The following is a 115,343-nucleotide window of genomic DNA, read 5'->3' as shown; positions in this document are numbered from 1 at the left end:
AAATGAAGTGCTTTTCTGCGCACGGAAGGAACTGGTATTGAATCATTTCCCAGAAGAAAATCAATCGTATGCGACCGGGTTTCAGGATCCGTATTATATTCGCCGCCACTGGCTTTCAATGCGGCAATATCAGCCTGAGTACCCTGAAAAACCACGTGTCCGCCGCCGGTTCCCGCTTCCGGGCCAATATCGATAATCTGATCGGCCGCGTGCATTACCTCTTCTTCATGTTCTACGACGATCAGCGTATTGCCCAGATCACGCAGCGATTCCAGTACACCGACCAGCCTTTGCGTATCCCGCGGATGCAGCCCGATACTCGGTTCATCCAGAATATACATTGAGCCAACCAATGCACTTCCGAGCGAAGTAGCAAGCTTAATGCGCTGAAATTCACCGCCTGACAACGTACTTGTAAGCCTGTTCAATGTTAAATATCCCAGGCCGACGCGATTCATGTAATCCAGTCGGGTAGTAATTTCTGTCAAAACGCGTCTCGCGATCTGCCGGTCGTGCTCGCCTATTTCTAAATCCTGAAAAAAGACAGCCACATCTTTGATCGGCTTTAATACCAGGTCTGTGATCGATGCGCCACCGATTTTTACAAACGAAGCATCTTTCCGCAAACGCGAGCCGCGACAATCAGGACAAACGGTGCGTCCACGGAACCGCGAAAGCATGACGCGATATTGTATTTTGTGTGTTTGAGATTCCAGTTCGGCTATAAAATCATTGATACCCTGAAAGTATTGATTACCAGTCCATAACAGCTCTTTTTCAGCAGTAGTGAGATCTTTATAAGGCCGGTGAATAGGGTAGTCGAACTTGATCCCGTTTCGAACAAGCGGCACCAGCCACTCGCTCATTTTCTCAGTACGCCAGGGGGCGATAGCGCCTTCGTAAACCGACAGACTTTTATCAGGAATCACCAGATCCGGATCGATCCCTAGTATTTTACCAAAACCCTCACAACGTTTACACGCACCAAAAGGATTATTAAAACTAAATAAATTGACACTCGGCTCCTCGAAAGTAATCCCGTCGAGCTCGAATTTGTCAGAAAAAACGCGCCGCTCTCCATTCACAACCTGGGTAATACAAACACCCTCACCTTCAAAAAAAGCAGTTTGAACAGAATCAGAAAGCCGATACTGCGTATCCTCATCGTCGGCCTTCACAGCCGCGCGATCTATTAATATAAAAACCTGGTTGCCAGCCTGGGAATAATCGTCGGGATTTTCGAGGATATCTTCAATGGAAAGTACCTCTTCGTTCATCACGATTCGGGTATAACCTTTTGAAAGTAAAATAGTAAGCTCCTCGTTCTGTGTGCGGCCCTCGCGAATATGCAGCGGCGCCAATACCATTACGCGAGTACCTTCCTCGTGCGAAAGCAGGTAATTGACCACGTCGGTCACAGAATCTTTCCTTACCAGCTCGCCTGAAACCGGGGAATAAGTGTGACCAATCCGCGCAAAAAGCAGTTTGAGGTAATCGTAAATCTCAGTAGAAGTCCCCACAGTCGAGCGCGGGTTTCGGGTATTTACCTTTTGTTCAATCGCAATAGCCGGTGAAATACCTTTGATATATTCTACCTCCGGCTTTTCCATTCTGCCTAGAAACTGGCGCGCGTAACTGCTCAAACTCTCCACATACATCCGCTGGCCTTCTGCAAAAAGGGTATCAAATGCAAGGGAAGATTTACCAGAACCCGACAAACCTGTAATGACTACCAGCTTGTTACGGGGAATTGCAACATCAATATTTTTTAGATTATTAACTCGGGCACCTTTGATCAGAATGTATTCTCTCGGATCCAGATCATCAAATTGGGAAGCTTCAATCCTGGCTACGGTTAATTGCGTCATATAAAGGAAATATGGGAAATATCGGGTTCAAGTTGGTTAATGACCGATCTAAATATAAACCAAAACCTAACCTATTTAGTTTGGCTTTTGCAAAGTGAAATTGGGAAGCGAGCTCTTAAAAACGAACGGAATTAGCCTTTAAAAAAGTCATTCCTTTTTCGGCGGCTTCTTCGAATATAGAGTCAGCCAGATAGCCCCAATTCGGAACGTCGGACATGCAATCCGAAAGTACGACAACCTTCGGAATCAGTTCCGGAGCATATTTCACGATCTGATGAATGCTTGTAGCCACGCAATGCGAGCGGGCTTCTCCTACAATCAGTATTTGTTCAAAATCAGCAAGTTGTGAAAGAAAAGCGCGGTCCAGGTCAGTTTCCGGCGCGTTTTCGACGGGTACCTGCGCTTTGAAAACCCCGAAATGTTCAGTCAGCGGATTTATACCTTTTGAAACAGCTACATAATCCCGGCCAGTCTGGTGCGTCCACGAGAGTATTGCACTCAATAACGTATCGTCAAGAGAAGCGCCTTTGGAGCCGATCAAGCAATGTTCCGGCCAGATGAAATGTTTGAATTCACCCTGCTCTTCCAGTTTTTCGAGATATTTAAGCACATAATCTTTATGATAGCGCGGAATCCATTTTCCAGCTTTAACAGCCGCGGCCGTGATCAATGTAAAAGGTGCCACGGTATTTCCATTCTGATCTTCCCAAAAAAGCGGGTGCGCAATATCGAGGACTTTGTGCGTGTCCAACGTGACGAAAATGCTGTCGATCTTGTCGCCGTCGAGCGAGATCAGTCTGGCGATCCTTTGAATATCTTCCTCCGCGCCCGGCACAAACAATGTCCCCTGCGGATTGCAGAAATCATATTGCGCGTCGATAATCAGTAAGGCAGTCTTTTTCATCATCCGGCATTGATAGTGGGTTTGAAATAGAAACTATTCGATCTCCTGCGGCAGTTCCATTTGTCTTGCATACATTTTGGAGCAAAGACTATAAACCAATTTCAGCATCCGGTTCACATCTTTTAAATAGTCCACCCGGTAATCTTCATCCAGCTTATTGAATGCATTCAAAATCACCTGCGCCTTTTTCGCAATGTAAAGTGCGCAGGTATCCGCCCGCGAAGAATAGGTTTTCAGGATATCGGAATAGTTTTCAAGAAACGTATTGAGCATAAACAAGTTAAGCTCCATTCCTCCGATCTTGTCTTTGGTAACTTTTACGTGATAGGCAATATCGCCGCTCAGGTTTCGCAGGTCCATTAAAATCCAGCCGGGTGTATTCTGGTTAAATTTCGAGGTGCGGGTGATCGTCGCCGCAATATCCTCGCGCCTTTCCGGTATGGTCAGGCTGTCTTCGATCAATTCAAAATGGAGCCGGTCGGCGAGCGTTTTGTCTTTGGTAATAAGCCGGAGCAGCAATCTATCCTTTTCTTTGGTCGGCATCTGGATAATTGCCTTTTTGAGCTGATCTGGTAAGGCCATTCAAATGCGATTAGTAACTTTGAGTAAATTCCGGGAATCCGCAGATAATCCTGGCGGCAATAAATCCCGGGTCGTTTTTGACAAAAATATCAGATATGCGTAAATATCTATTCATCACACTCAGCGCAGCCGTTTTTTTAATCTTTCTCTTTACGCTTTTCGAAAATGCGCTGAATGCTCCTTCATTTGATGATTACGATACGACAATCAACTTTATCAGGCGGTATTATTTTGATACCGAATCCTTCACAATGCGCAAGGATATCCTGCTAAGCCGGCACAACGAACACCGGATCCTGTTCTCCAAATCCTGCGCCGCTATTTATTACGCCATTTTCGGACAGCTCAACTTCCGCCACCTGGTTATTTTTCAGAATATCTTTCTGCTTTCTTTTTTTGGTTTAATGATTGCGGTAATCAGGCAGAACAGGCAGCTAACTCCCGAAATGCTCCTGATCACCTGCCTGTTTCTGTTCAGTCTGGCATTCTGGCAGGTGACGTTTTACTATTGGGGAGGGATTCAACATTATACAGTTTTTTTCTTCTCATTTCTGACCCTATTCGCGGTTAATAATGCAAAACAACCCCTGAGTGCCAGTTTTTTTCTGGGACTTTTGGCGGCATTACTGGCTGTTCTCTCGTTTGGAAATGGTTTTCTTGCGTTGTTCCTGGCTGCATTTATCTTGTTGATACAGAGGAAGTGGCTTATGCTGGGTATCTGGGTTGTTTGCGCAGCAGTACTGTTATACTTTACCTTTTTACCACTCCCTGAAATAAAAAGCGCGGCTGGTGCAAGTTTCAATGCAGAGTGGATGGCGCGTTTATTGCTAACGTTTCTTGGAAGTTACTTGTATATCAATCCTGCGACCGGGCAATCTGTGAATATTATAGTGTGTATGTTAATGGGCCTTTCGGTACTGATCATCTGGGCATGGCTGTTTTGGAAAGGTTATGCTTCCAAAAACCCGCTTCTTTTCTCGTTGCTTTCGCTGCCTATACTTTCAGGGATAATCGTCGCTGTTTCGCGGTTCGAATCCAAAGCTGCGGGAGGAATTGCGCCACGCTATATGTTTTTCACTGCAACGATCCCGGTACTTCTGGTACTGATATTGCTTGATCTCAAAATTCTCAAAAAAGCGCATTTAAAATACATTGCGGGCATTGTTCTTGTGATCTGGGGTTTTGGTTTTTATAATAACCGGACGGATCTGCAAAAACACAATGCGGAGATCGTGGCTACTATACAAAAGTGGGAATCCAACCCCGATACCCGGTTGGTATATTACAGGGAAGCGTATGCATATTCAGAAATTTTAAGCTGGGCAGTTAGTAAAAAGGTGGTAATTATGCCCGCAAAAACAAATTAGTTTACAAATGGCGTTAAGTGAAAATCGCAAATCGTGTTGCGAAAAGGAGAGGTTAAATGTTAAATTGCCGCGTTTGTCGGCTAAATTTTTATACACATTACTATGATTTCAGTAGCTATGTGCACTTACAACGGGGCGAAGTTCTTGCCTGAGCAGTTGAGGAGCATTGCTGATCAAACCATGCAGGTTGACGAGCTCGTAGTTTGTGACGACGGGTCTAAGGATAATAGCATTGAGGTGATTAAAGCATTCGCAGAAACGAGCGCTTTTCCGGTCAGGATTTATGTAAATGAAACGAACCTGGGCTCAACCAGGAACTTTGAAAAATGCATGCTGCTTTGCGGCGGCGATATTGTTTTTCTTTGTGACCAGGACGATCTCTGGCGCGTCGACAAAGTGGAAACGCAGGTCAAATACCTGAGCGAACACCCGGATATTGACGCGGTATTTTCAGATGCAGTCATGGTCGACGACGATTCAAAGCCGATCGGACGAAATATCTGGGAGGAAATCGAATTCGACGAGCGAGGGCGCAACAAGTGGAAGAAAGGAAAGCCGCACGAGATTTTGTTCAATGGCTTTGTAGTAACCGGCGCCACGCTCGCGATCCGCAAATCGTGCCTCGAAAGACTGACCCCATTCCCAACCCACGTGCCCGACCTGATTCACGATGCTTGGATCGCTGTGGTATTGAGTCTGGAAAATAAAATTGACTTCATAGAAGAGCCGCTGATCAATTACCGGATGCACGCCAGCCAGCAGGTCGGTTTTGGTGGTAAGGTGGAAAAAGTGCATTTGAAAGACCGTTTCGTGCGGGACAGAAAGAAAAAACTGGTCCCACTGGTAGAAAAAGCAGATAAGCTCCACGAACTATATAAGCTGCTGCGCGCTATTCCATTTGTGCCGAGAGAAAAGCTGATTAAGCTATATTTGTCGCAAAAGCACTTTTACAGCCGCGCTTCCCTGCCTGAAAATCGCGCAAAACGATTCACGCCGGTTATTAATCAGGTTTTAAGAGGATATTACAAGTTTAGCAGCAAAGATTGGTGGCTGCCTGCTATCGGCGATTTATTGGAATAAGAAATGTTTGTAGCGTGAAAATTGGTCAGGAAAATGCCTCTGTTGCGATTGTAGTCCCGGTTTACCGCCCGGACCTGACACCGAACGAGCTGATTTCCTTGAAACAATGTATTCAGGTTTTATCAAACTACCCGATCATCATCGTCAAGCCGGAAAAAATGGAGCTCGGCAGCGATTTCAATGCATTTCCCTCCATTCAACAGGTATCTTTTCCCGACGAGTACTTCAACGGAATCGACGCGTACAACCGGCTGCTGACTTCTCTGACGTTTTACGAACGCTTTTCATCCTATCAATACATATTAATCTGCCAGCTCGATGCTTACGTTTTTCGTGACGAGCTGGCGGTTTGGTGTAAAAAAGGGTATGATTATATAGGAGCCCCATCGCTGCACCAGCCGAAGTATGATGCACTGGGTCCCGGTTCGAAAAAGGAATTTGCCGATGCATTATCTGCCAATAGGGTAGTGCTCAATGGGGGACTTTCTCTGCGGCGCGTGGAAGCTTTTATCCGGTATCTCAAAATCTATAATTTTTTTTATCCCCAATGGAAAGGAAATGAAGATATGCTCTTCTCGCAGGAAGCGACACGCCTGATCCCTATGAAATTATTTCTGAAATTGCCTGCCTGGGAAGAGGCACTTCAATTTGCTTTTGAAAAAAGCCCGGCGGCCACTTACGAGCTCACGAATCACCAGCTTCCATTCGCCTGCCATGCCTGGGAACGATACGATCCCGCATTCTGGTCCGGCTTTATCTCTGTAAATCAATAGGTTTAAGTACTTTAACAATTTTTAACAAACTATGAGGACGTTTAGGGCGTTCTTGCAGTTATTAAAAATGTAAAAGTTAAGAACCATGAAATGCAGAACGTTTTTGGCATTTGCCTTCGCCATCACACTTTCGCTGAACTACGCCTTTGGACAAGTTACTGAAAACCCAAAAGTAGACGAGCAGTCTGCCGAATATGTCAAGATCAAGCGCGTAGAATTGACCGATCAGTATACGATCATATCCCTCGAATTTGTTGAAAAGAAGTCGAATGTGCCTCAGGTTCCGAAGGGATTTAATTTGCCGTTCAAACCAGGGCAGGGACCCGTTCAGGGGGGAAACCAGATCTGGCTGGATCCTGAAACGAGGTTGTACAAACCGGGAGAGATCGAGAAAAAATTCAAGCTTATAAAAGCAGAAAATATTCCAACCAACGCTACAAAAGAAGTGACCGCAGGAGAAAAGGTTGATTTTGTAGCCTATTTCGAGCGACTGAGCCCCGGCATTGAGGAGTTTGATTTTTATGAAGGGCGCAGCTCGCAGGGAACGCAATCGTGGAATTTCTATGGTATCCACATTAAAAATCCTTCGAAAAAGCAGGTTCAAAAAAAACCTAAAACAACTGCCAAAGCAGAGCCTCCTGTTAGAAAACCGGTAGAAAAAGCGGTTATTCCTCAGAAAGAGGAAGCTCCGGTTGAAAAGGAGCCGGCAGTGGAAAGCGGAGTCGCTGTGTTGCGGGGGAATGTTTTCAATGCAAAAACCAAACAGCCAATATCTGCTGAGATACAGTACGTGGAAAAGGGCGATTCATTGCAGGTCAGGTCTTCTTCCGGCAAATACCGGCTAGGGCTTGATCCGGCTGAAAAGTATGATTTGAAAATCGTGGCGAAAGGATATTATGGGACCGCGTTAACCCTCAGTCCAGCTGATTCTGCCGGAAAAGGTGCATTCATGCACGATTTTTATCTCAATCCGCTGGCAGTTGGTGAAACGATTACCATGCCGAACATTTACTTCGAAACTTCCAAATATACATTACTGCCCGAATCCCACGCAGAGTTGAACAGGTTGGTAGATATGATGCGAGAAAACAAAAACATCCGCATCCGCATTGAAGGTCACACCGATAACGTAGGTGACTTTGACAAAAACCTCGAATTATCGCGCCAAAGAGCCGAATCCGTGCAGGCTTACCTGGTGGAAAAAGGTATTGAAAAAAGCCGGATAGAAGCGAAAGGATACGGCGGAACCCGCGCAGTCACAAAAGGTACTCCGGAGGAAAGAGCCAGGAACCGACGGGTGGAGTTTGTAGTGACGGAGGTTTAAATAGGTTTGTAACACTGAAGGCATTTTGTCAGACTGAGCGAAGCCGAAGTCCGCTACACTAAGCACAATGTACATTGTCACACTGAGCGCAGCCGAAGTGCAACCTTCGACTGCGCTCAGGATGACAATTTTAGCAACTTACCAAGCCTTAACAATATTCGTAAACTCCCGCGACTTCAAAGAAGCACCGCCTACTAATCCGCCGTCGATATCCGGCGATGCGAAAAGTTCGGCTGCGCTGGCGGCTGTTACGCTTCCGCCGTACAGGATCGAAATTTCCTGGGCAACATCAGCACCATATTTGGAAGCAATATGCTCGCGCAATGCGGCGTGCATTTCCTGAGCTTGCAATGCACTTGCAGTCAGCCCGGTACCGATCGCCCAGATTGGCTCATAAGCGATTACTACGGATAGTAACTGCTCTTCCGACAAGTGAAACAGGCTTTCTGTCAGCTGGTTCTTCACAAAACCAACGTAATCCTCATTTTGTCTTTGCTGCAAAGATTCTCCGCAGCAGAATATCGGAGAAACACCATTTGCAAGTGCCGTATTAACCTTCTCAGCCAATACTGCATTGGATTCGTTAAAATATTGACGACGCTCGCTGTGGCCGATCAGCACATATTCCACGCCGATCGATTGCAGCATTTGAGCAGAAATTTCTCCTGTAAATGCACCCGAAACTTTATCCGAACAATTTTGAGCAGCCAATGAAAAATTAGGCGCGTCCTCGATATATTTTTTAATAGTGGTCAGGTAAATGGCAGGCGGACAAAGGATGATTTTGGCATCATTCTGCACTTCATCTTTGGCCATATTCACTAATTCAGAAGTGAGCGCAACTGCCTCATCCAGAACCTTATTCATCTTCCAGTTACCGGCAACAATTTTTTTTCGCATGAGAAAATTTTAATTGTGGAAAAACATCATTTGACGCAACAAAATTATCATATTTCTGTCATTTACCCGATTAAAGATTTGTGTTAAATCAAAAGGCAAAAAGTTTTTACATATAAAGATTTTTTTGTGTTTAATTAATATAAAATAGATTAAATTTACCCACTTGACAGCCCCGTGAATTTGATACTTTGTGTACACAGAAGAGAATAAAAGACAGAATCAGGCCATTTATGATCAACGTGTTGTTAGTACTGACAGAATGATTTTAAATCTAGATTAAAAGAAAGGAGGCCACGATGAAAACGTCTAAGTGGTTAATAGTAGCGATCATACTTTTCGTAAGCCGCAATACATTCGCTCGTACAGAAGATATTCCCCCCGTTTCCGAGGAAAAATATGGTTATTATCTTGACAAAAACCATAAATCCGCCCGCATACCTTTTGAGCTGCATTCCAATCTGATCTTGCTTTACGTCAAGATCAACGATACTGATTCCCTGCGTTTTATACTGGATACCGGCGTCAGCTCCATTATCATTACCGATCCTTATATCCTCAAACCGGACAAGCTGCGTTTAACCCGGAAGGTTAACCTCACCGGGGCAGGGGAAGGAAAGTCTATATCAGCTCACGTGGCGATCGACAATAAATTTTCGATGGGCCGGCTCAGAGCGAATCACCAGAATATCGTCGTACTCGAAGAAGATTTTTTAAAATTGTCGGAATATGTGGGCGTGCCGGTTCACGGGATCTTCGGTTATGAGGTATTCAACAACTTCGTCGTCACCATCGACTTTTCGAAAAAAGAGCTGGTTCTGATGCGGCCGGATAAATACAAGTACAAATCCAAAAAAGGCGATAAACACCCGCTGATCATCGAAGATACCAAGCCATTTACTGACGCGGTAACCCTGTTTGCCGACGGTCGCGAGCACCCGATCCGGGTATTGATCGATACAGGAGCCGGGCACGCGTTGTTGCTCAACAATACCCGAAAAGAAACTTTCCGGCTTCCTGAAAAAGTAATCCGCGCACAATTGGGACGTGGACTGAACGGGGTTATCAATGGGAATCTGGGACGTATTGACAAAGTGCGCCTGGGTAGATTCCAAATGGACAATATCGTGGCTTCCTTTCCTGACAGTGCGGGATTTGGGGCAAAAATAAAAATGGGTACCGAGCGCCAGGGAAATATCGGTTGCGAGTTGTTGCGCCGGTTTAAGGTAACGATGAACTACCAGGAGCAATACATGGTGCTCAAACCTGTGAGAAGCCGCCTCCGCGAGAAATTCGAGCACGATATGAGCGGGATGGAAATTCGTGCTGAGGGCAGGGACCTTAAATCGTACATTGTCAATCACATTGTAGACGAATCGCCTGCTTCCAAAGCAGGTTTGGTGGAAGGTGATCAGCTGTTATTTATAGACGATCATGCTGCCTCAGATCTTAATGTAAGCGAGATCTACAAGCTCATGCAGCGCGGCGACGGTAAGAATATCGACCTGCTCGTGAAACGCAAAGGGGATATTTTCTTCACTCAGATTACCCTGCGCAGAATGATTTAATTATTTTTAAGCCAAACAAAACACCTGGCTTATTTGGAAAGGCTTTTAGTCACTGAAGACGGTTCGCATTCTCTATACAGTTTACAGTTTGGCCAGCAGTACCATTCCTTGCAAGGTGCCCTCATGGAATCGGAGCATATTTGTATTAATCTCGGCCTGCTCCCGATCCTGAAAGATTCCACAGTTCCTGTACACGTCTTTGAAATGGGTTTTGGTACCGGTCTCAATGCTTTCCTTGCGTGGAAGCTTGCAGACAGGCTGCAAAAATCTGTTTTTTACACAACGATAGAGGCTTATCCCGTTTCTGAAACCGAGGCGCAGTTGCTCAACTACGAACAGGAAACCGGCGAGAGCGGCTTTATGCGGCTGCACCAGGCCCCGTGGTCTGCGCCAACACATTTGTCCGATTTTTTTAGAATAACCAAAGAAAGTACTCAGTTGCAGGATTTCCACAGCGACGAGGTATTTGACGTGATCTTTTACGACGCTTTTGATCCCCGAGCTCAGCCGGAGTTATGGACTGCCGAAATATTTTCGCAAATAGCAGCCCAAACGAGGCAAGGCGGCGTATTGGTAACATATTCTTCCAAAGGAATTGTCAAACGGGCATTGCGGGCAGGCGGTTTTGAGGTACAAAGACACAAAGGACCAGGCCGGAAAACGCACGTTTTGAAAGCCATCAAACTTTAACAATCTTATTTATAATGGATTATAAGAGTATTATTAGTCAGGAATTGCAAGAAGCACAGGCTGTATTGGATCAGTTTCTGAATGATCCTGAACAAATTGAAAAAATAGAAAAAGGTGCCCGCTTAATGGCCGACGCAATTCTCGCAAATGGGAAAATAATCTCCTGCGGAAATGGCGGCTCACATTGTGACGCCATGCATTTTGCCGAGGAACTTACCGGCAGGTACCGCGATAATCGCCGCTCACTGCCTGCAATCGCCATTTCCGACGTAAGTCATTTGAGCTGCGTAAGTAATGATTTTGGGTACGATTTTGTGTTCTCCCGGTTTATCGAAGGTTTGGGACAAGCCGGTGACGTGCTTTTTGGACTGAGTACGAGCGGAAATTCTGCTAACATTATTAATGCAACCGAAGCGGCGAGGGCGAAGGGAATGAAAGTAATCATTATGTCAGGCAAAGATGGTGGCAAACTGGCCGGACTCGCTGATGTAGAGATCAGAGTCCCACATTTTGGCTACGCCGACAGAATTCAGGAAATACACATTAAGGTAATTCACATTTTCATGCTTTTGATTGAGAAAATGGTTTTGCAGGATTAACAAAATTTCCACCAACACTATATTAAATCACTCCGTTACTGACCCCTATTCCTGCATGAACGTACGTCCATCCGCAATTATAATCCGGGACAACTCGATATTAACACTTTGTTATTGTTACGGCCAGACAGAAGTATACGGTCTGCCCGGCGGCAATCCTGACCCGGGAGAAAGCTTGGCAGAAGCACTTTTTCGGGAACTGGAAGAAGAGATCCAGATCAAGTCAAACATAGGGGAAATGATTTGCTGCGGAGAGGTAATATGGCCGCAGGTGAAGAAAGAAACGCTGCACATGGTGTTTGAAGCAACTATTTCTTCGGGCGAACCCAAACTAAATCCTGAACATACAACCGCACTCCGGATCGTGTGGCTTCCAATTGATACACTGTCCGACAACCTGCTCTATCCCAATGTAGGCGAACAGATCACCAACTTTTTTAAGGACAAACTCGCCCGCCCGCACATTGGTGTAATACGACAGCCGTATATCGCCAGCTGAAATTAGCGGGATATCTCCTTTCGCGATTTCTATAAAACCTAAACATCCCGTACTTTTGCGTTTTCACAAGGTAGCGGGTAAATGGAAAACGAAAAGAAGGAGAAATTATCTAACTTCTTGTTAAAGCGAACAGAGAAGGACGTATTGTCAAGAGGGCGTTCCATTTATAGCAGTGGCGGCTTAAAAGTATCAAAGCTGGAATATAATGGTCCCGGGAATGCGGAGTTTAAGGTCAAAAGCGACTATTCGATCCACTTCTATCAGATCAATATCCGAGATTTTCTTACTCCCCAGATCATCACCGAATGTACTTGTCCTGACAAAGCGGGGCTCTGTAAACACAGGGTCGCGGCTATCCTGTATATCCTCGACAAAATGCCGACGATCAAGCAGGTGACTTACGACATGGCCGACTCGGTGATCGAGCTGGCCGAGCTTCGTGAATTCCAGCTTCGCAGCCTGGTTTTGGACGATACCTGGCGCAATAAAGAGGCTATTAAGGAAGTCGAAATTACGGCTGCACGAGAAGGAGAGGCGGAATGCGCAGTTACCGATCAGGAAACTATTTACCATACAAAATTCAGCAGGGTACCAAATACCAGGCAGATACATACTTCCTGTACCTGCGGACAAAAACTATGGGTGCCCCTTTGCGAACATAAGCTTGCTGGCTTGCTCAAATTGCGGGAAGAGCTAGGAGAGAAAGCATTTGACGTAATGCGCGACCTGACAGCTGAAAAAAACAGTCTGCTCGCAGAATACGGATATTCACTGCAAGATCAGTTTAAAGATAAATTCGATTTCCGGCTGGATGAGGACGGTGGCTTACAGCTGATCAAACTCGATCCCGCGATCCAGAAAATCGGTTCATACCAGAATTGGAAAGCGCTGAAAGAGCGGATTATCCCGCAGCAAAGCCTGTCATTTACAGTAGCCAATGCAGAAAACGCGCAGGACGAAGAGGACAGGGTTTCTATTTTTGTTTTTTGGTCAAAAGGAAGAAATCATCTGCTGGACGTTGGGTTCGGTGTTTTTTCTGTCAAATACAGTACTAAATCCGAGAAGCTGACCAGCATCCGCAATATAGCCGGCGGATCCAGCCACTATTATGCGGCCGACGAAATACCGGTATTGACCGAAGCAGATGCGCGTCTGGTAAGACTTGCGAAGCATTGGGAGGAAGGTTTGCAAAAATTCATCCGCAAGCAGGGCTGGGCTTACAATGCTTACCTGCATTTCGACGATGTAAGTAGCAACCAGCGTATCGAGGCTAGGACTTATGTTGGAAAACAGATCAACCGGGTATTCAATGACCTTGATCCTGAGCGCGTTTACCTGGCAGACGGCGATTACGTGACCAGTAACAACCAGCTAACCCAACTCGAACTTCACCGCGACCCGGTCAAACTCTTTTTTGTTCTGACTGAGGACAAGGAATTCATTACCCTTAATCCATATATTGAATTAAAACCCGGCGTTCCGATCGAACTTCAAAAGGTGATGTCGCTGGACAGCTTCTGGCTCGGGCTACACAATGAGAAAACGCTATTTCGCTGGGCCGGTGTAAATGAGGCCGAAATGGTCGTTTACCTGAGTCAGAACGGATTTAAGATCAGGGTTAAGAAAGAATTTGCAGATACCTTTCTTTCGGACTGGATTATTCCTGTGACCGAGCAGTTTGATGTTATTTTTCAAACCCGCCACCAGGTAACCACGCACCCGCTTACGCTCAAAAAGCCCAATCTGTACCTTCGGGAAGATGATGCGAACCTGCTGATCGTCCCTGCCTACGTTTACGAAAACGAGACAGGCACTACCGAATATTTCCATGACCAGCGCCGTACCAGCAGCAGTTTCAGAGACAATGAGATTACCATGCTGGAAAGGGATCTGCCGGGAGAAAATGCGGTTTGGCAGTGGCTGAAATCCCTGCATCCTTCATTTGAACAACAAACGGGTCAGCCATTTTTCTACATTCCGTTCGATCAGGTAATGAAAGACGGTTGGCTCTTCAAGTTTGTGGAAGGTGCCAAAAAGAAGCAATACGATGTATTGGGCTTCAATGATCTTAAAAAAATGCGTTTTAATCCAAACCGCGGCTCCGTGAAAGTGAAAGCTTCTTCGGGCATCGACTGGTTTGATATGACGATTGAAATCACATTCGGCGATCAGAAAGTATCGCTTGCCGAGGTCAAAAAGGCATTTTTAAAGAAACAAAACTACGTGCAATTGAGCGACGGTTCGCTCGGTATGCTGCCGGAAGAATGGATTGCGAAGCTGGAACCGATCATGCAGTTTGGCCGGGTCGATAATGACCAGATCCATTTATCCAAAATACACTTTTCGCTGATCGACGAAATGATCTCGGAAGTGGATAACGAAGAGGTATTCAGGGAGTTACAAGAGAAAAAGGAGAAGCTGCTGAACTTCAAGGAAATACCAAATGTGCCGCTTCCGGGGAACATTCAGGCAACGCTTCGCCAATACCAGGAAGAAGGTTATAAATGGATACATTTCCTTGATGAATTCGGTTGGGGAGGTTGTTTGGCCGACGATATGGGGCTAGGGAAAACGTTACAAATGCTGACCTTTCTTCAACAACAGAAAAACCTCAACCCAGCTAATACGAATCTTGTCGTAGTTCCTACTACACTGATATTCAACTGGCAGGCAGAGGCAGAGAAATTTACGCCTGACCTGAAATTGTATGTGCACCGGGGAATGGCTAGGAAAAAGGAGATCGATTTCTTTCAGGAATACGACATTATCCTTACTACTTACGGTACCATGCGGAGTGACGTAGAGCTTCTCAGGAAGTTCGATTTCAACTACATCGTTCTGGATGAAGCCCAGGCTATTAAAAATCCGGACTCGCTCACTTCGAAAGCATCTCGCCTGCTCCGCGCCAAGAACCGGCTTACGATGACAGGTACTCCCGTAGAGAATAATACCTTCGACCTTTACTCACAATTTGAATTCCTGAATCCCGGAATGCTCGGTCACGCCGACTTTTTCAGAAGTGAATATGCGACGCCGATCGATAAATATCAGGATAAGGAAAAAGCCGCTGAGCTACGCAAGCTGGTGTATCCTTTTATGTTGAAAAGAACAAAAGAGGAGGTAGCAACCGATCTTCCCGACAAAACGGAAACTATTCTGTTCTGCGAAATGGGCCAGAAGCAGCGGAAGGTTTACGAGATTTTCAGGGAAAGATACCGGCAGGAAATCGCCGAAAAACTGGCGACGGAGGGTTTGAACAAAAGCAGTTTCCTGATTTTGGAAGCATTATTAAAGCTCAGACAAATCTGTGATTCTCCTTCTATCCTGTCAGGCGACGAAGATTTTGGAAATGAATCCGCGAAGCTGGAAGAGATCACGAGGGAGATCGAGGAGAATGCGTCGAATCACAAGATATTAATATTTAGTCAGTTCCTCGGAATGCTCGATCTAATACGCCAGCATCTCGAAAAAGTGAAAATTCCTTACGAGTATCTCGACGGGCAGACGGTGGACCGCGCAGGAAGGGTTAACCGTTTCCAAAGCGACCAGACTTGCCGGGTATTTTTGATGAGTTTGAAAGCTGGCGGCGTCGGTCTGAACCTAACGGAGGCCGACTACGTATACCTCGTCGATCCCTGGTGGAACCCGGCTGTCGAGCGGCAGGCAATTGACAGAACCCACCGTATCGGACAAACGCGGAAGGTGTTCGCTTATAAGATGATTTGCAAGGATACAATTGAGGAAAAAATCCTGTTGCTTCAGCAGAGAAAGCAGGACCTCGCGGAAGATCTGGTGGGGGGCGAATCCGGCTTTATCAAGAAGCTAAGCCAGGAAGATATTATGGGGCTTTTCAGTTAAGAATATTAGTAACTGGAAAGTGTATTGGCCGATGAAATGTCAAGTGATCTTTCGTCGGTCAGTTTAAAGCCATTATTATAAGTGGTATCGCTGGAAACGAGTTCAAGCAGCTGTGCAGGATCGTACAAAGATTTATTTTCGCCAGATGCATTCGGCTCGTTTTGAGTATATACTGGGACATCTAACTCACTCCTTTCAGGAATACTGTACATTTTTTCCACAGTTACACCCCGTACTGCTTTGTAACGTGCCTGCTTCTCGAAAACGCAAAGGATTAATAAAATAGAGGCAATGATTAGAATACGTTGATTTTTCATAGTTATGCGTAATATCTGGGATCTGGAAAAAGAGCCATATACGCTTGAAAGAGCAATTTTTGAGCCAAAAGGTTGTAATCGAAAAAAAATTTGAATTAATTTTTTGTAAGTGGATTTTCGAAGAGCCAATATGAGTTATGTCCTATTCTGCTTATTGTTAAGAAAACCCATTTTTTTCACCCCATATTACTAATGCGAGCCGGATCTGGCCGTAGTCAAATCGTTCATTTAGCAACTCAAAAAGTGGTTTGAGCGGATCGTTTTTCCGAACCTGCATTTCCTCCGCGGCGGTGATAATTGTCTGGTATGCGCGCTTGTCGATCAGCGATTCGAGGTCGATCTCATTACCCTCTTCTTTCAGTCTGATCAGGTGAGAAATAATGGTGGTAGTACTCAGTCCCCGCTGTTCCGCGATCGACTGTATGGAAGCGCCGGATTTAAATAAGCTAAGCGTTTCTATAATTGTCATCCCCGCGACAGCCTTCGTACCCGGTTTGAAGTTTTCACGGGCAAAGTCGAGGATTTCATTGATAAAGGTTTCTCCGTAACGTCTGAATTTCTCAGCTCCCACACCTGAAATGGACTTCATCTGCATTTCTGAAACAGGTTTTTTCTGCGCCATTTCGGAAATAGTGGCGTCGCTGAAAACGACATAAGGCGGCACACCGAGCGCATCGGCAAGTTGCTTGCGTAACGTACGCAGCCGATCAAACAAGGCGTCGCGCACAATTTCTCTCTTCGGTTTTTCCTTAGGCGCAAGCTCTTCTTCCTTCGCCTTCCTTTCGTTCAAAGGAATAAATTTGACGAGTTCCACTTTTCGCTCGCCTTTCAATATCTGCCGGCTCACCGCGTTCAGCTTGAAAGAATGCGCCTCGTCGTAGGCGATGTCCATGGCGCCGGAGTTCAAAAGCTGTCCGATATATTCGGTCCATTCCTCCGATTTCAACTCGCCGCCTACTCCGAAAGTGGGCAGCCGCTCGTAGCCGTGCTGCAATACGTTCCGGTTTTTACTTCCTCGCAAAATATCGATGAGCATCCCCATCGCTACTTTCTGATCGGTTCTGGCAATGCCCGACAGTGCTTTTTGCGCGATTACCGTGGCATCAAAACGGCTTCTCGGATTTTTACACACATCACAATTCCCGCAATCTTTGTCGAATGCGTCATTGAAATAGTTCAGCAATACCCGGCGCCTGCAAATGTCCGTTTCCGCATATTGTTTCATCCGGTTCAGCTTTGCATGCAACAGCTCCTTCTGTTCTTCCGACTGATCCGAATTATTGATCATATCCTGGCGGGTCATAATATCCATATAGCTGTAAAACAGCACAGTATCCGCCGGCAGCCCGTCGCGCCCGGCCCGGCCTATTTCCTGGTAAAAACTTTCCACATTGGAAGGCAGGTTATAGTGGACCACCCAGCGCACATTCGATTTATCGATTCCCATTCCAAATGCAATCGTAGCGACAATTACTTGCAGATCGTCTCGTAGAAATGCTTCCTGCACCCGGGAACGTTGCTCGGCCGGCAAACCGGCGTGATAATGTTCCGCTTTCAACCCGGCTTTTTTCAAACTGGCTGCTACCGTTTCAGTACTTTTTCTGCTGAGGCAATAGATAATCCCCGGCTGATTTTGCCGCCTCGATATAAAATCCTGTATTTGCTGAATTCGCTTTCGGCCCGGCAGAACATTCAGGCTTAGATTGGGCCGGTCAAAGCTGGTTAAAAAGGTCTGTGCGCTTTCAATGCGTAATTGTTTCAGGATATCGCGGCGGGTAACCCTGTCTGCCGTCGCGGTTAATGCGATCACCGGAACTTGCGGAAAACGGATCTTTAGTGAACTCAGCTGCCGGTATTCCGGCCTGAAATCGTGGCCCCAAGAGGAAATGCAATGCGACTCGTCAATTGCAAAAAGTCCGACGTTCCATTCTTTTAAAAACTCGAATGTATTTCCCGAAAAAAGCCGCTCGGGAGCAATATATAGCAATTTAAGGTCGCCCGTTTTCGCGCGCCACATGATCCGGTCCTGCTCGGCGGATGATAATGTCGAGTTCAGATAAGCCGCTGAAACCCCATTGCCCAGCAGCGCCTCGACCTGATCTTTCATTAATGCGATCAGAGGAGAAATTACAATCGTAAGCCCGTCTCTCAGGATTGCGGGAATCTGAAAACAGATCGATTTTCCGCCGCCTGTCGGCATTAGTACAAAACAATCATTATCGGCCAAAACGGTGTCGATGATTTCCGCCTGGTGTTCCCTGAAACTGTCGTAACCGAAAAACTTCTTTAATGCTTCTTTTTTATCAAGGGCCATTTCCTGTTCTTTCAATGTTGTTGTGTTCAATATGTATAGTTTCAAAGCTGGTAAATCACCTGCATTTTGAGCTCGCTGCGTTTATTTCCTTTGATCTCATTCAGTCCCGAGCTGATCGTCTGCAAATCCCTGTACCGCGTTTGCGACCAGCGCGCCCATATTTTCATATTCCTGAAAACGTTATATCTCAGCATCAGATAATGCCGCGTACCATTGTCGTAGTAAGCTGGAATTGAGAATGCGTAAAGCATATCTTTTTCGTAAACGTACTGGCGGCTGTCGTAATCGTCGGTATTAAACCAGGCGAACCGGGTGCTGAGTTCGATCTTGGGAAAATGCCAGGTGAGATCCTGCAAAATTGTTATCCCTTTCGACCGGGAGGCGTGTTTTTCACCTGAATCCCCCACCTGGCACCGCGTGCGAATCGCATAGCGCAGAGGTACTTCATATTCAAAATTAAGCATCGCAGTGCGACGAACCGAAGTTATGAGGCGATTCTGCTGCTCTTTATTTTCAGGATCATTCTTTTGTTTCTGCTTTTCGTGCATTAACCCGTACACATTCAGCCGCTTATTGGGTTTGAATAAAAAATGCAGATAATAGTCAAATCCTTTCGAAGGTGCATCCACCTGGTAACGCAGCCCTGGGAACCAAAACCGGTCGAAATACCCGCTCAGCTGCCAGCGCTTTCCGGGCATAAACCGTAACCCGCCATATACCGCATTTTCGTTCGATGGGCGGGTTGCTTCACTGATCGGGTTACCATAGAATGTATGGAAATTCTTTGCATAATGTCGAAAAAGAAAGGTGGCGTCCCATTTCCTGCCAAAACTCCCGATACCGCCAGCTGTAATACCGGTACCTTTTCCGCCGGATAATGCGCCTTCCCCAAAAAAGTGATAGTTGTGCCAGCGGTAATCGCCGTGAATGCCAGCGATCAGATTTTGTTTTCCTGAGAATTCAAATTCATTATACAGCGCGCCCCTTTTCCGGATCGGGGCTTCATAGTAAGTGTGCAGCGCAGTGATCCCGACCTGCCCTTTTTCGGATGGGAACTGATGCAGAAAATGTACGCTCGCATTTTGTTCCGAAAAATTGTTATGTTTTTCATTTTCAGTAGGTGTGCGGTGGTAGCCGGCAAGGGGTAGCGAAGTAGCAAATGTTTTTCCGTCAGCGCCCATATCCAGGGTCGCGTCCCTTTTCACTTTTGAATACATCACAGAAAAATCCGTTTTCTTGCCAATTCTGAGTGTCAATGCAGCGCCGCGAAAGAAGTCGGCTTCCCCGGAAGAAGTGTAAGGTTTGAATCCCAGTGTGCTCCGATAGGCTGTTTTAATTACTTCCGAACCTTTACCTAATGAAAAACCCGCGCCCATCACCATTCCCTGGCCGGTTTGCATTCGATAGTCACCGATGATCAGATTTTTGATCTTCCCCCGGTTCAATAATTGTGCGTGAAAAGAAGTGAAATCGGTGCCGATAATATGCTTTTTCGGCTTCCAGGCCAGCCATTTTTCTCCCGCATCTTTTTCCAAAGTGGCCCCAAAACTATAATAGCCCGTCCGCGCATTCCTGTATCTTAAAAATGCATTATATGGATTTCCGAGATATCTGGTAACAGCTTTTGAAGTAGAATCCAGGGGTAAAAATCCCTTTTGAGTTTCCAGTATCCTGCCTGAGCGTAATAGCAAAAAGTGCTGATTCGGACTTTGTAATGCGTTTTTTAAAGAAACAGGTTTGGGGTTTAAAGAAATAAAAGGAAGTAACCGCTGGATTGTGGGCATATCAAAACCCGGCACTGCCTGCAATTCATAAAGGGAAATGAATGGGCCGAGTTGCTCCCGATATTGCAGCAAAGCGCGGATCTGCGAATCCGAAAGTATCAGGGTGCCAGACAGTTCATCGGCGGTAACTATATTGATATCGAGCGGATTGGCGTAGAGTTGTATCAGCGATTCGAAGAGCTCGGTGTAATCAATATCCTCCAAAGGGACCGGAAAAAGGCTGGCTACAAACTGGTTAATATCAATATCCTGCCGGGGAGGCGCCTGAGCGAGGGTGATTTTTGGAGAAAAGAAAACAAATACTACGAGAAGGAAAAGGGCACGCGGGAGCAGCCAAAGGCTTTTTTTGTAAAAAGCGTATGCAAAATATCCTGTATGCTGCATACGCTTTCGGTATGGGGATAAAGGTTAGAAGGCTTTTAAACTTAAATCCAGGCTTCGCGCCTGGTGCGTCAATGCACCACTCGAAATCCCGTCTACGCCCGTTTCAGCCACGGCTCGCAACGTTTTTTCAGTGATATTACCCGAGGCTTCGGTCTCAAACCGGTCCCCGATCCTTTTTACAGCTTCCCGCAGATCGTCGAGCGAAAAGTTGTCAAGCATAATAATATCCACCTGGCCCACTCTCAGCACTTCTTCCACTTCTGCCAGATTCCTCGTTTCAATCTCAATTTTCAAATCCCGGCCCGTTTCCGCCAGGTATCTGCGCGCATTGGTAATCGCCGCCTCGATACCACCTGCGTAATCGACGTGGTTGTCTTTCAGCATGATCATATCATACAGGCCCATCCTGTGGTTGACAGCGCCACCGATTTTCACCGCCATTTTCTCAAACAGCCTGAAATTCGGCGTCGTTTTGCGGGTATCCAGCAGTTTTACCGGCAGGTCGTCGATCAATGCAGACATTTGCCGCGCGTAAGTCGCAATGCCGCTCATGCGCTGCATGGTATTCAGCACGAGTCTTTCCGCTTTCAGGATCAGGCGCGCGCTTCCTTCCACGATAAAAACAATGTCTCCGCTTTTGACGTCGGTTCCGTCAAAAAGTAACACATCTATTTTCAGTGGGGGATCATTATAATAGGTAGCGGTCTCGTCGAAGATCAGCTGGGCAACCTCCACGCCCGCCAGGACACCATCCTGCTTCACGAGCAACTTCGCGCGTTTCACGGCATTTTCGGGTACACTTGAAAGGGACGAATGATCGCCGTCGCCAATATCTTCCAGCAATGCAAGCCGGATCAGATTGCGAAGTTCATGCGGGTTAGTTTCCATGATGGTATTGATTATCAGAACGTTTGCTGGCGGTAAGCCATGTTGTAGCGAATCGCGAATGTAAAAACATTGTACTTGGACGCAACCTTCACATCATCCGATTTGATATTTCTGACCAGGTAGCGACCGTCGAGAAACAAATTGTGGGCGAGTGAATAGGATAGACGAAGGTCTGTGAATGCAGTGGAAGCCTTTATTCCCTGTCCGATCTTCTGTCCAAGCTCCCCGTCGCGGTTTACGCTGCGCTCATCATAATTTTTAGAAATATCGCCCCCGAAGTTCATAGGAGGGCCGGAGGAAGGATCTTTTCCTTGCGTGGCCATCATAATTGTGCCATAAGCCGAGAGCCGCGGAGTTACTTTGTAGCGGATAATTCCCAGATATTCCCTGAAATTCGCGCCGAGCGGGTGGGCCAGTGACTGCCCGTAATGCATGTAATTTCGCCCGCCATCTTTGTGTGAATAGGTATAAGGTCGCACCAAATTATATTCTGCCTGTAAGTCGAGATTAGGCACTCCGAAAGCGTCGACGTATTTACCGCCTAGCTGAAAGCTGTATTTGTTAGTCCAGGATCCGCTGCCGTTGAAGAGATATCTGGTCAAAAATTCATCTAAAACAAACTGGCTGTATATAGAAGCTTTCCTTCCCACTAACCACCGAAAATCAAATCCCAGCAATGCGTTATCCTGGCTTCCGATATAGGATTCCACATATCTGTAAAAAATGATCGGGTTGAGATAGTTAAGATCGTAGCCGCCGCCGACCGTATCCCTGTTAAATATTTCAGCCTCAAAAACCCCGAAGTTGATACGGTCAGTCAGATTTACGCTCAAATGGTGAATAGCCGCGAATTTTTTATTTCTCAAACCTTCCGTAAATGAGTTCTCCCCGGCATTCATCATGCTGGTCCAGAGGTTGGTATAATGAAAACGGCCGAGCTGAGTATCCAGCCTTAAAAACAAATAGGGGCTGCTGTTGTCCGAAAGGATCAGCGAACGGTAGCCGCTGCCAAAAGTGTTGTGATCGTGGCCAAAGCGTACGTTAATGCTTTTCAACGGTCGGAATGTAATGTAGCCGCGCGCGGTCAGGAAATCCCTTCCATTATTGCGAGTTACCTTCGCCAAACCCTCGCCGGGGAAGCTGTACTGAGGCGCAGAGTGATTTACATACCTTGGAAATCGCCCCTGATTATCAGCTACATAAGTATAAAAACCCAACTTTTCATTGATCATTCCCCTGATTTCCACGCCGCGGGTTGTGTACCATAAAGTAGAATCGGAAGGAGAAGCAAGATCGTTTCTGCGATCGTTTCCTATAAAATTGGTGGTAGTGAAGTTAAAATGCAGGTCCAGATCCTTGTTGTGAATGCTGTAAAGGTCAGCTGGATGCGCGAAAAATTTTCTTTTCTGGCCGGGAGGCGGAAGCTTAAACCAATGCAGCCTGGCCAGCTGATCGTATTTGGCCGAGTCGGTCGCGACCATTCCTTTTGTCCATTCCCAGCTGTCTTCCCGGAGGTAGTCGATCGTTTCCCAGTCGCGGTCGGTCAGGTTGATCGTTCCTTCTTTTAAAATGGAATCGGTTAATGCGACAACTGCCTTTCTTTCAAACGGTTTCGTATTGTAATGCAGACCTTCTGAAAACTTGCCTCTTTTAATTTCGAGGCGGTCTATCAGGTGGTAGTAATCGTCGTTGAAGGGGATAAAAGAGCTCTGCGCGTGTCCGTAATATGGCAGGGATACCAGTATGATCAACAATGTTTTCAAATACCGGCTTATTCCTGGAACCATAGGCAAACAAAATCTACTGTTCACACAAATCGAGCTTTTGCGGAGAATTTTTAGAATTATACTTCCAAATTACGTCAATGAATTTGTATTATCTTGCATGGAGCAGCTGAAAAACTAACGATCCTATGTTTTTATTGACCCAGAAACCTTCCATTGCCGATCACTATCTGGCCGAATTGAGAGATGTAAATATTCAGAAAGACCGGATGAGATTCAGGCGGAATATGGAGCGGATGGGGGAGCTGCTTGCTTACGAATTATCGAAAACGCTCACATTCAGGCCAGCCAAAGTGGAAACACCGCTAGGTACAGCGCCTTCGCGATCGTTATTGCAGCCCATCGTTCTGGCGACGATCCTTCGTGCCGGCGTTCCGATGCATCAGGGGTTTCTCAATATATTCGATAGTGCCGACAATGCATTTATCGGCGCGTACCGGGGACACCATATTAATGAGGAAGAGGAGTTTGAGGTTGAAATGGACTATATCACCAGCCCGGACCTGACCGGTAAAATCCTGATCCTGATTGATCCTATGCTGGCTACCGGGCGGTCGATGGAAAAAGTGTATCACGCATTACTTCGCTTCGGTATTCCTTCGCAAACGCATATTGCCTCTGTAATAGCGAGCCCGGAAGGTGTGGAGTTTTTACAAAACAGAATGCCGCAATGCAGGCTCTGGCTCGGTGCTGTCGATCAGAAACTGAATGAACAATATTATATAGTCCCCGGGCTGGGCGACGCCGGGGACCTTGCTTACGGAGAAAAGTAAACGTATTAATTCAGCAGTTCGTCAAAAGTGATGCTCACATAATAAGTAGAACCGATATTCGGGCTTCCGTACGCTTGAATGTATGATTTTCCAAAAAGATTGGTCGCGCCTACTTTAATGATCGATTTGATAGGCGCGGCCTTGTAACTCACCTGCGCATCGAGATTATTAATCGCCGGAACCCGGGTATTAGAGAATATCGGGACGCCGGTAGTAGTCGGTAAAATGAAACTCGATTCCCACAAAAATGCCTGCTGATACCGGTACACTACATTGAAACCAAATGTACTGCTACTCGTAATCCTTTTCCCAAAACTCAAATTATAGCGGTATTTGGGCGTATTGAACTGCGAATATTGCACTTCCGGCGACGGTTCGAAATTCCTGAGCTCATTGTTTGCCACGTTACCACCTACATTAAAACCCTTGGGTAAAGCGTAGTTCAAACCAAGTGCGAAGCCTGTCGTAGTAATCGTTTCTGTCGTATTCACTACTCTCGAATATCCATTGAAATTCCCGACACCTATTCCAGATTCAACAGGCAGTCCAGGTGCCGCCGCCGCAGTAGGAACCACGATCACAGCGCCGCCAATCAGGTTTTTGTATTGGCTGACATAATAATAGGCGTCGATGAACAGCTTTTTCGCGATCACTCCTTTATAGCCGATTTCGTAAGAGGCAATGCGCTCGGGCGCCAGTTTCCTTGGTTTGTATTTGGGCAATTTTTCCAGTGCGTAGGCTTGTGCTAGGGTAGGGACGAGGCCCGGAACCTGCGCCGCCAAAATGCCGGGAAGCTGCGAAGAAAGCACGCCCGGAAGTGCACCGTTCACCCCATTCGTAACCGCAGCTTGAATCGCAGCCGGCTCGTTCGGGATCTGGCCGGCGGCAACCGCTTGGTTCACGGCAGCTGTCACCTGCGCAGTAACAGCCTGCGTAATAGCCGCGGTAGCCTGCTGGGTCACTACTGCTTTCGCATAAGTTGTGGCCTTCTCGATAATAGTTGGGTCGCTGTTAATTACCTGTAATATTGCCTGTGGGGATAAATTCTGCCGCAAAATTCCATTCGAGAGACCGTAACGGGAGTCAAACTCAGGCAAGCCGCCTATTAATGTTCCGGCCGGAGTTCTCAGATCGATATACTGGTTTTGCGTAGTGGGAATGCGGAAGCCGGTTTGATAGGAAAGCCGGATATGATTGTCGCCGAAAGAAGTTACTGCCGAGACCCTCGGTGTGAACTGGCCTGCGAAATTTTCATTTTTATCATAGCGGATCGAGCCGGTCAGTTTCAGGTGATTGGAAAGCAAATTTTTACCTGCCTGCACAAATGCGCCCCATTCATTAATAGGAATAGTACCCGAGCGCCCTTCCTTTTGGTCGGCGAACAAGGTACCTGCCGAGCGCAGCTGATATTGCCTGAAATTTGCGCCCGCGAGCACTTCCACCACCTTTATCTGGTTTTTAAAATTGTAAAATCCTTCTGCGTGATAAAGGTTGGTTTTATCTGCAAAACCGCCCCCACCGTTTCCAATCGGCATATTTCTATATTTATCCAAAAGCTGCGTAAATGCGGCTGAACCTGGCTGTGGCATATTTGCGTCCGCAGTTTGCCGCGCCAGCAGGTGAGATTCAGCCTCGGAGGTGCCAGCCGCGCGGGCCGTAGCAAATGCACCCACATATTGACCAAACCAAACATTATTCGGCTTAAAATCGGAAAGCATACCAACTGCTGCGAGCCCGGATAAATAAGATTTACCAGAGCGTTCCTGGGTTGTGTAGGCGCGCACTGTAAAATTATCGCCGCGCAGTTCCAGCTTCGCCTGCATTAAATTGAAATCTCGTAGCGCGTAGCGGCCGGTTGCGGTATATACCGTAGTTCCGTATCCGTAATTCACCTGCGCCACTGCCTCCATCTTCTCATTAATCCGGTAATGCACGGCTGCATTCGCCTTAAAACTCTTCGTTTTATAATCCACCAGATCTTTTTCCAGGTAACCGGTGCGACTCACAAAAGTGTTGGGCACCAGCGAAACAGCGCCTTGTGGAATGCTTCCCGCCGTTGCGAGCGATTGAGCTACTGCATTGATATTCGTCTGAATTTCATCTCCATATACATTCACCCCATCGTAATCGAGCGCAGTACCAGCGCCGCGGGCCGGATCCGCGTTTCCGCCCACATTGAGATTAGAATAGTTTGTCGCCTCCCAGTCCTGCGCGCGGATAAAGGATACGCTCGTTTTAAATGCAATTTTGTTGTTAAATGCTTTGGCATAGCGGATTGTAGCGTCTACGAAGGGTGTCGTAGCTTTCGATCTGTTCTCTTCATGCATGATTCCGCTCTTTACACTTGCACTTAATCCCTGGTATAAAAACGGGCTTTTGCTATTAAGTAAAATCAATCCGTTTACTGCATTGGGCCCGTACAAAGCGGAAGCTGCGCCTGGTAACACTTCTACGCTTTCAACATCGAGTTCAGGAATACCGATGATATTGTCGAGCGGAAAATTGAGTCCCGGTGCCTGATTGTCCATTCCATCGATCATCTGGACTGTCCGGGGATTTCCTGTGCTGCCGAAGCCGCGCATATTGATAGATTTAAACAAAAATCCCTGCGTGGCCATATCGATACCTTTTAGGTTATTCAAGCCGTCGTAGAAATTTGCAGAAGGTGTGTCGCGCATATCGCGGAGGGTCATTTTTTCGATTGCTACGGGTGATTGCATCACAGATTCTTCCACGCGGGAGGCAGATACCACCACTTCTTCGCCCAGGGTTACCTGCTCCACCATTTTGATATCCAGATTAGTCTGACCGGAAGTGACGTTAATCTCCTGCGTTTGAAAACCGACGGAAGAAATCATTAGAGTGAGCGGCGGATTTGAGGTTGTATTTAAATTAAATTTTCCCTGATTGTCTGTGATCGTGCCGGTTACCTTTCCTCTGATCTGAATGCTGATACCGGCCAGCGGATCGCCAGTCGAGGATTCGGTAACCTTACCCTGCAGGGTGATCTGGCCGAACGCATTGGAAGCCAGGCAAATAGCCAGCAGTAAAGTTTTTAGAACAGTAAAATTTTTCTTCATAGTGGGAGTAATTTTAAAGTGCGCTGTTTTTAGTTTAATGTACAAGTTTTTCTTGGAATGTTGTAATAAATATTAGTAAAAAAACTGTTGTTGTTATTAAACCTTAAATTTGTGATTTGCATGAAAATCTGCTGCTTAAACCTGTAAACGCGCCTTCTGCTAATTTTGAAGATGTTTTTGACTTTTCGGGCCGGGCATACTGGCCGTTTATCACTAGTTTTGAAGAGCTTTACTTAACGCTTATACAAATCGCTTTTATAATGCAGGATACTTATGTGATTATCATGGCCGGCGGAGTAGGAACCAGATTCTGGCCTTTCAGTCGGACCGATTTCCCGAAACAATTTCATGATGTGCTGGGCACCGGCCAGACGCTTTTGCAGCAGACGGTGGAAAGGTTTAATGGTGTTTGCCCGATAGAGAACGTATATATTGTTACAAGTCAGGAATATAAAGAACTTGTCAAAGAGCAGATTCCTACGCTGACTGACGATCAGATATTGCTGGAACCAAACAGGCGTAATACTGCGCCCTGCATCGCTTACGCTTGCTACAAGATCGCGGCCCGCAACCCGAATGCCAATGTTGTAGTAGCGCCAGCCGACCATATCATATTAAAGGAAGATAATTTTAAAGACACGATCAGAGTGGCTCTGGGAGCGACGCGGAATGAAGATATTCTGGTTACGCTTGGAATTCAGCCGACGCGCCCTGATACCGGCTACGGTTACATTCAATATATCCCCGACAAGCTGACAGTAAAAAAAGTGAAATCATTTACCGAAAAACCACATTTAGAGCTTGCATTGCAGTTTTTGGATAGTGGTGATTTCGTTTGGAATGCCGGGATTTTCGTCTGGAATATCAATGCATTTAAAAAGGCGCTCGTTGAATTTCAGCCTGAGATTGCGGATATTTTTGGAGGAGGAAATAATCACTATTACCTGGAAACGGAAGATTCATTCGTGCAACGGGCTTACGCGCATTGCGGCAGTATTTCCATCGACAATGCGATTATGGAAAAAGCTGATAACGTGCACGTTGTACTAAGTAACTTCGGCTGGTCCGACCTCGGAACTTGGAAGTCGCTTTATGAAGTTTCGGAAAAAGATGAAAATGAAAACGTAACAGACGGAAATCTGTTACTCTATAATACAACCAACTCAATCATTAAAACACCAAAAGACAAACTGGTAGTAATCAGTGGTTTGGACGGATATATCGTTGCCGAATATGACGGGGTTCTGATGATTTGCAAAAAAGACGAAGAGCAGAAAGTGAAAGAGTTCGTAGCGCAGGCGAAAGAGCTTAGTCCGAAGTATGTGTAGTATGTAGGAGTTTACCGTTAGAAAAATGCCAGGTGTAAGTCTGGCATTTTTGTTTTTATCCAGTTAACTTTATAATACACTGTCAAAGCTAGGATATGTCAACATCAGAACATAGAGCGGAAGCGATTCGGATCGTTAAAGAAATTGACGAAGACAGAATGGAAGATCTGTTGAAAATGCTCAATAGTTTAGTAGAACAGCAAAATGCGGAATCGATCGAGATAGATCCTGCCGAACTCAACCGGCTCTTAACAGAATCTTTAAAACAAGCTCAACAAGGAAATTTAATCCCGAATGAACAAGTACTTAAAGACGGCGAAGAGTGGCTTACGAAATTAAATGGACGGCAGATGCAGGGAGTGACTATATCGAAATAATCTCCTATTTATATGATCAATGGGGATTTGAATCAGCGGATCATTTTACTGACAAACTCAAATTGCAGTTGGATTTGCTGAGTGAATATCCATTCATGGGTAAAAGGCATCGAACGTTTAGTTCTGTTCATGAATTTATTCTAGGAAAGCATCAAACGCTGTACTATACCGTTTTTGACAATACGGTTGTATTGATGAATATCCGCGATAATAGGCGCTTAAAATAATTAGCTAGGCCTCACCTTCTCAATCTCAAAAAACCGAACATCAGCCTTAACATTTTCCAGTATCTTTTGGGAGCGTTCGGGGCGGGCGTCGGTGATGAAAACCTGGCCCAGGAAGCCGGTATCGACCAGTTCGATGAGCTTTTGAATGCGGCGGTCGTCGAGTTTGTCGAAAATATCGTCGAGGAGCAGGATCGGCGTTTTTCCTTTTTCTTCTTTTAGTAACTCAAACTGCGCCAGTTTCATGGCAATCAGAAAAGACTTTTGCTGTCCCTGCGAGCCGAATTTTTTGAGCGTAACTTCATCAATTTCAAATACATACTCATCTTTGTGAATACCCTTGCCAGTACGTTGCGCATGTAAGTCGCGGCTGCGGTTTTTTCTGAACTCTGCTGCGAAATCCAGGCTGGCTACTTCGCTTTCGTAGATCACATCTACCTGCTCTTTTCCGCTACTCAAAAACGCATAATATTTTTGGAACAAAGGCAGGAAACGTTGCATAAATGCATTTCGGTGCTCGAAAATGCGCTGGGAAAGTACGATCAGCGGCTCATTATAAGTTTCGAGCAGATCTTCGTCGAGATAATTTCGCTCGGCGAAAAGTTTTAACAGTCCATTCCGGTTGTTAAGGATCTTGTTGTATTTCAAAAAATCATCAAGATAACCCGGCGCAGCCTGCGATAAAACGCCATCAAAAAACCGCCGCCGCTCTTCACTTCCTTCACGGATCACGTCGGTATCGTCGGGCGCGATCAATACCAATGGGAAAAGGCCGATATGGTCGCTCAGTCGCTCGTAGTTTTTCTTGTCAGCCATAAAAACCTTACGCTGACCACGTTGAAAACTGCAAGTGATCTGAGTATGTCGCTGGCGGTCACTAAAAATACCGTCGATCACGAAAAAATCGAAGTTGTGGCGAATGCCGAGTGCGTCCTGATTGTGGAATGCACTTTTGGTAAGGGTCAGAAAATAGATCGCATCGAGCAGATTCGTTTTCCCGCTGCCGTTCTCCCCAACCAGACAGTTCACATGTTCACCGAATGTAAAGGCTTTCTCCTCATAACTTTTAAAGTATGTAAGGTGGAGCTTTTCTAGCCACATGAACTTCTTTGTTATTTAGTTTATGCTTATTTTCGCAAATCATTGCGTGAGTACGGCAAAAAACAGACTCTGTTCAAACCATAACATTAAGACAAAGTTCTGTCTTTATAAACGAGAACCAAATACATGGCCACCGTTACTGAAAAAAAGAAATCTTCTGCCCCAAAAAAATTACAGCATTCAAAAGAGCGTTATTTGTTCTGGTTCGAGAACATGCTTTTGCAGCGTCGTTTTGAAGAAAAAGCGGGCCAGCTTTATGGTCAGCAAAAAATCCGTGGTTTTTGCCATTTGTATATAGGTCAGGAAGCGTGTTCTTCCGGGGCTGTAACTGCCCTTAAAGAGGGTGATAAATACATTACTGCTTACCGTGATCATGGTATTCCGCTGGCACTGGGCACTTCGCCCAATGCGATTATGGCTGAGCTTTACGGAAAAAAGACAGGAACAACCAAAGGTAAGGGCGGTTCTATGCACATTTTCGATAAGGAAAAAGGCTTTGTAGGTGGTCACGGGATCGTAGGTGCTCAGATTCCTCTGGGAGCAGGTATTGCGTTCGCTGAGAAATACAATAAGACCGACAACCTTTGCATTTGCTACTTCGGTGACGGTGCAATTCGGCAAGGTGCATTCCACGAGGCGCTGAATATGGCGATGAGCTGGAAACTGCCTGTGATTTTTGTGGTTGAAAACAATGGATATGCGATGGGAACTTCGGTAGCCCGGTCATCCAATGTAACTGAACTGTATACCCTGGGCGAAGCTTACGATATTCCTTCTGAGCCTGTTGACGGAATGAGCGTGGAAGCTATTCACGAATCTGTTTCCCGCGCTGCTGAACGTGCACGCAAAGGTGACGGACCAACATTCCTTGAATTCCGTACGTATCGTTACCGTGGTCACTCGATGTCAGATCCTCAGAAATATCGTTCGAAAGAAGAAGTTGAAGAGTACAAACACAGAGATCCGATCGAGCAGATCCGCTCGGTGATTACTTCAAACAACTTCGCGACTGAGGAAGAATTAGAAGAAATTGACAAAAAAGTAAAAGAAATAGTAGCACAATCTGTTCAGTTTGCCGAGGAATCAGAATTCCCGGATCCTAAGGAAGCTTACACAGATGTATATGTCGAGACAGATTACCCATTTATAATGGACTGATCTGACCAGAAAAATTTGTTAGAAAAACCCGCCGGAATACTTCGACGGGTTTTTTAGGTAATTTTAGCTTTTGGGAAGCAAGTATGATCCTGTTTTTGGTTTTTTACGTAGATAGAATTTTAGTAATAGTTTAAAAATATGCCCTTGGACCAGGATTTTGAGAAAGAAGAGGAAGAAGAAGGCCAGGAGATGTCTTTTATCGGGCATCTTGAAGAATTAAGGTGGCACGTAATCCGTGCGGTAGGTTCAATTCTTGTTTTTGCCATTCTCGCATTTATTTACATCAAAGAAATCTACCACTACGTAATTATTGCCCCGTCACGACCAGATTTCTGGACTTACAGGATGTTATGTAAACTGGGGGATGCAGTTGGTTATGAGGAGCTTTGTGTAAAAGCTTTGAATTTCAAACTTCAGGTGATCGGAATGGGCGACTCGTTTACGATGAGTATGACATCTGCTGTAATTGCCGGTTTGATCTTCGCGTTTCCTTATGCATTTTGGGAAATATGGCGGTTTATTAAGCCCGGCCTTAAACCAGCGGAACGGCGCTCTGCCCGTGGAGCTGTCTTTTACGTGACATTTCTGTTTTTCTCCGGGGTGCTTTTTGGTTATTACGTAGTTAGCCCACTGGCGATCAACTTTTTAGCGAATTATACACTTGATGAATCGATTATCAACGAATTCAGTCTTGCCTCGTATATTTCGCTTGTTGCCACATTGACACTCGCCTGCGGAATCGCATTTCAGTTACCTATTGTAGTGTTTGTTCTGGCAAAAGTTGGCGTGCTGACTCCCGTTTTTATGCGCGAATACCGGAAGCATTCATTTATCGTGATCCTGATCGTAGCCGCGGTTATTACACCTTCTCCTGATATTTACAGCCAGGTACTGGTTGCGATACCATTATTTGTATTGTATGAAGTAAGTATTATCGTAGCCGCAAGAGTGGAGCGCGAAAAATTGCGTGAAGAGAAGCGTTTGGCTTCACTAGGAGGTAATCCGGAATTCTGATAATCAGGAAATAAAGCGTTTGCAGACCTCGGCTAACCAGTCGAGGTCTTCTTTTTGATGCGCCGCGCTAATCGCAATGCGGGTAACCGGCAGGTCGGTCGGTAGGGGATAGGAAAAGCAGGAAGCCATAATCCCGCTTTCAAGCAAAAAATCGAACAATGCGGGGTTAACGTTGTAGAGAACGGGATAGGCGGGAATTGTGACGAAATGATTTTTCGCGTTTTGAAGCTGCCGGTTGAAGTGGCTGATATTTTGCATCAGCTCCGCGCGTGACTTCGCATAGCAACCAGTTTCCAGCATTTTATTAAATGCGAATATATAGGCAGGTGCCGAGGGCGACGCGCCTGCGAAAAGTGGTGACTTGCCTAACAGGTCTATGATCTTCCTTTCTCCCCAAATCAAGCCTGCTGGTATTCCCAATGCCTTATTCAGAGAAGAAACAAAAACAATCCTGGAACGAAGTGAGCTACCAAACTGACCAGCAATTCCAATACCGTTTTTGCCCAAAATGCCCAGGGAATGCGATTGATCGATGATAAACCGGCAGTTGTCAGGCTGAGTGATCTTATTGAAAATTGAAAAGTCGAATTGCTCTACCATGGGAGAACCGATCGCATCGGAGCAGATGATATGCTGCGTACCCGAGATATCCGCATTGATCTTGGTCACGGTAGCCGCTGCCCACTCGTTCCATTCAAGGGTGTTTGACTGATAATCAGTACCCCAGATCGCCGGGTGGACTTTTGGCGCATAGTGATAAGCAATGCGATCGGGCTTGTCAATTTGATGGATTATCGAATCAATTTCCCGCATAAGCAGCTGGCCGGCAAGCATTCCGGATGAAATCAGCAGCGCGGATTCGGCAGTCTGCCAGTTCGCAAATCTTTCTTCTGCTTCGCTGTAAATACTGACTCTGAGACTGCCGTTTCTTGAGCTGCCGAAATGCGTTCCGTAGTTTTCAAAACCTTCTTCCAGGAAGGATTGAAAGTCGGAGTTGTAGGCCATTCCGAGATAGTCTGTGCCGCTGAACCACAGGTATTCCTTTCCGTCCAGTGTTTGTACAGTCCGGCCGGGAAGTTTATTTGTATGGAATATAGCCACTTATTTAGTGCAGAGAAGATTTCAGAATTGCACCGCTTCCATTTCTTTCAGGGAAAATAACCTTTCCAAAATCAAAATTCACTCCCTCGGCAGGATCATTTTTGATGAGCAGCGAGCCGTCCATGTCTACATAGTCCAGCAGCGGCAGCAAATGCGCGATTGACGATATACCTACGCTCGTTTCGGTCATGCAGCCGACCATTGTTTTCATTCCCAAAGACTTAGCCTCAGAAATCATTCGCTTTGCGGCAGTGGGTCCGCCACATTTCGTCAGCTTAATATTTACGCCGTGGAAAAGACCGTGGCAGTTTTTTACATCACTTTCAACAATACAACTTTCGTCGGCGATCACGGGTAATGCACTTTCTGCGAACACCCTTTTCATTCCTTCCAGATCATCGGCGGGTAGAGGCTGCTCAATGAACTCGACGCCCAGCTCTTTAAGTTTTGGCGCAAGAGAAATCGTCTGTTCAGCCGACCAGGCGCAGTTTGCATCCACACGAAATATAGCCTCTGTATTTTTTCTCAGTTCCTGTACAATGCGCAGATCGTCAGCGGTGCCCAGTTTGATCTTGTAGATCGGCCAAGGCAGTTCTTTCATTTTTAATACCATTTTTTCAACGGTATCAATGCCGATCGTGAAGTTGGTGAGGGGGATATTTTGCAGGGTGAGGCCCCAGTTCTGGTGGAGTTTTTTGTTATTCTTTTTGGCAAAATAATCATGAGCAGCTTCGTCCAATGCGCATTGTGCAAATGGATTGGAGCTTAATGCAGCGTGCGCAAGACGCCAAAGTTCCTCAGCGGATTGATAATCCCCTTTTTCCACTATATCCCTAACACTTTCGAGCGCCGCGATCATATTGTCGATCGTTATCCCGTAATAGGGATTGGCAGTAGCCTCTCCCAGTCCGCTCAGATCTTCCTCCACAAGTTGCACTACCAGCGTTTGCTGAATGTCACGCGAATCGTGGGCAATGGTAAAAGTATGTTTTAAATGGAGGTCGAAAGTGTGGTACAGTAACTTCATTGAGAAAGCTATTGAAGGATGATTAATGATCAGTTGCGCATGTCGAGGCCCCAGGAAAGTTTGCTCCTTAATGTATTCAAAAAACTGTCATCTTTCATTTTGATCAGTTTTGCGGTAAAATCGGCTTTTTTTACGGTAAGCTGCGTATTCTCATCCACTATTGTCGACCGCGCGTCCAGCGAAACCAGGAAGTTGTTGCTCCGGCTCTTCACTTCCAGTCGGATCACGGCGGTATCTTCCACGATCAATGGACGTACATTGAGATTATGCGGGCTGATTGGGGTAATGATAAAGTTCTGTGAGTGAGGCATTAACACCGGCCCGCCGCAGCTCAGAGAGTATCCCGTAGAGCCGGTAGGTGTCGATACGATCAGACCGTCCGCCCAGTACGAATTCAGAAATTCGTGATTCAGATACGTGTGTACGGTGATCATGGAGGAAGTATCGGTTTTGGTGATCGTAAAATCGTTTAAACCGAAATTCAAACCATCGAAAAGGTCCAGATTGGATTCGATCGCCACCAATGTACGCTCGTCGACCCGGAACTGATTCGTTTCTAGTGCAGTGATCATATCTGCAATTCTTTCGGGAGGTACGGTGGCCAGGAAGCCCAGCCTGCCGGTATTGATGCCCACCGCCGGAATTACCCTTCTACCCACGTGGGACACTGTTTCAAGTAACGTACCATCTCCGCCCATACTCACGATCAGCTTCGCATCGAACAGCTCCTCAGGCCGCTCATAAACCAGTTCCGAGTGGTGCTGAATACCGATCTGGTCGAGAAAAACACGAAATTGCTTGGAGAGTTGTACTTCAATTTTCCGTTGCTTAAGTTCATTGAACATGTTTTCAATAAACGGGCGTGCGGACTCATTAAAGTTGCGTCCATGAATGGCTATTTTCATGAAGAAAGTAGTAATACAGATGGTTCCTTCCGAAAGATAAGCGACAAACGGGCCGTTTCAAAAGCAGGATTGCAATTAGCCAGTGAACGGCTAGGTAGCGAGGTATCTCAAAAGCATATCCAAACGCTCCTGGTCGAAGCTCTCGATCGGATCGTTGGCATGTGCTTCCTCAATATCATAACCAAAGCGTTCCAGCGTCGCGATAATGGGGGTAATATTCGTGCGGTTGAGCTTGAGAGTAAGCCGCGCTTCATTAGTAGGATCGTACACTTCCCCTGACGAATAATAGCTGCTCAGGATTTTGGTGCCATTGGATTCGATCAGGCGGCTGATCTCGGAAAGGGAATAACTCCTTTCAGCAATTTTCAGAACAAGTACTGCGCCTTTTTCCTGAACACCCAGCTCGTTTACAAAATGTTCGATCAGATCATTTGCCAGAATGCTTCCGGCAAAGGTGCGATCGTCGTGTAAAACGGGGATAATGCGCAGCCCGAACTGATTGACAAGCCGCAGCAATTCGTAAGGATGCTGGTCTTCGGAAGCAAAAATATCCTTGTGCTGAATGATGATGCGGGCAAGAATCTCCGAAGTATCGTGGATTTCAAAAAGGATATCTTCGGAAACAATACCCTCATAAACGCCCATATCGGCAACGATCAGCTGCTTAACGCCAAATTCGTCCATCCAGTCCAATGCAGTACTCACCGAATCAGTCGGTTTAAGTACGGGAATCATTGGATTTATGAGAGAAATGGCAAGCATATATTCGGAACGTCGTTTTTCGAATCTATAAAAAAACTATATATGTATCAACTTTCGCACCTAAAGAAATTCTGCGGCCGGAGGTTTATGCAACCTGCACGGATACTTGTTTCTCAAGGAAGCTCTCTAGGATAACGTTAAATTCTCCCGGATGTTCCATCATCGGTGCATGACAGCATTTATCGATGAAATAAAGCTCGGAATTTGCGATCAGGCGATTGAACTCATAACCTACGTGAGGCGGAGTAATGGTGTCATTTAACCCCCAAACCAGTAGTGTAGGTACCTGAATTTCATGCAGATCTTTGGCCAAATTATGTCGCTGCGCAGATTTTGCAATACCAACAATGCTCATGCATTTGGGAATGCTGGAAGTTGTCTCAAAAACTTCGTCTACTAGGTCTTTCGTAGCTACTGCGGGGTCATAAAAAGTGTAAGCAACCCGTTCCTTGATATAGTCGTAGCTTCCGCGTTTCGGGAAAGAGCCGCCCATTGAGTTTTCAAATAGGCCTGAACTTCCTGTCAAAACGAGCTTGTTGACGTTACTTTGGTTTTTGAGTGTGTAAAGAAGCCCGATATGTCCGCCCAGCGAGTTGCCGATCACCGTCACATTTGTCAGGTTCTTAAATTCGACAAAATCTTCGAGGAACAGAAGCAATGCATCCAGTCCCGCTTCTCGCGGAGGCAGCTCGTAGATAGGGAGCAATGGAATAACAACCCTGTAACGATCGGAGAAATGATCAATAATACCATCCCAGTTACTCAATGCACCGAAAAGTCCATGCAAAAGCAAAAACGTTTCGCCTTTCCCTTCATCGATAAACTGAAACCTGCCTTCTGCATGTATTGGGTATTTCATTCTGTTGTGGATTGTCGATTATGAAACTCGTAACGCAAAAAATAGTTGTGAGTACTAATTATCACTTAAGGAAGAAAGTAATGAATGATTTGGTTACTCTACAAAACTACTTATTTTTTCAATTCGTTCAGTGTGTAAAGTAACATAGCCAAATTGATATTCTTGTAAATATTATATTAATATAATAACAAGCCGACAATTGGCATTGATAGATACAATTTTGCCAGAAACTTTGTACCACTCGTATCTGAACTGAAAGGTATATTCCGGCATTTAAAGCCTTCACTCTGTATTCTGCTCCGCCAGCTAAGCAAAAGTCTGCAAAATTGTAGTAATAGCATTACATCAACGGAAAGTTACTTATAAATAACCTTGAATCGCATTAGAAAAATATTAAAAAGACTATGATTCCTATTACAAAATCGCGCTTTACAATAGCATCAATGAGAAGCCTTTTATTTGCTCTGATCTTACTTTCAACAGTTCTGCCGGCGGCGCGGGCGCAAAAAGAGATACCTCTTTATCCCGGTAAGATCCCCAATGCGACCAATGCACCGGATCAGGAAACGATCAAGGATTTTATCGTGAGAAATGTCTCCAAGCCGACGATCAAAGTCTTTTTACCAGATCCTGCTATTGCAAACGGTACCGCAGTAATTGTTTGTCCGGGAGGTGGTTATGGGGTGCTGGTGATCGACCGGGAAGGGTATCAGGTTGCCAAAGAACTCAACAAAATCGGAGTAGCTGCAATTGTGTTAAAATATCGATTGCCTTCCGACGAAATTATGAAGGATAAGTCCATCGGCCCATTACAGGATGCGCAGCAAGCTATTAAAACTGTCCGGGAGAATGCTGCAGAGTGGAAGGTCGACCCGAAAAAGGTCGGTATCATGGGTTTCTCGGCGGGCGGGCACCTTGCCGCAACCGCCGGTACGCACTATGACAGCAGCTTTATCGATAATCCTAAGAAAACAAGTCTGCGCCCGGATTTCATGATATTGGTGTATCCCGTGATCAGCTTTCTTGAAAAAATTGGTCACAAAGGTTCGGCGGCCAACTTGCTGGGCCAGTCTCCGACAATGGAGAAAGTAAGATATTTCTCCAACGAATTGCAGGTAACAAGCACAACGCCACCGGCATACCTCACGCACGCCGGCGACGACACCGTGGTTCCTATTTCAAATAGTATTCAGTTTTATGAAGCATTGAATACCAAAGGTATTCCGTCCGATCTGCACATTTATTCCAAAGGAGAACACGGATATTTACAAGTCCCAACTTTCGAAGAATGGTTTGGAAGGTGCAAACACTGGATGCAAACGAACGGAATTCTGCCTCAGAAATAAATATCACTGCCTGACTGGCGAGCGTTTCAATATTGAATTCACCGCGTTGGCCTGACCAGACAGATAAACGAACACATATCGTAATGCGGCGCTGATTTGTGAATCGGTTCCACGGTGCATTATGTCTTCGAGTAATGAAGTTACTTCTTCAAAAGCAGCTGCGGGAACTTGTTCAGAAACAGCTATTCTCGTTTTGGAATGGCTGCCTGGCTTAACAGTCTCATTATCATTGAGCAGGTCTTCGTGAAGCTTTTCCCCCGGGCGTAATCCTGTGAATATCATCTCGATATCTCTGTGCGGTAGCAATCCGTATGCACTGATCATCTGTTCGGCAATGGAGACGATTGAAACGCGGTCGCCCATATCGAAGAACATAATATCACCATTTTCACCCATGGCGAGCGCGTGCAATACCAATCGGCAGGCTTCCGGGGAGGTCATAAAATAGCGTGTTGCGAAAGGGTGTGTGACGGTCACCGGCCCTCCCTTTTCAATCTGGCTTTGCAGGATGTTGGTGAATGAGCCGCTCGAACCGAGTACATTCCCGAACCTGGTGGTGATAAACCGGGTTGTGCCGGGTGAAGTAAGGTAAATGTGCTGAATATAAAGCTCCGCGAGCCGCTTGGTAGCGCCCATGACACTCGCCGGCCTCACTGCTTTGTCTGTCGAAACGAGCAGGAAGCAGCTTACTGCATATTTTAATGCCAGATCGGCCAATATTTTAGTACCAAAGAAATTGACTTTCAATGCCTCATAAGGATGTTTTTCCATCACAGCAACGTGCTTATAAGCGGCAGCATGGAAAATAATATGGGGCCGCATTGCCGAAATAATCCTTTCCATTCTGTGCAGATCCGTAATATCTGCTACATACAATTCGATTCGAATATCCGGGAATGCGTTTCTTATTGTCGTTTCTAGCTCAAATAATGCAGTTTCCGACTGGTCGATCAAAATCAGCAGCGCTGGTGAATCGAGACAAAGCTGTGTCGCCAGCTCACTTCCGATCGAGCCGGCTGCTCCGGTTATTAATACTTTTTTGTCTGCGATATGGCCGGTAGAATTCTGAGTATCAGTACAGATCGGCTCGCGGGATAGGTTTTTCAGAAAAATGGCGAAAGCCGACTTACTGTCTATGCGCTTTTTGGAAACAGGTGATTTCATCAACGATATTTTTAGTGCGTAAATATCGTTGAGACGCAGGAAGCGGGAGGAAGTAACAAAAAAAGAGCCGCAAATCGTGCAGCTCTTTCTACTAAGCAAACATTGTAGCTTTTAAATCAGTCCTTCGAAGATACCCGGGGCGAGGCCAAACAGGATTGTCAGGAACGTAGCGAGTACTAAAATGACCTTATAGAACGGCGCAACGCGTATTTTTACTAAATCACCCTCTTTCAGATAAGAAGATATAATCACCCGGAAATAATAGTAAATACCGACCGTCGACATTAAAACCGCGATAACCGTGATCCAAATAATTCCTCTCTCGGCAGCACTTGTGAAGATGAAAAATTTGCCCCAAAAGCCGGCTGTTAGCGGGATACCCGCCAGCGAAAGCATTGAAACAGTTAACACAAATGCAAGAAGCGGGTTTTGTTTGGCCAAACCGTTGAATGCATCATAATATTCGTTCGGCTGACCTCCAATTGTTTTCTCCTTTGAAACCAACATTAATACCCCAAATGCGCAGATCGTAGAAAGTGAATAGGCAAGGGAATAGAAAATAATCGCGTTTTGCGAAGGTTTGCTTAATGCAGTTAATGCAATCAAAAGGTAACCTGCGTGCGAAATACCCGAGTAGGCGAGCATTCTTTTGAAACTGTTCTGGCTGGTTGCACCGATGTTTCCGACAAGTAGGGTAAGTACCGCGATCGCCGCAATAACAATCCACCAGAAACCGTATACTCCGGTGAAAGATCCGCTTAAAAGTCTGAACAAAGCAGCGAAACCTGCTGTTTTAACAACCGTCGACATGAAAGTTGTAAAGATCGTCGGCGCGCCTTCGTATACATCAGGAGTCCAGAAGTGGAACGGGGCTGCTGAAACTTTGAATAGCATACCAATTAACAGCAGAAGCAAGCCGGCGTAGAGGATATATGATTCCGAACCTACCTGCATATTAGAGGCAAATCCCTGAATTTGTTCGAGTTTGAATGAGCCGGTCGCGCCGTACAGCAACGTGATTCCGAAAAGCATAAATCCTGTCGCAAACGCGCCCATCAGGAAGTATTTCAATGCAGCTTCATTGGAGCGCAGGTTACGTTTGTTGCTTCCGGTGAGCACATACATCGCGACAGACAGTATTTCAACACCAATAAACAGCATGATCAGATGCTGGAAACCAACCATCATCAATGCGCCTACCAGCGAGAACAGCATCAAACCAAAATATTCAGCAGGCTCTGAATCAGGATTATCCTGAAAACCGCCGGAAATGGCGAAGATCATGAAAGCCGATAATAGTATAATTCCGTTAAAGGCAAGGGTGACATTATCCACCCGAAGCATATCGTAGAAGTACAATAATGGTCCCTTGTTCCATTCCAGAAAGTTGCCGGCCAGGGCAATGATCAGGAAAAGCAGCGTAGCCGGGAGAAGAATATTCTTTGATTTCGAAAAGCCCAGAAAGAGCGTTACGATTCCAAAAAATGATAATAAAACAATGGGGTACATATTTATACTTAGTTATTTACCAGTTGTAAAAGTTGACTTACAGCAGGTTCGGTTAGTTTCAGAAATGTACTTGGATAGATACCGATCCAGAAAACCATGATAATTAAAGGCAAAAGAACAGCGCGCTCGCTGGCGGTCAGGTCCTGAAAACCTTCCACCCACTTCGACTTCGGCCCAAACATGGATTTCTGAAAAAGCCGCAGCATATAAACAGAGCCTAAAATGATCGTGAGACCGGCGATTGCGCCCAGTATCGCATCGTATTGAAAAACGCTTGAAAGCAGTAGGAATTCACCCACAAAACCATTGGTAAGCGGAAGTGCCACACTACCTAGCAGCAGTATCATGAAATACACGCTCAAATGCGGCGAAGTCTGCGAAATGCCGCCCAGTTGATCCAGATAGCGCGTTTTTGTTCTTGAATAAATAATATCAACAATAAAGAACAGCCCTATTACATTGATCCCGTGCGCAAGCATTTGTATCAGCGCGCCTTGCAAACCATTTAAAGAAGAAGAGAATACACCCGCGGCCATTAAGCCCACGTGAGCAAAAGACGAATAGGCGATGAGGCGCTTCATATCACTTTGCTGGATCGCGATGATAGAGCCGTAGATAATTCCAATTACGGAAAGGATCATAGCCATTAAACCCCAGTTTTCCATTCCCGAAGGAACAATAGGGAGCAAAAAGCGGATCAGACCATAGACCCCCATTTTTAACATAATACCCGAAAGCAGCATGGTAGCCGGGGTAGGGGATTCTGTATAAGTATCTGGCTGCCAGGTATGGAAAGGAAAAAGCGGCATTTTGATCGCAAAAGCAATGAAGAATGCCCAGAAAATAAATCCTTGTACGCCGGGGATAAGCTGCAGTCTGTAAAACTCAGTGATTTCCGAAGAATGTGTGCCGGGAGTCTGGTAGTATAAGTAAACCAGCGCAACGAGCATGAACAAGCTTCCGAAAATGGTGTAAATGAAAAATTTGAATGTGACTTTCAAACGATTTTCGCCACCCCACACTGCTGAAAGGAAATATACCGGAATCAGCGCCGCTTCAAAGAACAGATAGAATAGAAATGCGTCAGTAGCCGTAAATACCCCGATCAATGCCGATTCCATGAAAAGGATCAGTGAATAGAATGTGGCGGTGGATTTGTAAGTGTTTTTGAATGCGGAAAGAATGATCAGTGGTGTCAGAAAAGTGGTTAACAGCACGAGTAACAGGCTGATACCATCGATTCCAGCGGCGAATGAAATGCCGCTTGCAGCCAGCCATGCATATTTAAAACCGAACTGCGTTCCTGCCATCGGATCAAATTGCTGCCACACAAAGATCGCCAGACCAAGCGATGCAAGCCCGCCGATCAGTGCAACCTGTTTGGCCAGACGCTCCCCTGATAAGAGAGTGATAATTCCTGCCGCAATCGGTAAAAGTATTAAAAGAAGAGTAAGCATATTTTAAGTCAACGGTCAGCAGTGAATGGTGAACGGATTTTAATAAATCAAAGTAAAAGCTTCCAGAAAAGTATCGCGACGATTCCCAGTACCATTGCGAAAACGTAGTCACCGGTAGAGCCGGTTTGTGTTTTTCTGAGCATTTTGGCCGAAAAGCTGGTGAGCCTGACAGCTGCATTTACAAAAAGGTCAATGAAGAATTCACCAAAGCTGTACAGGATATTGGAAAGTGTTTTGGTTGATTTAACAAAAACCGTATCATACACTTCATCCACATAATACTTGTTGTAAACCAGTCGCTGCAAGCCGGATTTTTCTGCCGAGTCAGGCGCAGGTACCGAGGCTTTTTGAACATACATCACATAGGCTACAACCGCAGAAATAAGTGCAACAGCAACTGAAACGCCCATTAATAGGTATTCTTCCGAGTGAGACAAGGTAGTAGGTGCGAAGCCGGCTGGATTGGCCTGCCGGGCCGCGTCGTAAAGCGGGCTCATGAATTCGGCCAAATGGTGGCTTCCGTGCAAAGCCTCAGGCACTCCGATAAATCCGCCAACTGCCGAAAGTACAGCAAGGATCACAAGCGGAATGGTCATAGAAGCGGGAGACTCGTGCAAATGATGCTCCTGCTCGTGCGTACCGCGGAACGTTCCGAAGAATGTAAGAAAAAGGAGGCGGAACATGTAAAAGGAAGTCATCAGCGAGCCGATCACACCGATAACCCAAAGCAATTTGTTGTGTTCAAAAACGTGCGCAAGAATCTCATCCTTGGAGAAAAACCCTGCAAATGGCGGAATACCGGCGATTGCGATCGTTGCGATCAGGAATGTGATAAAAGTGATCGGCAGCTTTTTGCGCAGCCCGCCCATATTGCGGATATCCTGCTCGTCGGACATTGCGTGAATTACGCTACCAGCACCAAGGAACAGCAGAGCTTTGAAGAATGCGTGGGTAATTACGTGGAACATGGAAGCGGAATACGCCATTGCGCCCAATCCCATAAACATATAACCCAGTTGACTTACAGTCGAATAGGCCAGTACTTTCTTAATGTCATTTTGTAAAAGACCGATTGAAGCCGCGAAGATTGCTGTCAAACCACCTATAATACCTACGATTTCAAGTGCGGAAGGCGCGAGTGAATAGAGTACATTAGAACGGATCACCATATAGATTCCCGCAGTAACCATCGTCGCTGCGTGGATCAATGCAGAAACCGGGGTCGGTCCCGCCATCGCGTCGGGTAGCCAGGTGTACAACGGAATTTGCGCAGATTTACCCATTGCCCCGATAAACAGGAAGAGGCAAATCGTGACGATAACGGGATCTTCAAGGGAAAAGCTGCTTGCCTGCGCAAACACTTCCGTGTACTCGACTGAACCGAAAGTGGCGATGATCGTGAAGATACCCAGCAAAAAGCCCAAATCACCTACGCGGTTCATAATGAATGCTTTGCGGGCAGCGTTGTTGTAGTTTGTGTTTTTATTCCAAAATCCGATCAGCAGATAAGAACACAATCCAACACCTTCCCAACCGATAAACATGATCACATAATTGGACCCGAGCACCAGCAAAAGCATGAAAAACAAAAAGAGGTTGAGGTAAGCGAAAAACTTGCCAAAACCTTCGTCGTGGTGCATGTAGCCGATCGAATAAATGTGGATTAGCGAGCCAACGCCCGTGATGATCATGAGCATTAACAGCGATAACTGATCAATCTGGAATGAAAAAGGAATGCGCAGATCGCCTACGTTAATCCAGTCGAATAGGGGAACCACGAGGGGCTGACTTCCTGATGCGATGAAATCGTTGAAAGTCATGATCGAAATAACGAAACTGGCCACAACAGCCAGCGTACCAATTATTCCGACAGCTCCTTTGGGTATTGTTTTAAATCCGATTCCATTGATCAGAAAGCCGATGAGCGGCAATAGCGGAATCAGGATGAGTAATGATGCAGACATAATTATTTACAGGTGGAAACCTACCACTTCAATTTATTGAGAAAACCAATATCTGTATTTCGGGTATTGCGGTAAATCATTACGATAATAGCAAGCCCCACAGCCACTTCGGCCGCGGCAACGGCCATAATAAAGAATACGAAAACCTGACCGGAAGGATCTGATCTGTAAGAAGAAAAAGCGATCAACAGCAGGTTCGCGGCATTCAGCATCAGCTCCACAGACATAAAAATGATGATCGCGTTTCTTCTGGTGAGAACTCCGATGATACCAATAACGAAGAGTAAAGTACTGAGGATCAGGTAATGTTGAAGAGGGATATTTTGAATAACCGACGGTATGCTAACCTCTGGAATATTAGGGTTTGGAATCATATCAGATTTACCTTATAGGATATTCTGTTAAATATTCAAAAATAGATTTCCGGCAAAAATAGGTATAAATACTACTTACTCAAACCAGTTCGAAAGTTTATATCAGCGCTGGGTAAGTCCCCTCAGCTTGATCTCTGTCAGTTTCCGCTTGGTGTCCAGCGGGAATTCGCCTTTCATCATCCAGTCAAAGAATGAGGGTTCGTTTTTCAGGATATCCACCACTTTTTTACCATTGTGTTTCCCGAAATTGAAAACCTCTTCGCCCTTGTCATTGAACACCATTCTGCCCGCAAAATCGACCACGCGCGAGGCTGTCAGATCGTGCAGCGCGCCGACGTCATTTTTGATTGGCTCGGTTTCTTTTCCATGAGTATCCGTGACGATAACACCTTCATATTTAGCGATCTGGCCTTGCAAAACTTCGAAAGTTGCGATCGTATCTGCTTCGGCACTGTGCGCATTTTCGAGCGTTTTGCCGCAATAAAATTTGTAGGCAGCTGCCAGGTTACGAGGCTCCATCATGTGATAGATGCGCTGTGCATCAACCATTTTCCGGTTTTTAACATCGAAATCGACACCTACACGCAGGAATTCTTCTACGAGCATTGGAATATCAAACCTATTGCTGTTGAACCCCGCGAGGTCGCAGCCGTCTAAAAACGTAGCAAGATTTTTGGCAATGCTTTTGAAAGTCGGGGAATCTTTTACGTCCTCGTCGTATATCCCGTGGATCAGGCTGCTTTCAAGCGGGATCGGCATTTCAGGATTGATTCTCCTGGTCCGGATCTCGGTTTCTCCATTTACCAAAGCTTTGACCACTGAAATTTCCACAATCCGGTCCCGACAAATATTGACTCCCGTGGTCTCAAGATCAAAAAAAGCGAGGGGCTTTTTCAGATGGAGGGTATGCATAAGGCAACTCTAATTTATTTAGCGACCCGAAGTTACGCCATAAGCCCACATAGCGCAAGAAAGGCAGTTGTTTGGAAAGATTATAAAAAGTCGGGTTTCACGGGGATCATTCCATCCAGTCGTAAGATTTTGTCACTGCCTTTTGCCAGCCTTTGTAAAATCTGCTGCGCTTTTCCTCTTCCATATTGGGGTTCCAGGTGTGGGCGATGGCCCAGTTGTTTTTAAGCTCTTCGGTGTTTTTCCAATAGCCAACTGCAAGTCCGGCGGCGTATGCGGCTCCCAAAGCAGTTGTTTCGGCTACGGCCGGCGAAACTACTTGGGTATTAAGGATATCGGATTGAAATTGCATTAATAGCTGGTTCGAAACCATTCCGCCGTCTACGCGAAGTGAAGCCAGCTCGATACCCGAATCTTGTTCCATGGCGCGCACTACGTCTACGGTTTGGTAAGCAGTTGCTTCTAAAACTGCTCTCGCAATGTGGCCTTTATTGACATACCTGGTCAATCCGGCGATTACACCGCGCGCGTCGTTTCGCCAGTAAGGTGCATAAAGTCCCGAGAATGCGGGGACGAAATAGGCGCCTCCGTTGTCTTCCACGGTTTTGGCCAGACTTTCAATATCACTGCTCTTTTGAATCAATCCCAAGTTATCCCTAACCCACTGCACCAGTGCGCCTGTTACTGCCACGCTACCTTCCAATGCATATTGAACCGGCTGATTACCAAACTGATAAGATATGGTAGTAAGCAATCCGTTTTCAGAAGTTTTCAGTTCATTTCCCGTATTCATCACTAAAAAACAGCCGGTACCGTACGTATTTTTCGCCATTCCCGGCTCAAAGCAGGTTTGTCCAACCAATGCGGCGTGCTGATCGCCCAGGTCACCGGCTACTGGCACACCCGGCAATATCTCGTTGGTCACGTGGCCGTACACTTCGCTGCTGCTTTTAATGGCGGGCAGCATTTTTTCGGGGATCTGGTAAGCTTCCAGCATGCTCGCGTCCCACTGCAAAGTGCGCAGGTTCATGAGCTGCGTGCGGCTTGCATTGGACACGTCAGTAACGTGAATGCCGCTTTGCATACTTCCTGTCAAATGCCAGATCAGGAATGTATCAATGTTACCAAAAAGCGCCTCGCCATTTTCTGCATCTTCCCGTAACCCTTCCACATTATCGAGCAGCCACTTTAATTTTAATCCGCTGAAATAGGTCGAAACTGGCAGCCCGGTGATATCCCTGAACTGGTTTAAACCGCCTTCTCTTTCATATTTTGCAACAAGCTCCGTCGTTCGCGTATCCTGCCAAACGAGCGCGTTATAGTAAGGTTTTCCTGTTCTTTTATTCCAAACCACTGTCGTTTCTCGCTGGTTGGTGATACCGATCGCCGCAATATCCGCCGCAGTTGCCGATGCATTGATACGCGCGATTGCGATCACTTCCAGCGTATTTTTCCAAATCTCAACCGGATTATGTTCCACCCAGCCTGGCTGCGGGTAAATTTGTTCGTGCTCTTTTTGGCCGACGGAAATAATATTTCCGCTGTGATCAAAAAGAATGCAGCGTGTGCTGGTAGTACCCTGGTCAATGGCGGCGATGTATTTGGACATAATGGTATTTTGATTGGCTTTATTTGAAGTAAAGTCAGTAAGTAGTGAAAATTAACTGATCTCGGCAAAACAGAATCTAATTTTATCTTTGTCGGTAACTACCCGATTTACACACCTCCAATATGAAAAGCGTACCGTTCAGAAAACTTTTGATAACCGCCGCAGTGGCTGTTATCCTGTTTCTGGTACTTGACTTCATTTTTCCTTTCAGACCGAAGATCCAATATGCTACCCAGATCACTGATCATCGCGGTACAGTAATTCACGCATTTCTGAGCGGCGATGACAAATGGCGGCTGCAAACTGCATTGCCTGAAATCACGCCGCTGCTCAGCAAAACGCTGCTTTACAAGGAAGACCAATATTTCTACTATCACCCTGGAATTAATCCTTTGGCAATCGCACGGGCCGCGTTCAGGAATATTTTTACGGGAAAAAGAACCTCTGGCGCATCTACAATTACGATGCAGGTAGTAAGGTTAACCCAGCCCCGCGAACGGACTTATTTTAATAAGATCATAGAAATGGGACGCGCATTGCAGCTGGAAATGCATTTTTCCAAAACGGAAATCCTTCAAATGTACGTGAATCTGATCCCTTACGGAGGGAATATTGAGGGGATCAAATCTGCTGCTTTGCTATACTTCGGAAAACCGCCCCAGCTGCTTAGTTTAGCCGAAATTACTGCATTGACCATTATCCCGAACCGACCTTCCAGCCTGCGGCCCGGAACCAGGAACGACGCATTGAAAATGGCTAGAAATGAATGGTTAATGCGTTTTGAAAAGGAGGGATTATTTGAAAAAAACGTTATCGAGGATGCATTAAACGAACCTTTGCAGGTAAAACGGTTACAGGCTCCGCGCAATGCACCGCATTTGTCGATCCGGCTCAAACAGCAGTATTCCGACCAGCCTGTAATTGCTACCACTATCAAAATCCAGGCGCAAAAGCAGATTGAAGAGCAGGTCCGGAATTTCATCAACCGCCGGAAAATGATGAACATCCACAATGCGTCGGTTTTGGTGGTTAATAATGAAACAATGGAGGTGGAAGCTTATGTAGGCTCAGCCGATTTTGATAATCCGTTCGACGGCGGCCAGGTGGATGGTGTGAGAGCAGTAAGGTCGCCGGGAAGTACGCTGAAACCACTTTTGTACGCAGCTGCATTTGATAAAGGGATTATCACACCCAAATCTGTCTTGAATGATGTACCCGGAAATTTCAGCGGTTACGAGCCGGAAAACTTTGACCTGCGTTTCAATGGTCCGGTTACGACCACTTTTGCTTTGGCCAATTCACTGAATATCCCCGCAGTGCGGATTTTGAAGGATGTCAGTACTCCGTTTTTTATTGGTAAATTAAAAAAAGCTGGTTTTAAAACGATCGACAAGCAGGCTAAGGATCTGGGATTATCGATGATTCTCGGCGGTTGCGGGGTTACTTTGGAAGAACTGACGCGCCTGTTTGCCGCATTTGCAAATAATGGAAAGTTGAATGCATTGAAATATACACAATCGAAATCTGCGGCGAATGGACAGGAGATTGTTTCGGAAGAAGCTGCATTTCTGGTCACGGATATTCTCACCCAGATTACCCGGCCGGATTTGCCTACGAATTTTGACAATACTTATCATTTACCCAAAATCGGGTGGAAAACGGGCACTTCGTATGGAAAGCGGGATGCGTGGAGTATTGGTTATAATAAAAGGTACACGGTAGGAGTGTGGGTCGGGAATTTTTCCGGGGAAGGAGTACCAGAGTTAAGTGGCGCTAATACGGCGACCCCTCTGCTTTTTTCGATATTCAATTCACTCGATTACAATTCCACAAAAGGCTGGTACCAGTCTCCCGGCAACATTTCAGTCCGGCAGGTATGCCCTGCGACAGGTGATATTCCATCCGATTTTTGCCCGCACGCGATTCCCGATCAATATATAGTAGGTGTTTCCAATTATAAAAAGTGCCAGCATTTGCGCTGGGTTTTTACGGATCCTGCGGGAAAAATTTCTTATTGTACCTATTGTCTGCCTGAGACTGGTTTCGAGAAAAAAGCATATTCCAACCTCGCGCCCGAGCTGATTGCATTTAACGAACTACAAAAAATCCCTTATCAGAAGATTCCGCCGCACAACCCGAAATGCGAGCGCGTTTTCCACGAAGGCGCCCCGCTTATTGTGAGTCCGAATGAGGGTAGCGAGTATTTTATCCAAAAAGAAGAGCCTCAGCAATTACAGCTAGCGTGTCAGGCGGCAAACGATGTGGAGGAAGTTTTTTGGTATATCAATGATAAGCTCACCAAAAAAGCCAAACCGCAGGAACCCATTTTCATCACCCCGCCAATGGGAAGGGTAAAGATTTCATGCAGCGACGATAAGGGGAGGAATTCGGATGTTTGGATTGTGGTTCGAAGGATGTAGGGGTTGTTCGGAGGTAGTTCGGGGTTGTCGGGGGTAGTTCGGGGTTGTTCGGGGGTAGTTCGAGGTGGTTGGAGGTTGTTCGGGGGGGGGGTCGAGATTGTCATTGATGGTCACTTATTGTCATTTGTGGTCATTTTTTGTTTTGCTCGGTTCTATGACAAAAGCAAACAATACCGAACTACCCGATCCACTTCGAACAGCACCCGAACCACTTCGAACTACTCCGAACAACACCCGAACCACCCCGATCCACTTCAAACCACCCCAAACAATCAATGACAATCAATGACAACAAATGACCACCAATGACCCTTAAAGCGCCTGCCCCGCGGCTTCCTGGTACAGCACCTGCATCAATGTCTGCCCGACGGCTTTTAGGGTGTTCGGGTCAATGTTTTCCATTGTATCGTGGCTGGTGTGCCACTGAGGGAAAAAGGTGAGTGCGAGGCTGTTTTGTTTGGTGTGGATTATATCGATCATCGGAATGCCGGCTACCTTGTTCACCGGCCAATGGTCGTCGGTAATGGAAGTGCCTCTTTCGTCGATAAAGTAATTGTTGTAGCCGATTCGGCTCGCGGTAGTCCAAACCTGCCTTACCACGTCTTCCGCCACCTGCACGGAATGTCCTTCTTTCAAAAACGTAGCGCCTTTTGCACCTACCATATCCAGCAAAATACCAAAGTAGGCAGTGTAATTAGGAATATGTTTGTTGGCCGACCAATACTGAGAGCCGAGGCAAAATCCGCTGTATTCCATCTTGGTAGGTTCATCTGAGCTGCCCCAGTCTTCGGCATCGAAGAAAATAATATCTACGCCGATATCCGGTTTGGTAGTTTGTGAAGAAAGTACTCTGGCCACTTCCAGCAATACACCCACGCCGCTCGCTCCGTCATTTGCGGCCAGTACAGGCTTATCTTTTACAACAGAATCCTGATCCGAAAAGGGGCGGGAATCCCAGTGTGCAGCAAGCAAAATGCGTTTTGAAGCCGCGGGATTGAAGCTACCGATGATATTACGTGCATTTAGCTTTGTGCCGTCGAAAGTAGTCGGTGTAAAAGGCTGCTCGGTAACTTGCAAACCGTATTTTTTCAGAGTTGCGACAAGGTAATCGCCGCAAAGCTGGTGTGGCTTGGAATTGGGAACACGTGCGCCGAAATCGACTTGCTTTTGAACGAATGCATACGCAGAGTCAGGATTAAATGCGGGGCTGGTGACCAGCTTGACCGCCTGTTCGCTGGTTTGCTCGGAGCTTGTATTGCTCTTGCAGCCGTAAATTAATAGTGTAAGAGAAAAAATATACGTGAATCTCTTGAAAAATAGGCTCCTAGAAAGAAATAGCATCTCCTGTTTTGATATTGTTACGTTCACTGAATCCTGCATTTACTTCTACCACATATTGCGCATCACCGAGTGAAGGCACCGCTTCGTCGGAATAGGGTTCGGTATTGGCTGCGATGGAAATGATTTTTTTGTTGGCATCCACATACATAATATCGAGTGGAATGCTCGTATTGTGCATCCAGAAACTCTGTGGCTCCGGGCGGTCAAAAATGAAAAGCATACCGACCGAATCGGGAATGGAGGAACGGTACATCAGCCCTTTTGCACGTTCATTTTCGTTCTCTGCGATTTCAACGTCGATCTTCAAATGTACTTTGCCGTTTTTCAAAAAGGTTACCTCACCTTCCTTTACGAAATTTGGCGCTTCGGCCGGAACATTCAGATTAATTGGTTCAACCTTACTACTGGTGATAAACGGGACCAGATAATACGCCGCCCCACCCAGTAGAAACACGCCCAACAGAATATAAGCGATGATCGATTGCCGGTTTTTCATGGTTATTCTTCGTAAGCCCAGTCCACCCGCACTTTCGTGTCGCGGATTACCAGACCCTGATTTTTGAAATAAGAACGGATTTCATCTACTTTTTCGTAGTTCTGCAATTTTTTAAATTCGCGGTAAAGGTTCAGCATTCCGTCCAGTATCGCATAACCTTCCGCCAGCTCCTCTTGCAAGCCGAGTACATCTTCGAAGAAAACAACGAATTTTTCTTTCAGCAGATTAAATGTATCCTCACCAATTGCCGCAGGTTTCAACTGCCCCATATTGAGCATATTGATGTATTTGAGCAAATTAAAAAGGTTGGCAAATGCGACTGCGGTATTCAGATCGTCGTTCATCGCGCCGTAAAAACCGTCGACTGATTTTTGGATATCGGCTTTTTTTGCTTCGTCAATAGCAATTTCTTCTTCGGCAGAATAGGTCAGCAGTTTCGCATTCCTTAATCCGTTTGCCAGCTTTTTGTAGCCTTTATGTGCCGCTTTTAAAGCATCGTTTGAAAAATCAAGCGTACTCCGGTACTGACTTTGAAGCATAAAAAACCGCACGGTCATCGGGCTGTAAGCCTGGTCGAGCAGCTCGTGGCTACCGGCAAAAAGCTCGGAAGGCAGAAAGGAGTTACCCAGCGATTTCGACATTTTTTGCCCGTTCACAGTCAGCATATTGGTATGCATCCAGTAACGAACAGGTTCCTCGCCGGTGAGCGATTTCCCCTGCGCGATCTCGCATTCGTGGTGGGGAAATTTTAAATCCATTCCGCCGCCATGAATATCGAACTGCTTGCCTAAGTACTTCTTACTCATGCAGGTACACTCCAAATGCCAGCCTGGGAAGCCCATTCCCCAGGGAGAATCCCATTGCATGATATGTTCCGGACTGGCTTTTTTCCACAATGCAAAATCGAGCGGATTGCGTTTTTCTGCCTGCCCGTCGAGCTCTCGCGTTTCATTTAAAAGGTCCTCGATAATGCGGCCGGAAAGCTTTCCATATTCATTTCCGGCGCCCTGGTATTTATTAATATCAAAATAAACAGAACCGTTTGATTCGTACGCGGCGCCTTTTTCGATCAGCGTCTGCACTGCCTCGATCTGCTCGATCAAATGGCCGGTGGCAGTGGGTTCAATGCTGGGAGTTAGCAGGTTAAATATGGCTGTAACATCGTGGAAATCATTGGTGTACCGCTGCACGATCTCCATGGGTTCCAGCTTTTGCAGCTTCGCCATTTTACCTATTTTATCCTCCCCTTCATCGCCGTCTCCCACCAGGTGGCCCACGTCCGTGATATTCCGCACATAGCGCACTTTGTATCCGATATGTGTGAGGTACCGGTAGAGAATATCGAATGCCAGAAACGTGCGGATATTTCCTAAGTGTACATTATTATAGACCGTCGGCCCGCAGACGTACATCCCGACATAAGGAGGGGCGATCGGTACAAATACATCTTTCTTACGCGTAAGTGTATTGAATATCTTAAGAGGCTGGAAAGTTTGGTCGGTCATTTATCCGGTACTTACTGAAAATTAATTTTTAACTGATCATCTTTTTTTCGAGGCGGGTTTCCACCCACCTGATTATTTTCTCTGCTTCCTGTAACCCGACAGAAGCGAGTTTTGCACTTTTAGTGCCCTGGTATCCCATATCAATATGCAGGATCTGGTAAGCTGTGGTAAAGTTGGCAAGCAAACTTTTATCTATCCGGCTGAGCTCATATTGGTACCATTCCACGCTTTTCGGGGTTTTCCTGTTTTTCTCTCCGAGCAGCTCGTTGAGCACCAGCAATATGCCTGTGTAAGCGGTGTGGCCGGCTATCTTGACGTACTTTTTGTCGTGATAAAGTCCGTCCTCTTTTTTTGCATTATTACTTAAAAAATCCTTCGCATTATCAATATGCCTGCGTGCTTCGGAAACTGCTTCCATTTGTTAGTATGTGTTTATAGTGAATAAATAAAAAGCTGATCAACAAAAATAGCAAATTACAGATGATAGATTCGCCGGCTGCCGAATATGCAGGGTAGGAAATATGCTATTCGGCTGTTTTAACTATCTTAGCAGCGTTTTTTGGTATTAAAACAATGATTGAAACTAACTTAAAATCAACACAGTAATTATCTATGAGCTTACTAACCGTAGGGTCTGTTGCATTCGACGCGCTCGAAACGCCTTTTGGAAAAACAGATAAAATTATCGGAGGCGCCGCCACTTACATCACACTATCCGCTTCTTATTTCACAAAGGATAATAATCTGGTTGCCGTAGTAGGCGGCGATTTTCCAAAGGAAATGATCACGCTTTTGCAAGACCACGGCATTAATACCGAAGGATTGGAAATCGTTCAGGACGGAAAAACTTTCTTCTGGTCGGGCAAGTACCACGAGGATATGAACACCCGCGATACGTTGGTGACCGAACTGAATGTAATGGAGCATTTCGACCCTACTATACCTGATTCTTACCAGGGTACCGAATTTCTGATGCTGGGAAATACAGTTCCGGCTACGCAGAAACTGGTGATCGAAAGAATGGCGAAACGCCCGAAACTGATCATGCTCGATACCATGAATTTGTGGATGAATATCGCGATGGACGATTTGAAAGAAGTTTTAAAAATGGTTGATCTCATCACGATCAACGACGAGGAAGCCCGCCAACTGTCAGGTGAATATTCGCTTCGTAAAGCGGCGAAGAAGATCATGGAAATGGGCCCGAAAACTTTGATCATTAAAAAAGGAGAGCACGGTGCGTTACTTTTCCAGGAAGACCGTATTTTCTTTGCACCGGCATTGCCGCTTGAAGAGGTTTTTGACCCAACCGGCGCAGGTGACGTTTTTGCGGGTGGGTTTATAGGTTATCTCGCAAGTACCAATGATATTTCATTCGAGAATATGAAGCGCGGGGTTATTTATGGTTCTGCAATGGCTTCTTTTTGTGTTGAAAAATTTGGAACGGAGCGTTTGGTTAATCTTTCACGTGAAGAAATCAATGCGCGGGTTCAGGAATTTGTGAATCTGAGCAGCTTTGAGATACAGTAATTTTTTAGTTTAAAGTTAATGAGTCTATGAGTGCGGCGCTAGTTACTGCACTTGTAGACTTTTATCTTTTCAGGTTATGATTGGTAAAAAGTTCTTTATTCTGTTTTCCATCCTGGGACTTGCAGCTGGCGCACAGGCGCAGCAGGCGAAGTTACCCCAGTGTAAAAATAAAACGGTTGTGATCGCCCATCGCGGAAATCATATTGCGGCCCCTGAAAATACGCTCGCTTCCTGCCGGGATGCGATCGAATGCGGCGCGGATTATGTCGAGGTCGATCTCCGGACTACAAAAGACGGGAAACTTGTAGTACTGCACGATAGTAAAGTCGACCGTACCACGAATGGGAGCGGCCGCATTTCAGAAATGAATCTGTCGGAAGTGCGGAAATTGCAGGTATTTAACCGAAATAAAAAAACACACCGGATCCCTGAATTCCAGGAAATGCTGGCTGTGTGCAAAGACAAGATCAATATCTATCTGGACTGTAAAGAAGCTAATATTGAAGAAGCCTGGAAACAGATCAAAGCTGCGGGAATGGAAAATCAGGTGATCGTTTACCTCAACGACGAGCGCCAGTACCTTCAATGGAAAGGGCTTGCACCGCATATTCCGCTGATGACAAGTCTGCCAAAAGATGTCACCAGCAAAGAGCAATTGTTAGGGTTTTTGAAAAAAACACACGTTCAGATCCTGGACAATCTGAAAGATCCTGAATTGATCAAAACCGCGAATGAAAACGGCGTGGAAGTTTGGCTGGATGTACAAAGTCCGTCCGAAGGCCCGGCGACGTGGAAAGAAGCACTTGACAAAGGAGTTCAGGGATTACAAACCGACCAGCCGGCACATTTGCTCACTTATTTAAAAGGACATTAAAACGAACGTCGGCTAGCCGGCCAACTGCTCAATTTTTTGATAAATAGGACAATCCGGAGAATGCGCGCCGGGTAAGTAGCCGGTACTCATTAAAAATTCGTTCACGATCTCGCCGCCGGTAAACTTGAATGTTTTCTTGAAAAGCTTGATCCACTCAGGCTTGGTAAGGGGATGATTAGCGTTGATCCAACCCTTAAAAGAACCATATTCCTTTTGCAGTTCCAGAATCTTCTGCGCATTCACAATAGCCGCATTAATTTTCAACCGGTTTCTGACGATACCTGCATCCTGCATGAGCCGCTCGCGGTCATTTTCATCAAAAGCCGCCACTTTTACAATCGAAAAACCAGCATAAGCTTCACGAAAAGAATGTTGCTTACGCAGCATTAAAGTCCAGCTCAGCCCCGCCTGGTTTATTTCCAGCAGCAGTCGCCCGAAAAGCTCATCATCATCGTCGATCGGATAACCGTAGTGATGATCGTGGTATTCTTTATTTAAGAGAAAATCAGATAGCTCGGATATATTATTGTTTATATAATCGCAGTAAGACATTGATAGTGAGTTGGTGAGTTTAAGATTTTAGAAAATACCCACTTGTACTTCCGTGGTATTTCCCGCAGGATTCTGAAAGTCCATATTGATATATATTTCACGGTTCTGACCGGAAGGTGCGTGATTTTCTTCGCCTATTTTAGCAAAAATTTCACCGTAAACATTCCCTAATCGATTCCAATCTCCCTGTAATTCGTGAGAAATACACTTAAATGATTCCAGCAATTTTTGTTTGAATTCTGAGCTGGAAGCAGGCACAGCGGGACTAACGGGCAACGCGATCGTGAGTTTGAAAACGGTGTCGGGGTTACCATCGGCGCCTTCATAAATCCAGTATACAGGCCCGGTTATTTCCATATCGTGCTGAACCGCATCGCGATACAGCCGCTGGGCTACCAGCCTAACGTATTGGAAAATATCGTTTAAGGTGGTCTCTGTTTCAAAATAGAGAACGTGGATCGGTTCAATGGTCTTAAGTTGCATCGGGCTGTCTGTTAAATAATAGGGCAAATAAAAAAGGTACCTGTGACAGCCCTTTGTCAGCAGCTATTTGGGAACTGCAATTTTTTTCTTGCGGGGGAATTTTTGTTTGAGCCAAGGGTAGCTGATATAAAACACTTTCGTCGCCCCGATTCCGATCCCGGCGCCCATTAATACATCGGCCAGCCAGTGTTTATTGTTTAAAATCCGCATAGCGCCCACGGCAGAGGCAGTTCCGTACCCTCCGATACTATACAAAACGCTTTTGTCGCCGTACTCCTGATGTAATAGCTCTGCATTCGCAAAGGCCGTGGTGGTGTGCCCGGAGGGGAAAGAATGGTTGTCTTCCCCATTCGGTCTCGGATATTTTGAAATGCGTTTGACGCCCTGCGTAACCACTTGCGCGCCGATATTGGATAATAAAGCAAGTATCAGTTGGTCGCCAAGAGAATGCTTGCCTTTTACACCTGCCGAGGCCAGGGTTAGGCTCACAACACCCGGCGCGTAAGGCAGAAAATCGTCAGCATTCGTGTGGAATGAAGGATATTGCGACCGGACTTCCCTTTGCAGGCTGCGGCTGATCTTCCCCTGCACGACGAGCCCTGCAACTGCGAGTGAAACCGGGGGGATAATGTCACCCGCCTTCACTCTCCAAAGTGTGGAATCGCGCTGCCCGATCGCTGCCTGAGGCAGCAGGTTGCAGCATATCAGCAATACAAAAATCTGGGCACGGGCGGCTTTTAATATCATAATATCGCTTCTCTCACCCGAACTAATCTTTCCAGCAAACCTTCTAATTGGTCCAGGGGAAGCATATTCGCGCCGTCGGATTTTGCTTCGGCGGGATTAAAATGCGTTTCGATAAAAAGTCCGTCGGCGCCCACTGCAATTGCAGCTTTTGCGATGGTCTCGATCAGCTTCGGCTTGCCTCCGGTTACTCCCGAACTCTGGTTGGGTTGTTGCAGCGAATGCGTGCAGTCCATCACCACAGGCACATCAAATGCAGCCATTTCGGGAATATTGCGGTAATCGACCACTAAATCGCCGTATCCAAAACTATTACCACGATCTGTGAGAATTACATGGCATTGCGGGTTGACCTCATGGATCTTTTCAGCGGCAAATTTCATGGAGGCGCCCGATAAAAACTGCCCTTTTTTTACATTTACAGCCTTCCCCGTTTTTGCAGCCGCAGCCAGTAATTCAGTCTGCCGGCAGAGGAACGCGGGTATTTGCAAAACATCCACATATTCGGCCGCCATCGCCGCCTCGTGTGATTCATGAATGTCCGTCACAGTGGGTATCCCGAATGTTTGTGAAACTTCTCTCAGGATATTCAATGCTTTTTCATCACCAATACCTGTAAATGAGTCGATTTTGGTGCGATTCGCTTTACGGTAAGAGCCTTTGAAAATGTATGGGATCCGAAGTCTGTCAGTGATTGTAACGATTTTTTCTGCTATTCTGAGCGCCATATCGCGGCCTTCAATGGCGCACGGACCTGCCAGGAGAAAGTACTGCCCGGAATCTGTATTTTTTAGTTTTGGTATCGAAATCATATTAAAATGGCCGTTTCTTATTAAAATTTGGTGAATGTACACTTATACCGGATGTTCTGCAGATTATCGAAAGAAATCAAAAAACGTATAACCAACAAGTGTCCGTTTTAGTCCTTTTTTTATTTTGGAATGAGATATTACAATAAAAAGGGCTGAGTAAAAAAATTTTGAAAAAGTGAACTAGAATATCTTTCTTTGTTGCGATTTTAACCAAAAAGTGATTATAAAATGTCAGCAATTGCAGAAAGAGTTAAGCAAATTATCGTCGAGAAACTCGGCGTAGAAGAGTCGGAGGTTACACCGGAAGCAAACTTCCAGAACGACTTGGGAGCAGACTCTCTAGATACCGTTGAATTGATTATGGAATTCGAAAAAGAATTCAATCTATCTATCCCTGATGATCAGGCGGAGAACATTGGTACAGTTGGCCAAGCTGTTGCATACCTGGAAGAGAACGTGAAGTAATTCGGTTCTTATACCAGTATCATCTTCTATTTCTGTCCTTTTTTATGAGTTTTAAGCGAGTTGTGATTACGGGAATGGGCGCATTAACGCCCATCGGGAATGATGTTTCTACCTTTTGGACAAATCTGGTTGCGGGGGTAAGCGGCGCTGCGCCGATTACCAGATTCGACGCTGAAAAGTTTCGGACCCGTTTTGCCTGTGAGGTCAAGGGATTGGACATCAACAATTACATCCCTCGACAGGAAGCACGTAAAATGGACCCGTTTACACAGTACGCGGTTATTGCTGCAGACGAAGCCATGAAAGACGCCGGCTTTGACGTAGATAAGCTTGATCTCGACAAAGCCGGTGTAATTTGGGGCACCGGAATAGGCGGTTTAAAAACGTTTGAGGAAGAAGTGATGAACTTCTCCGAAAATGGCAAAACGCCCCGTTTCAATCCTTTCTTCATCCCTAAAATGATTGTGGACAGCGCGTCGGGAGTTCTCTCGATCCGCTACGGCTTCCGCGGCCCGAACTTCATTACCGTATCTGCCTGCGCATCAGCTACCAACGCATTAATAGACGCATTCAATTATATCAAATTAGGTATGATGGATGTATGTATCTCCGGCGGGTCTGAGGCTGCTATCACAATTGCAGGTGTAGGCGGATTCAATGCATTGAAGGCACTTTCGGAAAGAAACGACAGTCCTGAGACTGCTTCCCGGCCTTATGATAAGGATCGCGATGGTTTCGTACTTGGAGAGGGAGGCGCTGCGCTGATCCTTGAAGAATATGAGCACGCCAAAGCAAGAGGAGCAAAAATTTACGCTGAAATGATCGGTGCAGGAATGTCTTCTGATGCTTATCACATTACTGCCCCACACCCCGAGGGACTTGGAGCATTCATAGTAATGCGTAATGCGATCGAAAACGCAGGGATCAAGGCTACTGATATTGACTACATCAATACCCACGGAACATCGACGCCGATTGGTGATCCGCAGGAAATCAAGGCAATTGAGAAGTTTTTTGGGGAACACGCTTATAATCTGAGCATCAGTTCAACAAAATCAATGACGGGACACTTGCTCGGAGGAGCAGGTGCGATTGAGGCTGCCGCTTGCATTATGGCGCTCAAAGATCAAATCATTCCCCCTACAATTAATCATTTCACGGACGATCCGGAAATTAATCCAAGGCTGAATCTTACTTTTAATAAAGCAGAAAAACGAAAGGTGAATATCGCCTTGAGTAACACTTTTGGATTTGGAGGTCATAATGCATCAGTCGTTTTCAAAAGATATGAAGACTGATAAACTTTCTACAATTGGCAAAGCGAATTCTTATACCGATACTTTCTCTTTTCAGAACCGGAAGTGCTGAGGATAAAAAATTTAAGGAGTCTATCGCGCATATAATTGGCGACCGTCCCTCTAATCTGGGTGTTTATCAGCTCGCTTTTCGCCACACCTCCGCTTCCAAAGAAACGGCCATCAAAGGATTTCGTGAGTCAAACGAACGACTTGAATACCTGGGGGATGCAGTTTTGGGAATGGTCGTGGCTGAATTTCTTTTTACCAAATACCCCTACAAGGACGAAGGTTTCTTAACCGAAATTAGATCGCGGATCGTAAACCGGGAATCGTTAAACCAAATTTCCCGCAAACTTGGTCTTGATAATCTGATCGAATACGACGGAAACCGTCGCGGCATGTCGCCAAGATCTTCCATGTACGGCGATGCGCTCGAAGCATTTGTAGGTGCCATTTATTTGGATAAAGGTTTCCGCTTCACGCGCACATTTATTATCAGCAAGCTTATTACGCACTACGATTTGGATAGTATTATTCAGAACAACGCGAACTTCAAAAGCCTCATCATCGAATGGGCGCAGCGGGAAGGCAAGGAAATCCGTTTTGAGATTATCGAAGAACGAGGTACCCGCCACCACCGCGAATTCATCTCTCAAATCCTTGTCAACGAGGAGCCTTTCGCAACCGGCAACGGTTTTACAAAGAAAAAAGCCGAGCAATCTGCCTCAGAGCAAGCTTGCGCTATCCTGGAACTACGCTAGACAATAATGGTTGTATATCGTCTGACATCAAAAATGTCAGAATGTTCGTTATTTCCTAATCAATATGTGACATTATGTCAGCGAATTTTTAATTTTATAGAAAATCGGTGACATAATGGCATAATAAATATGCTTTTTTCTCACAGGAATGGAAGTTGTTATTAAAGAACCAAAACCCAAGAGGTTTAAACTTTAACTCAAACATCAAACATTCCATAAAATGAGCACGTTAGTAAAAACCCATTTCACAACTCCTTCCTATTTAAACGGATTTTTTAACAAAGATCTGTTCCCAGAGTTTAACACACCAGCGTTTTCAGGCAGCGTACCAGCTGTGAATGTGGTGGAAAGCAAGGAAGGTTTTCGCATTGAAGTCGCTGCACCAGGTTTGCAGAAATCAGATTTCACATTAAATCTTGAAAAAAATCAGCTGACAATTTCTGCTCAGAAGGAACAGAAGTCAGAGGAAAATGAAGAAAAATACACGCGCAGGGAGTTCAAATACACTTCTTTCCAACGCACATTTACACTACCAAACTCTGTTGATGCAGAAAAGGTAGTAGCGAACTATTCCGAAGGGATCCTGAGCATCGCTTTGCCGAAGAGGGAAGAAGCGAAAGAAAAGCCTGCCCGTCAGATCGAAATCGCTTAATGAATTGATCAAATTGGAGAAGGCGTTATTGAACAAATAACGCCTTTTTTATGGTAGAGCTGGTAAACGACAAAGTTCTTCTGGCAGGATTGTTTAGTAAAAATTGAAATCAAATACCTTTGTTAAAATATGTTAAATGAGCCTGCTACGGGAATAGTTTGTTGTTTGCTTTGCGTTATTCATTTACAAAATAAAAACCCCAACATATATCTATGAAAACAAATTGGAAAAGTTTAGTGTTGGTTGGGTTGATTTCAAGTGCGTCAACTCTCGCCGGCTTTAAGCTCTTAGGCACTGATAATGATAAAGATGTAATTATTAAGGAGGCAGCGGGTGAGAATATCGCACGCTTCACCTCAACCGGAGCGCCAGTTGGTGCACCGGGCGACTTTGTTTACGCAGCCGAAGCAACAACCCCTACCGTAGTGCACATTAAGTCGACGTCAACTCGTCAGGCTTATCGCGGCGGCGGAGGAGGCCAGCAGATACCGGATATTTTCAGGGATTTTTTTGGTGATGAATTCGGTGGCGGACAGCGCGGACCTCAGTCTCAGGAAGCGTCGGGTTCCGGGGTGATCTTAACTTCTGACGGATATATTGTTACTAATAACCACGTAGTAGAAGGCGCTCAGGAATTGGAAGTTACGTTGCATAATAAAGGTAAGTACCGCGCGAAAGTTGTTGGTACTGACCCGTCTACGGATATCGCGGTTATCAAGGTTGAAGCCAAAAATCTTCCGGCTGTAACACTGGGTAATTCTGACGCGGTGAAGGTAGGAGAATGGGTGGTAGCAGTAGGAAATCCGTTTAACCTTGAATCGACTGTAACGGCGGGTATTGTAAGTGCGAAAGGTCGTGGATTAGGTATTATCGGCTCGTCAAGCCGTCGTAATGGCGTGACTCCGGCAGCTGCAACAGCAGGTGACTCGCCTCTGGAATCTTTTATTCAGACAGATGCAGTAGTGAATCCTGGAAACAGTGGTGGTGCATTGGTTAACCTGAAAGGAGAATTGATCGGTATCAATACCGCGATTGCTAGCCCAACAGGAAGTTTTGCAGGATATGCATTTGCGGTGCCTTCAAGTATCGTTAAAAAAGTGTCAAGCGACCTGATCAAATTCGGTAATGTGCAGAGAGGATACCTGGGTATTCAACTGGATAACCTAGACAGCAGAAAAGCAGAAGAATACGGCGTGAAGGTAAATGACGGTGTTTATGTGCGTGAATTCACAGAAAACAGTGCAGCTAAGGCTGGCGGTGTCAACAAAGGCGACGTGATTGTTAAAGTGGACGGAATCGATATTCACTCTGTTCCTGAGCTGCAACAGTCAATCGGCTTGCACAAGCCTGGCGACAAAGTGAACCTGACTGTGAACCGCGATGGCAAAGAGAGAGAACTTAGCATTACATTACGGAACAGAACAGGTGGTTCTGACATCATCAAACGTGATGAAACTGCGGCGATCATGAGTGTACTTGGTGCGCAGTTTGGTAACCTGAGTGATCAGGAAAAACAAAGACTGTCCCGGTACAAAGTAGAAGGTGGCGTAAAAGTGCTGGCTATTGAAGGCGGTAAGTTTGCGAGATCACAAGTCGAGGAAGGTTTCATTATCACCAAAGTGAATGGAAAAGCTGTTAAGACTGTAAAAGAATTCGAAGCAGCGATCGCTGGAAAAGAAGAATCCATGGTGACTTTTGAAGGATTGTATCCCGACGCACCTTACGATGTATTCTCTTTTGGATTTAGATTATAAGATTGAGACATAAATGAAAAAACCGGCAGCGAATTCGTTGCCGGTTTTTTTATGTCTTTTTCAAATGAAACTCAAAGCATATACTTCAACTTAACCACTTCCTTCTCACTCAAAAAGCGCCATTTTCCGCGAGGGAGGTCTTTTTTGTTTAGTCCGGCGAATACTGTACGGTCGAGTTTCTGAACTTCGTAACCTAAGTGTTCAAACATCCGGCGGACGATCCTGTTGCGGCCACTGTGAATTTCCAGCCCTACAACCATTGCGTCAGGAGTAACGATACCAACTTCGTCGGGGTGGATAAATCCGTCTTCCAGCTCAACACCGTGCTGCAAAGTTTCGAAATCTTCCGTTGTGATGGGTTTGTCTAGTTCAGCCTGATAAATTTTCTTGATACCACTCGAAGGGTGCGTCAGTTTTTCAGCCAGCTCGCCGTCATTTGTCAATAACAGCAATCCTGTTGTGTTCCGGTCGAGGCGACCGACGGGATAAACGCGCTCGTGACAAGCTCCTTTGATCAGATCCAAAACCGTCTTCCTTTCTTCCGGATCGTCTGTGGTAGTAATGTAATCCTTCGGCTTATTGATCAGTATATAGACCATTTTCTCAGGATTCAGCGCCTTCTTGCCGAATTTGACAACGTCGGACATTTTCACCTTATGCCCCATTTCAGTCACGACCTTCCCATTTACTGAAATCTGGCCGCCCGAAATAAGATCATCAGCTTCGCGACGGGAGCAAATACCGGCATTTGCGATATAGCGATTAAGCCTTATCTCACCGGTTTCCTCTTTTTTTTTTGGAGCGTTTTTCTTCTCGTATTCTTTCAGGTTGTAACGCGGCGCACTTTCAAAGCGTCCTACTCTCCTGTCCAAACCACTGCGATCCTCTGCTTCCGGCGCTTTTTCTTCTTTGGTAAAATTCTCACGAGGCTCTCTTACCGGGCGGCTTTCGCCCTCAGCCTTGCGACCGTATGCCGGTTTTCCGGTTGGTTTAAAGTCTTTTTTATCGAAACGAGGCCGCTCACTTCTTTCTGTATTCCTACCAAAAGCAGGTCTCTCGCCTCTTTCTGTATTTCTGTCAAAAGCAGGTCTTTCGCCTCTTTCTGAATTTCTGTCAAAAGCCGGTTTGTCTCCTCTATCCGCGCTTCTTTCAAAACGTGGCTTCTCTCCTCTATCCGCGCTTCTTTCAAAACGTGGCTTGTCTCCTCTATCGGTACCTCTCTCGAAACGCGGCTTTTCTCCTCTTTCAGAGTAAGTTCTTCTTTCAGTTGGTTCGTCTCCGGTACGTGGTCTGAATGGCCGGGCGTCGCCTGTTGGATCTGGCTTGCGGAAGGATCTTTTTTCTCCTTGAAAACCTTTGTCGCGGAATGGGCGTGCTGAGTTATCGAAAGGTTTGTCTTTGCGGAAACCACCTTGTTCAGGTCTGTCGAAACGTGGTTTCTCGAAACGCGGCCTGTCGTCGCGTGGTTTTTCGTGGTCGAAGCTCGGACGTGCTTTGGTTGGTTTATTGTCGCCGCTGGCGGCTCTCAAACTGGATTTTTTGATGCTCGGCTTGCTGAAACGGCTTTCTACTTCTGGTTTTGGCTTTCTGAATGAATTGCCGCCACCGCCGCTGCTTTTACGGAATGATTTGTCTCCGCCACTGGATGAGCCTGAGCTGCCAGGCTTTGAATCGTTTGTTCTTTTTCTCATTTTAGGAATGCAGTATCACTACTGGAATTATTTCCTCTTAACAAATTGCTTCTAACTGAAAGTTGTTTTCTGTCAGCCAGCCTATCTGATCATCAGAAAGTATTGATTGTAATTATATTAGCCGGCAAAGATACGTCAATTTTTTCGACTAAATATTTCAGTTGCTGTTTATGTCAAAAGTGATAACGCAACGTTTATTAGTACTATCAGCAAAATGCCTCTCAGAGCATTTGCGATCTAAATCTTCACTGTAATGAAATAAATATGTCAGCCGAGGTACAGAATCAACCTTTATGGAAACCGGGAAAGACATTAATGGAACAGTCCAATCTGAAAAAATATATGGATTGGCTGTTTGTCAAAAAAGGCCTTTATTTTCGATCTTATCACGATTTGTGGGAATGGTCGGTTATTGATCTGGAAGATTTCTGGGAAAGTCTCTGGAATTACTTCCATATAAAATCCCACGATCTGTACCTGGAAGTACTGCAACGCCCGCAGCGCGGCATGATCGGAACAAAGTGGTTTACCCGCTCGAAACTCAATTACGCCGAGCATATTTTCCGTAATAAAAACAAAGATCGCCCCGCTATTATATTCCAGTCAGAACAAGGCGGGCCGGAAGAAATTTCCTGGGAAAGGTTGGAAGAAGAAGTGGCGGCAGTAGCGACCTGGCTCAAACAAATAGGCGTAAAGCCCGGCGACCGCGTAGCTGCCGTTTTGCCCAATATCCCCCAATCTGTCATCGCATTTCTTGCTGCCAATTCAGTAGGCGCCGTCTGGTCGTCCTGCTCTCCCGATTTTGGTAAAACAGCATTGATAGAGCGCTTTTTGCAGATCGAACCGAAAGTATTATTCATCGCCGACGGTTATCACTATAATGGTAAAACGCACGATCTCACATCCTTCGCACAGGAACTAGCAATGTCGCTGCGCTCGGTGAAGGATGTTGTATTGATCAATAATATCGGCTCGGATTCCAGGCCGGACAGATATACTTCCTGGGAAGATATTCTCCATTTACAAAATTTCGGGATCGACTTTGAGCCGGTACCTTTCGATCATCCTATCTGGATATTGTATTCTTCGGGAACCACTGCCGCACCGAAAGCGATCACGCACAGTGTCGGCGGCTGCCTGATAGAGCACATGAAAGCATTGGTATTACATCAGAATGTCAAGCCCGGCGACCGGTATTTCTGGTATTCCACTACCGGCTGGATGATGTGGAACTATGCATTGGGCTCACTTTTATGCGGCGCTACATTGGTACTTTACGATGGCGCACCTACTTATCCGTCGTCCCAGGTTCTCTGGACATTGGCAGAGCAAGCTAAGATCACGCACTTCGGCAGCGGCGCAGCATTTTATATTACCTCGATGAAAAATGGCGTCAGTATTACGTCAGAGCGTCTTTCGCATTTGGAAACTATTGGGTCAACCGGCTCGCCATTACCGCCGGAAGTTTTTGAATGGGTGTACCGGCAGGTGAAAAAAGATGTTTGGCTGATCTCGCTGAGCGGCGGTACCGACGTTTGCAGCGCATTCGTAGGCGGCTGTCCGATCACGCCGGTTTATGCTGGTGAAATCCAATGCAGAATGCTGGGCTGCCGGATCGAAGCTTTTGATGAAGAGGGTAATTCTGTTTTTAATGAAATGGGCGAAATGGTGATCACGCAACCTATGCCCTCCATGCCGATCTATTTTTGGAATGATGAAGACCAGGAAAAATATTTCGGAAGCTACTTTGAGATGTACCCGAATGTGTGGCGACACGGCGACTGGATCAAGATCACGGACCGGAAATCTGTGATCATTTACGGTCGCTCAGACGCTACCCTGAACAGGGGAGGAGTACGCATTGGTACCGCTGAAATATACCGCGCCGTGGAAAGTATTCCCTCGGTGAAAGACAGTCTCGCCGTTTATCTGGAAAAGTCAAACGGGGAAGGTACGATATCGCTTTTTGTTGTTTTGGGGAAAGACAAACAATTGACCGACGAACTGAAAGCGGAGATCAGGGAGACACTTCGCACACAATATAGCCCGCGGCATATTCCCGATACCATCGAGCAGGTCGCCGATATTCCTTATACGATCAATGGGAAAAAGATGGAAGCGCCGATGAAAAGGATACTGATGGGCCAGGATCCGGAAAAAGTCATTAACCTGGATACCATGCGAAATCCCGAATCTTTGAAGTCTTTTGTGTAGTAGTTTTTCCTGTTAACCCGCTTGGAATAAGCAACCAAAATCGTTTACTTCACGTTAGATAGAAGTTATCCGCCCGGACAAATTCGTTCCCTTTTCCATATTACAGCATGAATTCAGAAAAATCACAGACACCGATCAATAATCCGAAATCGGTCGTGCGGTTGCCGATCATTATCGGAATTACGCTGGCCGCCGGCGTGCTGTTGGGAAGCACTTTTTTTAGTGGGGGAAAAAAACTGTCTGACGTCGCAAAAGGGTTTAACAAATTCAGGGAAGTACTTTCTTTGGTAGAAAACAATTACGTCGATTCGGTCAATACCGAGGAGCTGGTGGACTATTCTATCTCCAAAATGCTCGAAAAACTTGATCCGCACACGGCCTATTTCAATGCAGAAGAAGCGACCGCAGCAAGATCTCAACTCGAATCGGGTTTTGATGGAATTGGGGTTGAGTTTAATATTTATAACGATACAGTTTACGTAGTAACCCCGCTCAGCGGAGGTCCGTCAGAAACGGCTGGTATCCAAAGTGGTGACAGGATTATTTCTGTTAATAAAGAAAATCTGTCAGGTCCTGGCGTTACTAATGCGCAGGTTTACAAATTGTTGCGTGGTAAAAGAGGGACGAAAGTTGATCTGGCGATTGAGAGGGTTGGTTTGAAAGAAAAGATGAATTTCGCGGTTGTGCGTGACAGAATTCCTACTTTTTCGGTAGACGCTTCTTATATGGTTGATCAGGAAATTGGGTACATTAAAGTAAGCCGCTTCTCGGAATCTACATTCGAAGAATTTAAATCAGCATTAAAAACCTTGAAAACACAGGGACTGAAAAACCTGATACTGGACTTGCGAGGTAACCCGGGCGGCTACATGGAGAGGGCTACCAGTATGGCCGACGAATTCATTGCGGGAGATAAACTTTTGGTTTATACAGAAGGGAAAGACAGCCGCTTTGACAGAAAAACACGTTCGCACGTCGACGGACTTTTTGAGCAAGGTCCCCTGATTGTATTGGTAGACGAAGGTAGTGCCTCCGCCTCCGAAATTCTGGCCGGCGCATTGCAGGATCACGATCGCGCGTTGGTAGTAGGAAGAAGATCTTACGGAAAAGGGTTGGTTCAAATGCCGATCAAATTAAATGACGGATCGGAACTGCGTCTTACCATTTCAAGATATTACACGCCGAGCGGCAGGAGCATTCAAAAACCTTATGAACTTGGCAAAGGAGACGATTATAGCCAGGATCTGTCGCACCGGTACGAAAGTGGTGAGCTCTTTAATGTAGACAGTATCAAATTCGATAAAAGTAAGGTTTACAAAACCGACGGCGGGCGCATTGTGTACGGCGGCGGCGGTATTACCCCCGACATTTTTGTTCCAAAAGATACCTTGATGAACAGCAAATACCTTTTCGAGCTGTATTCAAAGAATATTATCAGAGAATATGCTTTAAGGTATGCGAACAACAATCAGAAGAAACTCGAAAAACAGACTTTTGACGAGTTCGTGAAAACCTTCGATGTGTCGGATGCTATGATCGCAGATATGGTGAAAGATGCTTCCAAGTCGGGTATTAAACCAAATCCGACTGAATTGAATCTTTCAAAACCAATCATTACTTCGCAGACCAAAGCAATTATCGGTCGCTACGTTTGGGGCCGCAAGCAAAAAAGCGGTCTTAATAATGAAGTATTCCAGGTTCTAAATCCTACCGATAATGTATTTCAGCAGGCTGTCCAGATGTTTAACCAGGCAGCACAGCTCGAAAAAGGCAAATTCAGCAGTTTGAATATTCCGAGAAAAGCGGACTAGCAGACAGCAGTAACACTAAAATTGACTCAATGTCCCGTATTGCATTAATTACCGGAGCCACTTCCGGAATAGGAAAAGCCACTGCCGAAATGTTCGCAGACGCTGGAATTGACCTCATTCTTTGCGGCAGGCGCCAGGAAAAACTGGATGAAATTGCTGAAAAGCTGTCTTCAAAAGTCCAGGTAACAACACTGCTTTTCGATGTTCGTGACAAAGGAGCTGTGCTTGCGATGATCAATTCGCTTTCGGATCACTGGAAAAATATTGATATTCTGATTAATAATGCAGGAAATGCGCACGGTCTTGGCTCGCTCGACGAAGGTGATCCCGAAGATTGGGACGCGATGATCGATGGAAATGTGAAGGGGCTTCTGTATGTTTCCAAAGCAGTTATTCCCTTGTTATTGGAAAAAGGAAAAGGTCATATTGTCAATATCAGTTCCATTGCCGGTAAGCAAACTTATGCGAACGGGGCAGTTTATTGCGCCTCCAAAGCGGCCGTAGAAGTGCTCAGCGAAGGAATGCGTCTCGAACTGACGCAGCACGGAATTAAGGTCACCAATGTAGCGCCCGGTGCTGTGGAGACTGAATTTTCATTGGTTCGTTTCAAAGGAGACGAATCGCGGGCTGAAAAGGTGTACGAGGGATTTGATCCGCTGCAAGCCGGCGATATTGCTGATGCAATCTTATACGCAGTAAATGCACCGGACAGGGTTACTATTGCAGATATTACCATTCTAGCCAGCGCACAATCAGCGGCGACTACGATTTATCGGAAGTAATAGTGCGCTTAGGTTAATGTTCATTTTCCACTATCCCCAATATCAGATTCGGGTCGGGGCAGATCGAAAGATAGTAATTGCGATCTGCAATGCTGCTCACGCCGGGAAAGTCGCCATTATAGCTTCCAATATCGGTAATAACCTGAAAATGAAGGTGCGGCGGCCAGTCGCCGTTTTCCGGGAAGTTGCCGACGGATGCGAAACGTTCTCCCGCATTGATATTTTTCCCCACAACCAATACTTCCAGCGAAGCAAGGGATAAATGTCCGTAAAGGGTATGAAATGTATTGCCCGAAAGCTCGTGAGTAAGGATGATCGTCGGGCCGTAATCGCCGTAATTATCGTTGAATGCAAAACTGTGGACTTTGCCGGCAAGCGGAGCATAGACAGCTTCTCCCGCAGCTACCCAAATATCAGTTCCCAGGTGAATGCTTCTTGGATTAACTGAGTCTCCCTCGAAATGCTTCCTATGCCGGTAAATAACCCGGTTTTCCCCGTAACCGCCGATACCCGCATATTTATTCTCCTGCAACAGTTCATCAAAAACAAACCTTGTAAACACTTCCGTTTCGGATAAGTCCCGATTCAGAAGTGCCGCATTGGCTGCCGAGAAATCCAGCTTTTTGAAAGGCTTATCAGTTTGAATAACCTGCGAAAAGTGGTGAAATCCGGCGAGTGTAAGTGCAAGGTTCGACATAGTTTTATACTTAAAAACAAAATGCCAGACACTCGGCCTGGCATTCGTGATTCATACTTATTTAGGATCGAGACTCTGCTTGATCCGCTGCAAAACGTCCTGTAAATGGTATTTGGTGATCTTATCCGTCGTTTTCGGAATTGCCGAGGTAACGCTGCTTTTGATCGCTTCTAAATGCGCCCTGGCAATGGAAGGCAGATCTGTTTTTTCCAGCTCAACAACGCGCGTAGAAAACCCATAGGTTATACCAACCGGAATTGACTGCACATTCGCTTTTCCTGGTTTAAGCAGATCGATCAGTTTCTCAGTATAAACCTTTTGAAGATTTCTCCGGTACAGGTCAATGCTCTTTCCAGTTTTAGTTTCTGACCAGATTCCCGTTTCAAGATCTGTAAAAAGCTCGTCCAAAGTATAGTTTTTAGAGGTAAGTCCGGTTTCCATCAACCGCACCGCCCGATCGCCTGCAAATAGCGTAGTGATCGCATATTCGTGCAATGCTTTGATCGCTTCCACACCGGTTTCCGGTTTGATCTTACTCAGAATATTTTGGTCTAAAAGCCAGCTCGGCGTTTTGAAGAGTTGGGTATTCAGAAATTCAACTGCTTCTTTTTGAGTCGCTTTCGGAACAGCCGTAAAAGTTTGTCCCTCCATATCATAGGTGATCGGATCATCGTAAATGCCGCCCACGTTCTTCATGACGTGCCCGATATAACGCCGGTATTGTGAAGTTACATTGCTGTACAATTCATCCAGTTCCTTATAGCTTTCACCATCTTCTTTACTCCACGCGATCAGATTTGGAACAATGCGTTTCAGGTTTTTAATACCATATTCAGAAGCTTTCATCGCATTATCACCCAAATCTTCCGTCTGGTAGCGCGGGTCGTAGGGACTGATTTCTGTTCCAAAATGCAGGCGTGTGTCTTTGTAAGCCTCTTTTGTCAATGTATTCAGCAATGCTTTTTCAGCCTTGGGATCTTTTACACTGGGGAAATAACTGTAACCCCACTGAATCGCCCATTTATCGTAATCTCCTATTCTTGGAAAAAGGTCTGAAATCCCGTCCCCAGGCTGTGCTACGTAATTAAAACGCGCGTAATCCATAATGGAAGCAGTATGCCCGTGTTCTTTAATCCAGTCTTTATCTCTCAGTTTTTCAACCGGAGTAGCGGAGCTTGCACCCATATTGTGCCTCAAACCAAGTGTGTGACCGATTTCGTGGGATGAAACAAAGCGGACCAGTTGTCCCATCAGTTCATCATCGAACTTCTTTTTCCGTGCCTGGGGGTCCACCGCCGCAGCCTGGACAATGTACCAGTTCCGGAGCAAACGCATTACATTGTGGTACCAGCCGATGTGACTTTCCAGAATTTCGCCGCTCCTTGGATCGTGCACATTTGGTCCGTAGGCATTCTGAATATCAGCCGCGAAATAGCGTATCACCGAATAGCGGGCATCTTCCAGGCTCATCGTCGTATCTTTTTCAGGCCAGTACTCGCCTCGGATTGCATTTTTCCAGCCCGCTTTTTCAAATGCAATCTGCCAGTCATCGACGCCTTCTTTCAAATATCTGCGCCATTTTTCAGGAGTTGCAGGGTCAATATAATAGACGATCGGTTTTTTAGGCTCGATCAATTCACCGTTTTTCTGCTTCGCTGCATCTTCTGCATTTTTAGGTTCCAGGCGCCACCTTACAGCAAATACCTCGGTATCCGAACGATGCGATTCTTCTCCAAAAACCGCATATTGGTTTGCAAAATACCCCACCCGACTGTCAAAAAGCCTTTTTTGCATAGGTTTGCCCGGGAGCAATATCAGCGAAGTATTCATTTCAAAAGTCACTACACCTGCATCAAGTCCCGAAGGAAGATACTGGCCAATCGAAGGTGTCGGCGAAGTACTGAGCATTTGCGGAGTCACCGAAAACGTTTTGATCGTCCTGATCTCGGTATTAATAGGGTAAGTCCTGATCTTCTCAATAAAAGAAGCTTCTTTCTTAAAAGTGGTCAGTTTAAGCAGCTGTTTGTTTACTGAGTTCAGTGAAAAAACCTGATTATCAGCATTAAAGAACTCTGTCACGTCAATAACTGAAGATTTCGCTTCCGGTGCTTTTTTAACAGCTTTAATATCAAAAACCCCGATAATAGGATCTGAATTGGAGTTTTTAACTGCCTGGAAAATCGGTTTCGTACTGTCCGGACTTGTCAGTACCACAGTCACCGAGCGGAGCAGCAGGTTATCGTCCATTCCTTTTTCCCAGCGGATCATTTGCCGGTTCACTTCCTCGCCACCAAAAATTCCGCCGCCCGCAGCAGTTTTTGAATAACGTGTAACCGCCATAATATCCCGGCTCAGCAGCGAATCCGGTATTTCAAAATACCATTTATCATCCTTTTTGTGAACAGAAATCATCCCTTTCTGGCTCACTGCACTTGTATCGATCAGTTCTTTAAAAGGCTTCGGCCCCTTTTTTGGCTTATCATCTTTCAGCTTGTCCTTTACCGCGCTGGCCATCGCGTCCACAGCTTTGTCAATCTTTACATCCTCTTGTTTCTTTTTTTTCCTTTGGGCAGTTGCATCCGTCAGATACACAAGGGCTAGTCCTGTCAGAAGCAGGTAGCGAAATAATTTCATAGGGTTTGTTTGGAATAAGTTAAGGTAAAATAGAAGAGTTTTTTTAGGGTAAATCTTTAAGTCAACAGTTTGTCAAAGCGACAGCAATTCGGCCAACACGCCTTCTTTCAACGCATAACTGGAAACCTGGATCTTTTGGATACTGTGCGTTCGGAGCACATAGTCGACCAGGCACACAGCCACAACGATCATATCCACTCGCAGCTCGATCATGCCGGGAATGCGCATTCGTTCGTCATGATTTTGTGAAAGAAGAATATCGTATGCGCGGTAAAATTCCTGAACGGGCAATTCAAAGTCGGTCTGGTAGCGCGGCGGAGCCTGATTCGTGCGGTAATGAAAATCGATGTCGACGAGCGTATCAAATGTTCCAGAGGAGCCGATCAGCTTTTCCGGCGCATATTGGTGTATCGCATTAGCCAGCGGGATCAGGTTTTCATCAAAATAATGGTAGAGATTTCTTTTGTCGCCAATTGAAAGCGGATCGTTGCGCATAAACTTTTCCATCAGCCGCTGCCCGCCGATCTCAAAACTTTGCTTCCAGAATATCTGGGTTTGGTTTCCAATGATAAATTCAACACTGCCGCCACCAATATCCATGATGAGCGCAGGTGCAGTGCCAATGTTGGTCCCAAATCTTACGCCGCGATAAATATATTCCGCTTCCTTGTTTCCGTCTATAACCTTGATACTGATCCCCGTTTTGTCAAGAATTTGCTCGCAGAACTCCGCCTGATTGTCGGCATTACGGATTGCACTCGTGCCAAACGCAAACGTCTTTTCCGGCATTATCGCGAATTCGTCAAGCTTTTCTCTAAAATATTGAAGCACTTGAATTGCTCTGCCAAAAGCCTCCGTAGTAATGATTTTCTTGTTAATCCCTCCCAAACCAATGCGCGCCGGCCTGCTGTCATGGAAAACAGTTGCGAATTGATCTCCCGTTTTTTCGACGATCAGCAGATGAAAAGTGTTTGTTCCTAAATCAATAATCCCGAGTCTTTCGCTCATATTCGGCTGCCTGTTTGGGTCGCTGCTTTCTTACCATGACAATGATTGCAAAAATAACCTAATTTTTAATGAGTTATTTCTTGATTTTCTGTTGAATAAGAGTTTTCTTTGCAGTCCAATTTCAGAAACCAATTCAAAAAAACATTACAATAAATAAGCATGCTGATTATCAACATTAAAGACAACGAATCGATTGACCGCGCTCTTAAGCGTTACAAGAAAAAATTTGAAAGAACCGGTACAATGCGTCAGTTACGTGCCCGTACAGCTTTCGAAAAACCATCTGTTAGACGTCGTTTCGAAGTTCTGCGTGCCGTTTACAAAGAAAAAACTTACGGTCATTTAGAAGACTAGTCTATTAGAAAGGTTTCTGAATGAAGTGATAGGATCATTGTATCCATACGAAAAAGAGCTGTCTGATTTCAGATAGCTCTTTTTCGTATATTGCCCGCTATGATAGCCTCGTTTCTGGAATTCCTGACATTTGAAAAGCGCGCCAGCGTGCATACAGTGAAGTCTTACCAGACGGACCTGGATCAGTTTCAGAAGTATCTGTTATTTCAATACGATTGCAATACCCCCGAATCGGCCCAGCCGGTTATGCTGCGTTCCTGGATTGTGAGTTTGATGGAAGAAGGGCTGAATCCGACTTCAGTAAACCGGAAAATAGCGGCGCTTCGCAGTTTTTATAGTTTTTTAAGACGCAAACAACTGATCGTCAAAGATCCTACCAAAGTTCTTTCTGCACTCAAAACCCGTAAGAAACTTCCTGCATTCGTGGAAGAAAAGGCAATGGAAATGCTTTTTCAGGAGGATTTTTTCACTGAGGATTTTGCTGGTACCCGCGATAAGTTAGTGCTGGAATTGCTTTACGGAAGTGGCATTCGTCTGGCCGAATTGCTGGACCTAGAAGTGAAACATCTGGACCTGCCTGCCCGTACTATCCGTGTTTTTGGAAAAAGGGCAAAAGAACGTATTGTACCGATCGCCGCTTCTCTCGCCCAGCTTCTCTCTACTTATTTGATAGAAAGAGCAAAGGTTGCGGAGACGAGTAATCTGATTATAACTGATTCAGGGAAAGCAGCTTATCCCGTTTTTATTCAAAGGTTGGTAAAAAAGCACTTGTCTGCAGTCACAACGCTCGGTCAAAAAAGCCCTCACGTTTTGCGGCACACCTACGCCACACACCTGCTGAATCGGGGCGCGGATCTGAATGCAATCAAAGAATTGCTTGGGCACGCGAACCTGGCTGCGACCCAGATTTATACGCATAACTCCATCGAAAAGCTGAAAAAATCACATCAGCAAGCCCATCCAAAAGCCTGAAAGCCGTTTTTTAAGATTATATTTGACCTCTATTGACGGTCTCAGAATATAATTTGGTCACAACATTATGAATAACAGTTTTCAGGACGCAGTTGTAACGAAGTATAATATTTTCAACAGCCTTTTCCTGAGTTTGCCTTATAGGGGCATATTTCAGACAGGCTCTTTACTTCCCATACTGACTCAGCAAAGTGAAACAGGATTTCAGGAGGGGAAATCGCCCAAAGAAATTATTGAGCATTTTTTTTCAGAGTTACTGGAAACTGCGACGCCTAAGGAAAGGACCGATCTGCTCTTTTTGTTTATCCAATACATTGAAAGACAGGTAGTATTATTTGATTCTGTTGAAGATGCCGCTTTCGATCAGACGCACGATCTCACGGGAAAAGGGTCAGTTACCTATCTCACCGAGCGGCTCGACAATGATGAGCTGAAAAAGAAACTGCTCGCTAAACTGGAAGATTTCAGTGTAAGGATCGTGTTAACTGCCCACCCTACCCAGTTTTATTCCGGAAAAGTGCTCGGCATTATCAATGATCTGGAAGACGCGATCAAGGAAAATGACTTTACAGAGGTAAACCAGCTGCTTCTGCAACTTGGGAAAACCGCTTTTATCAATCACGAGAAACCTACCCCATTTGACGAGGCGGTCAGTCTGTGCTGGTTCCTCGAAAATGTATATTACGACGCTATTCCGTCCATTCTAGAAAAGTTAATCAACGGACTGGGAATGAGCGTTCATGACTGGCCTTATCCCAACGTTTTCCGGCTTGGCTTCTGGCCAGGCGGCGACCGCGACGGAAATCCTTTCGTCAATCCGGAAACCACTTTGCAAGTTGCCGACAGACTACGCGAAACGCTTTTGCGCAGCTACTACCGCGATTTGCGGACATTAAAACGAAGACTTACTTTCAAAGGGGTCGACGAAGCTGTGTCACTTGCGGAGAGAAAAATGAATAGCACCATATTCGGGCCGTTTGACCAGGGATATGCAAATGCTCAGGAACTGATCGACGAGCTGTTAATGGCGCGCGAAGTGCTGGTGACTAAGCATCAGGGCCTTTTTGTGGAGCTGCTTGATAATTTTATCCTTAAACTGAATCTGTTCGGATTCTTCTTCGCCAGTCTCGACGTTCGTCAGGACAGCAGGAAGCATGCAAAGGCATGGGAGGATATTCTTAAAAGACTGGAAAAGAAAATCCCGCTTTTGAAATACAGTGATTTCGAGGGCTGGGACGAGGGAAAGAAAATTGAAATGCTGCTGTCGCTCAATATCCCGTTGCGCGATGAAGATTACGAAGACGAATTAACGAAAGACATTCTGGGATCTATCCGGGCGATCAAAACGATCCAGCAAAAGAATGGTGAAAAAGGCGCTCACCGATATGTGATCAGTAATAATACCTCCGCTCTGAATGTAATGCAGGTGGTTGCACTCGCAAAAAACCTGATTGCAGACGAAGACGGTAAACTTGCGCTGGACGTAGTGCCGCTGTTTGAAACGGTGGACGATCTTGCGAATGCGCCGGAGATTATGACAAGACTTTATCAAAACGAGTTTTATCGCAATCACCTTCAAAATCGTGAAAACCACCAGACGATCATGGTAGGTTTTTCTGACGGAACGAAAGACGGTGGATATCTTCGCGCCAACTGGTCGATATATCGTGCAAAAGAAGAGTTGACAAGAGTATCGCGGGAGTTTGGGATCAAAGTCACGTTTTTCGACGGAAGGGGTGGACCTCCTGCACGTGGCGGCGGAAACAACCACAACTTCTATTCATCTCTCGGATCTGAAATTGAAGATAAGGAAATTCAGTTAACTGTTCAGGGCCAGACTATTAGCTCTAATTATGGAACAGTTACCACTGCTATGTACAATCTGGAAAGGTTGTTTACAGCAGGTCTGGAAAATCATTTGTTCCGCGGAAACCGGGCTGAGGATGAATTGAGCGCTGAGGACAAAATACTGATTGAGGAAATGGCAGCCGCTGCGTACGAATCGTACCTCGACCTGAAAAACCACCCGATGTTTGTTAAGTACCTGGACAAGAAAACGCCGCTGCGTTTTTACGGACAAACGAATATTGGAAGCCGCCCTACCAAGCGCGGAAATGACGACGAGGGACTTAAATTTGAAGATTTACGGGCTATTCCGTTCGTCGGTTCTTGGGCGCAGATGAAGCAGAATGTACCTGGTTTTTATGGTTTTGGATCTGCAATCCGGCAAATGGAAGGTGAAAACAAGGTTGAGGATATCAAGCAGCTATATAAAAAATCACTGTTTTTCCGGACGCTCATTGAAAATTCAATGCAGTCGCTTTCAAAAGCGTTTTTCCCTGCCACCAAATACCTCCGTGATGAAGAAGAGTATCGGGAGTTTTGGGATAAAATGTACGACGAATTTATCCTGACCCGCGATTTGCTGCTGGATGTTTCAGGTCAAAAAGAGTTGCTGGACAGCAATAACGTCACGAAAGTATCTATCAAAACGCGCGAAAGAATCGTATTGCCGCTGATCACAATTCAGCAATATGCACTTCAAATGCTCTCTAGCGATCCAAAAGATCTGCCGGTTGATGTGGAAACGTATAATCAGCTGATTATGCGGGCGATGTTTGGTATTATTAATGCTGCGCGGAATTCGGCGTAGTAGGTAGCTTATATGAACCAAAACGCTCCTGATCTTACTGTTCAGGAGCGTTTTGGTTTTTTAGAGTAATCCACCCTTTCCAGGAGTTAAGATTTTTGTATGAAATGTTCCGTTTGTAAATCTTAAAGTGTCCTCGTGAGAATTGGCGGATCTTGGCGACCGTAAAACGTAAGTCACGTTAAACCGTCCTTTTATTTCTCTATTTCCGTTTTCCTGAAATTGGTCTATTTGAAGATAATTGTCTTCCGACTCCACAACTTCGTATGGATCTCTGAACATATCGAAATTGGTAAAAGCGACCAGTTGAGAAAATATGAATGTTGAATCTTCGCAGGAGTAGTGCCGGTTAGGCATGATCTTGTAACGTCCTGTTTTCGTAGGAATATTTGTGAAATACAGTTCCTCCTCGAGGTCACCGCCCGAGTCGAAAAGCAGCGAGTAAATAACCATTCGTTTGCAAGTAGAGTCAACATATTCCTCCTTCGCCCGAACCGCCTGAAATGCATTTCTGTAAGTGTGCTCCCAGTTTCTTCCATTTACTTTTGCCCGGAAGTGCCCCCATGATTGCCTTGGCATTAATCTCTCCTTCTCGCATCCGGCGAATAAGGCAAGAAAAGCGCCGCAAACAGCAAGTGCTACAAGAAGTTTCATGGGGTCGAAAATTTAGTGTGGAACTTACCGTCCGTAAAGTATAAGGTGTCCGGAAGAGCAGGTTCACCACCTCGTTTTTCTACAACCATTGTCAGTTTGAAGGTGCCTTTTGTTTCACCTGTCACTTGGTTATATTTTTCTATTTCCAAATAGCTGTCCGAACCTTTCAATGTTGTGTAAACATCCCCAACTACATCTCCATCTTGTGTAATTGTGTATAGTTCCGCATAGACAGGATCTTGTTCATCGCAATGGTAGGGCGTGGACGGAATAATGTCATATTTACCCGCTTTTTGAGGGATTTTCATCAAATGAAATTTTTGCCGTAAATAGCCCTCAGGGGAATATAGTTCAGAAAATATTTCCAGATGATCGTCTGTGCATGGCAAGGATGCAGAGAATGGAACAAGCGCAGACTCGACGGTTTGGTAGGCATTCAAGTAAGTTCTGCTCCAAACCTTTCCGTTAAGAATAGCTTCAAAATAGCCGATAGAATGTCGTTCGGGCAGGGGGCTAGTCTTATAGCAGCCGGCAATGATGAATATGAGTAAAAAACCAATCAATCGGATCATCGCTGAATAATTATGCGTTTCACCTCAGTCTTTTCATTAACAATTAATCTTAGGAGGTAGCTACCGTTTTCTAATCCATCATTGCTCCATGAAAGCGAATGCAATCCGCGACTCTGCAATGATTTTTTTGGTAAAATTGACTCCACGAAATTTCCGGACAAATCTAGTATTTCAAGTTCTACGGCAGCTTCTGTTTCGAGATAGTATCCAATGCGCATTTCATCAGCAACGGGATTTGGAATGACCGAAAGTTCTTGATTTTCATTGATTAAACTATCAGCTTCCGTATTGCCAGTCTTGAAAGGACTTGGCATTTGGGCAGTTACAGCAATGAATGCGGTAGTCGATTTTCCATTCGCGCTGACAGTTCCTTTGAGATATATTTTTTGATTTTGATAGAAATACCATGTAAAAACTTCGGTGGTGATATTTGATGCGATGTAATTGACGCCATCGTAACTATACTGCCAAGTGAAGGAATATGGTGCAGATCCACAACTGTAATTCAATTCATAGTTCTTCCCGCCCTGAGTAGTGACAAAAGTAGGACCGTCAAGATAGGCAACTAATGGAGGTACAGGATTTGGCTTGAAACCTCCTACAATTAAATGCGTTTCTGTAATCCTCTTGGCATTGTTATTGTTGGCAAGGGTTCCGGTTGATTTCCCTCCCACGATTACGTTTGGGTTTGAGAAGTTGAGTAGCCTGTTGCTTCCGTCATTTGTATTAGTGCTCATCATCGTTCGATCGGTAACAATTCCTAAACCATTTTTCATATTATGCCCCTGTGCGTATTGTGGATCACCTGATTCGCCGTCATGTCGGCAGCCATATATATGTCCTACCTCATGGGCGAAGGTTTTATTAGTCACAGCGTTCAAGATCTGGACTATGGAATAGGCGGAAGCATTATTAAGGAAAGGTATTGCTGTCGCGCCTCGTGCCCCGTAGTTACCATTTGTAAAAAGCACAACCAAATCTGCCTGAAATTGAGTTCTCAGGCTTTGAGCGGCTGCATTTCCAGGCAGATTTGTTATGTCCAGCGTCATATTGTTATTAGTTTCCGGGAAATTTAACGGTGCTACCCCCGCCAGTGTTAGTACCGCGTTACTTGTTATTCCACTGTTGTAGATAGTACTGTTGAATTGGGCGACTGATATATTAGCTTGGTCGGTAATAGTGGCTACATCCCCAGCTATCTGCAATGCTTTTGCTGTGTAAAGCACCAGCACCCGGGGGTTCACAAGCGGCTGACAAGGGTATAATTTTGCATTCGCATCAGAGCTTGGATTTGAGTTGACAGGCTCCGGTGTCGCTGGGATATATTCTGCATTTTCGCGACCTCCCGTTCGGTTCTCACTTGTCGTCGCGCAACCTACGTCGCCGGCTTTTATGGGGTCGATTTCTTGCAAAGAATATAAATTACCCGGAGCCGGAAAGATCTCGTAGACTCCCTGCGGCGTGGAGATGTGGGCGCATATCCGGCCTTCTTTTGACAATACAATCACTGTCCCCAATCCATCGTCAGTCTTTCCAATCCATTCGTAGTTGTGCTCATCGTGGTATTCCACGTGGGTTGCTTCGGCCGTGATCGGGCTGGTGTTGGGGATACGTAGTTTGAGGATTCCATCTTGCTGCGAAGTTGCTAATGCATTCAGCTTTACAAACTGAAATGCAGAAATGTTAGGGTTTTTCCTGAGCCGGGCTTTGAAAGCATCCATTTCGCGGGAATCAGGTACGTCGGGTCCAGCAACAGGCTCGATAAAATTGCTTTGCTGTGAGAAGGTTAGCGTTGTTGTCAGAGACAAAAGCAGCCACGTTGCCAGGAAGTTTCTTGCAAAAATCGTAAAGCTTGTCTGCATAAGTAGAAGATGTAAGAAGGAAATAATAGAACAATTTTGATTGAAATGTTCTATTATTTCCAGGAATAACAAAGTACTTCGCTGAGGCAGCAGGTGTGTAATTATTAGAAGGCAGGAAGTTCAGGATGAACGGAGGATATGATTGATTTTTTGCTGCAATAATTAGTAGACGAATAGTTGGCTGGACTTATATCTTCAATATACTCAATGACTAAACTTCAACTTTCTCCACATGACACATCATTCCGATCATCGTGCCTATTTTTTTAAAATAGATACGACTATCAAAAAAATTCGTAACGCCCTGCAAAAACAATTGACAGAAGCAGGTTTTGATTTGACCGTAGACCAGTGGGTTCTTATTGATCATATATTTCGTAAACAAGGAATCAGTCAGAACGAGCTGGCTGAAATGACGTTTAAAGATCCGCCAACTGTGACCCGGATTATCGATCTGCTCGAAAAAAAGGGTCTTGTGGAACGCGGACCAGCCGCAGGCGATCGAAGGAAGTTTAATTTATCCCTAACCAAAACAGGCGAATCTCTCTATAAGAAAGCATTCCCTATTGTTGCTGATATCCGGCGCAAAGGCTGGGGCAGTCTTAACGATTCTGACTATCAGCATTTTGTAAGGATTATGGATTCTATTTACCAGAATTTTACCTGAATCTTGCCAGCTATATAGTAAAATGGAAGACTGTCGATGCAGATGGTCTTCCATTTTTTATTGTTAAGAATTGCAAACGGGCTTAAACCTTCTCCCGTCCTTTTGCATCTAACCTGCATTGAAACGTTTATACGTTTCGTCACGTTGAATAGCTCAACGCAGTTTTATCAAATCGTTTTTCTTTACAAAAGCCATGAAAAAAGCATTTTTTGCAAGTATCCTTTTCGCCGCAGCAGCATTGGTTCCGGCATTTTCACAAGTCCAATCCGAACAACTTATCCAGGTTCCGAATATCGACGTTGCCGGCTTCGCCGAAATGGAAGTCGTTCCTGACGAGATTTATTTCAGTGTGTCGCTCCGGGAATATTTTACAGATGAAAAAAATCAGAAGGATAAGGTCAATATCAGCACGCTTGAAAAGCAGTTGATCAAAGCAGTGGCCGACGCTGGTTTGCCGAAAGAAAGCTTGTCAATCAGCGGCGTAGGCGGATACCAGAATTATGTTGATAAAAAGAAAAAGCCTGCGACATTTCTCGAAAACAAACAATATGAGTTAAAAGTCAGCAGTGCCGAAAAATTGGATGGGATTATGGCGAAAGTGGAAAGCCGCGGTATTCAATATGCGAATGTGGCCCGCGTAGACCATTCTAAAAGAGAAGAGTTTAAAAAACAGGTCAAGATCGACGCCTTGAAAGCGGCCAAAGTGAAAGCTGAATATTTGGTAGCTTCATTGGATCAAAAACTTGGTAAAGTGCTGTCAATTAAGGAACTGGACGAAAATCTGGTGTTCCCGCAACCGATGTTTGCCAAAGCTAATATGCGCTCGCTTTCAGCGGAATCAGCCGATGCCGTGACCGACAGTGATGTGCAATACCAGAAGATCAAGATCAGTTACCGCATGCAGGCGGCTTTTGAAATTAAATAAATACGAATGCCCGCCTTGTTGCGGGCATAATTTTTTGGAACCAGTCGCATCAAAAGAGAAAGCCTCTTGGGATTAAAGGAATGGTTATTTAACTTCAAGCTAAACTAAGTAACTGGAAATCATGGGCATCAATTCAAAACATCTGGCCACGTTCATTCTTGGCGCCGCGGCGGGAGTCGCTGCTCACAAGTATCTTCAAACAGAAGAAGGAGAGAAACTTTTGGAAGATTTGAAGACCAAAGCAAATAGTCTGAAAGCCGAGGCCGAAGGCGCATTTGATAAAGCTCCTGAGTATTTCGAAGAGCTCAAAACCAAAGGCTCCGAAACGCTGAAAGGCAATTTTCCCGATGTGGAGACTTTTCTTAAAGACCTTTACGAGAAGTTTGTAGGAAACAAAAGTACCGGTTCTTCTACTACCACCGAAACAACGCCGATCCCGGATCCGATCTCGTAGGTTCCGGATTAGAAAGATAACAACAGGATGCAGGTCGGTTATTGACCTGTATCCTGTTTTGTTTTTACCAAGCCATTCAACTGCGCATATTGCAGGAGCATTATCGTTTTTGCATCCCGGATCTCGCCGGTCACGATCATATTCATTGCATCTGAAAATGGTATTTCTAGCACTTCAATATTTTCCTGCTCATTTTCAGCACCGCCACCGCTGCTCACTTTCATAGCATCCGAATATTCACCTACGAAAAAATATAGGATCTCTGTAACTGAACCCGGCGACATATAAGCCTCAAAAATCTTCCTGACCGCATTGAGCTTGTAACCCGTTTCCTCCTCTGTTTCCCGTTTAATACAATCTTCCGGATTATCTTTATCAAGCAGGCCCGCGCAAGCTTCAATCAGCATTCCGCTCTGATTTCCGTTCGTATAAGTAGGCAGTCTGAATTGACGCGTGAGGATAACCGTTTCTTTTTCAGTATTATAAAGTAAAATAGTTGCGCCGTTTCCCCGGTCGTAAGCTTCGCGGCTCTGGCGTTCCCATTTTCCGTCAGGTCGCTGGTATTCGAAATTGTATTTCCTCAAAGTATACCAGTTAGCTGATAGTACCTCTTCTTCGACATTTCTTATCCGAGTGTTCATAATGATCATTATTGATTAATTAAGATTATTTTTGATCAAATGTAGTGTGTGTTGTTAAATATTCAAACACGCGCGCGCCGGACATTGAATATTTAATTATTAACCGGCCCCCTGTATTATATTGGGCCCTACTTTAAATAATATGATACCAGCAACCTATTGGATCGAGAAATACAATCTGCTGCCACACCCGGAAGGAGGCTATTATGCGGAAACCTACCGTTCGGTGGAAATGATTGAGCACCAGGCTCTGCCAGCTCGTTTCAGCGGAGACAGATCATTTTCGACAGGGATTTATTTTTTGCTTGAAAGTCACAATTTCTCCGCATTCCATCGGATACAGGCTGATGAAATGTGGCATTTTTATGCCGGAGACGCCCTGGAAGTATTTATGATCAACTCAAAAACCAGGCAGCTTGAAATTATTAAGCTGGGGAATAATCCTGAGAATGGAGAAACATTTCAGGCGGTAGTTCCGGCAGGTAACTGGTTTGGCTCTCGGCCTGCAAAAGGAAGCACTTATGCATTGGTAGGCTGTACCGTGGCTCCGGGCTTCGATTTTCAGGATTTTGAAATGGCAGACAGGGAGGTATTAAAAGCAGAATTCCCCGAATTCAGCGAGCTGATCGGGGAATTGACAAGAATAGATTGATATTGACTATTTCACTTTCAGCTTCGACCAGTAAGGCTGCGTTTCATATCGGTTGGTGTAAATTCCACTGACCGCATAATCCCCAGCCGGTAGGTCGGTTGGAATGGTATATTGGCCCAGGGGATAACTTGTTCCGGCTACTGCCCAGTTGTATACCACCAGTTTCGGCGTTAGGTCCACCGTTTTCCCGGCTGATTTCAGTCTCAGGCGAGGTAGTCTGTTCACATCAAAATTCGTATTGGAAGATCCGAAATCGAGGGGTAATGATTTTGTGTAAAAAACATCTCCCTTACTGAAAGCCAAAGGTTCCACATTGCGATCCAATGCACCATTCACGTCGCCTTTCCAGATCGTTTCCAGGCAGTTAGACGCAAAATTCGACAGATGAACACTGGTTTTGCCCAGCAATGTTTCTTTTTCATAAAACGATACCAGATAGGAGCCTTCCGGCAAGCTCGCCGGGATTTTGTCCAGGGTCAATAGTTGCGCGTCTTTAACCTGAACCGCTGAGACAACAGGTGTTGCCAGGAAATCGCTCGAAATTTTGACAGTATATTTTTCCTTGGAAAGGAAGTATCCGCCAGCAGCTTTGAGCGTGTCTTTATAAGTATATTGAAACTTATACATAGGCGTTGCGTACAAATCGGGCAAGCCTCTGACAAACTTAATCCCTTCAAATACAACCGGGGTCTGGTTAAAGAACTTAAACTCCATGGTCAGCGGATCGTTTGTGATCAATTCTTCTGCTGCACCCAGATAAAGCGGCGTTGTCAAAGAATAGTAACTGCTTTCCATGAAGAAGCCCGTCTTCTTGTTCGAGATCTTCACAATTGGTCCCAGCTGCTCAACGGACGAAGGAATACTACCCACCTTCGCAGTAAAACGAAGGGGCAGATTAACCCCCGACGCATTTATCGGGATTTCCTTTTGCAAGAGCTCTATTTGCGGAGTGCCTGAAAAATTGAAGTACACGTGGAATAACCATTTCTTGTCGCTTTTATCCCGCAATTGAAAGCGTAAAGGCGGAGTACCCTTATATGGATACGAAATTACGCTTCCGCTGATCGGCTTTTCGAGGCTGTCTGTCAAAACAACATCGGGCTGCATTGACAATATCACTTCTGCTTGCTCCGCATTGTAAGTATCGGGCAGGTTTACATAAAAGCTGTTACTGACAGAATCGAAACTCACTTCCTCTACACCTGTGACACGCAGCGATTTCAAAAATTCGGAAGCTTTGGCCTCGCCGGTAGATCCCGGCTCAGGATTAACTTCGTTTTTATCACGGTCTTTTTTGCAGGCCGCTAAAAATGTAACGAGAAGTAAGAGAATATAAAAAGATTTTTTCATGGCAGGTTTAATTTCACAAAAGGTTACTTATAACTCGAATTTAATTCTTATTACAAACAAAATACAAGTAATTGTAGATAAAATCTTAACGAAGCAATAGCAGGTGTCAGTATCCAATACTGGTATCATCGCCGCGCGGATCTGAGCCGCCTTCCAGTGTACCGTCGGGCAGTACCAGAATGCAATCCATCCTGCCGATCGTGTTGCGCTGCTGTTCCAGTTTGTAGCCTTTATCCTGCAACTTTTTGATCGTACCCGCCGAAAACGCATTTGCCTCAAATGTGGTCACATCGGGCAGCCACTGATGGTGGAATTTCAATGCATTCACAGACTGCTGCATGCTCATCCCGTGTTCCAGTACGTTCAGTATGGTCTGGTAAACTGCCGTAATAATCGTCGAGCCTCCGGGCGTGCCCACTACCATCAATAGTTTTCCGTCTTTTTCAATAATCGTCGGTGTCATGGATGAAAGCATTCTTTTGCCCGGCGCGATTGCATTCGCTTTATTGCCGATCAAACCATACATATTCGGCGCGCCGGCTTTGATACTGAAATCGTCCATTTCATTATTCATAAAAAAGCCGCCGCCTTTGATCACCACCCGACTACCGTAGCCACCATTTAAAGTAGTAGTCAGCGAAACCGCATTGCCTTCTTTGTCCACCACCGAAAAGTGTGTTGTTTCCAGACTTTCATATCCCGGGACTGCTCCTCCGCTGATATTCTTGCTGTCGCTCGCCTTGTTCCAATCAAAATCTTTCCAGCGTTTTGCCAGATAATCCTTATTCATGAGCGTTTCCTGCGGCACTTTTACAAAATCCGGATCCCCGAGAAATTTCGCGCGATCGGCGTACACTCTCCGTTCTGCCTCGATCATCACCTGGACCGTTGAGTCGCTGTGCCAGCCCCATTTGCGAAGCGGGTAAGGTTCTGTCAGCCGCATTAGCTGTACCAATGCAATTCCACCGCTGGAAGGCGGTGCCATCGTGATGATTTTGTAATCTTTATAGCTTTCCGAAATCGTTTCGCGCCACTGCGCGTTGTAACCGGCGAGGTCTTTTTTACTGATAATACCTTCTCCGTTTGCATTCATATCCTTTACAATGCGCCGGGCGATTTTTCCCTTATAAAATCCGTCACGTCCCTTCTTTTGTATTCTTTTCAAAACCTTACCTAAATCCTTTTGGATCAGCAAATCACCTTCCGCCCAGTCTTTCCCGGTCGGGTTCAGAAAGTATTTCGTGCCCGGATTCAATCTCATCACATCTTTTTTCACAGCATTCAATCCTCTCGCTTCCCGCTGCGTTTGAACCACACCATTCATCGCCAGATCGATCGCAGGCTGCAACAATTGCTTCCACGGAAGTTTTCCATACTTCGCGTGCGCCTCCGCCATTCCGGCCACCGAGCCCGGTACGCCCGAAGCCAGCCGGCCCAGCGTACTCGCATTCGGGATGATGTTTTTGTCTTTGTCAAGATACATATCCGCGTGGCCTTTGGCAGGCGCTTTTTCGCGGAAATCAATACTAAAACTCTTGCCGCTTTTATCCCGCAATAGCAAAAACCCGCCGCCGCCCAGGTTACCCGCCGAGGGATGGACCACCGCCAATGCAAACTGAACCGCTACCGCCGCATCCACTGCATTTCCACCAGCCTTTAATATGTCAATACCCACTTTCGAAGCTTCGGGATGTGCGGAGGCTACGATTCCGTTTTTAGCGACCACACCTTTCCGGTCGCTAAAAAATGCTTTCTGGTTCGGATCGTCAGATAAAAACTGGTAAAATCCCGTCGATTCCTGAACAGGTTTCTGAGCCGAAGCAAGGCCCGAAATCAGGATGTAACAAAAGGAAAGCAGGTAGCGTAAATGCATATAGGAGTGGTAAGGTTAGTTTGTAATTTATTAAATCGAGGCGTTTTTATTACCTTTTGTACCAATTTATTTCACGACCAGCCACTTAAAAGCTAACTTTTGATCTGAATTTGTCCCCACCGTGATTATGAAATTTTTACGACAAGTATTAGAGAGTTTCAGATTTGCCTGGCAGGCATTAAAATCAAATATTACGAGAACGATCTTGTCGCTGCTTGGCGTAACGGTCGGGATATTCGCGATCGTGGCCGTTTTTACGATTGTAGATTCTCTGGAAAGAAACATCAAGGAGAGTTTGAGTTTCATAGGCGACAAAGTGATCTATGTGCAGAAATGGCCGTGGGGATTTGGGGGAGAATATCAGTGGTGGAAATATTTTCAATGGCCTGAGCCGACTTTCGCGGAATATAAATACCTGTACGAAAACATGGAAAGTGCCAGCGCAGTGGCCGTGATGGATTTTAGAGGAAACACAACTTTAAAAAACGGCTCAAACAGCATTACTGCACAAATTCAGGGCGTTTCATACGAATACAATCAGATTTCTGACATTCCGATCGAAACCGGTCGCTACTTCATTCCACTCGAAACCAGCAATGCGCGGAATGTGGCGGTAGTGGGTGCGGATATTGCTTCGGCGCTGTATCCCGGGCAGGACCCTGTGGGGAAACCATTTAAGCTGGCGGGCAATAAGTTTACAATTGTGGGTGTGCAGGTCAGAAAAGGCGAGAGTCTGGTCGATTTTGGCGGAAGTCCCGATAAAAACTGCATTATCCCGTTTGCTTCATTTTCGAAACTGTTTCAATCCGGGAGAAGAAGCGCGGACATTGTGGTGAAAGGATTTCCCGAAGACGAGGGAATGCAGGAAGTGGAGGCGGAGATAACAGGTTTAATGAGAACGAAACGAGGTATCAAGCCACGGGATGGAAATAATTTTTCACTAAATCGCCCGGAAGCTGCCGCTCAGGCAATCGCGGGATTATTTGCCGTACTGACCGTCGCAGGTTGGGTAATTGGCAGTTTCTCAATTCTGGTCGGGGGCTTCGGGATCGCTAATATTATGTTTGTTTCGGTAAAAGAAAGAACCAACCTGATCGGCATTCAGAAGTCGCTGGGCGCGAAAAACTATTCAATTCTGTTCCAATTCCTGTTTGAAGCAGTCATGCTGAGTCTCGTAGGCGGCGTGGTCGGGATATTCCTGGTATACCTTTTGTCATTTATGCCCATGGGAACGCTTGAAATATTGCTGACCCCGGGAAATATCCTGCTTGGACTGGCGGTATCCAGCGTGATCGGCGTTTTGTCAGGAATTATTCCTGCAATGCTCGCAGCACGAATGGACCCGGTAACTGCAATCAGGGCAAAATAATAGGAAAAATGAAACGCTTTTCCGAAGTTAGCTTCACATCATAAACACTGAATTCACAATGCGTAAATGGGTCATATTCGCCATATTCCTGGCTGTCATCTTCGGGATCCTGTATTATCTTACATTTGGGTATTATAGTGAAGGCAAACGGGGCGGTTTTATCACAAAGCTCAGCAACAAAGGATATTTATTTAAAACTTATGAAGGTGAGTTGAGAATGGGCGGTCTTTACGAAGGCGACGGTACCATGAACTCTTCGGAATGGGTATTTTCTGTAAGCGCAAAAAACAAGGACGCGATCAGCAAACTGGAAGAAGCGATCAAAAACGGCCAGCGCGTTTCGCTGACCTACGAAGAGAAGTTCTTCACTCTGCCCTGGAACGGGGATACCAAATATTTCGTGACCAATGTGGAGGTACTCGATAGTGTGCGCCAGCCTGTGAATCCAGTGCCATCGGCTCCGCTGCCTTCGCCTACCGAAATAGATACCAATGAAGTACTTTAAGCCGGACTAACCTCCGGCTTTTTTTGCCTTATAATTCTTGCTGATCAGCCAGGTGATCACCTTGTCCCGGTGGTCGCCCTGGATCTGCACTTCATGGTCTTTCACGGTCCCACCGCTTCCGCACAGGTTTTTGAGCAATTTGCCCAATACTTCGAGATCCGAATTTTTACCCACAAACCCTTTAATTACGGTACTTACCTTGCCGCCGCCTTTTCTTTCGAGCCAAATGCGCAGGTCCTGGTGCTGCGGCGCCAAAGTCTCGGCTTCGTCGTCTGAATCGTTAAACTCAAATTCGGGATTTGTCGAATATATGATCCCGGAACGGTTCTTCTTTGACATTTGAATTTCTTTATTGATTTCGTGAATTTAAACAATCACCCGCAAACTCTGCGGCTTGATCTTCACCTCGATCCTCGTTGTATTCAATTGAAGCGGCTCGCCGTCATAATGGATCATCGGCGGCGTTTCTGTATCTATCACCGCGAATTCCGCACTTTGGTAGTCGATAAACCGGGAGGCTTTCATCTGCTTTGTAAATAGCTGGTAGGCGAGGGAAGTTCCGTACCATTTCGGAAAAGGTTTGATCGTGCAGATATCCAGCTTTCCATCCTGCAAATTGGCTTCGGGAGCTACCCATGCATTGTTCCCAAACTGTCCCGCATTCGCAAATGAAATGGAGAACGCATTGGTATTCAATCCGTTGAGTTTGAGTACCTGCGGTTTGTAAGTCCAATACGCACGAAATGAAACATTTACGTAAGAAGCAAGTCCGCGCACTTTTTGTTTGCTGAACAAATGCCCGACGTACGCGTCGAACCCTATTCCGGCGGTGCAGAAAAAGGGGATATCGTTCAGCGTTGCACTATCGATCGTGATCGTATCTCCGGTGAAAAGCCGGATCAGGGATCTTTCAAGTGCAATAGGAATACCTAAATGTCTCGCCAAACCATTTCCAGAACCCAACGGAATAATACCGACAGGCGTATCTGTGCCAACAAGCGGCTGTGCAGTTTCGTTGATGGTACCGTCGCCGCCAACTGCCACAACAGCCTTCCAATCACGCAGACCCACGTTTTCAGATACCAGCGCAGTTGCGTGGCCGCGTTCTTTGGTGAAAAGAATCACAGCTTCACAATCGTACTTACCGGCAATCGCCTGGATTTTATCGACGATATAGTTCGTCCTTTTTCCGGTTGAAGTACCCGAATTTGGATTTAAGATAAAAAGATAGGATCCAGGCACTGGTCAGGCGAAGAAAAGGAATAGTACGAGGAGAAAAACGATCATGAACAGGTAGTAGAGCCCGTCGATGAAGGGATACTTCTGGCGGTCCAAACTTTTGAAGAAGTCATTAAACTTTCCCATTTCTTGCTGTTCACTGATTTGATGAGGACTAATTCTCTGGCCGATCAAATCTTTCATTATATTGAATACCTGAAAACCGTTTTACAAAAATCCACAAAAAATATGAGAAACTGGCTCTTTACTCTGTTCCTGCTGGCTACTTCCGGCATTGTTTCAGCGCAGTCGGGGAAGGACAAAGAGGAGATTTTCGCCATACTCGATCGCCAGGTTTCCGACTGGAACAAAGGCGATATCAAGTCTTTTATGAACGGATACTGGGAATCGGATTCACTGATGTTCGTCGGAAAAAGCGGTATTACTTACGGCTACAAGTCTACCTACGAAGGTTACCTGAAACGCTATCCGGACCGGGCTACGATGGGCAAGCTCAAATTCACTTACCTCAATTTCTCATTCCCGGGCCCCGGCGTCGCATTCGTAGTAGGCAAGTTCCACCTGACCCGACCAGAAAAAGGTGATCTGGAAGGTCACTACACACTGCTTTTCAAAAAGATCAGTGGAAAATGGGTGGTGGTTTGCGACCATACCAGCGGATAAAAAAACAGCCGGACAAATTGCCCGGCTGCGAAATAGCTTTAATTGAAGATCAAAGGCGCTTAAACTGCAAAACTGCATTTGCCGGTGGCTTTGTAGTATCCATTTCTGCATTTACTACCACTTTAAGATCCGTCGCGTTCTGAGTGATTTTAAGTTCCTGGCTCTTGCTCTTGTCTGATAAAGTTAGTTTGTCACCATTAACCTTCCACTTTGCATCAGTACCAACTGGCACAAGAGATCCAATCGCTGACACAGCAATCGGGCAATCAGCTGTGGAAATGGTATTATTAGCATTAAAAGTCAATTTGAGATCATAGATACAAGGGACAACAGAGATAACAGTTCCCAGATTGGGGATGCTGGCTCCGGCAGTTTCAGGTGTAATTGCTTCCAATTCCCAGGTCCCAACAATCGGGTTAGTATCAACTGGTTCCGGTTCCGGCTCCTTTTCATCGTCTTTACAAGATGCGGCGAATCCTGTCAGGCAAACAAGTGCAAAGTAGAGGATCCGGGTAAGGTAGTGAGGGGTTTTCATCATTTGTCAGTAAAAAGTTGAGTCTGTTTTTGTTATACGTTAAAATCGAACGTTCAAACCTACCTTAAAAATGCATTTACCCCAAATTTTGAGGGGTTTATCTGGGATAATTTATATTTTGAATAGCAGGTTCAATAATAGCTGGGCCGCCTCCGCCGGGAGCATTTTACCGGCTCCTACTTCTTCCTCTATTCCATGCAGCTGCTTTTTCACTTCTTTATTTTGATAAAACAGGTCTTCCAGCTTTTGCCGCACTATTTCATGCATCCAGTCCACCTGCTGCGCCGCCCGGTTTTTTGAGAAAAACCCGTTCTTAACCGTAGTAGCCACATATTGCTGAACAGTCTCCCATACTTCCGCAATACCTCTGTTTTCCAGCGCCGAACACGTCAGTACCTTCACCGTCACACCCGATTCCCCAGCCTGTGCCAGATGCAATGCATTTTTGAAGGTAGCTGCTGCCTGAGCGGCTTCGTCTGCAAATAGTCCGTCGGCCTTATTGACAACCACCGCATCTGCCATTTCAACAATGCCTTTCTTGATACCTTGCAGTTCGTCGCCCGCGCCCGGCAATGCGAGCAGCAGGAAAAAGTCAGTCATTCCCTTCACGAATATCTCCGATTGTCCCACGCCCACAGTCTCGATCAATATCACTTCATAGCCCGCTGCCTCGCACAAAAGCATTGCCTCACGCGTGTTCCGCGCCACGCCACCCAGCGAAAGTCCGGTCGCCGACGGTCTGATGAATGCAAGCGGATCTTTCACCAGCTCTTGCATTCTCGTTTTATCCCCCAGAATACTCCCGGCCGATTTGCTGCTCGTCGGGTCCACCGCCAGTACTGCTACTTTCTTGTTAATCGAAGTTAGGTAAATCCCCAGCGCTTCTATAAATGTACTTTTTCCCACTCCGGGAATGCCGGTTATCCCAATCCGGAGCGAGCGTCCGGTTTGAGGCAGGATACCGTTCAGAATAGCCTGCGCGAGTAACTTGTCTTCCGCAAGCCTGCTTTCGACTACCGTAATCGCCCGGCTCAGGATAACCCTGTCGCCTGCCAGGATTCCGTCAATATAAGCATCAGAAGAAAGGCGCTCACGCATAATTTTGGGTTAAATACCTGCCTTGTTAAGGGTCTTGTTTTGGTTTGTAAAAATTAAACTTTTTATCCGTAAAAAGGCGAAAAGGTGTATATTGCTCGTTTACAATCCTATAATTTCCAATTTTAATTATCAGAATGAAAATTTCGATGTATCGTTTGGGCTTGCTGGCAATATGCAGCCTGGGCTTTTTAAATACGATGGCGCAGCAGGCTGGAAAGGGGGCGTATGACGCGCACGTGCTGTTTCACCCACTATTCAATTTCCAGCCGGGCAATGAATACCGTACCGGCAGCGGCGCTCCGGGGCCGAAATACTGGCAAAACAAAGCAGATTATAAAATCAATGTGGCACTCGACGAGGCGAAAGGAATAGTAGCCGGCGATATTGAGCTTACCTACAAAAATAACAGTCCCGAAAGTCTGGATTTCATCTGGCTACAACTCGATCAGAATGCATTCAGCAGTCACTCAAGAGGTGGCAAAACCACGCCGGTAACGGGTGGAAGGTTTGGTAATACCGGATTCGATGGCGGCGATTCTATCAGATCGGTTTCGGTACAGCAGGGAAAGGATAAGTTTGTAGACGCAACTTACAAGATCACCGATACCCGCATGCAGATCCGCCTGGCGACTCCTGTGAAGCCAAACGGCGACGTGATCAAAATCAAAATAGCCTATTCATTCAAGATCCCTGAATACGGATCAGATAGAATGGGAACGCTGGAAACGAAGAACGGGATCGTTTACGAAATGGCCCAGTGGTATCCGCGCGTGGCTGTTTTTGACGATATCGAAGGCTGGAACCTGCTGCCGTACCTTGGCGCGGGCGAGTTTTACCTGGAATATGGAGACTTTGATTACAACATTACTGTTCCCTGGGACCATATTGTGGTAGGATCAGGCGAGCTGCTTAATCCCGGCGAAGTATTGACCGCAGAGCAAAGACAAAGATTGGCGAATGCAGCTAAAAGTGACCAAACTGTGATGATCCGCTCGGCGGAGGAGGTTTCAAGCCCTGCTTCACGCCCGAAGCAATCTGGTACTTTAACCTGGCGGTTCCGCTGCCAGCAGGCGCGCGATATTGCGTGGGCTACCTCGAAAGCATTCGTGTGGGACGCTGCAAAAATGAATTTACCCAAAGGAAAAACTGCACTCGCGCAATCGGTATATCCGGCTGAGGACGGCGGACTGGAGGGTTGGGGAAGATCTACGGAATATGTGAAAGGCTGCATTGAGTTCTATTCGAGCTATGTGCATGAATATACTTACCCTGTGGCGACCAACGTAGCGGGAATTGTAGGCGGTATGGAATATCCTGGAATCGTATTTTGCAGCAGCAAGAGTCGCAAAGACGATCTTTGGGGCGTGACTGACCACGAATTTGGTCACAACTGGTTCCCGATGATCGTGGGGAACAATGAGCGGAAATATGCTTGGATGGACGAAGGTTTCAACACTTTCATTAATTTCCTTTCAACGGATAACTTCAATAACGGAGAATATAAAACTACGCAGATGAATGATCTGCACAGATTGGCACCGATCATTTTCCGTCCGAAAGCAGATCCTATTATGACTACCCCAGACGTGATCCAGGCTGCTAACCTGGGTTGGGAAGCCTATTACAAGCCAGCATTGGGATTGAAAATGCTGCGTGAGCAGGTTTTAGGTAAAGAGCGTTTTGACTACGCGTTTCAACAATATGTAAAACGCTGGGCATTCAAACACCCGACTCCGTACGATTTCTTTCGCACGATGGAAGATGCAGCGGGAGAAGATCTGGGCTGGTTCTGGAAAGGTTGGTTCTTTGAGAACTATAAACTGGATCAGGCGGTGAAAGATGTGAGCTATGTGGAGCAAAACCCGCAAAAAGGATCATTTGTCACAATCGAAAACCTGGATCAGCTGGCAATGCCTGTGAAAGTGGATATTGAAGAAGTAAGTGGTAAAAAAACAAGGGTGGAGCTGCCTGTCGAGATCTGGCAGAGAGGCGGAAGCTGGACTTTCAAAGCCGCTACCGACCAGCCTATTCGTTCGGTTACAATAGATCCGGAACGCAGTCTGCCGGATATTAACCCTTCGAACAATATTTGGAAGCCGGTAATGTACGCGGAGCCCGAAGTGAACTGATATTGCAGTACATAGAAAAAGCTTCCGGCTGAACAAATGTTCGGCCGGAAGCTTTTTCTTTTCCTTTATACTAAATAGTAATGAGCATTGCGCCGTAAGAGTAACCTCCTCCAAATACGGTAATCACAATATTCTCACCCTTTTTAAATTTCTCTTTATTCTCGGAAAGTGCGATCGCACAGCCTGCGCAGCCTGTATTTCCCAGATACTGAATATTCGAGATCAACTTTTCAACTGGAATGCCCAGGGTATTGATCACATTCAGACTGATCCGGTGATTGGCCTGGTGCGGGATCAGGTAATCGAGATCATCGATCGAAAGTCCGCACGCATGCAACACCTGTTGGCTTACTTTGGGCATATACACGCATGCATTCTGGAAAACGTCGCGGCCGAAAGGCATGATCACGCCCCGGTCGTTTGGCCTCAAAACCACCGCCTCGATCGCTTTGCCGCTTGTAGCAGCCCCGCCTGTGATGATTTTTTTGATGTGCATATCCGAATCTGTCTGCCGCTCTTTGGAGATCAGCAGCGCCGAAGCGCCGTCGCCCCAGAGGTGGCCCGAAACGGTGTCCATTTCATTGTAGTAAGCAGTGTTATGATCGGAAACCACAACCAGTGCTTTGGAAGCCTTACCCAGCGCGAAATATCCTTCGACAATCTCGATCGCATTCAAAAGAGAGGAACAAGCCGACGAAATGCTGACAACAGGAATATCGGGGATTTGAAGCTGATGCTGTACCGCGTGTGCAAGCGTAACTATGGTATCATAGGGAGTATAAGTCGCTCCAATGATCAAATCAATTTCATTTTTGCTGTAAGGGATACTCTCAAGTAAGGACTCAACCGCTTTGATTGCCATGGTGGAAGTATTTTCTTCCGCTGATGCCTTACGTCTTTCTGAAATTCCGGTCCGTTCTACAATCCACTCGTGGGACAGATTGTTAATATTTGTAAAATATTCATTACCAATAACTTCGCTTGGCAAATAATGACTAACTGTATTAATATACATGATTGAGAAGTTGACTCCGCAAACTACAATTCCTTTTAATTCCGAAAGTTAAATATTTCATAGAAATCGTAGTACTAAATATTTGAACAATTCAACAATAAATTTATAAAATCATAATAGTCAGTACACTTGCGAATTTTTACTCAGATAAGTGCACTGACTTGTAAAAGGCGAGCAGTTTGGTCTGTTCTGTCTGCCAGTTATAGAGCCGACCGACGCAGCTCCGACCATTTTTCCCCATTGCTAACCTTTCATTTTCGTTCTCAATCAGAAAAACCAGCTTCTCGTATAGCGCCCTACTGTTGTTAGGACAAATACAAAAACCGCATTGAGAAGGTTCTACAATTTGGCGGTACGATGGAAAGTCGGATGTAATAACCGGCAATCCCAGCGCCATATATTCAAACAACTTTGTGGTATAGGAATCCTGGTAATCGCCCACGGGTTTCAGCAATGCAATTCCGGCAATGCAACCGGCGGCATAACCAAATGCGATCTTTTGGTCCGTGTAGCCATGGAAAGTCAGGTTTTGTCGGATGCGATCGAAACCTGGTAAGGCGGAGATCACGTTTTCGCTGATCCTGACTGTTCCAAATATATGTACGTGAAAATCGGGAAATAGATCTTTAAGCTCTGAAAATGCCGCTACCATCACATCAAATGACCTTTCCAGCGATATTACGCCTGAATAGAAAAACTCGGGCCTAGCCACTTGTCTTTTAGTATTGGAAAAACTGTCGATCAGCGGCAGATGGGCGAAATTCTGGATTATTTGAAATGAAAATTTAAGCGCGCTATATTCTTGTAGATAAGCTTTTTCGGTGAAAACAAAGTGAAATCTTTTGCGGGCAATATGGTCAAAATAATGGAAAAGCCTTCTGAAAATCAATCCGTTATTATAGGTCTTTATCTTGAATTTCTTGTAAAGGTTTTCCTGTACTTCATAAATCACCTTCGTGCCGAACTGCTGTAAAATCAATGCAACAGGAATAAGCTCCGGGACAAAAATGTGAACAATATCCGGCCTGTTCAATAAGCATTTAGCCAGCAAAACAGGATGTGAAATCAATATGCGCGGCAATAGCTTTTTGAAAAAAGGTACTGAATCTGTCCGGAATGCATTCGCTGAATCTCTGTTCAAACCAGGTAAAATGCAGGTTAAATCATGCATTTCAGCCAGCGCAGGCGCTATTTTATAAATGATCCGCGGATCGGCCGGCGGGTGAACAGTACTCAGTAACATCACCCGTTTCATACCTGGCCCATAATAGCAGCGCCGTGAGAAGTCCCGATCCGCTCAGCACCCGCTTCGATCAGCGCGATCGCCTGTTCGGCAGTCTTAATCCCGCCTGAGGCTTTGATTTTGACGTTAGGAGGCAATATCTGCCGCATTGTTCTTACAACTTCCACTTCGGCACCAACAGGGGCGAAACCGGTGGATGTTTTAACGAAATCAGCACCCGACTCGGCGCAGATCTCGCAGGCTGTATATAACTCAAATGAATCCAGGTAGCCCGTTTCTATAATCACTTTGATCAACGCGCCGGCATTGTGAGCTAGTTGGGATAGCACCTGCAATTCTTCCCTGACGCTCAGATACGCCATCGATTTGAACCGGGAAAGATTCATAACCACATCCAACTCTGTAGCACCGTCCCGCAATGCAGTTTCGGCCTCAGCGACCTTGGTAGAAGTAACCGCATAACCAAGCGGAAAGCCGATCACCGTCGCAATCTCAATTTTAATGGGACAAAACTCCATCATTTCTACCACATAGGGAACATAGGAAGGCGCGACGCAAATCGCCTTGAACTGCATGATCCAGGCTTCTTCACAGATCTTTCTGATATCCGTTTCGCTGGCTACCGGGCTCAGTAATGTGTGGTCGATGTAAGTGGAGAGTGCATTCATAATTTTTTGGGGCGTCAAAAAAGAAAACCCCGTCATTGCGACAGGGTTCTCAATATGATTTGTCCTGAAATCAGGCTTTGCTTTGTGCTTTTTTCGCTGATTTCTTCTCAGTATCCTCTGCTTCTTCCTTTACTTCCTCAGTTGCAGGTTCCGCTGCTGTTTCAGAAACGATAAACAGCTCAGGCAGGTATTTCGAAAGCAAATTGTACCAGGTGATAATTTTCTTGATATCAGATACATACACTTTTGAACGATCAAAATCAGGCAGAATTTTATTCAGGAATTCGATCAATTCTTTGTCCGAAGAAGTCTTCACAGGCAATTCCACCTGCTCACCATGCGCTTCACGGATGCTGGTAAAAACGTCTTCCAACGGAACTGATTCTTCCTCGCCTTCTGTAAAAATAGATACATCTTTCAGAACAGAAACCCGCGCGGTGGGTCCGATCAACGTTTTTTCGCGTTTTTCATCCAGGCTTTCAACGATAACTCCGGCGCGGCTTGGTTTGAGAATACGGAACAGTCCGCCCTTACCTGAAACATTTGCTATTTCCTTCAACAGCTCCATTCCTGTAGACTCTACTTTTTCACTCATCCTTTTTTAATATTTGATATTTCTGAATTTGAATATTGTGTGGGGAAAACTCCTGATTTTCCGGCAAAATAACGCAAAGATACTTCGCGAAACAACCTCAGGCGCCCTGTCTATCTTGAAACGCGCGGTTGTAAGCCTCTATTGCCTGTAAAACGGGATCCCGGCCTTCGTTTTTTTCTGCGGAGGTCACAAATACCGGCGGAATTTCTTCCCAGATTTCAGCAAGTTTAGCTTTATAAGCCTCCACCTGCGTGTTGACCTGCCCGGATTTCAGCTTATCTGCCTTCGTAAAAATGATATGAAAAGGAATACCCGCCTCGCCCAGCTGCGCCATAAATTCGAGGTCGACAGCCAGTGCACTGTGCCTTACATCTATCAGTAAAAAGGTGCAGATCAGGTTCGGCCGGTTATACAAATAATCATTGATCATTTTCTCCCACTTCTCCCGCTCCGTTTTCGAGACCTTGGCATAACCATAACCCGGCAAATCGACGAGGTACCACGTTTCATTGATGATAAAATGGTTGATCAGCTGCGTTTTTCCCGGCTGCTGGGAGGTTTTGGCCAAAGCTTTTTTGCCGGTCAGCATATTGATAAGCGACGATTTGCCCACATTCGACCGGCCGATAAATGCATATTCAGGCAGGTCCGGCTCCGGGCATTTCAAATAGTCTGAATTGCTCATTACGTACCTGGCTTCCTGAACTTTCATAAAAAATATATGTTAATGAAGCTGCGAAGTTATCTTTTTTGACCCGCAAATCCATTGCAAAAGCTTAATCGTATGTTTAACAATGGATTGTCTGAACAAGATCAATCGTTATTTTCGTTATTAGGATCTACGCGTAACTATCAATCAAGTAATGAGAAATTTCAAGAAATTAGGTCTGCTGATCGCTGTAATAGCATTGTCTTTCAATGTCGCAAATGCTGAAAAAGGCGATAAGGAAGTAAAAACAGCAGAGAAAGGCATTCAATTTACCGAAGGCAACTGGGCTTCGATCCTGAAAAAAGCGAAAGCTGAAAACAAAATCATTTTTTTTGACGCCTATACAACCTGGTGCGGGCCTTGCAAGCTGTTGCAAAAAAATGTTTTTACAAGAGAAGATGTAGCGAAGGTTTTCAATGCGAACTTTATCAATGTAAAATTTGATATGGAAAGCGGCGAAGGACCTACGCTGGCGGGCAAATATCCGATACAAGGTTACCCAACCCTGTTTTTTATCAACCCAAATGGAAAAGTGGTGAAAAAAGTGCTGGGATACACTACCGCCGAAGATCTGATCAAGACAGGGAATTCTTTGAAAAAACCGGCTGGGAAGAAAAGAACCGTTTAGTACCGATATAAAAAAACAAGCCCCGGGAGCAGATCGCTTCCGGGGCTTTTGTATTTGTGGGTAATAGCTTATTCGTAGTAATTCGGAACGCGGTGGCCGCTGCTTTCCAACAGTCTGTCTTTTTTGAACAAGGTCACATCCGCTGTAACCATATCGTTCACCAATGCCTTCAGATCATATTTAGGTTTCCAACCCAGTTTGGTCATTGATTTAGTTGGATCGCCGATCAATAGCTCCACTTCGGTCGGGCGGAAATAGCGTGGGTCAACTGCAACTACTTCTTTGCCAATTTCGATCTGGAAATCTGGATTGTTGCATTTCACAACCTTGGCAGTTTCGCCGGCGCCTTCACCGGAGAATTCCACTTCGATACCCACTTCTTCAAATGCCATTCTGACGAAATCACGAATGCGGGTAGTAACACCAGTTGCAATCACAAAATCTTCGGCCGTTTCCTGTTGTAATATCAGCCACATCGCTTCTACGAAATCCTTGGCGTGGCCCCAGTCGCGTTGTGCGTCCAGATTACCCAGGTACACTTTATCCTGCAAACCTAATGCGATACGTGCCACTGCGCGGGTAATTTTTCTGGTCACGAAAGTCTCGCCTCTCAGCGGCGATTCGTGGTTGAAAAGGATACCGTTTACAGCAAACATATCATAAGCTTCCCGGTAGTTGACGGTGATCCAATATCCGTACAGCTTTGCAACTGCATAAGGAGAGCGTGGGTAAAATGGGGTTGTTTCAGATTGCGGTACCGCCTGTACCAAACCATAAAGCTCAGAAGTGGAAGCCTGGTAGATCTTCGTTTTTTTAGTCAAACCAAGCAGGCGAACTGCTTCCAGGATACGCAGGGTGCCTATTCCGTCTACATTGGCGGTATATTCAGGCTCTTCAAAACTTACCTGCACGTGCGACATAGCACCCAGGTTATATATCTCGTCAGGTTGTACTTCCTGGATAATGCGGATGATGTTGGTAGAATCGCTCAGGTCACCGTAATGCAGGTGGAAACGCACATCCTTTTCGTGCGGATCTTCATAAATATGGTCGATCCGCTGGGTATTGAACAAAGAGCTGCGGCGTTTGATACCGTGCACTTCATATCCTTTGCTCAAAAGGAGTTCAGCAAGATAGGCACCATCCTGACCGGTGATCCCGGTAATTAATGCTTTTTTCATTAGGCCTTACTAGAATGAATAAATGGACAAAAAATCCGTGTTAAACAGATAAATTCGATTAGTTTCTTTCCGCAGATGGATTCACCATGAGGCTTCTCTTGATATCAACACGATCGGCAAGTATCACTGCGGATGCGTATTGGTCTTTGATCATATCAAGGTATTGCTCTGCGTCACTTCGGTACATAAAATCCCCAACCTTCACGCGGTAGGTAGGTTGAGAATAAGAAACGTATGGATTGAGGTCGGGAAAAGTCTGGTAAATATAAGTTTTGGCTCCGTCAGCTTCCTGCCGCACATTGCCGACATAGATTTGAATCCTAAAACCATTGATGTACCGGACAGATTTGTTGTGCTTTGAAAGTGTATCGAGCGCCGTTTCCAGTTTTTTATTGACATACAGCGGCTTATCGACGTCTGTTTTTGGTGCAGTGTTTTTCCTGGGCGCAGCTTCCGGTTCCGGTTTTTCGAACACCGGCTCAACATATTCATAGCGCGGCCGCACTGCTGACAGATCCTCTTTATACTCTCCGCTGGAAGCACTCACGACCGTCTTTTTAGCACAGCCGGAAGCGGCGAGGACGATAAGCAGCAATACTAATAAGGGATTCTTTTTCAGCTTCATATAGCCAATAGTGGTGACTGAACCTGCAAACTTAAGCAAAAAAGGATGAATCGCCATACCACATAGTTTTGAATGTAATACCTAACTTTACCAACGTTATTCACATTATCAATGCAAATTCAAGCCAATTACCCGCTCCGCAATTACAATACTTTCGGCCTCGAGTCGACTGCGGGCTATTTTGCGGAGGTCACTTCTTTAACGGAATTAAAGGCAATTCTGACCGATCCCGAGTGGAAACAAAAGCCAAAATTTATTCTGGGCGGCGGCAGTAATATCTTATTTACCCAAAATATCAATGCCCTCGTACTTCACGTGCAGATCACTGGAATCGAGAAGATCAGTGAAGATGAAGCCAATATCTGGCTGAAAGTTGGCGCCGGCGAAGGCTGGCATGCATTCGTGATGTATTGTGTGGAAAACGGTTATGCCGGCGTGGAAAACCTCTCGCTGATTCCCGGAAGTGTCGGCGCCGCGCCCATGCAAAACATTGGTGCTTACGGAGTTGAGGTGAAAAATGTCATCGAATCTGTCGAGGCAGTTTCCATAGAATCGGGCGAAACCAGGATATTTTCGAAAGAAGAATGCCGCTTTGGCTATCGCGAAAGCATTTTCAAGAAAGAGGTGAAAGATCAATATGTGATTACAGGCGTCAATTTTATTTTGTCTAAAAAACCAAATCTCAATGTAGGTTACGGCGATGTGCAGAAAACGCTGCTTGAAATGAACGTCACCGAGCCGACGATCCGCGATGTGAGCGAGGCGATCATGCAGATCAGGCGCAGCAAACTGCCCGATCCTGCCAAAATAGGCAACGCGGGCAGCTTTTTTAAGAACCCGGAAATTCCAGTTGGAGTATTTGAAGAATTGAGAAAAAACAATCCTAATATACCAGGTTATCCTGTTGATAATCAGACTGTGAAAGTGCCTGCGGGCTGGCTGATCGAGCAGGCGGGCTGGAAAGGTTACCGGACAGGCAATGTAGGTGTCCACGAAAAGCAGGCGCTTGTGCTTGTCAACTACGGAGGTGGTACCGGTCACGAAATCAAACAGTTGTCCGAGCAAATCCAGGAGTCTGTAAAATCTAAATTTGGGATCTCCCTGAATGCAGAGGTTAATTTCATTTGATTTATGAATTCAAGAAAGCTTTACGTAACTATATTTCTTGTCGCACTTTTCGTCGCGGTTTTTTTTATAAAAGACAGATTTACAGTAGGGTTATACCAGGATGAATTCCACTATCTGCCTGCCGCGATCTTTTTCAGCAACGAACCTGTTCCTTCGCTCGACCTGCTGAAAAGCTATAATGAGCTCAATACACCTATTCCGTTTATTCTGGGAGGCTGGGTTGTTAACTTGTTTGGTGAGAATATTCAGCCGCTGCGGTTGCTCACTGCATTCACAAGCTTTGCATTACTTATGCTTTTCGTGTGGAATAGCCCCGGCCAGAGTAGGCGTTTCTGGCTTTGTCTGGCCGGATTGCTGCTTTTCCCCAACTATTACCTCGTCAGCGTTTACTATTACACGGACATTTTCGCGATGTTTTTTGTACTCGCCGGGACCGTGGCTTATTTGAAACGCGCGCATTGGGCGGGAATGCTATTGTTCATCGCCGCGGTGTGCTGCCGGCAATATATGCTTGCTTTTCCGGCCGCTGTTGTTGCTTATGAAATTTTCGAACGGTTCAAAAAGACTACTGATATTGGTTTGCTTATAAAAAGTATTTTCAATGAAAAAACCTGGCTGTACTATGTTTTGGCTGTGTTGAGCATTGTACCCTGGGTGATTTTATGGAAAGGCCCGGCGCCGGCCGCCGTGATGGCGCAGCAGCATTATGATTCTGATAAGCTGGTCCAATACAATTTCGGTTACCTGCTGTATTCCTCGGTCGTGATCGCGGTATATTATGTGATCCCTGAAATGTTGGTGACTGGAAAGCTGCGTTACCTGGTTCGGTTTCCAAGGGTATATCCTAAGTTATTTATCGGCTTCATTCTGCTGATCGCGTCCATCATATTCTTCTTTCCTGCCAAACAGGCTTACAATCCATACTTTACGTGGCCATATCTGGGTTATATAGATCAGGCTTTTATGACTGTGGGGATAAGTGGGCTATTGAAGCAAATCTGTTTCGGGTTACTGGCACTGATCACTTTAATGCGGTTTTTCTCGCCTCATTTTAATCTCGCCAGCTGGATGGTCGCATTCAATATTTTGCTGTTGGGTAAAGCACAGCTGTCGTGGGATAAATATTCCTTGCCGGTTATCATGGCATTGTGGTTTCTTGCAATGTTTGATGCACATTGGTCTCTTTCCAGGTCGGAGGAACTGGCATTGAGCAGCAAGTAATAGAATTAGATTATTGATAATACATTTTAGAACTACCAGAGTTTTTGAATGAGATGAATTTTACACACAAACTTTTCACTTTGCTGTTGCTGCTGATTTTTAGCTCGCAAATAGCATCCGGTCAGCGATTTTTTGCAGTCGCATTTAATAACCTCCCGAAAGATATGCAGCTGTATGCGCGGGAAGATGACAATACTGCCGAAGTACAGATTGCAGGAAAGATCGAAGCGACGGGCTGGGAACACATGTCAGTGGTTACTTTCCGAAACAACAAACGCATTGGTTATCACAAGGATACGCTGATTTACGGCGGACAGAGCTCGGCTTCATTCGACATGAAACCGACGATCAAAGCAGAAATGGCTGATTATGATTTTGCCGTTTATGCCTGCAAATCCGCGGATTCGGTGCTGATCGTCAAGCGAACCGATGTGGTAGCAGGAGATTTTTATGTAATCAGCGGCCAATCCAATGCAGCTGCCACACACTTTGGAAGCTGGACAAACAAATACGCGCGTACCATCGCCCGCATTCCTGACGGGGATCCGTCAATAGGAATTGGCGATACTTTGTGGATTCCTTCCTCCTGGTCGTGGCCCTATGCCGGCGCTTGGGGAGTCGAATTGCAAAAACGGATTCTCGAAAAAGACAGTATCCCTACCTGCGTGATCAATGGCGCTTTGCCAGGTTCCTATATTTCCTACCACGTGGATAGAAACGCGCAGGATCCTGCCTCGGCTACCTTATATGGGCTTCTTTACCGAAGAATCAAAGCGGCGAGGCCAAAGCGTATCCGCGCATTTTTCTGGTACCAGGGTGAGCAGGAGGCGATTGAGGATATTAAAAATTATGACCAGCAGTATGATAAACTTTTCAAATACTGGCAAACGGACTATCCTGAGGTAGAAAAATACATTGTCGTACAGATTCCGGTTTTGTTCAATCCGTTTTATGAAGCCGGTAAAATCCGCGAGTTTCAGCGGAAAACGAAATATATCTATCCCAAAACGGACCATTTCAATGTAAATGGAATGCCCGGATTTGACGGTATCCATTACAGTTTGGCGGGCTACCAGGAAATGGGAAGAAGGTTCTTTGAATTTATCCAGCCAATGTATTACGGATCTACCGACACCAGCAATGTCGCTTGTCCGGATGTGCAGAAAGTGTTCTATTCTTCTGAGAAAAAGGATGAGATCAAGCTTTATTTCGACGCAGGACAAAGTTTGGTGTGGCCAAAAGATACGCTCGTGGAGGATGTAAAAGGTTCTAAGTTCCTGAAAGGTCTGAAAGACGTCTTTTTCTTTGACGGTGATGAGACCAAACCAGCGGATATTGCCTCCGGTACAGCCAGCGGGAATATTGTTACATTAAAATTAAATAGTGCCTCAGCAGCGAAGAAACTAACATATTTGCCCGCTTACAAAGGTGAGAAAGTCGATACCTACTATGGACCGTTTTTGAAAAATAAGCGCGACCTCGGCGCATTTTCATTCCAGGAGCTTGCTATTGCGGATGCACTGATATTTCCTGTCTTCGAAGCAAAAGAGTCTGATGCAGGAACTGTAATTGTTTCTTGGGAATCAGCCGGTGCTGAAAGTTTCGTTTTCGAAAGAAAAGGTCCGGGAGATGCTGGCTATGCTCCGGTTGAGGATTATGACGGGAAAGCACTTTCTTACGAAGATAAAAATGTAGCTCCCGACGAAACGTACAGCTATCGCATTCAGGCATTTAGCAAAGCTTCGGAATCTCAGGTAAAAACTACTTCCGTGAAGATGCTTCCGCTGCTTTCGGTTGAGCCTTCGGGAAATGCGTTGTTTTGGAAGATATACCCAAATCCTGTTGCTGATTTTCTGAGTGTTGAGTTTAGAAATCCTGTCACTGGAACGATATCGCTTTTTAATGCGGCAGGAAAAGCGGTGCATTCAGCGGAATTGAAGTCTGAAAATCATTATCAAGCCAATGTAACTTTCCTACCCGCGGGACTTTATATCCTATCAGTTGATCAGTCAGGGAAGAATCCGATCAGCCAAAAAATCATCAAGCAATAGTTCCGGCTAACGTATATCGGATAACGTATAGAACCGGACGTTTCGATCTGAGTCCATTTTTTCAAGATCGTACAAACAAAAATGCCGGAAACTGATCAGGAATCCGGCGTTTCTATTCGTACTTTAAATATTTACCTGACAAGAACCTTAACTTCCCAGCCCGTACCGAACAATGCAATACAAGGCGCGGAAACCGTCTTTCCAGTTGATTTTCTTCCCTTCTTCGTAGGTACGACCATAATAAGATACACCTACTTCGTAAATTCTGATCTTGGGAATCTTGGATATTTTCGCAGTTACCTCAGGCTCAAAACCAAATCTTTTTTCGTGGAGTGAAAGGTTTTTCAGTAGATCTGAGCGGAATAGCTTGTAACATGTTTCCATATCTGTGAGATTCAGATTGGTAAACATATTGCTCAGAAACGTCAGGAATTTGTTGCCGATCGTGTGCCAGAAGAAAAGGATCCGGTGCGGCCGCCCTCCCATAAAGCGGGAACCGTAAACCACATCGGCATATCCGTCGACAACCGGTTTTAACAAAATATTAAACTCCTGCGGATCATATTCAAGATCTGCATCCTGCACGATAATATAATCGCCCGTTGCCCGGCGAAAGCCTGTATGCAATGCAGCGCCTTTCCCCTGATTGACCTCGTGGCGATAGTAGCTGATCTCTAATTGTGGGTTTTCGGTGATAAACCGCTGCGCGACTCCCTCCGTATTGTCCGAAGAGCAATCGTTCACGATCACAATTTCTTTTTGAAAGCCACTTATTAATTCAACAGATTTAAGCTTATCCAGTACTTTCCAGATTGTTTTTTCTTCGTTGTAAGCAGGAACTATTACTGATAATTTCATCCGGAATTAAATGCCTAGAATTGATATTTTTATTTTAAATGGCTCTTTTCTTAGTCAAAACACAAGGAAGCAGCGCCAAGCAGACCCGCATCATTTGCTAAGGTAGCGCGTTTCACTGTAATGGTTTTCAAATAATATGGAGTTAGCCAGTATTTGAAACGTTCGTTAATGGCGGGCAAAATAAATTCAAACGAAGCAGAAATACCACCGCCGATCAAAATAGTTGTAATGTCGAGGATACGCACCATTGAAACCAAACCTTCGCCGAGCAGGTAGCCCATTTCAGTGAAAACCTGCTTTGCAAGTTCATCGCCGCCGGAAGCCGCAGCAACCAGGCCGGTGGTAGAAATAGTACCGTCTGCTGGTAACTGTGTGGTACCTGTATAGTTGGCGCGCATGGTATTGGCGAGGTCAAGCAGTTCCTTTTTGCCAATATTCCGCTCTAAAACTTTGCCGTTTTTCGAAGGTACGTGCCCGGGTTCCATCGCGTTACCGCCGCCGCCTTTGAATACTTTCTTGTCAATAATAGCCGCGCCGCCGATTCCGGTACCGAGTGTTACGAAAATGTAGTCCTCAGGAAGTTTGTCTTCTCCAAAATAATATTCGCCCAAAGCAGCTGCGTTGGCGTCATTTTCCAGATAAAAGTCGTGATTTGGAAATCTTGTTTTCAGGTCAGGAACGATTGCGATACCGTCAATTTCAGGAATTGCAGTGATTTCGATCAGTGTAGTTCTATCTCGGGTTGTGAGCCCCGGAACACCGATTCCTACCTTCTTTACCTCGGGATATTCGACAAGCTGCAATGCGATCGCATCACCTAAACGTTCTATAAAATGTCCTGAGGTGCGCCAGCTGGCGGTATCATGGCTGTAAAAATTTGAAATTCTCCCATCCGTAGCGTCAACGATTCCCATTTTTACGTTAGTACCGCCCACGTCTATGCCGAGGTATTGTTCCATGAAACAAGTTAGAGGTTTAATAAATAATTTTAAAAATGTGGCAATTTAGTAAAAATTGCGCTACGTACACTATCAATCAAGGTCTCCCAGCTGTGGCCGGATCAAAATTTCCTCTACTACCGTGCGCCCCGAAAGTGAATAGGTTGACCAGATTGCTTCCGCCACATCTTTGGCGTCAATAAACCTGTCTTCCGGCAACGTGGTGCCTTTCCAGCTATCAGTAAGCGTCGCGCCCGGAAGTACCGCGGTGACCTTTACCTGATGCGGCTTCATTTCCTCCCGGAGCACTTTTGTCATACCATAAAGCGCAAATTTTGAGATGCAATAGGAGCCTCCGTTGGGATATGCGATGATGCTGGCAGTGGAGCAAAGTGTAAAAATATGCCCCTTTTTCCTGTCCATCATTTCCGGCAAAAGAGCCCGTGTGAGATAATATGCGCTGTACACATTCGTCTCGATCGTCTTTTCCAAAACCCCGTCCGGCTCATTGTGGACCTGGCCTGGAATAAATACGCCGGTGTTATTGATTAGTACGTCTGCCGCACGGTTTTTCGATTTAATAAAATCAATAAATGCATGCAGTTCCTCCTTTACCGACAGGTCGGCGCGGAATATGAAAAGTTGTGAATGCGGATATTTTGAAGTCTGTGCTTCTTTCAGTTCCTGCAAGTCGTTTTCGTTTCTTGCGCAGGTAATAATATCAAATCCCTCCGCCGAAAATTGCTCAATTACCGCCCGCCCGATTCCTTTTGTTCCTCCGGTAACTACCGCTAATGGATTCATTTTTCTGAATGCTTCTTTTTTTGCCTAATTTTCCCGAAAATATTGAATACTATTAAGATTATGTCCGTAATCGGGAAATACTTTATTTTTTTAGGAATGCTCTTCGGGAAGGGAGAAAAGCTGTCGGTTTACTGGCGGCGGCTGATGGAAGAGTGCGTGGGCATCGGGGTGAGTTCTGTTTTCATTGTAGCTATCGTTTCCACATTTATCGGGGCGGTTTCATGTATTCAAACTGCATATAACCTCGTCAGTCCGATCATCCCTATCTCCACGGTGGCATTGATCGTGCGCGATATGTCTATACTTGAACTTGCGCCGACCATTACCTGTATCGTTCTCGCGGGAAAAGTAGGCTCCAATATCGCCAGTGAGCTGGGTACCATGCGGATCACCGAGCAGGTGGACGCATTGGAAGTAATGGGCATTAACTCAGCGTCTTATTTAGTTTTGCCAAAGGTGATAGCTGCGATGCTGACGTTTCCTATGCTCGTTATTTTCGCCGGGTTTTTAAATATTTTCGGCGGTTACATGGCAGGAACATTGACGGGAGTGATCACGGAGAGGGATTATCTGAATGGTATCCGGGATTCTTTTGTTCCGTATAATATCTTTTTTATGTGTGTAAAACCGTTTGTTTTCGGTTTTCTGATTGCGACAATATCTTCATTCAAGGGTTATTTCACACAAGGCGGCGCATTGGAAGTAGGGAAAGCGAGCACGGGTGCGGTTACAAATAGCTGTATTTCTGTTTTGGTTGCAGATTACCTGCTTGCGCAATTGCTTCTGTAATCACCCGACCGCTCATTTTTGTAGACAATGATTGAAATAAATAATATCAGCAAGTCTTTCAATGGTAAAGAGGTTTTAAAGGGAATCACTTCCACTTTTAAAAAAGGGGAAACAAACCTGATTATCGGAGGCAGTGGTACCGGGAAAAGCGTTTTACTGAAATGCATGATCGGCCTCGTGAAACCCGACAAGGGGAATGTGCTTTACAATGGCCGTGATTTTTACAACAGCGATAAAGAAGTGCAGCAATCGATCCGCCGTGAAATGGGCGTACTTTTCCAGGGCGGGGCGCTTTTTGATTCTAAAACAGTCGAAGAAAACGTGCGGTTTCCATTGGATATGCTGACGGACCAGAGCGTTCAGGAAAAGCAGGACCGGGTTGCATTCTGCTTGCAGCGCGTAGGTTTGGAAGCTGCCGCCAAAAGAATGCCTTCGGAGATCAGCGGCGGGATGAAAAAACGGGTAGGCATTGCCCGGGCGATCGTTATGAACCCGATGTACCTGTTTTGCGACGAACCCAACTCAGGTCTCGATCCATTGACTTCGGTTAAAATCGATGAGCTGATCAAAGAAATCACAGAAGAATATCAGATTACCACAATTATTATTACCCACGATATGAACTCTGTGATGGAGATCGGGCAGAATATTATGTTTTTGTATCAGGGAGATAAATTGTGGGAAGGAATTAGTTCCGATATTATCAAAACCGATGTACCCGAACTGAAAGAATTTCTCTTCTCCAATAAGCTCCTCAGGGAGATGGAGCGCTGATCAGACTGTTACTTTCTAAAAAAAGGCAGATTTTTTCGTTCAATCATAAAAACGAAGGCCGCAAATACTGCAAACAATCCAATATGGATAGTTACTGACATCCACAGCTCCGGAATACTGAACTGCGAAGAAGCCCAGATCAGCAGCGTACCTACTCCAAAATAGCCCAAAGCCGATTTTACATCGTAAGGCACCGGATAATGCTTTTGTCCGTAATAATAGCAGAGCGCCAGCATCACAAATCCTGACAGCGCGAATGCGATCGCAAAACCCAGATAGCCGATCCGTGGCACCAGCAAAAAGCTTGATGCGATTGTAATAGCTGCGCCAATCAGCGTAAACCAGGTGCCAAACTGCGTGTTGTCCGTCAGCTTAAACCACGTAGCAACATTATAATATACTCCCAAGAATAGATATCCCGCCAGCAGCCAGGGCACGACCGGCAAGCCTTGGTGGTAGATTTTCTGCTTTAAAAACAGCGCTGCAAACAGATCCAGGTTCAGCGAAATTCCGACCCACATCAGCGTGCAGATAATGATGAAGTATTTGGTAACCTTGGCGAATATCGGCGGCGCATTTTTGTCTTCTCCCTTTGAGAAAAAGAAAGGCTCTGCGGCATATTTAAATGCCTGAATAGCCAGATTCATGAAAATTGAGAGCTTGTAACACTGCACATAAATCCCGATCGAAGTTTTCTTACTCTGTCCGGCATAGAAGCCCTCAGGCAGCAGGAATTGAATAAATGTCCTGTCAAAAAGCATATTCAGGATCCCGCCCGCATTCATGATCAATATCGGAAATGCATATACCCAGACTGGCTGAAAAAGTGTTTTGTTAAACACAAACCGAAATCCGTAAAACTCCTGCCGCAACCACCAGAAGAATAGGAGGTTGGCAATCAAATTGGCCAGTACGATGTAATCCGGCGCATTTGCGGGATCATAGAAAAGGTCAATGAGCGGTCGGACAAAGTCGAGGTATTTCCCGGCGTGAATATCCCGGCAAATAATCAGAAAGAAGATATTCAGGAAAATATTGACGAGAATATTCGCCACGCGGACTACCACAAACTTTTTCCCTTTTCCTTCCAGTCGCAGCTTCGCAAATGGGATCGCAACAATCGCGTCAATCGCCATGATGATAGCGAACATTCGGACAATCGAAACGCTTTCGGGATATCGGATCGCTTGTGCTGCATCCGTCGCAAAAATGAAAATCAGCCCGGAAAAAAACAGGCTGACAATCATTACTGCGCTTAAAATGAGATTATAGTAGGTTTTTCGGTCGGCTTCCTGACGTGCGAAACGGAAGAAAGCGGTTTCCATTCCAAATGTATAAAGTACCATAGCCAGGCCGGCGTAGGCGTACATCTGTCCCTGTGCTGCAATTTGGTCGGGCTCAAACAGGTCTGTGTGAAGTGCTACCAGCAGGTAATTCAGAAACCGGCCCAGCATTGTGCTGATACCGTATGTGGCAGTTTCACCAGCTAATTTTTTAAGAACACTCATATTTTTTAGCCCGTAGCCTTTCGTGCAATGGACAGGCTTTATTCAAAAGGTATCGGTATTATCATATTGATGCGCAAATATAGTTTACGGTTAATTTAAAACAGGGATTAACTGTAACTATGCTATTCCCGGATATCCGTGATGATATGCTCAATAACCTTTTCGATACGCTGCCAGCCTTCGTCGGAATACAGGTCTACATCGATCATTTTTTGGCGGTAGTCCGTAGAAATGGTCATAAAATAGATTCCCGCCGTCAAGAATGATACAAGCGCGCTGGTGTCGCTGTAATTAGGCAGATCGCCGATCTTGTTAAGGATCTTGGCCGCTACCTGGTTTCTCGCGTCCGACAGCATCGATTTGCCCGTCCCGATTTCCCATCTCAGCAGATCCCGCGTTGCTTTCCGCTCGCGCAGATCGTGCAGAAAGGTTTGCATCAGGTCGTTGAGCGCTTTGCCGCGCTCTTCCGGGCTCAGGGTAGGGATATTGTCGATGTAATCCATACTTGTCGTCGAAGTGTATTCGCCCGATCTCACATATTGCTCCATCAGGCCGTCCACACTTTCGAAATACCTGTAAATCAGCACTTTGTTTACTCCGGCGGTGCGGGCAATAAGGTTCACGCCAACCTTTTCGGTACCGTGCTGTTCAATTACTTCGCCAACAGCTTTGAGGATTTTGCTCTTGGTGCGCTCGCGGTCGCGCTTCTTAACTTTTTCAATTTTCATACGGGGTGCATTTAGGTTAAAACATATAAATGTAATATTTCATCTGGAAATTTTATACAATCCCAATGCCATAAGTCACCAAATCCCGATATTCGTAGCCTAACACCCTTAAATTTAGTTTGAAATTGCCTTTCTGGCTCGTGGTGCGGGATTTCATATTCTAATTTGTACACATTCTTAAAAAGGAAGGCACAAAAAAAGAGCTCAGAAAACTGAGCTCTTTAAGTTACTGTTGGCCGACAAGGACTCGAACCCTGAATAAGACAACCAAAATGTCCTGTGTTACCATTACACCATCGGCCAAAACCGTAAACAGTGGTGCAAAAGTAATGTGACGAGACTAAGTTGTCAAGCTTTTGCGTAAAAAAATTAAATACTTCGTACTTCGACCGTATTTGCGATTTTCTTTACGAGGCCTTGCAACACCTTTCCGGGACCACATTCTATAAACACTTCTGCACCGTCAGCTACCATCTGCTCAATGGATTGCGTCCATCTTACCGGTGAAGTCAGCTGTGCGATCAGGTTCTCTTTGATTACCGTAACTTCTGTTGCAGGTTTCGCATTTACATTTTGGTAAACGGGGCAAACAGGCGGTTCAAACTGTGCTGCGTGGATCGCATCTGCCAGTTCCTGCCGTGCAGGCTCCATCAATGGCGAGTGAAAAGCGCCACCTACCTGCAAAATCAATGCTCTTTTGGCTCCCGCTGCCTTCAATAGTTCGCAAGCTTTTTCAACACCTTCTACCGAGCCGGATATCACGACCTGTCCGGGACAGTTGTAATTGGCAGGTACGACGATCTCATTCGTAATGCCCGCGCAAATTTCCTCAATCACATGATCAGCAAGCCCGAGAATGGCAGCCATCGTAGAGGGGCGGATCTCGCAGGCTTTCTGCATAGCGTCCGCGCGTTTAGCCACAAGTTCAAGTCCCTCTTCGAAAGACAGCGTACCGGCAGCTACCAATGCCGAGAATTCGCCCAGTGAATGCCCAGCAACCATATTGGGGTTAAAATCAGTATTGATCTTTGCTAAAATCACGGAATGTATAAAAATCGCAGGCTGCGTCACATTCGTTTGTTTGAGCTCCTCGTCGGTTCCTTCAAACATGATTTTGGTAATATCGAAGCCTAATACTTCATTGGCTTTTTCAAAAAGCGTCTTTGCCGAATCGGAAGACTGGTAAAGATCAAGCCCCATTCCTTTAAACTGGGATCCCTGTCCGGGAAAAATATATGCCCTTTTCATCATGCTGGATTTTAGTTTGTTTACAACGAAAATAAAAAGCCCGCACAAGCTGCGCGGGCTACAAAGGAAATAATTGCATTCGAAAGAAAAAATATCACCTACCTGAGCAGCTGTACCCATCCTTTGATGGTAGTGGGGTCGCTTTGTTTTTTGGAAGATTCAAAATAGACGGTCACTTCGTAGTAGTACTGGCCTGCGGCGAGGTCCTTTCCTGCATTGGTTTTCCCGTTCCAGTTGATATTGACATCGTTTGTCGAGAAGACTTTTGCACCCCAGCGGTTGAAAACCCTGAATTCAAGCGACTGCACAAATGCGGGGCATTCGTAAGGCTGGAAGTTATCGTTTTTAGAATCGCCATTGGGTGTAAATACATTAGGCAGCACATACATCGGGCAGTTGTCCTTGCAAACAATATTGCTCGGCGCGCTTTCAGCACCAAACCTGTTGACAGCCGTCACATAATAACATCCCGCAAAAGAAGTAAGCCCGGCGTGGTCGTAAGTGGTGGCCAGCGGCGCAGGGGGGATAGTAACCGTGGCGATCAGGCCCGGCGTCTCATCTTCATAGCGGGCATAATACACCTTGTAAGCCGAAACGTTCGGGTCGCATTCTTTTCCGTCCACCTGCTGTTGATAAGTCCAGGAAAGGTGGTTGGTAAAAGTAGGGGAGTCGCAGAATGCATCCGGGTGCGCATTGAGCGAATCGCAGTTAAGCGGGTCCAGGGCCAACACCGGCGGGCAGGGCTTGGTGGTATCCGAAGAAGACACGCAAAGTATCTGCGAAAAGTTGTTAAGTACAGCCGGCCTGATCTGGCTGTTGTTGTAAGAACCCACCGTTTCTACTTTGTAGCAATAGGTCGAATCGTTGACGATCGTCACATTGACCGTACCATCGGCGGCATACCTGTCTACGCCGTCATCTGTAAATGTAAAGTTCTGGCTTGGACCAACGGGCACGTCGGCAATGCGGTTGAATGTGCCCGGCCTGGTTTTGTCCTCACGATAAACCCTGTGCACGCGGTTAGAGTTGTCCCAGGGCACCAGCGCCGACCAGTTGATGCGGACACGCGTCGGTTCGGCTGCGCCTTGTTCCAACCGGACACTGCTGGCCGTTTCTGTTTCATCAAATTTAACCAGCTGTCCGCCTTGCGTGGTCCAATATTCGAGCTTGTAGTTGTATGGGTTAACCTGGGTATTCAATCCCCTGTCCACAAAAATCGTATCTGGCGCACCTGCTATCAAATTAGTATTGATGGTTGCAATCAAGGTAAATGCAGTCCCGCTCTGGCCGGTAGCGCGGAAAAGGCGGTACTGAGCAGGTAGGCCCGAAGCTGCGGCTGGCTTAGTCCATTTAACTGTAATAACCCCTCTTGTTTCGCTAGTCGTATCCACTGTTACATTGGTGATAACCGGCATTAAAATTG

At 45.7% G+C, this 115,343-nt stretch carries 103 protein-coding genes and 1 tRNA gene (2 of these 104 cut by a window edge); 44 read left to right on the top strand and 60 right to left on the bottom strand.

Features of this window, described 5'->3' with window-relative positions:
- The 3 genes from uvrA to LZG94_RS21615 all read right to left on the bottom strand — a co-directional run.
- Positions 1–1,868: the 5' portion of an excinuclease ABC subunit UvrA gene (gene uvrA, locus LZG94_RS21625; RefSeq protein ID WP_233793820.1), read on the bottom strand. The gene continues 997 nt to the left of window position 1, outside the view; 1,868 of the gene's 2,865 nt are visible here — the first part of the coding sequence; the start codon lies at positions 1,866–1,868; its stop codon lies off the left edge, out of view.
- Positions 1,869–1,983: 115 nt separating this feature from the next.
- The gene (locus LZG94_RS21620; protein ID WP_310589885.1) at positions 1,984–2,775 is read right to left on the bottom strand and encodes a nicotinamidase; all 792 of its coding nucleotides are present in this window, start codon (positions 2,773–2,775) and stop codon (positions 1,984–1,986) included.
- Positions 2,776–2,805: 30 nt separating this feature from the next.
- The gene (locus tag LZG94_RS21615; RefSeq protein ID WP_215235155.1) at positions 2,806–3,354 is read right to left on the bottom strand and encodes a hypothetical protein; all 549 of its coding nucleotides are present in this window, start codon (positions 3,352–3,354) and stop codon (positions 2,806–2,808) included.
- Between the two features lie 95 nt (positions 3,355–3,449).
- On the opposite strand from LZG94_RS21615, the gene LZG94_RS21610 reads away from it, so the two are divergent.
- The 4 genes from LZG94_RS21610 (at position 3,450) to LZG94_RS21595 (ending at position 7,898) form a co-directional block, all read left to right on the top strand.
- Positions 3,450–4,721 carry a hypothetical protein gene (locus LZG94_RS21610; protein WP_233793819.1) on the top strand — a complete coding sequence of 424 codons (1,272 nt, stop codon included), beginning with the start codon at positions 3,450–3,452 and terminating at the stop codon, positions 4,719–4,721.
- Positions 4,722–4,823: 102 nt separating this feature from the next.
- A complete protein-coding gene (locus tag LZG94_RS21605; RefSeq protein ID WP_233793818.1) occupies positions 4,824–5,801 on the top strand; it encodes a glycosyltransferase family 2 protein in 978 nt (325 codons plus the stop codon).
- Between the two features lie 14 nt (positions 5,802–5,815).
- Positions 5,816–6,574, top strand: a complete 759-nt coding sequence (locus LZG94_RS21600) for a DUF5672 family protein (RefSeq protein ID WP_233793817.1) — start codon at positions 5,816–5,818, stop codon at positions 6,572–6,574.
- An 85-nt stretch (positions 6,575–6,659) separates the two neighbouring features.
- Positions 6,660–7,898 carry an OmpA family protein gene (locus tag LZG94_RS21595; protein ID WP_233793816.1) on the top strand — a complete coding sequence of 413 codons (1,239 nt, stop codon included), beginning with the start codon at positions 6,660–6,662 and terminating at the stop codon, positions 7,896–7,898.
- 138 nt (positions 7,899–8,036) lie between these two features.
- Here LZG94_RS21595 and tpiA read toward each other — a convergent pair whose 3' ends face one another.
- Positions 8,037–8,798: a triose-phosphate isomerase gene (gene tpiA / locus LZG94_RS21590; protein WP_233793815.1), complete on the bottom strand. Its 762-nt coding sequence runs from the start codon at positions 8,796–8,798 to the stop codon at positions 8,037–8,039.
- A 296-nt stretch (positions 8,799–9,094) separates the two neighbouring features.
- Here tpiA and LZG94_RS21585 point away from each other — a divergent pair, with 296 nt between their 5' ends.
- From LZG94_RS21585 to LZG94_RS21565, 5 genes are all read left to right on the top strand, one after another.
- Positions 9,095–10,363 carry an aspartyl protease family protein gene (locus tag LZG94_RS21585; protein WP_215235150.1) on the top strand — a complete coding sequence of 423 codons (1,269 nt, stop codon included), beginning with the start codon at positions 9,095–9,097 and terminating at the stop codon, positions 10,361–10,363.
- Between the two features lie 33 nt (positions 10,364–10,396).
- The gene (gene mnmD, locus LZG94_RS21580) at positions 10,397–11,053 is read left to right on the top strand and encodes a tRNA (5-methylaminomethyl-2-thiouridine)(34)-methyltransferase MnmD (RefSeq protein WP_233793814.1); all 657 of its coding nucleotides are present in this window, start codon (positions 10,397–10,399) and stop codon (positions 11,051–11,053) included.
- A gap of 14 nt (positions 11,054–11,067) precedes the next feature.
- Positions 11,068–11,652 (top strand): D-sedoheptulose 7-phosphate isomerase, encoded by a 585-nt coding sequence (lpcA, locus tag LZG94_RS21575; protein ID WP_233793813.1) that lies wholly within the window; start codon positions 11,068–11,070, stop codon positions 11,650–11,652.
- 55 nt (positions 11,653–11,707) lie between these two features.
- A complete protein-coding gene (locus LZG94_RS21570; RefSeq protein ID WP_233793812.1) occupies positions 11,708–12,151 on the top strand; it encodes an NUDIX domain-containing protein in 444 nt (147 codons plus the stop codon).
- Positions 12,152–12,232: 81 nt separating this feature from the next.
- Positions 12,233–16,009 (top strand): SNF2-related protein, encoded by a 3,777-nt coding sequence (locus LZG94_RS21565; protein WP_233793811.1) that lies wholly within the window; start codon positions 12,233–12,235, stop codon positions 16,007–16,009.
- Positions 16,010–16,014: 5 nt separating this feature from the next.
- Here LZG94_RS21565 and LZG94_RS21560 read toward each other — a convergent pair whose 3' ends face one another.
- The 5 genes from LZG94_RS21560 to LZG94_RS21540 form a co-directional block, all read right to left on the bottom strand.
- Complete coding sequence (locus tag LZG94_RS21560) at positions 16,015–16,326, bottom strand: hypothetical protein (protein ID WP_233793810.1); 312 nt, start codon at positions 16,324–16,326, stop codon at positions 16,015–16,017.
- A gap of 157 nt (positions 16,327–16,483) precedes the next feature.
- A complete protein-coding gene (recQ, locus tag LZG94_RS21555; RefSeq protein WP_233793862.1) occupies positions 16,484–18,640 on the bottom strand; it encodes a DNA helicase RecQ in 2,157 nt (718 codons plus the stop codon).
- Positions 18,641–18,681: 41 nt separating this feature from the next.
- Positions 18,682–20,808, bottom strand: coding sequence for a ComEA family DNA-binding protein (locus tag LZG94_RS21550; RefSeq protein ID WP_233793809.1), 2,127 nt, complete (start codon positions 20,806–20,808; stop codon positions 18,682–18,684).
- 24 nt (positions 20,809–20,832) lie between these two features.
- The gene (gene nadC, locus LZG94_RS21545) at positions 20,833–21,696 is read right to left on the bottom strand and encodes a carboxylating nicotinate-nucleotide diphosphorylase (RefSeq protein ID WP_233793808.1); all 864 of its coding nucleotides are present in this window, start codon (positions 21,694–21,696) and stop codon (positions 20,833–20,835) included.
- Positions 21,697–21,710: 14 nt separating this feature from the next.
- Complete coding sequence (locus LZG94_RS21540; protein WP_215235142.1) at positions 21,711–23,483, bottom strand: capsule assembly Wzi family protein; 1,773 nt, start codon at positions 23,481–23,483, stop codon at positions 21,711–21,713.
- A 125-nt stretch (positions 23,484–23,608) separates the two neighbouring features.
- Here LZG94_RS21540 and upp point away from each other — a divergent pair, with 125 nt between their 5' ends.
- Positions 23,609–24,253 (top strand): uracil phosphoribosyltransferase, encoded by a 645-nt coding sequence (gene upp, locus LZG94_RS21535; RefSeq protein WP_215235141.1) that lies wholly within the window; start codon positions 23,609–23,611, stop codon positions 24,251–24,253.
- Positions 24,254–24,258: 5 nt separating this feature from the next.
- On the opposite strand, the gene LZG94_RS21530 is transcribed toward upp, so the two are convergent.
- A complete protein-coding gene (locus LZG94_RS21530) occupies positions 24,259–27,333 on the bottom strand; it encodes a carboxypeptidase-like regulatory domain-containing protein (protein WP_233793807.1) in 3,075 nt (1,024 codons plus the stop codon).
- A 260-nt stretch (positions 27,334–27,593) separates the two neighbouring features.
- Between LZG94_RS21530 and LZG94_RS21525 the strand changes: the two genes are divergently transcribed.
- From LZG94_RS21525 to LZG94_RS26585, 3 genes are all read left to right on the top strand, one after another.
- Entirely contained in the window at positions 27,594–28,661 is a 1,068-nt protein-coding gene (locus tag LZG94_RS21525; RefSeq protein ID WP_215235220.1) for a mannose-1-phosphate guanylyltransferase, read from the top strand.
- 95 nt (positions 28,662–28,756) lie between these two features.
- The gene (locus LZG94_RS21520; protein WP_233793806.1) at positions 28,757–29,038 is read left to right on the top strand and encodes a hypothetical protein; all 282 of its coding nucleotides are present in this window, start codon (positions 28,757–28,759) and stop codon (positions 29,036–29,038) included.
- Positions 28,984–29,265 (top strand): type II toxin-antitoxin system RelE/ParE family toxin, encoded by a 282-nt coding sequence (locus LZG94_RS26585; protein ID WP_409013338.1) that lies wholly within the window; start codon positions 28,984–28,986, stop codon positions 29,263–29,265. The genes LZG94_RS21520 and LZG94_RS26585 overlap by 55 nt, the downstream gene beginning before the upstream one ends.
- Here the strand turns inward: LZG94_RS26585 and recF are convergent, their stop codons facing one another.
- Complete coding sequence (recF, locus tag LZG94_RS21515; protein ID WP_233793805.1) at positions 29,266–30,363, bottom strand: DNA replication/repair protein RecF; 1,098 nt, start codon at positions 30,361–30,363, stop codon at positions 29,266–29,268.
- 126 nt (positions 30,364–30,489) lie between these two features.
- Here recF and pdhA point away from each other — a divergent pair, with 126 nt between their 5' ends.
- Complete coding sequence (gene pdhA, locus LZG94_RS21510) at positions 30,490–31,521, top strand: pyruvate dehydrogenase (acetyl-transferring) E1 component subunit alpha (RefSeq protein ID WP_215235136.1); 1,032 nt, start codon at positions 30,490–30,492, stop codon at positions 31,519–31,521.
- 138 nt (positions 31,522–31,659) lie between these two features.
- The gene (gene tatC / locus LZG94_RS21505; protein ID WP_215235135.1) at positions 31,660–32,535 is read left to right on the top strand and encodes a twin-arginine translocase subunit TatC; all 876 of its coding nucleotides are present in this window, start codon (positions 31,660–31,662) and stop codon (positions 32,533–32,535) included.
- Positions 32,536–32,538: 3 nt separating this feature from the next.
- Here tatC and LZG94_RS21500 read toward each other — a convergent pair whose 3' ends face one another.
- The 5 genes from LZG94_RS21500 to LZG94_RS21480 all read right to left on the bottom strand — a co-directional run bounded on the left by LZG94_RS21500 (position 32,539) and on the right by LZG94_RS21480 (position 37,189).
- Positions 32,539–33,636, bottom strand: a complete 1,098-nt coding sequence (locus LZG94_RS21500; protein WP_233793804.1) for a pyridoxal phosphate-dependent aminotransferase family protein — start codon at positions 33,634–33,636, stop codon at positions 32,539–32,541.
- A 4-nt stretch (positions 33,637–33,640) separates the two neighbouring features.
- The gene (locus tag LZG94_RS21495; RefSeq protein ID WP_233793803.1) at positions 33,641–34,663 is read right to left on the bottom strand and encodes a dipeptide epimerase; all 1,023 of its coding nucleotides are present in this window, start codon (positions 34,661–34,663) and stop codon (positions 33,641–33,643) included.
- A 29-nt stretch (positions 34,664–34,692) separates the two neighbouring features.
- Positions 34,693–35,568, bottom strand: a complete 876-nt coding sequence (locus tag LZG94_RS21490; protein WP_233793802.1) for an NAD kinase — start codon at positions 35,566–35,568, stop codon at positions 34,693–34,695.
- Between the two features lie 90 nt (positions 35,569–35,658).
- Positions 35,659–36,330: a CBS domain-containing protein gene (locus LZG94_RS21485; RefSeq protein ID WP_233793801.1), complete on the bottom strand. Its 672-nt coding sequence runs from the start codon at positions 36,328–36,330 to the stop codon at positions 35,659–35,661.
- An 85-nt stretch (positions 36,331–36,415) separates the two neighbouring features.
- The gene (locus tag LZG94_RS21480; RefSeq protein WP_233793800.1) at positions 36,416–37,189 is read right to left on the bottom strand and encodes an alpha/beta fold hydrolase; all 774 of its coding nucleotides are present in this window, start codon (positions 37,187–37,189) and stop codon (positions 36,416–36,418) included.
- Positions 37,190–37,632: 443 nt separating this feature from the next.
- Here LZG94_RS21480 and LZG94_RS21475 point away from each other — a divergent pair, with 443 nt between their 5' ends.
- Positions 37,633–38,535 carry an alpha/beta hydrolase gene (locus tag LZG94_RS21475; protein ID WP_233793799.1) on the top strand — a complete coding sequence of 301 codons (903 nt, stop codon included), beginning with the start codon at positions 37,633–37,635 and terminating at the stop codon, positions 38,533–38,535.
- A 3-nt stretch (positions 38,536–38,538) separates the two neighbouring features.
- Here the strand turns inward: LZG94_RS21475 and LZG94_RS21470 are convergent, their stop codons facing one another.
- The 7 genes from LZG94_RS21470 to glpK form a co-directional block, all read right to left on the bottom strand.
- Positions 38,539–39,699: a polysaccharide biosynthesis protein gene (locus LZG94_RS21470; RefSeq protein ID WP_233793798.1), complete on the bottom strand. Its 1,161-nt coding sequence runs from the start codon at positions 39,697–39,699 to the stop codon at positions 38,539–38,541.
- 111 nt (positions 39,700–39,810) lie between these two features.
- Positions 39,811–41,208 (bottom strand): NADH-quinone oxidoreductase subunit N, encoded by a 1,398-nt coding sequence (locus LZG94_RS21465; RefSeq protein WP_215235127.1) that lies wholly within the window; start codon positions 41,206–41,208, stop codon positions 39,811–39,813.
- 8 nt (positions 41,209–41,216) lie between these two features.
- A complete protein-coding gene (locus tag LZG94_RS21460) occupies positions 41,217–42,665 on the bottom strand; it encodes a NuoM family protein (RefSeq protein WP_233793797.1) in 1,449 nt (482 codons plus the stop codon).
- 47 nt (positions 42,666–42,712) lie between these two features.
- Positions 42,713–44,629 carry an NADH-quinone oxidoreductase subunit L gene (gene nuoL / locus LZG94_RS21455; protein ID WP_233793796.1) on the bottom strand — a complete coding sequence of 639 codons (1,917 nt, stop codon included), beginning with the start codon at positions 44,627–44,629 and terminating at the stop codon, positions 42,713–42,715.
- 20 nt (positions 44,630–44,649) lie between these two features.
- The gene (nuoK, locus tag LZG94_RS21450; protein WP_255700693.1) at positions 44,650–45,003 is read right to left on the bottom strand and encodes an NADH-quinone oxidoreductase subunit NuoK; all 354 of its coding nucleotides are present in this window, start codon (positions 45,001–45,003) and stop codon (positions 44,650–44,652) included.
- A 102-nt stretch (positions 45,004–45,105) separates the two neighbouring features.
- Positions 45,106–45,915, bottom strand: coding sequence for a 3'-5' exonuclease (locus tag LZG94_RS21445; protein WP_233793795.1), 810 nt, complete (start codon positions 45,913–45,915; stop codon positions 45,106–45,108).
- Positions 45,916–46,021: 106 nt separating this feature from the next.
- The gene (gene glpK / locus LZG94_RS21440; protein ID WP_233793794.1) at positions 46,022–47,521 is read right to left on the bottom strand and encodes a glycerol kinase GlpK; all 1,500 of its coding nucleotides are present in this window, start codon (positions 47,519–47,521) and stop codon (positions 46,022–46,024) included.
- 122 nt (positions 47,522–47,643) lie between these two features.
- Between glpK and pbpC the strand changes: the two genes are divergently transcribed.
- Positions 47,644–49,941 carry a penicillin-binding protein 1C gene (pbpC, locus tag LZG94_RS21435; RefSeq protein WP_233793793.1) on the top strand — a complete coding sequence of 766 codons (2,298 nt, stop codon included), beginning with the start codon at positions 47,644–47,646 and terminating at the stop codon, positions 49,939–49,941.
- A gap of 312 nt (positions 49,942–50,253) precedes the next feature.
- Here pbpC and LZG94_RS21430 read toward each other — a convergent pair whose 3' ends face one another.
- From LZG94_RS21430 to LZG94_RS21415, 4 genes are read right to left on the bottom strand one after another with little or no spacing between them, the layout of a single operon-like run.
- Positions 50,254–51,282 (bottom strand): M28 family peptidase, encoded by a 1,029-nt coding sequence (locus tag LZG94_RS21430; RefSeq protein ID WP_233793792.1) that lies wholly within the window; start codon positions 51,280–51,282, stop codon positions 50,254–50,256.
- Positions 51,266–51,778, bottom strand: coding sequence for a DUF192 domain-containing protein (locus LZG94_RS21425; RefSeq protein ID WP_233793791.1), 513 nt, complete (start codon positions 51,776–51,778; stop codon positions 51,266–51,268). The genes LZG94_RS21430 and LZG94_RS21425 overlap by 17 nt, the downstream gene beginning before the upstream one ends.
- Before the next feature lie 2 nt (positions 51,779–51,780).
- Positions 51,781–53,283, bottom strand: coding sequence for a cysteine--tRNA ligase (gene cysS / locus LZG94_RS21420; RefSeq protein WP_233793790.1), 1,503 nt, complete (start codon positions 53,281–53,283; stop codon positions 51,781–51,783).
- Between the two features lie 28 nt (positions 53,284–53,311).
- Complete coding sequence (locus tag LZG94_RS21415; protein WP_215235118.1) at positions 53,312–53,701, bottom strand: DUF5618 family protein; 390 nt, start codon at positions 53,699–53,701, stop codon at positions 53,312–53,314.
- A 194-nt stretch (positions 53,702–53,895) separates the two neighbouring features.
- On the opposite strand from LZG94_RS21415, the gene LZG94_RS21410 reads away from it, so the two are divergent.
- Positions 53,896–54,813, top strand: a complete 918-nt coding sequence (locus LZG94_RS21410) for a PfkB family carbohydrate kinase (RefSeq protein WP_215235117.1) — start codon at positions 53,896–53,898, stop codon at positions 54,811–54,813.
- Between the two features lie 76 nt (positions 54,814–54,889).
- Positions 54,890–55,687, top strand: coding sequence for a glycerophosphodiester phosphodiesterase family protein (locus tag LZG94_RS21405; protein WP_233793789.1), 798 nt, complete (start codon positions 54,890–54,892; stop codon positions 55,685–55,687).
- 12 nt (positions 55,688–55,699) lie between these two features.
- Here the strand turns inward: LZG94_RS21405 and LZG94_RS21400 are convergent, their stop codons facing one another.
- The 4 genes from LZG94_RS21400 to kdsA form a co-directional block, all read right to left on the bottom strand.
- Complete coding sequence (locus LZG94_RS21400; protein ID WP_233793788.1) at positions 55,700–56,239, bottom strand: DNA-3-methyladenine glycosylase I; 540 nt, start codon at positions 56,237–56,239, stop codon at positions 55,700–55,702.
- A gap of 27 nt (positions 56,240–56,266) precedes the next feature.
- Complete coding sequence (locus LZG94_RS21395; protein WP_233793787.1) at positions 56,267–56,722, bottom strand: GyrI-like domain-containing protein; 456 nt, start codon at positions 56,720–56,722, stop codon at positions 56,267–56,269.
- A 63-nt stretch (positions 56,723–56,785) separates the two neighbouring features.
- Positions 56,786–57,469 carry a phosphatase PAP2 family protein gene (locus tag LZG94_RS21390; protein ID WP_233793786.1) on the bottom strand — a complete coding sequence of 228 codons (684 nt, stop codon included), beginning with the start codon at positions 57,467–57,469 and terminating at the stop codon, positions 56,786–56,788.
- On the bottom strand, positions 57,466–58,278 hold the full coding sequence (gene kdsA, locus LZG94_RS21385; protein WP_233793785.1) for a 3-deoxy-8-phosphooctulonate synthase: 813 nt from the start codon (positions 58,276–58,278) through the stop codon (positions 57,466–57,468). The genes LZG94_RS21390 and kdsA overlap by 4 nt, the downstream gene beginning before the upstream one ends.
- A gap of 228 nt (positions 58,279–58,506) precedes the next feature.
- Between kdsA and LZG94_RS21380 the strand changes: the two genes are divergently transcribed.
- The 5 genes from LZG94_RS21380 to LZG94_RS21360 all read left to right on the top strand — a co-directional run bounded on the left by LZG94_RS21380 (position 58,507) and on the right by LZG94_RS21360 (position 63,208).
- The gene (locus LZG94_RS21380; RefSeq protein WP_015813362.1) at positions 58,507–58,743 is read left to right on the top strand and encodes an acyl carrier protein; all 237 of its coding nucleotides are present in this window, start codon (positions 58,507–58,509) and stop codon (positions 58,741–58,743) included.
- A 44-nt stretch (positions 58,744–58,787) separates the two neighbouring features.
- A complete protein-coding gene (gene fabF, locus LZG94_RS21375) occupies positions 58,788–60,041 on the top strand; it encodes a beta-ketoacyl-ACP synthase II (protein WP_215235111.1) in 1,254 nt (417 codons plus the stop codon).
- Between the two features lie 14 nt (positions 60,042–60,055).
- Positions 60,056–60,802, top strand: coding sequence for a ribonuclease III (gene rnc / locus LZG94_RS21370; protein ID WP_215235110.1), 747 nt, complete (start codon positions 60,056–60,058; stop codon positions 60,800–60,802).
- A gap of 220 nt (positions 60,803–61,022) precedes the next feature.
- Positions 61,023–61,454, top strand: coding sequence for an Hsp20/alpha crystallin family protein (locus tag LZG94_RS21365; RefSeq protein WP_233793784.1), 432 nt, complete (start codon positions 61,023–61,025; stop codon positions 61,452–61,454).
- Between the two features lie 212 nt (positions 61,455–61,666).
- Positions 61,667–63,208: a Do family serine endopeptidase gene (locus LZG94_RS21360; RefSeq protein ID WP_215235108.1), complete on the top strand. Its 1,542-nt coding sequence runs from the start codon at positions 61,667–61,669 to the stop codon at positions 63,206–63,208.
- Between the two features lie 71 nt (positions 63,209–63,279).
- Here the strand turns inward: LZG94_RS21360 and LZG94_RS21355 are convergent, their stop codons facing one another.
- Positions 63,280–64,899 carry a pseudouridine synthase gene (locus tag LZG94_RS21355; protein WP_233793783.1) on the bottom strand — a complete coding sequence of 540 codons (1,620 nt, stop codon included), beginning with the start codon at positions 64,897–64,899 and terminating at the stop codon, positions 63,280–63,282.
- Between the two features lie 264 nt (positions 64,900–65,163).
- Here LZG94_RS21355 and LZG94_RS21350 point away from each other — a divergent pair, with 264 nt between their 5' ends.
- The 3 genes from LZG94_RS21350 to LZG94_RS21340 all read left to right on the top strand — a co-directional run bounded on the left by LZG94_RS21350 (position 65,164) and on the right by LZG94_RS21340 (position 69,706).
- Complete coding sequence (locus LZG94_RS21350) at positions 65,164–67,113, top strand: acetoacetate--CoA ligase (protein ID WP_233793782.1); 1,950 nt, start codon at positions 65,164–65,166, stop codon at positions 67,111–67,113.
- Between the two features lie 107 nt (positions 67,114–67,220).
- The gene (locus LZG94_RS21345) at positions 67,221–68,924 is read left to right on the top strand and encodes a S41 family peptidase (RefSeq protein ID WP_233793781.1); all 1,704 of its coding nucleotides are present in this window, start codon (positions 67,221–67,223) and stop codon (positions 68,922–68,924) included.
- Between the two features lie 29 nt (positions 68,925–68,953).
- Entirely contained in the window at positions 68,954–69,706 is a 753-nt protein-coding gene (locus LZG94_RS21340) for an SDR family NAD(P)-dependent oxidoreductase (protein WP_233793780.1), read from the top strand.
- Positions 69,707–69,719: 13 nt separating this feature from the next.
- On the opposite strand, the gene LZG94_RS21335 is transcribed toward LZG94_RS21340, so the two are convergent.
- The 3 genes from LZG94_RS21335 to LZG94_RS21325 form a co-directional block, all read right to left on the bottom strand.
- The gene (locus LZG94_RS21335; RefSeq protein WP_233793779.1) at positions 69,720–70,403 is read right to left on the bottom strand and encodes a peptidoglycan DD-metalloendopeptidase family protein; all 684 of its coding nucleotides are present in this window, start codon (positions 70,401–70,403) and stop codon (positions 69,720–69,722) included.
- 57 nt (positions 70,404–70,460) lie between these two features.
- A complete protein-coding gene (locus LZG94_RS21330) occupies positions 70,461–73,037 on the bottom strand; it encodes a zinc-dependent metalloprotease (protein WP_233793778.1) in 2,577 nt (858 codons plus the stop codon).
- Positions 73,038–73,109: 72 nt separating this feature from the next.
- Positions 73,110–74,045 (bottom strand): phosphatase, encoded by a 936-nt coding sequence (locus LZG94_RS21325; RefSeq protein ID WP_233793777.1) that lies wholly within the window; start codon positions 74,043–74,045, stop codon positions 73,110–73,112.
- Between the two features lie 159 nt (positions 74,046–74,204).
- Here LZG94_RS21325 and rpsU point away from each other — a divergent pair, with 159 nt between their 5' ends.
- The 3 genes from rpsU to LZG94_RS21310 all read left to right on the top strand — a co-directional run bounded on the left by rpsU (position 74,205) and on the right by LZG94_RS21310 (position 78,024).
- Positions 74,205–74,399: a 30S ribosomal protein S21 gene (rpsU, locus tag LZG94_RS21320; protein ID WP_026629542.1), complete on the top strand. Its 195-nt coding sequence runs from the start codon at positions 74,205–74,207 to the stop codon at positions 74,397–74,399.
- A 99-nt stretch (positions 74,400–74,498) separates the two neighbouring features.
- Entirely contained in the window at positions 74,499–75,371 is an 873-nt protein-coding gene (locus LZG94_RS21315) for a tyrosine-type recombinase/integrase (RefSeq protein WP_233793776.1), read from the top strand.
- A gap of 67 nt (positions 75,372–75,438) precedes the next feature.
- Entirely contained in the window at positions 75,439–78,024 is a 2,586-nt protein-coding gene (locus tag LZG94_RS21310) for a phosphoenolpyruvate carboxylase (protein ID WP_233793775.1), read from the top strand.
- Between the two features lie 60 nt (positions 78,025–78,084).
- On the opposite strand, the gene LZG94_RS21305 is transcribed toward LZG94_RS21310, so the two are convergent.
- Genes LZG94_RS21305 through LZG94_RS21295 form a run of 3 tightly spaced genes read right to left on the bottom strand, consistent with a single transcriptional unit; the run spans position 78,085 to position 81,109 of the window.
- Positions 78,085–78,675 (bottom strand): hypothetical protein, encoded by a 591-nt coding sequence (locus LZG94_RS21305; protein ID WP_233793774.1) that lies wholly within the window; start codon positions 78,673–78,675, stop codon positions 78,085–78,087.
- Complete coding sequence (locus tag LZG94_RS21300; protein ID WP_233793773.1) at positions 78,672–79,247, bottom strand: hypothetical protein; 576 nt, start codon at positions 79,245–79,247, stop codon at positions 78,672–78,674. Before LZG94_RS21300 ends, LZG94_RS21305 begins: the two co-directional genes overlap by 4 nt.
- Positions 79,244–81,109, bottom strand: coding sequence for a zinc-dependent metalloprotease (locus tag LZG94_RS21295; RefSeq protein WP_233793772.1), 1,866 nt, complete (start codon positions 81,107–81,109; stop codon positions 79,244–79,246). Before LZG94_RS21295 ends, LZG94_RS21300 begins: the two co-directional genes overlap by 4 nt.
- A gap of 232 nt (positions 81,110–81,341) precedes the next feature.
- On the opposite strand from LZG94_RS21295, the gene LZG94_RS21290 reads away from it, so the two are divergent.
- The 3 genes from LZG94_RS21290 to LZG94_RS21280 all read left to right on the top strand — a co-directional run bounded on the left by LZG94_RS21290 (position 81,342) and on the right by LZG94_RS21280 (position 83,155).
- Positions 81,342–81,776 carry a MarR family winged helix-turn-helix transcriptional regulator gene (locus tag LZG94_RS21290; RefSeq protein WP_233793771.1) on the top strand — a complete coding sequence of 145 codons (435 nt, stop codon included), beginning with the start codon at positions 81,342–81,344 and terminating at the stop codon, positions 81,774–81,776.
- A 193-nt stretch (positions 81,777–81,969) separates the two neighbouring features.
- Positions 81,970–82,701: an SIMPL domain-containing protein gene (locus LZG94_RS21285; RefSeq protein ID WP_215235093.1), complete on the top strand. Its 732-nt coding sequence runs from the start codon at positions 81,970–81,972 to the stop codon at positions 82,699–82,701.
- A gap of 121 nt (positions 82,702–82,822) precedes the next feature.
- Positions 82,823–83,155 (top strand): YtxH domain-containing protein, encoded by a 333-nt coding sequence (locus tag LZG94_RS21280; RefSeq protein WP_233793770.1) that lies wholly within the window; start codon positions 82,823–82,825, stop codon positions 83,153–83,155.
- Positions 83,156–83,193: 38 nt separating this feature from the next.
- Here the strand turns inward: LZG94_RS21280 and nudK are convergent, their stop codons facing one another.
- Complete coding sequence (gene nudK / locus LZG94_RS21275; RefSeq protein WP_233793769.1) at positions 83,194–83,796, bottom strand: GDP-mannose pyrophosphatase NudK; 603 nt, start codon at positions 83,794–83,796, stop codon at positions 83,194–83,196.
- Positions 83,797–83,938: 142 nt separating this feature from the next.
- On the opposite strand from nudK, the gene LZG94_RS21270 reads away from it, so the two are divergent.
- Positions 83,939–84,448 carry a cupin domain-containing protein gene (locus LZG94_RS21270; protein ID WP_233793768.1) on the top strand — a complete coding sequence of 170 codons (510 nt, stop codon included), beginning with the start codon at positions 83,939–83,941 and terminating at the stop codon, positions 84,446–84,448.
- Positions 84,449–84,454: 6 nt separating this feature from the next.
- On the opposite strand, the gene LZG94_RS21265 is transcribed toward LZG94_RS21270, so the two are convergent.
- Positions 84,455–85,798 (bottom strand): hypothetical protein, encoded by a 1,344-nt coding sequence (locus tag LZG94_RS21265; RefSeq protein WP_233793767.1) that lies wholly within the window; start codon positions 85,796–85,798, stop codon positions 84,455–84,457.
- 106 nt (positions 85,799–85,904) lie between these two features.
- Positions 85,905–87,671, bottom strand: coding sequence for a gamma-glutamyltransferase (ggt, locus tag LZG94_RS21260; protein WP_233793766.1), 1,767 nt, complete (start codon positions 87,669–87,671; stop codon positions 85,905–85,907).
- Positions 87,672–87,798: 127 nt separating this feature from the next.
- Between ggt and LZG94_RS21255 the strand changes: the two genes are divergently transcribed.
- On the top strand, positions 87,799–89,040 hold the full coding sequence (locus LZG94_RS21255; RefSeq protein ID WP_215235087.1) for an ABC transporter permease: 1,242 nt from the start codon (positions 87,799–87,801) through the stop codon (positions 89,038–89,040).
- Between the two features lie 58 nt (positions 89,041–89,098).
- The gene (locus LZG94_RS21250) at positions 89,099–89,545 is read left to right on the top strand and encodes a hypothetical protein (RefSeq protein WP_233793765.1); all 447 of its coding nucleotides are present in this window, start codon (positions 89,099–89,101) and stop codon (positions 89,543–89,545) included.
- 6 nt (positions 89,546–89,551) lie between these two features.
- On the opposite strand, the gene LZG94_RS21245 is transcribed toward LZG94_RS21250, so the two are convergent.
- Positions 89,552–89,884, bottom strand: a complete 333-nt coding sequence (locus tag LZG94_RS21245) for a translation initiation factor (protein WP_215235085.1) — start codon at positions 89,882–89,884, stop codon at positions 89,552–89,554.
- Positions 89,885–89,911: 27 nt separating this feature from the next.
- Positions 89,912–90,787 carry a diacylglycerol kinase family protein gene (locus tag LZG94_RS26485; RefSeq protein ID WP_233793764.1) on the bottom strand — a complete coding sequence of 292 codons (876 nt, stop codon included), beginning with the start codon at positions 90,785–90,787 and terminating at the stop codon, positions 89,912–89,914.
- A gap of 225 nt (positions 90,788–91,012) precedes the next feature.
- Here LZG94_RS26485 and LZG94_RS21235 point away from each other — a divergent pair, with 225 nt between their 5' ends.
- Positions 91,013–91,447, top strand: coding sequence for a DUF4440 domain-containing protein (locus LZG94_RS21235; protein WP_215235083.1), 435 nt, complete (start codon positions 91,013–91,015; stop codon positions 91,445–91,447).
- A gap of 49 nt (positions 91,448–91,496) precedes the next feature.
- On the opposite strand, the gene LZG94_RS21230 is transcribed toward LZG94_RS21235, so the two are convergent.
- Together LZG94_RS21230 and meaB are read right to left on the bottom strand one after the other, a co-directional pair.
- A complete protein-coding gene (locus LZG94_RS21230; protein WP_233793763.1) occupies positions 91,497–91,985 on the bottom strand; it encodes a lipocalin family protein in 489 nt (162 codons plus the stop codon).
- Positions 91,986–92,093: 108 nt separating this feature from the next.
- Complete coding sequence (meaB, locus tag LZG94_RS21225) at positions 92,094–93,080, bottom strand: methylmalonyl Co-A mutase-associated GTPase MeaB (protein WP_233793762.1); 987 nt, start codon at positions 93,078–93,080, stop codon at positions 92,094–92,096.
- Positions 93,081–93,214: 134 nt separating this feature from the next.
- Here meaB and LZG94_RS21220 point away from each other — a divergent pair, with 134 nt between their 5' ends.
- Complete coding sequence (locus tag LZG94_RS21220; protein WP_233793761.1) at positions 93,215–95,209, top strand: M1 family metallopeptidase; 1,995 nt, start codon at positions 93,215–93,217, stop codon at positions 95,207–95,209.
- A gap of 70 nt (positions 95,210–95,279) precedes the next feature.
- Here LZG94_RS21220 and LZG94_RS21215 read toward each other — a convergent pair whose 3' ends face one another.
- From LZG94_RS21215 to yihA, 5 genes are all read right to left on the bottom strand, one after another.
- Positions 95,280–96,224 (bottom strand): 3-oxoacyl-ACP synthase III family protein, encoded by a 945-nt coding sequence (locus LZG94_RS21215; protein WP_215235079.1) that lies wholly within the window; start codon positions 96,222–96,224, stop codon positions 95,280–95,282.
- Positions 96,225–96,363: 139 nt separating this feature from the next.
- Positions 96,364–97,479, bottom strand: coding sequence for a glycosyltransferase (locus tag LZG94_RS21210; RefSeq protein WP_233793760.1), 1,116 nt, complete (start codon positions 97,477–97,479; stop codon positions 96,364–96,366).
- Positions 97,476–98,135 (bottom strand): deoxyribose-phosphate aldolase, encoded by a 660-nt coding sequence (deoC, locus tag LZG94_RS21205; protein WP_233793759.1) that lies wholly within the window; start codon positions 98,133–98,135, stop codon positions 97,476–97,478. The genes LZG94_RS21210 and deoC overlap by 4 nt, the downstream gene beginning before the upstream one ends.
- Positions 98,136–98,205: 70 nt before the next feature.
- Positions 98,206–98,730 (bottom strand): DUF5606 domain-containing protein, encoded by a 525-nt coding sequence (locus tag LZG94_RS21200; protein WP_215235076.1) that lies wholly within the window; start codon positions 98,728–98,730, stop codon positions 98,206–98,208.
- A 97-nt stretch (positions 98,731–98,827) separates the two neighbouring features.
- Complete coding sequence (yihA, locus tag LZG94_RS21195; protein WP_215235075.1) at positions 98,828–99,442, bottom strand: ribosome biogenesis GTP-binding protein YihA/YsxC; 615 nt, start codon at positions 99,440–99,442, stop codon at positions 98,828–98,830.
- Between the two features lie 151 nt (positions 99,443–99,593).
- Here yihA and LZG94_RS21190 point away from each other — a divergent pair, with 151 nt between their 5' ends.
- Complete coding sequence (locus LZG94_RS21190; RefSeq protein WP_233793758.1) at positions 99,594–100,067, top strand: thioredoxin fold domain-containing protein; 474 nt, start codon at positions 99,594–99,596, stop codon at positions 100,065–100,067.
- 68 nt (positions 100,068–100,135) lie between these two features.
- Here the strand turns inward: LZG94_RS21190 and gmd are convergent, their stop codons facing one another.
- Entirely contained in the window at positions 100,136–101,248 is a 1,113-nt protein-coding gene (gmd, locus tag LZG94_RS21185; RefSeq protein ID WP_215235073.1) for a GDP-mannose 4,6-dehydratase, read from the bottom strand.
- 58 nt (positions 101,249–101,306) lie between these two features.
- Positions 101,307–101,930 (bottom strand): SPOR domain-containing protein, encoded by a 624-nt coding sequence (locus tag LZG94_RS21180; protein ID WP_215235072.1) that lies wholly within the window; start codon positions 101,928–101,930, stop codon positions 101,307–101,309.
- A 54-nt stretch (positions 101,931–101,984) separates the two neighbouring features.
- Between LZG94_RS21180 and murB the strand changes: the two genes are divergently transcribed.
- The 3 genes from murB to LZG94_RS21165 are packed head-to-tail and all read left to right on the top strand — an operon-like array spanning position 101,985 to position 106,273.
- The gene (gene murB, locus LZG94_RS21175; RefSeq protein ID WP_233793757.1) at positions 101,985–103,001 is read left to right on the top strand and encodes a UDP-N-acetylmuramate dehydrogenase; all 1,017 of its coding nucleotides are present in this window, start codon (positions 101,985–101,987) and stop codon (positions 102,999–103,001) included.
- Positions 103,002–103,004: 3 nt separating this feature from the next.
- A complete protein-coding gene (locus LZG94_RS21170) occupies positions 103,005–104,222 on the top strand; it encodes a hypothetical protein (protein WP_233793756.1) in 1,218 nt (405 codons plus the stop codon).
- Positions 104,223–104,275: 53 nt separating this feature from the next.
- Entirely contained in the window at positions 104,276–106,273 is a 1,998-nt protein-coding gene (locus LZG94_RS21165) for a sialate O-acetylesterase (RefSeq protein ID WP_233793755.1), read from the top strand.
- 147 nt (positions 106,274–106,420) lie between these two features.
- Here the strand turns inward: LZG94_RS21165 and LZG94_RS21160 are convergent, their stop codons facing one another.
- From LZG94_RS21160 to LZG94_RS21150, 3 genes are all read right to left on the bottom strand, one after another.
- Positions 106,421–107,131, bottom strand: a complete 711-nt coding sequence (locus LZG94_RS21160; RefSeq protein WP_233793754.1) for a glycosyltransferase family 2 protein — start codon at positions 107,129–107,131, stop codon at positions 106,421–106,423.
- A gap of 50 nt (positions 107,132–107,181) precedes the next feature.
- On the bottom strand, positions 107,182–108,090 hold the full coding sequence (locus LZG94_RS21155; protein WP_215235067.1) for an ROK family protein: 909 nt from the start codon (positions 108,088–108,090) through the stop codon (positions 107,182–107,184).
- Positions 108,091–108,162: 72 nt separating this feature from the next.
- Positions 108,163–108,873 (bottom strand): SDR family oxidoreductase, encoded by a 711-nt coding sequence (locus tag LZG94_RS21150; protein WP_233793753.1) that lies wholly within the window; start codon positions 108,871–108,873, stop codon positions 108,163–108,165.
- Between the two features lie 60 nt (positions 108,874–108,933).
- On the opposite strand from LZG94_RS21150, the gene LZG94_RS21145 reads away from it, so the two are divergent.
- Together LZG94_RS21145 and LZG94_RS21140 are read left to right on the top strand one after the other, a co-directional pair.
- Positions 108,934–109,662: an ABC transporter permease gene (locus LZG94_RS21145; RefSeq protein WP_233793861.1), complete on the top strand. Its 729-nt coding sequence runs from the start codon at positions 108,934–108,936 to the stop codon at positions 109,660–109,662.
- A gap of 27 nt (positions 109,663–109,689) precedes the next feature.
- A complete protein-coding gene (locus tag LZG94_RS21140) occupies positions 109,690–110,436 on the top strand; it encodes an ABC transporter ATP-binding protein (protein WP_233793752.1) in 747 nt (248 codons plus the stop codon).
- Between the two features lie 8 nt (positions 110,437–110,444).
- Here the strand turns inward: LZG94_RS21140 and LZG94_RS21135 are convergent, their stop codons facing one another.
- The 5 genes from LZG94_RS21135 to LZG94_RS21115 form a co-directional block, all read right to left on the bottom strand.
- On the bottom strand, positions 110,445–111,944 hold the full coding sequence (locus tag LZG94_RS21135; RefSeq protein WP_233793751.1) for a lipopolysaccharide biosynthesis protein: 1,500 nt from the start codon (positions 111,942–111,944) through the stop codon (positions 110,445–110,447).
- Positions 111,945–112,066: 122 nt separating this feature from the next.
- On the bottom strand, positions 112,067–112,672 hold the full coding sequence (locus LZG94_RS21130) for a TetR/AcrR family transcriptional regulator (protein WP_233793750.1): 606 nt from the start codon (positions 112,670–112,672) through the stop codon (positions 112,067–112,069).
- 232 nt (positions 112,673–112,904) lie between these two features.
- A tRNA-Gln gene (locus tag LZG94_RS21125) sits at positions 112,905–112,975 on the bottom strand.
- 66 nt (positions 112,976–113,041) lie between these two features.
- On the bottom strand, positions 113,042–113,920 hold the full coding sequence (gene fabD, locus LZG94_RS21120) for an ACP S-malonyltransferase (protein WP_233793860.1): 879 nt from the start codon (positions 113,918–113,920) through the stop codon (positions 113,042–113,044).
- A gap of 98 nt (positions 113,921–114,018) precedes the next feature.
- Positions 114,019–115,343: the end of a gliding motility-associated C-terminal domain-containing protein gene (locus LZG94_RS21115; RefSeq protein ID WP_233793749.1), read on the bottom strand. It continues 1,579 nt past the right edge of the window; 1,325 of the gene's 2,904 nt are visible here — the last part of the coding sequence; its start codon lies off the right edge, out of view; it ends in the stop codon at positions 114,019–114,021.

Source organism: Dyadobacter sp. CY343 (genome assembly GCF_021390335.1).
Classification (GTDB): domain Bacteria; phylum Bacteroidota; class Bacteroidia; order Cytophagales; family Spirosomataceae; genus Dyadobacter.
The sequence above is the reverse complement of the archived record's forward strand: the minus strand, read 5'-3'. Positions and strand labels throughout refer to the sequence as shown.

Bases quoted from the DNA above. Each gene is read 5' to 3' on its own strand.
- gmd (WP_215235073.1), bottom strand. From the start codon at position 101,248: ATGAAAAAAGCATTAATTACCGGGATCACCGGTCAGGATGGTGCCTAT.
- LZG94_RS21430 (WP_233793792.1), bottom strand. From the start codon at position 51,282: ATGCTATTTCTTTCTAGGAGCCTATTTTTCAAGAGATTCACGTATATT.
- LZG94_RS21285 (WP_215235093.1), top strand. From the start codon at position 81,970: ATGAAAAAAGCATTTTTTGCAAGTATCCTTTTCGCCGCAGCAGCATTG.
- LZG94_RS21245 (WP_215235085.1), bottom strand. From the start codon at position 89,884: ATGTCAAAGAAGAACCGTTCCGGGATCATATATTCGACAAATCCCGAA.
- LZG94_RS21155 (WP_215235067.1), bottom strand. From the start codon at position 108,090: ATGGAACAATACCTCGGCATAGACGTGGGCGGTACTAACGTAAAAATG.
- LZG94_RS21525 (WP_215235220.1), top strand. From the start codon at position 27,594: ATGCAGGATACTTATGTGATTATCATGGCCGGCGGAGTAGGAACCAGA.
- LZG94_RS21265 (WP_233793767.1), bottom strand. From the start codon at position 85,798: ATGAAAAAATCTTTTTATATTCTCTTACTTCTCGTTACATTTTTAGCG.
- LZG94_RS21365 (WP_233793784.1), top strand. From the start codon at position 61,023: ATGAGCACGTTAGTAAAAACCCATTTCACAACTCCTTCCTATTTAAAC.
- LZG94_RS21160 (WP_233793754.1), bottom strand. From the start codon at position 107,131: ATGAAATTATCAGTAATAGTTCCTGCTTACAACGAAGAAAAAACAATC.
- LZG94_RS21325 (WP_233793777.1), bottom strand. From the start codon at position 74,045: ATGAGCGAAAGACTCGGGATTATTGATTTAGGAACAAACACTTTTCAT.
- LZG94_RS21390 (WP_233793786.1), bottom strand. From the start codon at position 57,469: ATGATATTAAAAGCCGCCCGTGCCCAGATTTTTGTATTGCTGATATGC.
- fabD (WP_233793860.1), bottom strand. From the start codon at position 113,920: ATGAAAAGGGCATATATTTTTCCCGGACAGGGATCCCAGTTTAAAGGA.
- LZG94_RS21280 (WP_233793770.1), top strand. From the start codon at position 82,823: ATGGGCATCAATTCAAAACATCTGGCCACGTTCATTCTTGGCGCCGCG.
- LZG94_RS21180 (WP_215235072.1), bottom strand. From the start codon at position 101,930: ATGGCGATTCATCCTTTTTTGCTTAAGTTTGCAGGTTCAGTCACCACT.
- nuoL (WP_233793796.1), bottom strand. From the start codon at position 44,629: ATGTCTGCATCATTACTCATCCTGATTCCGCTATTGCCGCTCATCGGC.
- LZG94_RS21410 (WP_215235117.1), top strand. From the start codon at position 53,896: ATGAGCTTACTAACCGTAGGGTCTGTTGCATTCGACGCGCTCGAAACG.
- LZG94_RS21340 (WP_233793780.1), top strand. From the start codon at position 68,954: ATGTCCCGTATTGCATTAATTACCGGAGCCACTTCCGGAATAGGAAAA.
- recQ (WP_233793862.1), bottom strand. From the start codon at position 18,640: ATGGCCCTTGATAAAAAAGAAGCATTAAAGAAGTTTTTCGGTTACGAC.
- nadC (WP_233793808.1), bottom strand. From the start codon at position 21,696: ATGGAAACTAACCCGCATGAACTTCGCAATCTGATCCGGCTTGCATTG.
- LZG94_RS21310 (WP_233793775.1), top strand. From the start codon at position 75,439: ATGAATAACAGTTTTCAGGACGCAGTTGTAACGAAGTATAATATTTTC.
- LZG94_RS21215 (WP_215235079.1), bottom strand. From the start codon at position 96,224: ATGTATATTAATACAGTTAGTCATTATTTGCCAAGCGAAGTTATTGGT.
- LZG94_RS21595 (WP_233793816.1), top strand. From the start codon at position 6,660: ATGAAATGCAGAACGTTTTTGGCATTTGCCTTCGCCATCACACTTTCG.
- LZG94_RS21475 (WP_233793799.1), top strand. From the start codon at position 37,633: ATGAGAAGCCTTTTATTTGCTCTGATCTTACTTTCAACAGTTCTGCCG.
- pbpC (WP_233793793.1), top strand. From the start codon at position 47,644: ATGAAAAGCGTACCGTTCAGAAAACTTTTGATAACCGCCGCAGTGGCT.
- LZG94_RS21560 (WP_233793810.1), bottom strand. From the start codon at position 16,326: ATGAAAAATCAACGTATTCTAATCATTGCCTCTATTTTATTAATCCTT.
- meaB (WP_233793762.1), bottom strand. From the start codon at position 93,080: ATGCGTGAGCGCCTTTCTTCTGATGCTTATATTGACGGAATCCTGGCA.
- LZG94_RS21615 (WP_215235155.1), bottom strand. From the start codon at position 3,354: ATGGCCTTACCAGATCAGCTCAAAAAGGCAATTATCCAGATGCCGACC.
- LZG94_RS21140 (WP_233793752.1), top strand. From the start codon at position 109,690: ATGATTGAAATAAATAATATCAGCAAGTCTTTCAATGGTAAAGAGGTT.
- kdsA (WP_233793785.1), bottom strand. From the start codon at position 58,278: ATGATTTCGATACCAAAACTAAAAAATACAGATTCCGGGCAGTACTTT.
- nuoK (WP_255700693.1), bottom strand. From the start codon at position 45,003: ATGATTCCAAACCCTAATATTCCAGAGGTTAGCATACCGTCGGTTATT.
- ggt (WP_233793766.1), bottom strand. From the start codon at position 87,671: ATGCATTTACGCTACCTGCTTTCCTTTTGTTACATCCTGATTTCGGGC.
- LZG94_RS21230 (WP_233793763.1), bottom strand. From the start codon at position 91,985: ATGATGAAAACCCCTCACTACCTTACCCGGATCCTCTACTTTGCACTT.
- LZG94_RS21145 (WP_233793861.1), top strand. From the start codon at position 108,934: ATGTCCGTAATCGGGAAATACTTTATTTTTTTAGGAATGCTCTTCGGG.
- LZG94_RS21485 (WP_233793801.1), bottom strand. From the start codon at position 36,330: ATGCTTGCCATTTCTCTCATAAATCCAATGATTCCCGTACTTAAACCG.
- LZG94_RS21350 (WP_233793782.1), top strand. From the start codon at position 65,164: ATGTCAGCCGAGGTACAGAATCAACCTTTATGGAAACCGGGAAAGACA.
- LZG94_RS21255 (WP_215235087.1), top strand. From the start codon at position 87,799: ATGAAATTTTTACGACAAGTATTAGAGAGTTTCAGATTTGCCTGGCAG.
- glpK (WP_233793794.1), bottom strand. From the start codon at position 47,521: ATGTCCAAATACATCGCCGCCATTGACCAGGGTACTACCAGCACACGC.
- LZG94_RS21360 (WP_215235108.1), top strand. From the start codon at position 61,667: ATGAAAACAAATTGGAAAAGTTTAGTGTTGGTTGGGTTGATTTCAAGT.
- recF (WP_233793805.1), bottom strand. From the start codon at position 30,363: ATGTGGCTAGAAAAGCTCCACCTTACATACTTTAAAAGTTATGAGGAG.
- LZG94_RS21585 (WP_215235150.1), top strand. From the start codon at position 9,095: ATGAAAACGTCTAAGTGGTTAATAGTAGCGATCATACTTTTCGTAAGC.
- LZG94_RS21490 (WP_233793802.1), bottom strand. From the start codon at position 35,568: ATGAAAATAGCCATTCATGGACGCAACTTTAATGAGTCCGCACGCCCG.
- LZG94_RS21300 (WP_233793773.1), bottom strand. From the start codon at position 79,247: ATGATCCGATTGATTGGTTTTTTACTCATATTCATCATTGCCGGCTGC.
- LZG94_RS21305 (WP_233793774.1), bottom strand. From the start codon at position 78,675: ATGAAACTTCTTGTAGCACTTGCTGTTTGCGGCGCTTTTCTTGCCTTA.
- upp (WP_215235141.1), top strand. From the start codon at position 23,609: ATGTTTTTATTGACCCAGAAACCTTCCATTGCCGATCACTATCTGGCC.
- LZG94_RS21395 (WP_233793787.1), bottom strand. From the start codon at position 56,722: ATGCAACTTAAGACCATTGAACCGATCCACGTTCTCTATTTTGAAACA.
- LZG94_RS21445 (WP_233793795.1), bottom strand. From the start codon at position 45,915: ATGCATACCCTCCATCTGAAAAAGCCCCTCGCTTTTTTTGATCTTGAG.
- LZG94_RS21415 (WP_215235118.1), bottom strand. From the start codon at position 53,701: ATGGAAGCAGTTTCCGAAGCACGCAGGCATATTGATAATGCGAAGGAT.
- LZG94_RS21550 (WP_233793809.1), bottom strand. From the start codon at position 20,808: ATGCAGCATACAGGATATTTTGCATACGCTTTTTACAAAAAAAGCCTT.
- LZG94_RS21235 (WP_215235083.1), top strand. From the start codon at position 91,013: ATGAGAAACTGGCTCTTTACTCTGTTCCTGCTGGCTACTTCCGGCATT.
- rpsU (WP_026629542.1), top strand. From the start codon at position 74,205: ATGCTGATTATCAACATTAAAGACAACGAATCGATTGACCGCGCTCTT.
- LZG94_RS21495 (WP_233793803.1), bottom strand. From the start codon at position 34,663: ATGAAGTTACTGTACCACACTTTCGACCTCCATTTAAAACATACTTTT.
- LZG94_RS21480 (WP_233793800.1), bottom strand. From the start codon at position 37,189: ATGAAATACCCAATACATGCAGAAGGCAGGTTTCAGTTTATCGATGAA.
- LZG94_RS21220 (WP_233793761.1), top strand. From the start codon at position 93,215: ATGAAAATTTCGATGTATCGTTTGGGCTTGCTGGCAATATGCAGCCTG.
- LZG94_RS21605 (WP_233793818.1), top strand. From the start codon at position 4,824: ATGATTTCAGTAGCTATGTGCACTTACAACGGGGCGAAGTTCTTGCCT.
- LZG94_RS21355 (WP_233793783.1), bottom strand. From the start codon at position 64,899: ATGAGAAAAAGAACAAACGATTCAAAGCCTGGCAGCTCAGGCTCATCC.
- LZG94_RS21465 (WP_215235127.1), bottom strand. From the start codon at position 41,208: ATGTACCCCATTGTTTTATTATCATTTTTTGGAATCGTAACGCTCTTT.
- LZG94_RS21150 (WP_233793753.1), bottom strand. From the start codon at position 108,873: ATGAATCCATTAGCGGTAGTTACCGGAGGAACAAAAGGAATCGGGCGG.
- tatC (WP_215235135.1), top strand. From the start codon at position 31,660: ATGCCCTTGGACCAGGATTTTGAGAAAGAAGAGGAAGAAGAAGGCCAG.
- LZG94_RS21470 (WP_233793798.1), bottom strand. From the start codon at position 39,699: ATGAAATCACCTGTTTCCAAAAAGCGCATAGACAGTAAGTCGGCTTTC.
- LZG94_RS21135 (WP_233793751.1), bottom strand. From the start codon at position 111,944: ATGAGTGTTCTTAAAAAATTAGCTGGTGAAACTGCCACATACGGTATC.
- tpiA (WP_233793815.1), bottom strand. From the start codon at position 8,798: ATGCGAAAAAAAATTGTTGCCGGTAACTGGAAGATGAATAAGGTTCTG.
- LZG94_RS21295 (WP_233793772.1), bottom strand. From the start codon at position 81,109: ATGCAGACAAGCTTTACGATTTTTGCAAGAAACTTCCTGGCAACGTGG.
- LZG94_RS21270 (WP_233793768.1), top strand. From the start codon at position 83,939: ATGATACCAGCAACCTATTGGATCGAGAAATACAATCTGCTGCCACAC.
- LZG94_RS21570 (WP_233793812.1), top strand. From the start codon at position 11,708: ATGAACGTACGTCCATCCGCAATTATAATCCGGGACAACTCGATATTA.
- nudK (WP_233793769.1), bottom strand. From the start codon at position 83,796: ATGAACACTCGGATAAGAAATGTCGAAGAAGAGGTACTATCAGCTAAC.
- LZG94_RS21610 (WP_233793819.1), top strand. From the start codon at position 3,450: ATGCGTAAATATCTATTCATCACACTCAGCGCAGCCGTTTTTTTAATC.
- murB (WP_233793757.1), top strand. From the start codon at position 101,985: ATGCAAATTCAAGCCAATTACCCGCTCCGCAATTACAATACTTTCGGC.
- LZG94_RS21540 (WP_215235142.1), bottom strand. From the start codon at position 23,483: ATGGTTCCAGGAATAAGCCGGTATTTGAAAACATTGTTGATCATACTG.
- yihA (WP_215235075.1), bottom strand. From the start codon at position 99,442: ATGAAAGTTCAGGAAGCCAGGTACGTAATGAGCAATTCAGACTATTTG.
- LZG94_RS21290 (WP_233793771.1), top strand. From the start codon at position 81,342: ATGACACATCATTCCGATCATCGTGCCTATTTTTTTAAAATAGATACG.
- LZG94_RS21200 (WP_215235076.1), bottom strand. From the start codon at position 98,730: ATGAGTGAAAAAGTAGAGTCTACAGGAATGGAGCTGTTGAAGGAAATA.
- LZG94_RS21530 (WP_233793807.1), bottom strand. From the start codon at position 27,333: ATGAAGAAAAATTTTACTGTTCTAAAAACTTTACTGCTGGCTATTTGC.
- LZG94_RS21400 (WP_233793788.1), bottom strand. From the start codon at position 56,239: ATGTCTTACTGCGATTATATAAACAATAATATATCCGAGCTATCTGAT.
- pdhA (WP_215235136.1), top strand. From the start codon at position 30,490: ATGGCCACCGTTACTGAAAAAAAGAAATCTTCTGCCCCAAAAAAATTA.
- fabF (WP_215235111.1), top strand. From the start codon at position 58,788: ATGAGTTTTAAGCGAGTTGTGATTACGGGAATGGGCGCATTAACGCCC.
- LZG94_RS21520 (WP_233793806.1), top strand. From the start codon at position 28,757: ATGTCAACATCAGAACATAGAGCGGAAGCGATTCGGATCGTTAAAGAA.
- LZG94_RS21250 (WP_233793765.1), top strand. From the start codon at position 89,099: ATGCGTAAATGGGTCATATTCGCCATATTCCTGGCTGTCATCTTCGGG.
- LZG94_RS21315 (WP_233793776.1), top strand. From the start codon at position 74,499: ATGATAGCCTCGTTTCTGGAATTCCTGACATTTGAAAAGCGCGCCAGC.
- LZG94_RS21165 (WP_233793755.1), top strand. From the start codon at position 104,276: ATGAATTTTACACACAAACTTTTCACTTTGCTGTTGCTGCTGATTTTT.
- LZG94_RS21335 (WP_233793779.1), bottom strand. From the start codon at position 70,403: ATGTCGAACCTTGCACTTACACTCGCCGGATTTCACCACTTTTCGCAG.
- LZG94_RS21210 (WP_233793760.1), bottom strand. From the start codon at position 97,479: ATGAAACGGGTGATGTTACTGAGTACTGTTCACCCGCCGGCCGATCCG.
- lpcA (WP_233793813.1), top strand. From the start codon at position 11,068: ATGGATTATAAGAGTATTATTAGTCAGGAATTGCAAGAAGCACAGGCT.
- LZG94_RS21130 (WP_233793750.1), bottom strand. From the start codon at position 112,672: ATGAAAATTGAAAAAGTTAAGAAGCGCGACCGCGAGCGCACCAAGAGC.
- LZG94_RS21425 (WP_233793791.1), bottom strand. From the start codon at position 51,778: ATGAAAAACCGGCAATCGATCATCGCTTATATTCTGTTGGGCGTGTTT.
- LZG94_RS21405 (WP_233793789.1), top strand. From the start codon at position 54,890: ATGATTGGTAAAAAGTTCTTTATTCTGTTTTCCATCCTGGGACTTGCA.
- deoC (WP_233793759.1), bottom strand. From the start codon at position 98,135: ATGAATGCACTCTCCACTTACATCGACCACACATTACTGAGCCCGGTA.
- LZG94_RS21565 (WP_233793811.1), top strand. From the start codon at position 12,233: ATGGAAAACGAAAAGAAGGAGAAATTATCTAACTTCTTGTTAAAGCGA.
- LZG94_RS21380 (WP_015813362.1), top strand. From the start codon at position 58,507: ATGTCAGCAATTGCAGAAAGAGTTAAGCAAATTATCGTCGAGAAACTC.
- LZG94_RS21345 (WP_233793781.1), top strand. From the start codon at position 67,221: ATGAATTCAGAAAAATCACAGACACCGATCAATAATCCGAAATCGGTC.
- LZG94_RS21620 (WP_310589885.1), bottom strand. From the start codon at position 2,775: ATGATGAAAAAGACTGCCTTACTGATTATCGACGCGCAATATGATTTC.
- LZG94_RS21190 (WP_233793758.1), top strand. From the start codon at position 99,594: ATGAGAAATTTCAAGAAATTAGGTCTGCTGATCGCTGTAATAGCATTG.
- LZG94_RS21170 (WP_233793756.1), top strand. From the start codon at position 103,005: ATGAATTCAAGAAAGCTTTACGTAACTATATTTCTTGTCGCACTTTTC.
- cysS (WP_233793790.1), bottom strand. From the start codon at position 53,283: ATGACCGACCAAACTTTCCAGCCTCTTAAGATATTCAATACACTTACG.
- LZG94_RS21330 (WP_233793778.1), bottom strand. From the start codon at position 73,037: ATGAAATTATTTCGCTACCTGCTTCTGACAGGACTAGCCCTTGTGTAT.
- LZG94_RS21460 (WP_233793797.1), bottom strand. From the start codon at position 42,665: ATGCTTACTCTTCTTTTAATACTTTTACCGATTGCGGCAGGAATTATC.